This is a genomic window from Nocardia sp. NPDC050435, from assembly GCF_040655395.1.
Taxonomy (GTDB): domain Bacteria; phylum Actinomycetota; class Actinomycetes; order Mycobacteriales; family Mycobacteriaceae; genus Nocardia.
In genome coordinates this window covers 170,439-271,474 of sequence record NZ_JBFAJW010000014.1, presented here as the reverse complement: position 1 = coordinate 271,474, position 101,036 = coordinate 170,439, and the positions used below count along the sequence as shown (strand labels likewise).

General features: G+C 70.6%; 85 protein-coding genes and 2 pseudogenes (1 of these 87 only partly in view). 36 read left to right on the top strand and 51 right to left on the bottom strand.

Features of this window, described 5'->3' with window-relative positions; translation table 11 throughout:
• Nucleotides 1–95 precede the first annotated feature (95 nt).
• Nucleotides 96–881 (bottom strand): oxygenase MpaB family protein, encoded by a 786-nt coding sequence (locus AB0I43_RS35895; protein WP_356976212.1) that lies wholly within the window; start codon nucleotides 879–881, stop codon nucleotides 96–98.
• Between the two features lie 219 nt (nucleotides 882–1,100).
• Here AB0I43_RS35895 and AB0I43_RS35890 point away from each other — a divergent pair, with 219 nt between their 5' ends.
• Nucleotides 1,101–1,739, top strand: a complete 639-nt coding sequence (locus AB0I43_RS35890; protein ID WP_356976183.1) for a TetR/AcrR family transcriptional regulator — start codon at nucleotides 1,101–1,103, stop codon at nucleotides 1,737–1,739.
• Here the strand turns inward: AB0I43_RS35890 and AB0I43_RS35885 are convergent.
• Nucleotides 1,736–2,602, bottom strand: coding sequence for an oxygenase MpaB family protein (locus tag AB0I43_RS35885; RefSeq protein ID WP_356976182.1), 867 nt, complete (start codon nucleotides 2,600–2,602; stop codon nucleotides 1,736–1,738). The genes AB0I43_RS35890 and AB0I43_RS35885 overlap by 4 nt on opposite strands.
• A gap of 148 nt (nucleotides 2,603–2,750) precedes the next feature.
• On the opposite strand from AB0I43_RS35885, the gene AB0I43_RS35880 reads away from it, so the two are divergent.
• Both AB0I43_RS35880 and AB0I43_RS35875 read left to right on the top strand, forming a co-directional pair.
• Nucleotides 2,751–4,157 (top strand): acyl-CoA synthetase, encoded by a 1,407-nt coding sequence (locus tag AB0I43_RS35880; protein ID WP_356976210.1) that lies wholly within the window; start codon nucleotides 2,751–2,753, stop codon nucleotides 4,155–4,157.
• A gap of 45 nt (nucleotides 4,158–4,202) precedes the next feature.
• Entirely contained in the window at nucleotides 4,203–4,595 is a 393-nt protein-coding gene (locus AB0I43_RS35875) for a PPOX class F420-dependent oxidoreductase (RefSeq protein WP_356976181.1), read from the top strand.
• Nucleotides 4,596–4,643: 48 nt separating this feature from the next.
• Here the strand turns inward: AB0I43_RS35875 and dapD are convergent, their stop codons facing one another.
• A complete protein-coding gene (gene dapD / locus AB0I43_RS35870) occupies nucleotides 4,644–5,591 on the bottom strand; it encodes a 2,3,4,5-tetrahydropyridine-2,6-dicarboxylate N-succinyltransferase (protein WP_356976180.1) in 948 nt (315 codons plus the stop codon).
• 117 nt (nucleotides 5,592–5,708) lie between these two features.
• Here dapD and AB0I43_RS35865 point away from each other — a divergent pair, with 117 nt between their 5' ends.
• From AB0I43_RS35865 to dapE, 3 genes are all read left to right on the top strand, one after another.
• Nucleotides 5,709–6,095, top strand: a complete 387-nt coding sequence (locus AB0I43_RS35865) for a VOC family protein (RefSeq protein WP_356976179.1) — start codon at nucleotides 5,709–5,711, stop codon at nucleotides 6,093–6,095.
• 18 nt (nucleotides 6,096–6,113) lie between these two features.
• The gene (locus tag AB0I43_RS35860) at nucleotides 6,114–6,677 is read left to right on the top strand and encodes a PadR family transcriptional regulator (RefSeq protein ID WP_356976177.1); all 564 of its coding nucleotides are present in this window, start codon (nucleotides 6,114–6,116) and stop codon (nucleotides 6,675–6,677) included.
• 79 nt (nucleotides 6,678–6,756) lie between these two features.
• On the top strand, nucleotides 6,757–7,854 hold the full coding sequence (gene dapE / locus AB0I43_RS35855) for a succinyl-diaminopimelate desuccinylase (RefSeq protein ID WP_356976175.1): 1,098 nt from the start codon (nucleotides 6,757–6,759) through the stop codon (nucleotides 7,852–7,854).
• 678 nt (nucleotides 7,855–8,532) lie between these two features.
• Here dapE and AB0I43_RS35850 read toward each other — a convergent pair.
• Complete coding sequence (locus AB0I43_RS35850; RefSeq protein WP_356976174.1) at nucleotides 8,533–8,673, bottom strand: hypothetical protein; 141 nt, start codon at nucleotides 8,671–8,673, stop codon at nucleotides 8,533–8,535.
• Nucleotides 8,674–8,675: 2 nt separating this feature from the next.
• Nucleotides 8,676–8,804, bottom strand: coding sequence for a hypothetical protein (locus tag AB0I43_RS35845; protein ID WP_357433449.1), 129 nt, complete (start codon nucleotides 8,802–8,804; stop codon nucleotides 8,676–8,678).
• On the opposite strand from AB0I43_RS35845, the gene AB0I43_RS35840 reads away from it, so the two are divergent.
• The 5 genes from AB0I43_RS35840 to AB0I43_RS35820 all read left to right on the top strand — a co-directional run bounded on the left by AB0I43_RS35840 (nucleotide 8,803) and on the right by AB0I43_RS35820 (nucleotide 13,749).
• Entirely contained in the window at nucleotides 8,803–9,540 is a 738-nt protein-coding gene (locus tag AB0I43_RS35840) for a TIGR00730 family Rossman fold protein (RefSeq protein ID WP_356976172.1), read from the top strand. The genes AB0I43_RS35845 and AB0I43_RS35840 overlap by 2 nt on opposite strands.
• Nucleotides 9,534–10,097 (top strand): TIGR00730 family Rossman fold protein, encoded by a 564-nt coding sequence (locus tag AB0I43_RS35835; RefSeq protein ID WP_356976170.1) that lies wholly within the window; start codon nucleotides 9,534–9,536, stop codon nucleotides 10,095–10,097. Before AB0I43_RS35840 ends, AB0I43_RS35835 begins: the two co-directional genes overlap by 7 nt.
• Before the next feature lie 28 nt (nucleotides 10,098–10,125).
• A complete protein-coding gene (locus AB0I43_RS35830; RefSeq protein WP_356976168.1) occupies nucleotides 10,126–11,892 on the top strand; it encodes a long-chain-acyl-CoA synthetase in 1,767 nt (588 codons plus the stop codon).
• A 67-nt stretch (nucleotides 11,893–11,959) separates the two neighbouring features.
• Nucleotides 11,960–12,844, top strand: coding sequence for a dihydropteroate synthase (gene folP / locus AB0I43_RS35825; protein ID WP_356976167.1), 885 nt, complete (start codon nucleotides 11,960–11,962; stop codon nucleotides 12,842–12,844).
• Nucleotides 12,841–13,749 (top strand): glucosyl-3-phosphoglycerate synthase, encoded by a 909-nt coding sequence (locus AB0I43_RS35820; RefSeq protein WP_356976165.1) that lies wholly within the window; start codon nucleotides 12,841–12,843, stop codon nucleotides 13,747–13,749. The genes folP and AB0I43_RS35820 overlap by 4 nt, the downstream gene beginning before the upstream one ends.
• Before the next feature lie 18 nt (nucleotides 13,750–13,767).
• On the opposite strand, the gene AB0I43_RS35815 is transcribed toward AB0I43_RS35820, so the two are convergent.
• From AB0I43_RS35815 to sigE, 6 genes are all read right to left on the bottom strand, one after another.
• Nucleotides 13,768–13,932: a hypothetical protein gene (locus AB0I43_RS35815; RefSeq protein ID WP_356976163.1), complete on the bottom strand. Its 165-nt coding sequence runs from the start codon at nucleotides 13,930–13,932 to the stop codon at nucleotides 13,768–13,770.
• Nucleotides 13,933–14,087: 155 nt separating this feature from the next.
• The gene (locus AB0I43_RS35810; protein ID WP_356976161.1) at nucleotides 14,088–14,948 is read right to left on the bottom strand and encodes a hypothetical protein; all 861 of its coding nucleotides are present in this window, start codon (nucleotides 14,946–14,948) and stop codon (nucleotides 14,088–14,090) included.
• 68 nt (nucleotides 14,949–15,016) lie between these two features.
• A complete protein-coding gene (gene tatB, locus AB0I43_RS35805) occupies nucleotides 15,017–15,421 on the bottom strand; it encodes a Sec-independent protein translocase protein TatB (RefSeq protein WP_356976159.1) in 405 nt (134 codons plus the stop codon).
• 76 nt (nucleotides 15,422–15,497) lie between these two features.
• Nucleotides 15,498–17,078: a trypsin-like peptidase domain-containing protein gene (locus AB0I43_RS35800; RefSeq protein WP_356976157.1), complete on the bottom strand. Its 1,581-nt coding sequence runs from the start codon at nucleotides 17,076–17,078 to the stop codon at nucleotides 15,498–15,500.
• 10 nt (nucleotides 17,079–17,088) lie between these two features.
• Nucleotides 17,089–17,481, bottom strand: coding sequence for a zf-HC2 domain-containing protein (locus AB0I43_RS35795; protein ID WP_356976155.1), 393 nt, complete (start codon nucleotides 17,479–17,481; stop codon nucleotides 17,089–17,091).
• Nucleotides 17,482–17,566: 85 nt separating this feature from the next.
• The gene (gene sigE / locus AB0I43_RS35790; RefSeq protein ID WP_356976153.1) at nucleotides 17,567–18,262 is read right to left on the bottom strand and encodes an RNA polymerase sigma factor SigE; all 696 of its coding nucleotides are present in this window, start codon (nucleotides 18,260–18,262) and stop codon (nucleotides 17,567–17,569) included.
• Between the two features lie 294 nt (nucleotides 18,263–18,556).
• Here sigE and AB0I43_RS35785 point away from each other — a divergent pair, with 294 nt between their 5' ends.
• The 3 genes from AB0I43_RS35785 (at nucleotide 18,557) to AB0I43_RS35775 (ending at nucleotide 19,931) form a co-directional block, all read left to right on the top strand.
• Nucleotides 18,557–19,189: an O-methyltransferase gene (locus tag AB0I43_RS35785; protein WP_356976151.1), complete on the top strand. Its 633-nt coding sequence runs from the start codon at nucleotides 18,557–18,559 to the stop codon at nucleotides 19,187–19,189.
• 136 nt (nucleotides 19,190–19,325) lie between these two features.
• The gene (locus AB0I43_RS35780) at nucleotides 19,326–19,571 is read left to right on the top strand and encodes a hypothetical protein (protein WP_356976149.1); all 246 of its coding nucleotides are present in this window, start codon (nucleotides 19,326–19,328) and stop codon (nucleotides 19,569–19,571) included.
• 42 nt (nucleotides 19,572–19,613) lie between these two features.
• On the top strand, nucleotides 19,614–19,931 hold the full coding sequence (locus AB0I43_RS35775; protein ID WP_356976147.1) for a hypothetical protein: 318 nt from the start codon (nucleotides 19,614–19,616) through the stop codon (nucleotides 19,929–19,931).
• On the opposite strand, the gene glgC is transcribed toward AB0I43_RS35775, so the two are convergent.
• Nucleotides 19,928–21,142: a glucose-1-phosphate adenylyltransferase gene (glgC, locus tag AB0I43_RS35770; RefSeq protein ID WP_356976145.1), complete on the bottom strand. Its 1,215-nt coding sequence runs from the start codon at nucleotides 21,140–21,142 to the stop codon at nucleotides 19,928–19,930. The genes AB0I43_RS35775 and glgC overlap by 4 nt on opposite strands.
• 129 nt (nucleotides 21,143–21,271) lie before the next feature.
• Here glgC and glgA point away from each other — a divergent pair, with 129 nt between their 5' ends.
• Nucleotides 21,272–22,429: a glycogen synthase gene (gene glgA, locus AB0I43_RS35765; RefSeq protein WP_356976208.1), complete on the top strand. Its 1,158-nt coding sequence runs from the start codon at nucleotides 21,272–21,274 to the stop codon at nucleotides 22,427–22,429.
• On the opposite strand, the gene AB0I43_RS35760 is transcribed toward glgA, so the two are convergent.
• The 9 genes from AB0I43_RS35760 to AB0I43_RS35720 all read right to left on the bottom strand — a co-directional run bounded on the left by AB0I43_RS35760 (nucleotide 22,426) and on the right by AB0I43_RS35720 (nucleotide 30,229).
• A complete protein-coding gene (locus AB0I43_RS35760; protein WP_356976143.1) occupies nucleotides 22,426–23,265 on the bottom strand; it encodes a putative RNA methyltransferase in 840 nt (279 codons plus the stop codon). The genes glgA and AB0I43_RS35760 overlap by 4 nt on opposite strands.
• A complete protein-coding gene (locus AB0I43_RS35755) occupies nucleotides 23,252–23,419 on the bottom strand; it encodes a DUF3117 domain-containing protein (RefSeq protein WP_011211259.1) in 168 nt (55 codons plus the stop codon). Before AB0I43_RS35755 ends, AB0I43_RS35760 begins: the two co-directional genes overlap by 14 nt.
• A gap of 103 nt (nucleotides 23,420–23,522) precedes the next feature.
• A complete protein-coding gene (locus tag AB0I43_RS35750; protein WP_356976141.1) occupies nucleotides 23,523–24,149 on the bottom strand; it encodes a DNA-3-methyladenine glycosylase I in 627 nt (208 codons plus the stop codon).
• Nucleotides 24,146–24,622, bottom strand: a complete 477-nt coding sequence (locus AB0I43_RS35745) for a DivIVA domain-containing protein (protein WP_356976139.1) — start codon at nucleotides 24,620–24,622, stop codon at nucleotides 24,146–24,148. Before AB0I43_RS35745 ends, AB0I43_RS35750 begins: the two co-directional genes overlap by 4 nt.
• 69 nt (nucleotides 24,623–24,691) lie before the next feature.
• Nucleotides 24,692–25,828, bottom strand: coding sequence for an Mrp/NBP35 family ATP-binding protein (locus AB0I43_RS35740; protein WP_356976137.1), 1,137 nt, complete (start codon nucleotides 25,826–25,828; stop codon nucleotides 24,692–24,694).
• Between the two features lie 54 nt (nucleotides 25,829–25,882).
• Nucleotides 25,883–26,728 (bottom strand): lytic murein transglycosylase, encoded by an 846-nt coding sequence (locus AB0I43_RS35735; RefSeq protein ID WP_356976135.1) that lies wholly within the window; start codon nucleotides 26,726–26,728, stop codon nucleotides 25,883–25,885.
• 104 nt (nucleotides 26,729–26,832) lie between these two features.
• A complete protein-coding gene (locus AB0I43_RS35730) occupies nucleotides 26,833–28,233 on the bottom strand; it encodes a lytic murein transglycosylase (protein WP_356976133.1) in 1,401 nt (466 codons plus the stop codon).
• Between the two features lie 120 nt (nucleotides 28,234–28,353).
• The gene (locus AB0I43_RS35725) at nucleotides 28,354–28,950 is read right to left on the bottom strand and encodes a DUF1003 domain-containing protein (RefSeq protein ID WP_356976131.1); all 597 of its coding nucleotides are present in this window, start codon (nucleotides 28,948–28,950) and stop codon (nucleotides 28,354–28,356) included.
• Nucleotides 28,943–30,229 (bottom strand): CBS domain-containing protein, encoded by a 1,287-nt coding sequence (locus tag AB0I43_RS35720; RefSeq protein ID WP_356976129.1) that lies wholly within the window; start codon nucleotides 30,227–30,229, stop codon nucleotides 28,943–28,945. Before AB0I43_RS35720 ends, AB0I43_RS35725 begins: the two co-directional genes overlap by 8 nt.
• A 65-nt stretch (nucleotides 30,230–30,294) precedes the next feature.
• Between AB0I43_RS35720 and AB0I43_RS35715 the strand changes: the two genes are divergently transcribed.
• The 3 genes from AB0I43_RS35715 to AB0I43_RS35705 are packed head-to-tail and all read left to right on the top strand — an operon-like array spanning nucleotide 30,295 to nucleotide 32,356.
• Nucleotides 30,295–31,278 carry a CoA ester lyase gene (locus AB0I43_RS35715; protein WP_356976127.1) on the top strand — a complete coding sequence of 328 codons (984 nt, stop codon included), beginning with the start codon at nucleotides 30,295–30,297 and terminating at the stop codon, nucleotides 31,276–31,278.
• On the top strand, nucleotides 31,275–31,772 hold the full coding sequence (locus AB0I43_RS35710) for a general stress protein (protein WP_356976126.1): 498 nt from the start codon (nucleotides 31,275–31,277) through the stop codon (nucleotides 31,770–31,772). The genes AB0I43_RS35715 and AB0I43_RS35710 overlap by 4 nt, the downstream gene beginning before the upstream one ends.
• A 2-nt stretch (nucleotides 31,773–31,774) precedes the next feature.
• On the top strand, nucleotides 31,775–32,356 hold the full coding sequence (locus AB0I43_RS35705) for a suppressor of fused domain protein (protein WP_356976124.1): 582 nt from the start codon (nucleotides 31,775–31,777) through the stop codon (nucleotides 32,354–32,356).
• 3 nt (nucleotides 32,357–32,359) lie between these two features.
• On the opposite strand, the gene AB0I43_RS35700 is transcribed toward AB0I43_RS35705, so the two are convergent.
• Nucleotides 32,360–33,421: a magnesium and cobalt transport protein CorA gene (locus AB0I43_RS35700; protein WP_356976206.1), complete on the bottom strand. Its 1,062-nt coding sequence runs from the start codon at nucleotides 33,419–33,421 to the stop codon at nucleotides 32,360–32,362.
• 84 nt (nucleotides 33,422–33,505) lie between these two features.
• On the opposite strand from AB0I43_RS35700, the gene AB0I43_RS35695 reads away from it, so the two are divergent.
• The 4 genes from AB0I43_RS35695 to AB0I43_RS35680 all read left to right on the top strand — a co-directional run bounded on the left by AB0I43_RS35695 (nucleotide 33,506) and on the right by AB0I43_RS35680 (nucleotide 38,210).
• Nucleotides 33,506–34,360 (top strand): PHP domain-containing protein, encoded by an 855-nt coding sequence (locus tag AB0I43_RS35695; protein WP_356976122.1) that lies wholly within the window; start codon nucleotides 33,506–33,508, stop codon nucleotides 34,358–34,360.
• Nucleotides 34,357–34,623, top strand: coding sequence for a hypothetical protein (locus AB0I43_RS35690; RefSeq protein ID WP_356976120.1), 267 nt, complete (start codon nucleotides 34,357–34,359; stop codon nucleotides 34,621–34,623). The genes AB0I43_RS35695 and AB0I43_RS35690 overlap by 4 nt, the downstream gene beginning before the upstream one ends.
• A gap of 63 nt (nucleotides 34,624–34,686) precedes the next feature.
• Nucleotides 34,687–36,441, top strand: coding sequence for an FAD-binding protein (locus tag AB0I43_RS35685; protein WP_356976118.1), 1,755 nt, complete (start codon nucleotides 34,687–34,689; stop codon nucleotides 36,439–36,441).
• A gap of 581 nt (nucleotides 36,442–37,022) precedes the next feature.
• Complete coding sequence (locus tag AB0I43_RS35680) at nucleotides 37,023–38,210, top strand: NADP-dependent malic enzyme (protein ID WP_356976116.1); 1,188 nt, start codon at nucleotides 37,023–37,025, stop codon at nucleotides 38,208–38,210.
• A 160-nt stretch (nucleotides 38,211–38,370) separates the two neighbouring features.
• Here AB0I43_RS35680 and AB0I43_RS35675 read toward each other — a convergent pair whose 3' ends face one another.
• The 4 genes from AB0I43_RS35675 to AB0I43_RS35660 are packed head-to-tail and all read right to left on the bottom strand — an operon-like array spanning nucleotide 38,371 to nucleotide 41,824.
• Complete coding sequence (locus tag AB0I43_RS35675) at nucleotides 38,371–39,078, bottom strand: ABC transporter permease (RefSeq protein ID WP_356976114.1); 708 nt, start codon at nucleotides 39,076–39,078, stop codon at nucleotides 38,371–38,373.
• Nucleotides 39,075–39,755, bottom strand: coding sequence for an ABC transporter permease (locus AB0I43_RS35670; RefSeq protein WP_356976113.1), 681 nt, complete (start codon nucleotides 39,753–39,755; stop codon nucleotides 39,075–39,077). The genes AB0I43_RS35675 and AB0I43_RS35670 overlap by 4 nt, the downstream gene beginning before the upstream one ends.
• Entirely contained in the window at nucleotides 39,752–40,912 is a 1,161-nt protein-coding gene (locus AB0I43_RS35665) for an ATP-binding cassette domain-containing protein (protein WP_356976111.1), read from the bottom strand. The genes AB0I43_RS35670 and AB0I43_RS35665 overlap by 4 nt, the downstream gene beginning before the upstream one ends.
• A 9-nt stretch (nucleotides 40,913–40,921) precedes the next feature.
• On the bottom strand, nucleotides 40,922–41,824 hold the full coding sequence (locus AB0I43_RS35660) for an ABC transporter substrate-binding protein (protein ID WP_356976204.1): 903 nt from the start codon (nucleotides 41,822–41,824) through the stop codon (nucleotides 40,922–40,924).
• Nucleotides 41,825–42,041: 217 nt separating this feature from the next.
• On the opposite strand from AB0I43_RS35660, the gene AB0I43_RS35655 reads away from it, so the two are divergent.
• The 4 genes from AB0I43_RS35655 (at nucleotide 42,042) to AB0I43_RS35640 (ending at nucleotide 46,896) form a co-directional block, all read left to right on the top strand.
• Complete coding sequence (locus AB0I43_RS35655; RefSeq protein WP_356976202.1) at nucleotides 42,042–42,935, top strand: glycine betaine ABC transporter substrate-binding protein; 894 nt, start codon at nucleotides 42,042–42,044, stop codon at nucleotides 42,933–42,935.
• A 192-nt stretch (nucleotides 42,936–43,127) separates the two neighbouring features.
• Nucleotides 43,128–43,838 (top strand): PadR family transcriptional regulator, encoded by a 711-nt coding sequence (locus AB0I43_RS35650; RefSeq protein WP_356976109.1) that lies wholly within the window; start codon nucleotides 43,128–43,130, stop codon nucleotides 43,836–43,838.
• A 20-nt stretch (nucleotides 43,839–43,858) separates the two neighbouring features.
• Nucleotides 43,859–45,340, top strand: coding sequence for a DHA2 family efflux MFS transporter permease subunit (locus tag AB0I43_RS35645; RefSeq protein WP_356976107.1), 1,482 nt, complete (start codon nucleotides 43,859–43,861; stop codon nucleotides 45,338–45,340).
• An 80-nt stretch (nucleotides 45,341–45,420) separates the two neighbouring features.
• Nucleotides 45,421–46,896: a DHA2 family efflux MFS transporter permease subunit gene (locus AB0I43_RS35640; protein WP_356976105.1), complete on the top strand. Its 1,476-nt coding sequence runs from the start codon at nucleotides 45,421–45,423 to the stop codon at nucleotides 46,894–46,896.
• Between the two features lie 96 nt (nucleotides 46,897–46,992).
• Here AB0I43_RS35640 and AB0I43_RS35635 read toward each other — a convergent pair whose 3' ends face one another.
• The 5 genes from AB0I43_RS35635 to AB0I43_RS35615 form a co-directional block, all read right to left on the bottom strand.
• Nucleotides 46,993–48,825 carry a molybdopterin-dependent oxidoreductase gene (locus AB0I43_RS35635; RefSeq protein ID WP_357433440.1) on the bottom strand — a complete coding sequence of 611 codons (1,833 nt, stop codon included), beginning with the start codon at nucleotides 48,823–48,825 and terminating at the stop codon, nucleotides 46,993–46,995.
• 300 nt (nucleotides 48,826–49,125) lie between these two features.
• Nucleotides 49,126–50,922 carry a long-chain fatty acid--CoA ligase gene (locus AB0I43_RS35630; protein WP_356976101.1) on the bottom strand — a complete coding sequence of 599 codons (1,797 nt, stop codon included), beginning with the start codon at nucleotides 50,920–50,922 and terminating at the stop codon, nucleotides 49,126–49,128.
• A 121-nt stretch (nucleotides 50,923–51,043) separates the two neighbouring features.
• Nucleotides 51,044–51,961 (bottom strand): alpha/beta hydrolase, encoded by a 918-nt coding sequence (locus AB0I43_RS35625; protein ID WP_356976099.1) that lies wholly within the window; start codon nucleotides 51,959–51,961, stop codon nucleotides 51,044–51,046.
• A gap of 9 nt (nucleotides 51,962–51,970) precedes the next feature.
• Nucleotides 51,971–52,801 carry an SDR family NAD(P)-dependent oxidoreductase gene (locus AB0I43_RS35620; protein ID WP_356976097.1) on the bottom strand — a complete coding sequence of 277 codons (831 nt, stop codon included), beginning with the start codon at nucleotides 52,799–52,801 and terminating at the stop codon, nucleotides 51,971–51,973.
• A gap of 2 nt (nucleotides 52,802–52,803) precedes the next feature.
• Nucleotides 52,804–54,330 (bottom strand): NAD(P)/FAD-dependent oxidoreductase, encoded by a 1,527-nt coding sequence (locus AB0I43_RS35615; RefSeq protein ID WP_356976096.1) that lies wholly within the window; start codon nucleotides 54,328–54,330, stop codon nucleotides 52,804–52,806.
• A gap of 70 nt (nucleotides 54,331–54,400) precedes the next feature.
• Here AB0I43_RS35615 and AB0I43_RS35610 point away from each other — a divergent pair, with 70 nt between their 5' ends.
• Nucleotides 54,401–55,030, top strand: a complete 630-nt coding sequence (locus AB0I43_RS35610; RefSeq protein ID WP_356976094.1) for a TetR/AcrR family transcriptional regulator — start codon at nucleotides 54,401–54,403, stop codon at nucleotides 55,028–55,030.
• Here the strand turns inward: AB0I43_RS35610 and AB0I43_RS35605 are convergent.
• The 14 genes from AB0I43_RS35605 to AB0I43_RS35540 all read right to left on the bottom strand — a co-directional run bounded on the left by AB0I43_RS35605 (nucleotide 54,989) and on the right by AB0I43_RS35540 (nucleotide 83,548).
• Complete coding sequence (locus AB0I43_RS35605; protein WP_356976092.1) at nucleotides 54,989–59,437, bottom strand: amino acid adenylation domain-containing protein; 4,449 nt, start codon at nucleotides 59,435–59,437, stop codon at nucleotides 54,989–54,991. The genes AB0I43_RS35610 and AB0I43_RS35605 overlap by 42 nt on opposite strands.
• Nucleotides 59,437–64,425 (bottom strand): amino acid adenylation domain-containing protein, encoded by a 4,989-nt coding sequence (locus AB0I43_RS35600; RefSeq protein WP_356976090.1) that lies wholly within the window; start codon nucleotides 64,423–64,425, stop codon nucleotides 59,437–59,439. The genes AB0I43_RS35605 and AB0I43_RS35600 overlap by 1 nt, the downstream gene beginning before the upstream one ends.
• Entirely contained in the window at nucleotides 64,412–65,266 is an 855-nt protein-coding gene (locus AB0I43_RS35595; protein ID WP_356976088.1) for a 3-hydroxyacyl-CoA dehydrogenase family protein, read from the bottom strand. The genes AB0I43_RS35600 and AB0I43_RS35595 overlap by 14 nt, the downstream gene beginning before the upstream one ends.
• The gene (locus AB0I43_RS35590; RefSeq protein ID WP_356976086.1) at nucleotides 65,263–69,501 is read right to left on the bottom strand and encodes a condensation domain-containing protein; all 4,239 of its coding nucleotides are present in this window, start codon (nucleotides 69,499–69,501) and stop codon (nucleotides 65,263–65,265) included. The genes AB0I43_RS35595 and AB0I43_RS35590 overlap by 4 nt, the downstream gene beginning before the upstream one ends.
• A 35-nt stretch (nucleotides 69,502–69,536) precedes the next feature.
• Nucleotides 69,537–72,554 (bottom strand): HAD-IIIC family phosphatase, encoded by a 3,018-nt coding sequence (locus AB0I43_RS35585; RefSeq protein ID WP_357433438.1) that lies wholly within the window; start codon nucleotides 72,552–72,554, stop codon nucleotides 69,537–69,539.
• Complete coding sequence (locus AB0I43_RS35580) at nucleotides 72,551–73,558, bottom strand: 3-oxoacyl-ACP synthase (RefSeq protein ID WP_356976083.1); 1,008 nt, start codon at nucleotides 73,556–73,558, stop codon at nucleotides 72,551–72,553. Before AB0I43_RS35580 ends, AB0I43_RS35585 begins: the two co-directional genes overlap by 4 nt.
• Nucleotides 73,555–74,649: an acyl-CoA dehydrogenase family protein gene (locus AB0I43_RS35575; protein WP_356976081.1), complete on the bottom strand. Its 1,095-nt coding sequence runs from the start codon at nucleotides 74,647–74,649 to the stop codon at nucleotides 73,555–73,557. Before AB0I43_RS35575 ends, AB0I43_RS35580 begins: the two co-directional genes overlap by 4 nt.
• Nucleotides 74,646–74,909: an acyl carrier protein gene (locus AB0I43_RS35570; protein WP_356976079.1), complete on the bottom strand. Its 264-nt coding sequence runs from the start codon at nucleotides 74,907–74,909 to the stop codon at nucleotides 74,646–74,648. Before AB0I43_RS35570 ends, AB0I43_RS35575 begins: the two co-directional genes overlap by 4 nt.
• Nucleotides 74,910–75,049: 140 nt before the next feature.
• A complete protein-coding gene (locus AB0I43_RS35565) occupies nucleotides 75,050–75,589 on the bottom strand; it encodes a TerD family protein (protein ID WP_356976078.1) in 540 nt (179 codons plus the stop codon).
• Between the two features lie 182 nt (nucleotides 75,590–75,771).
• Nucleotides 75,772–79,557: a multifunctional oxoglutarate decarboxylase/oxoglutarate dehydrogenase thiamine pyrophosphate-binding subunit/dihydrolipoyllysine-residue succinyltransferase subunit gene (locus tag AB0I43_RS35560; RefSeq protein WP_356976077.1), complete on the bottom strand. Its 3,786-nt coding sequence runs from the start codon at nucleotides 79,555–79,557 to the stop codon at nucleotides 75,772–75,774.
• Between the two features lie 300 nt (nucleotides 79,558–79,857).
• Nucleotides 79,858–80,640 (bottom strand): ABC transporter permease, encoded by a 783-nt coding sequence (locus tag AB0I43_RS35555; RefSeq protein ID WP_356976075.1) that lies wholly within the window; start codon nucleotides 80,638–80,640, stop codon nucleotides 79,858–79,860.
• On the bottom strand, nucleotides 80,637–81,659 hold the full coding sequence (locus AB0I43_RS35550) for an ATP-binding cassette domain-containing protein (RefSeq protein WP_356976073.1): 1,023 nt from the start codon (nucleotides 81,657–81,659) through the stop codon (nucleotides 80,637–80,639). The genes AB0I43_RS35555 and AB0I43_RS35550 overlap by 4 nt, the downstream gene beginning before the upstream one ends.
• On the bottom strand, nucleotides 81,656–82,381 hold the full coding sequence (locus AB0I43_RS35545) for a hypothetical protein (RefSeq protein ID WP_356976072.1): 726 nt from the start codon (nucleotides 82,379–82,381) through the stop codon (nucleotides 81,656–81,658). Before AB0I43_RS35545 ends, AB0I43_RS35550 begins: the two co-directional genes overlap by 4 nt.
• Before the next feature lie 144 nt (nucleotides 82,382–82,525).
• Nucleotides 82,526–83,548 carry a glutathione S-transferase C-terminal domain-containing protein gene (locus AB0I43_RS35540; protein ID WP_357433436.1) on the bottom strand — a complete coding sequence of 341 codons (1,023 nt, stop codon included), beginning with the start codon at nucleotides 83,546–83,548 and terminating at the stop codon, nucleotides 82,526–82,528.
• Nucleotides 83,549–83,586: 38 nt separating this feature from the next.
• Between AB0I43_RS35540 and AB0I43_RS35535 the strand changes: the two genes are divergently transcribed.
• Nucleotides 83,587–84,381 carry an enoyl-CoA hydratase/isomerase family protein gene (locus AB0I43_RS35535; RefSeq protein WP_356976068.1) on the top strand — a complete coding sequence of 265 codons (795 nt, stop codon included), beginning with the start codon at nucleotides 83,587–83,589 and terminating at the stop codon, nucleotides 84,379–84,381.
• 77 nt (nucleotides 84,382–84,458) lie between these two features.
• Nucleotides 84,459–85,664, top strand: a complete 1,206-nt coding sequence (locus tag AB0I43_RS35530; protein WP_356976067.1) for a long-chain fatty acid--CoA ligase — start codon at nucleotides 84,459–84,461, stop codon at nucleotides 85,662–85,664.
• 1 nt (nucleotide 85,665) lies between these two features.
• Here AB0I43_RS35530 and AB0I43_RS35525 read toward each other — a convergent pair whose 3' ends face one another.
• Complete coding sequence (locus tag AB0I43_RS35525; protein ID WP_356976065.1) at nucleotides 85,666–86,409, bottom strand: tyrosine-protein phosphatase; 744 nt, start codon at nucleotides 86,407–86,409, stop codon at nucleotides 85,666–85,668.
• Nucleotides 86,410–86,802: 393 nt separating this feature from the next.
• Between AB0I43_RS35525 and AB0I43_RS35520 the strand changes: the two genes are divergently transcribed.
• Both AB0I43_RS35520 and AB0I43_RS35515 read left to right on the top strand, forming a co-directional pair.
• Nucleotides 86,803–87,261, top strand: a complete 459-nt coding sequence (locus AB0I43_RS35520; protein WP_356976063.1) for a TetR family transcriptional regulator — start codon at nucleotides 86,803–86,805, stop codon at nucleotides 87,259–87,261.
• A gap of 71 nt (nucleotides 87,262–87,332) precedes the next feature.
• Nucleotides 87,333–88,511, top strand: coding sequence for an amino acid deaminase/aldolase (locus AB0I43_RS35515; RefSeq protein ID WP_356976061.1), 1,179 nt, complete (start codon nucleotides 87,333–87,335; stop codon nucleotides 88,509–88,511).
• A gap of 57 nt (nucleotides 88,512–88,568) precedes the next feature.
• Here AB0I43_RS35515 and AB0I43_RS35510 read toward each other — a convergent pair.
• Nucleotides 88,569–89,111, bottom strand: a pseudogene (locus AB0I43_RS35510) (AraC family transcriptional regulator); the annotation flags it as partial.
• 270 nt (nucleotides 89,112–89,381) lie between these two features.
• Between AB0I43_RS35510 and AB0I43_RS35505 the strand changes: the two are divergent.
• Together AB0I43_RS35505 and AB0I43_RS35500 are read left to right on the top strand one after the other, a co-directional pair.
• Nucleotides 89,382–90,011: pseudogene (locus tag AB0I43_RS35505) on the top strand (ABC transporter ATP-binding protein); the annotation flags it as partial.
• A gap of 86 nt (nucleotides 90,012–90,097) precedes the next feature.
• Nucleotides 90,098–91,702 carry a hypothetical protein gene (locus AB0I43_RS35500; protein ID WP_356976059.1) on the top strand — a complete coding sequence of 535 codons (1,605 nt, stop codon included), beginning with the start codon at nucleotides 90,098–90,100 and terminating at the stop codon, nucleotides 91,700–91,702.
• Between the two features lie 51 nt (nucleotides 91,703–91,753).
• On the opposite strand, the gene AB0I43_RS35495 is transcribed toward AB0I43_RS35500, so the two are convergent.
• Together AB0I43_RS35495 and AB0I43_RS35490 are read right to left on the bottom strand one after the other, a co-directional pair.
• Nucleotides 91,754–92,377 carry a phosphoribosyltransferase family protein gene (locus tag AB0I43_RS35495; protein WP_356976058.1) on the bottom strand — a complete coding sequence of 208 codons (624 nt, stop codon included), beginning with the start codon at nucleotides 92,375–92,377 and terminating at the stop codon, nucleotides 91,754–91,756.
• 263 nt (nucleotides 92,378–92,640) lie between these two features.
• Entirely contained in the window at nucleotides 92,641–93,495 is an 855-nt protein-coding gene (locus AB0I43_RS35490) for a carbon-nitrogen hydrolase family protein (RefSeq protein WP_356976057.1), read from the bottom strand.
• A gap of 62 nt (nucleotides 93,496–93,557) precedes the next feature.
• On the opposite strand from AB0I43_RS35490, the gene AB0I43_RS35485 reads away from it, so the two are divergent.
• Both AB0I43_RS35485 and AB0I43_RS35480 read left to right on the top strand, forming a co-directional pair.
• Nucleotides 93,558–95,363 (top strand): DEAD/DEAH box helicase, encoded by a 1,806-nt coding sequence (locus AB0I43_RS35485; protein ID WP_356976056.1) that lies wholly within the window; start codon nucleotides 93,558–93,560, stop codon nucleotides 95,361–95,363.
• 145 nt (nucleotides 95,364–95,508) lie between these two features.
• Nucleotides 95,509–98,814: an AAA domain-containing protein gene (locus AB0I43_RS35480; protein ID WP_356976055.1), complete on the top strand. Its 3,306-nt coding sequence runs from the start codon at nucleotides 95,509–95,511 to the stop codon at nucleotides 98,812–98,814.
• Between the two features lie 2 nt (nucleotides 98,815–98,816).
• On the opposite strand, the gene AB0I43_RS35475 is transcribed toward AB0I43_RS35480, so the two are convergent.
• The gene (locus tag AB0I43_RS35475; RefSeq protein WP_356976054.1) at nucleotides 98,817–99,773 is read right to left on the bottom strand and encodes a DJ-1/PfpI family protein; all 957 of its coding nucleotides are present in this window, start codon (nucleotides 99,771–99,773) and stop codon (nucleotides 98,817–98,819) included.
• 99 nt (nucleotides 99,774–99,872) lie between these two features.
• On the opposite strand from AB0I43_RS35475, the gene AB0I43_RS35470 reads away from it, so the two are divergent.
• Nucleotides 99,873–100,403, top strand: coding sequence for a hypothetical protein (locus AB0I43_RS35470; protein ID WP_356976053.1), 531 nt, complete (start codon nucleotides 99,873–99,875; stop codon nucleotides 100,401–100,403).
• A 2-nt stretch (nucleotides 100,404–100,405) separates the two neighbouring features.
• Here AB0I43_RS35470 and AB0I43_RS35465 read toward each other — a convergent pair whose 3' ends face one another.
• Nucleotides 100,406–101,036: the 3' portion of an RNA polymerase sigma-70 factor gene (locus AB0I43_RS35465; protein WP_356976052.1), read on the bottom strand. 266 nt of this gene lie beyond the right edge of the window; 631 of the gene's 897 nt are visible here — the last part of the coding sequence; the start codon falls outside the window, past its right edge — the gene reads right to left on this strand; its stop codon occupies nucleotides 100,406–100,408.

Here is a 101,036-nt window from a genome sequence, read left to right as displayed (position 1 = left end):
GCTACACACCTACAATCACCACCGCGGCCACACCGCACTGGGCGGTCACCCACCAGCCAGCCGCGTTCCTAACCTCTCGGGTCAGTACACCTAGGTCAGAGCAGCGGCTTGCCCAGGCGGCGGCGGACGCGCATGTCGAGCAGGTAGGCGTTCATCGGGAACATCCGGGCCTGCCGGGGCAGCCGGGTGTGCACCGCGGCGATCGCGCGCAGTATGCGGTCGAAACGTGCCTGATCACGAGGGGTCCAGTCCATGCCCATCTCGGTGCGCAGGTGCTGGGGCAGCAGTCCGGTGACGATGAAGCGCTGCAACCGGGCGAAGAGCAACTGGGTCGGGCGCGACAGCATCTTCAGGTCGATCAGGTTGTCGAAGTATTCGCGCAGCGCGGGTTCGATGGATTTGGTGGCCAGGTTCGCCTCCCAATACTGCTGGAACGCCGCGCGATTCGGCGGCCACTGCTCCTCGCGCATCTGCAAGGTGGTGCCCAGCCGCGCGCAGTACTGGTAGAACGCTTCGGCTTTGGCGGGCGCCATCGGGCCGTGCATGCGGGTCTGCAGATCGTCGATGCCCCAGTACAGGCAGGCCGCCACCCACAGCTGCAATTGCGGGTCGAAGGCGTTGTACTTGACGGGGCTGTCCGCGGTGGAGCGCACCGGCCGGTGCGAGCCGTTGACGGCTTCGCGGTAGATCGCCCGCTCCTCGTCGGTGCCCATGAGCGCGACCGCCAGGTAGGTCAGGGTGGTGCGCAGCCGCTTGAGCGGATGCAGGGTGACCTTGCCGCTGTCGACGGTGCTCTCCAGCACGCCGCGCCCGACGGGCCGCAGGCTCAGCTGCATGATGACGTTGGCCGTGCCGCCGAGGAAGGCGGCGACGCCGTCCATGTGCTCGCGCACGGTCTCCGGCGTGAACTGGATGTAGGCGATGGGTTCGGAATCATGGCTGCTGTACGCGGCGGTCATGGCGGCTCCCCGTTGAGCGTGAGACGATTTGTATCAAACCTTCTCATCCTCTCGAATCGGTGTCAATGGCGCCGATGAGGTTGTGCGATGAGTAGGACGTCATCGCCTCACCGCGGCGCGCGGGTCGTTAGGGTGGGAGGCATGGCGAGGCTGACCAAGTTGCTGTCGCTGGTGCGCAGCACCGGCCCCGAGGATCGCAATCAGGCGCGCGTGCTCGACGCGGCGCTGCTGGCGTTCCTCGATTTCGGCATCAAACGCACCAGCATGGTCGAGGTCGCCCGCCGCTGCGGACTGTCCCTGGCGACGCTCTACCGGCGCTTCGCCAGCAAATCCGATCTGATCCAGGCGGTCGCGCTGCGCCAGACCCGGGAATTCATCGACGAGGTGGACGCGGCCCTGCAGCGCCAGGTCGATCGCGATGCCCGCGCCGAGGATCAGATCGTCGAACTGTTCGTCGCCTTCCTGACCGGCTTGCGCGAGAACAAGCTGGTCCATCGGCTGCTGGCCACCGAACCGGATTTCGTGCTGCCGTTCCTCACCACCCAGGGCGCGCCCATCATCGAACTGGGCCGCGACTACCTCGCCGAGTTCGTCACCCGGTTGCAGGCGGAAGGCAAACTGCCGGAATACGATCCGGAGCCGCTGGCGGAGATGATCGCGCGCACCGCGGTGTCCCTGGCGCTCACTCCGCAAACGGTGATCCCGCTCGGCGACGATGCCGCGATCCGGCGGTTCGCCCGCGACCACGTGGTGGTCTCGTTCCGGGTGCCGCAGAACTAGACCAGCCGCAGGCCCAGCCGGCGCCGGAGGCGGAAGTCGGCCATGTAGGCGTTGACCGGGAACATGCGCACCGGTGCGGGCATGGCGCCGGAGACGGCGCCCAGCGTGCGCATCGCGGCGGCGAGCACCTGGTCGTCGAAAGCGCTCCAGCGCATGCCCATCTGCTCGCGCAGGTGTGGCGGCAGCATGCCGGCCACCACCCAGCGATGGAACCGGGCGAAGGGCAGGCGCACCGGCAGCGGCAGCATCTTCAGGTCGACGAGGTCGTCGAAGTAGGCGCGCACCGGGGGATCGATCCGGGTGCGCGCCAGATTCTCGGTCCAGTACGCGTCGAACGCGGCGCGGTCGGCGGGCCACAGCTCCGGGCGCATCTGCAAGGTGGTGCCGAGGCGGGCGGCGAAGTAGTAGAAGGCGTCCGCGGCCGCGGCGTCCATCGGACCGTGCAGGCGCTCGTACATGTCGCGCGCGCCCCAGTACAGGCACGCCGCCACCCACAGCTGGAGTTTCGGGTCGAAGGCGTTGTATTTCACCGGGCTCGCCGCGGTGGAGCGCACGGCGCGGTGCGAGCGGTTCACCGCCTCCCGGTAGGCGGCGCGCTCGTCCTCGTCGCCGAGCATGGCCACCGACAGATAGGTGACCGTGGTGCGCAGGCGTTTGATCGGGTGCTTGGTGACCTTGCCGCTGTCCACCGTGCTCTCCAGCACGCCGTAGCCGACCGGGGGCTCGGCCAGCTGCATGATCACGTTCGCCGCGGCGCCGAAGAACGCGGTGGCGCCGTCGAGATACTGGGCGATATCGAAATCCGCGCCGGCGGAGTCACTGGGCGGCGCCGAATTGCGCACCGCGCGAAGCGGACTGGTCATGATCGACCTCGTTCTCGTCGTTGAGAAGGTTATGCATCAACTTTCTCACTGCCTCCCCATTGTGTCAACGGTCACAATCGCGGCCTGCCCCGTGCGCGCCGGGGCGCCCGCCGGGCAGTAGCGTGGGCGAGTGTCCTACGGTCCGCCGCTGCTGCTCCGCTCGCTGAACCCGCTCGCCGTCGCCGCCGGCGCGGATATCCCCGACGCCGTCACCCTCGACGGCGTGACGCTCTCGCGCAGCGACCTGCTGGGCGCGGCGACCTCGGTGGCCGAGCGGATTTCGCGCGCCGAGCGGGTCGCGGTGCTGGCCGAGCCGAGTGTGACCACGGTGCTCGCGGTCGTCGGCTGCCTGATCGCCGGCGTCACCGTGGTGCCGGTGCCGCCGGACGCCGGCAGCGCCGAACTCGCGCACATCCTGCGGGATTCCGGCGCGCAGGCCTGGCTCGGCAAGGCGCCGGAGGGCACCGAACTACCGGTCGTCCCGGTGCGGGTGCACGCGCGGTCCTGGCACACGTATCCCGAACCCGACCCGGCCACAACGGCTTTCGTGCTCTACACCTCGGGCACCACCGGGCCGCCCAAGGGGGTGGTGCTGAGCCGGGCCGCCATCGCGGCCGGGCTGGACGCACTCGCCGAGGCGTGGGCGTGGACGGCGAACGACGTTCTGGTGCACGGACTTCCGCTGTTCCACGTGCACGGCCTGATCCTCGGCGTGCTCGGCCCGCTGCGGGTGGGCAGCCCGCTGATCCACACTGGCAAGCCCACCCCGCAGGCCTACGCCGCCGCGCGCGGCACGCTGTACTTCGGGGTACCGACGGTGTGGTCGCGGATTGCCGAGAATCCGGACGCGGCAAAGCAATTGGCGTCCGCGCGGCTGCTGGTCTCCGGGAGCGCCCCGCTGCCGGTGCCGGTGTTCGAGCGACTGCGCGAGTACACCGGGCACGCGCCGGTCGAGCGCTACGGCATGAGCGAGACCATGATCACGCTGTCCACCCGGGCCGACGGCGAGCGGCGGCCGGGCTGGGTCGGCACACCGGTCCGAGGCGTCGCGACCCGGCTGCGCGACGAGGCGGGCAACGACGTGCCGCACGATGGCGAAAGCATCGGCGGCCTGGAGGTTTCGGGCCCGATGCTGTTCGACGGATATCTGAACCGGCCCGACGCCACCGCCGAGAGCTGGACCGCGGACGGCTGGTTCAGGACCGGCGACGTCGCCGTCATCGATTCCGGCGGCTGGCATCGCATCGTCGGCCGGGAATCGGTGGATCTCATCAAATCCGGGGGCTACCGGGTCGGCGCGGGCGAGATCGAGACCGCGCTGCTCGGGCATCCGGCGGTCGCTGAGGTCGCGGTGGTCGGCCTGCCCGACGCCGACCTCGGCCAGCGCATCACCGCCTTCGTCGTGCTGCGGGAGGCCGCCGACGGCATCGAAGAACAGCTCATCGCCCATGTGGCCGAACAGCTTTCGGTGCACAAGCGCCCACGCGAGATCCGCGTGCTGGACGCGCTGCCGCGCAACGCCATGGGCAAGGTGCAGAAGAAGCTGCTGGGCTGATCGCGCCTTGACCTCGAGTTCACTCGAGGTCTTACGGTCACGGACATGAGCGCAGCCTTGACCCAGGAACACATCGACTACCTGCAGACCCAGCGGCTCGGGCGGCTGGCCACCGTGCGCGCGGACGGGTCACCGCAGAACAATCCCGTGGGCTTCCACTACAACGCGGACCTCGGCACCATCGACATCGCGGGCTGGAACATGGGCGCCTCGTGGAAGTTCCGCAATCTCGCGGGCAACGACCGGGTCGCCTTCGTCGTCGACGACATCGCCTCGGTGCGCCCCTGGCGGGTGCGCTGCCTGGAGATCCGTGGCACCGCGGAGGCGCTGACCGATGTCGATTCCTACCTCGAGGGCGTCCCGTCGCGGGAACTGATCCGCATCCGCCCCACCCGCGTCATCGCCTTCGGGCTGAACCCGGCGGCCGTCGACGCCTGAGAGACGAAACGCCCACCGGCGCAAGGCAGGTGGGCGTCTCGGGGAGGCTCAGTCGTTCGCGTGCAGTGCGGCGTTGAGTTCGATGCCGGTGCCCTGGCGCGGCACCACCTCGACCGCGCCGGTCTGGGAGTTGCGGCGGAACAGCAGGTTGTTCCGGCCGGAGAGTTCGGCGGCTTTCACCACGGTGCCGTCCGGAGTGCTGACCTTGGTGCCCGCGGTGAGGTACAGGCCGGCCTCGAGCACGCAGTCGTCGCCGAGCACGATGTTCAGGCCCGAGTTGGCGCCCAGCAGCGAACGTTCGCCGATCGAGATGATGGTGGAGTTGCCACCGGACAGCGTGCCCATGGTGGACGCGCCGCCGCCGACATCGGAGCCCGCGCCGACCACGACGCCCGCGGAGATCCGGCCCTCGACCATGGAGTTGCCCAGGGTGCCGGCGTTGAAGTTCACGAAGCCCTCGTGCATGACCGTGGTGCCGGAGGCCAGGTGCGCGCCGAGCCGGACCCGGTCGGCGTCGCCGATGCGCACGCCGCTGGGGACCACGTAGTCGACCATGCGCGGGAATTTGTCGACGCTGTAGACGGTGACCGCGCCGCGGGCGCGCAGCTTGGCGCGCACCGCCTCGAAGCCCTCCACCGCGGCGGGGCCGTGGTTGGTCCACACCACATTGCTGAGCAGGCCGAACTGGCCGTCCAGGCTGATCTCGTGCGGCTTGACCAGGCGGTGCGAGAGCAGGTGCAGGCGCAGGTAGACATCGTGCGCGTCGACCGGGGCGGCGGACAGGTCGGCGATCTCGGTGCGCACGGCGATCACGTCGACGCCACGGGCGTCGTCGAAACCGAGCAGCGCCGCGTACTCCGCCGGCGCCTCCGCCAGGCGCTTGGTGCCGGTCTCGGCGAACTCGCCGAGCTCCGGATTCGGGTACCAGGTGTCCAGGACGGTTCCGTCCGCGGTCACGTTGGCGATACCGATTGCTGCTGCTCCCTGACTACTCACGTTTCAAGAGGTTACCCACTGATCCCGGACCGCGGTGCAGCTGCATTGCTAGCCAAATTTGGCTACTCGAGCTAGCCTGGATCTGGTTAGTCAAATTTGGTTAGTTAGGAGAGTTCGATGTCCGCTGTGACCCCGTACGTGATGGTCGACGACGCCACCGTTTTCCGTGCCTTCCTGGAACAGGTCTTCGACGCCGAGGTGCCCACGCTGGTACCGCTGCCCTCGGACCCGCACCGGGTGATCCACGCCGAGGCGCGCATCGGCGAGAGCTCGCTGTTCTTCGCCGACTCCGGCGCCACCGGCGGCCGGTGCCTGAAATCGCCCACCGAGCCGGTGCACGTGCAGCTCTGGGCCGCGGTGCCGGACCCGCAAGACGCCTACGAGCGGGCCCTCGCCGCCGGCGCGCGCTCGGCCGCCGCGGTCGCCGTGCAGGACGACGGCAGCCGGATGGGCGCCTTCGTCGACCCGTTCGGCACACTGTGGTGGGTCACCGCACCCGCCTGATTCGACCGGAGGTATGACGTGACGGCGGTTCGACTGCTCGTACTCGGCGCGGTCCGGCGCCGCGGCCGCGCGCACGGCTACCAGGTGCGCGCCGATCTGGAATCCTGGGGCGCGCACGAATGGGCAAGAGCCACTTCGGGTTCGGTCTACCACGGGCTGAAGTCCCTGGCCAAGGACGAGCTGCTGCGGGTGCACGACACCGCGCCGAGCACCGCGGGCGGACCGCCGCGCATGGAATACGAGCTGACCGCGGCGGGGGAGCAGGCCTACCAGCAACTGCTGCGCTCGGCGCTGGCCCGCCGCGACCCCCGGCTCGACCTGCTCGCCGCCGCCGTCGGCTTCATCGACGACCTGCCGCGCGCCGATGCCGTTGCGCTGCTGCGTGATCGGGCCCAGGAGCTGGGCGCGTGGCGGGCCAGCATCACCGCGCACCTGCCGCCGGGCACCGACCTCGACACCTGGGGGCCGGTCGGAGAGGTGCTCGGGCTGTGGCTCGACACCGCCGACAGCCGGGCCGCGTGGACCCAGCGGTTGATCCAGCGGTTGGAAGGCGGGGCGTTCACCATGGCCGACGACCGGTAGTTCGCGTGCTCGGGTGTTGTGGTGGCGGCCCGGTCCCGGTGGATGCGGTGGCGGGGTACGGCGGTCGTAGGGTGGGGGCGTGACTTTGGACCTGGCTGCCGACCCCATCGCGCTCACCGCCGCTCTCGTCGACATCCCCAGCGTCTCGCTGGACGAGAAGGCCATCGCCGATCTCGTGGAGCTGGCGCTGCGGGAGCAGACGACCGGGTTCGAGGTGCTGCGGCACGGGAACGTGGTGCTGGCGCGGACCGACCGGGGGTTGCCGACGCGGGTCATCCTGGCCGGGCATCTGGACACCGTGCCGATCGCGGACAACGTGCCGAGCCGGTTCGACCGGGACGAGGCGGGCGCGGAGGTGCTCTACGGGTGCGGCACCGTCGACATGAAGTCCGGCGACGCGGTGTTCCTGCACCTGGCCGCCACCATCGCCGACCCGGTGCACGACCTCACGCTGATCTTCTACGACGGCGAGGAGATCGCCGCCGAGCACAACGGGCTCGGTCACATCGAGCGCGACCTGCCGGAGTGGCTGGCCGGGGATCTGGCGATCCTCGGCGAACCGTCCGGCGGGTGGATCGAGGCGGGCTGCCAGGGCACGCTGCGGGCCCGGTTGAGCACCGCCGGCGTGCGCGCGCATTCGGCGCGCTCCTGGAAGGGCGACAACGCGATTCACCGCCTCGCGCCGATTCTGCGGCGGCTGGCCGAGTACCAGGCGCGCGAGGTCGACATCGACGGGTGCGTCTACCGCGAGGGGCTGTCCGCGGTGCGCGTCTCCGGCGGCGTGGCGGGCAATGTCATCCCCGATGCCGCCGAGGTGGACGTCAACTTCCGCTTCGCGCCGGACCGCTCGGTCGAGCAGGCCGTCGAACATGTCCGCTCGGTCTTCGAGGGCCTGGACCTCACCTTCGACATCACAGACTCGGCCCCCGGCGCGCTGCCCGGCCTCACCGCGCCCGCCGCTGCGGCCCTCATCGCCTCGGTCAACGCGCACGGCGGCGGCGGTGTCCGGGCCAAATACGGCTGGACCGACGTCTCCCGCTTCGCCGCCCGCGGCATCCCCGCCGTCAACTTCGGCCCCGGCGACCCCAACTTCGCCCACAAGCGCGACGAACACTGCCCCACGGCCCAGATCACCGCCGTCACCGCCATGCTCCGCACCTACCTCACCGGCGCCTGACCCCAACCGTGCGCCGCGCCCCCACCGCCCGCCGGTAGCGTGGGACGCATGTCCAGCGACGCCGCCGACCCCCAGTCCGGTCCGCCGGTGGCCGGTACCCCGGCTCCGAATCCCCCCACCCCGAACCCACCCCCACACCCCGCCCCGGACAGCGAATCCGCGCCGCCGTCGCAAGCCGAGCCGCCCCGCCCGCCGAGCCCGTCACCGGCTCCCGCCCAGCCCGCATCCCCGCCGCCCGCTGCACCGCAGGCGGCTCCCGCCCGGTCGCAGTCGGCGCAAGCGGAACAGTCCGCGTCCGCGTCCCCCTCGAATTCGTCGCCTGGTTCCGGCGCGCCCGCGCAGGGCAATCAGCCGCCGTCGCAGAAACCGGACCGATCGCCGGACTCCGGGCAGTCGCCGCGTGACCAGTCACCGCCTTCTCCGCAGCCGAGTTCGTCGCCCGGTTCCAGCGTGGCCGCGCAGGGCGATCAGTCAGCGTCGCCGCAATCGGCCTACGCGACGGAATCCGGGCAGTCGCAGAGGGAGCCGTCGGCGCCGCAGCAGCCGGGCCGGTCGCCGGAATCCGCGCCGTCGCAGAGTGGGCAGCCGGAGCAGCATTCCGCGCCGCAGTCGCGCCAGAGTGTGCGGCAGTCGGGTGAGTTCGCGCCGCAGCCGCAGTCACAGTCACAGCAGCCGCAGTCACAGTCGCAGCCGCCGCAGCAGGGGCAGCAGTACTCCCCGCAGTCGGGTGAGTTCGCGCAGCAGCCGCAGTACGGCCCGCAGGCGGGTGGCTATGCGCAGCAGCAGTACGCGCCTCAGCAGGGGGGTTATGTGGCGCAACCTCAGTACGGCCCGCAGCCGGGGCAGTACGCACCGCCGGTGGTGGGGGCGCCGGTGCGGAGTGCGCCGGTGGCGAGTGGGCCGGTGCCGGGGTTGCCGCGGTCGACGCCGAAGTTTCGGGGGCCGATCATGTTTCGGCGGGATCGGAAGCCGGGGTTGCGGACGGCGGATCAGAATTTGCTGGACGGGTATGGGCCCAGTGATTGGGTGCACACGGATCCGTGGCGGGTGCTGCGGATCCAGGCCGAGTTCGTGGAGGGGTTCGGGGCGCTGGCCGAGGCACCGCCCGCGGTGGCGGTGTTCGGGTCCGCGCGCACGCCCGCCGACCATCCCGAATACCAGGCGGGCATGGCGATCGGCGCGGCACTGGCCCGGGCCGGGTTCGCGGTGATCACCGGCGGCGGACCGGGTGCGATGGAGGCGGCCAACCGGGGCGCCTCGGAGGCGGGCGGCTATTCGATCGGCCTGGGCATCGAGCTGCCGTTCGAGCAGAGCCTCAACGAGTGGGTCGACCTGGGCATCAACTTCCGCTACTTTTTCGCGCGCAAGACCATGTTCGTGAAGTACTCGCAGGCCTTCATCTGCCTCCCGGGCGGTTTCGGCACCCTGGACGAGCTGTTCGAGGCGCTCACCCTGGTGCAGACCCGCAAGATCACCCGCTTCCCGATCATTCTGTTCGGCACCAAATACTGGTCCGGGCTGATGGATTGGCTGCGGGATTCGCTGGGCGGCTCGGGCAAGATCGCGCACGGCGATCTGGCCCTGCTGCATGTCACCGACAGCGTCGAGGACGTGGTGTCGATCATTACCAACAATGCCGCCGAGGGCGGCGCATCCGACGCGATCGGTACGGAGGATCAGTGGTGAGTGAGCCCGTGGCACAGCCTTATTCGGTGTGCGTGTACTGCTCGGCGAGCACCGTCGACACCGAGTATCTGGCCCTGGCCGCGCAGGTGGGCACCGAGATCGCCGCGCGCGGCTGGCAATTGGTGTCCGGCGGCGGCAACGTGTCGATGATGGGCGCGGTCGCCGCGGCGGCCCGCACCGGTGGCGCGAGCACGGTCGGTGTCATCCCGAAACACCTGGTGCACAAGGAAGTCGCCGACACCGACGCCGACGAGCTGGTCGTCACCGACACCATGCGCCAGCGCAAGCAGGTCATGGAGGACCGCGCCGACGCGTTCCTCACCCTGCCCGGCGGCATCGGCACCCTGGAGGAGTTCTTCGAGACCTGGACCGGCGGCTATCTGGGCCAGCACGAGAAGCCGGTGGTGCTGCTGGACGCGAACGGCTTCTACCGCGGCCTGTTCGAATGGATCGACGAGTTGCACCAGCGCAAATTCGTCCCGCAGCCGGCTTTGGATCGGATCACCGTGGTTACCACCATGGAAGAGGCCTTCGCGGCCCTGCAACCCCCGGCGTAACCGGCCGGGCTCGACGAGGAGGACCGCAGTGAGTGCGACACGGAGCACGGTGAGTCTGTTCGATCTGGTGAAGTCGCTGCCGGGCATGGTCTTCGACGCGCCGTCGATGCTGCGCGGCGCCCGCGGCATGCTGGTCGGCGGCGGCGACAAGGCCTCGATCGGACTGTATTTCCAGCGCAACGCGCACCGGCATCCCGACCGCGTGTTCCTGCGGTTCGAGGGCAAGAGTTTCACCTACCGGGCGGCCAACGCCGAGGTGAACCGGTACGCGCACGTGCTCGCCGAGCGCGGCGTCGGCCGCGGTGACGTGGTCGGCGTGCTGATGACCAACCGGCCCGAGACGTTGTTCACCGCGCTGGCGGTGGTCAAGCTGGGCGCGGTCGTCGGCCTGCTCAACTACAACCAGCGCGACGAGGTGCTCGCGCACAGCTTCGCCCTGCTCGACAGCGTGCTGAACGTGATCGGCGAGGAATGCGCGGAGGCGTTCGACTCGCTGGCGGAGCCGCCGTCGAACGTGTTGTCCAGCAACGATCTGCACGCGGCGGCCCGTTCCGCCCCGGACACCGATCCGGCGGTGTGCGCGCAGGTCACCGCGAGGGAGCGGGCCTTCCTGATCTTCACCTCCGGCACCACCGGCCTGCCCAAGGCCAGCGTGATGACGCACCGCCGCTGGACCCAGTCGATGTCCGGGCTGGGCGGTCTCGGCGTGCGGCTGCGCGGCGGCGACGCCCTGTACTGCTGCCTGCCGCTCTATCACAACAACGCGCTCACGGTGGCGCTGTCCTCGGTGCTGGCCGGCGGCTGCACCTATGTGCTCGGGCGCAAGTTCTCCGCCTCGGGTTTCTGGGACGAGATCATCCGCGAGGAAGCGACCGGCTTCATCTACATCGGCGAACTGTGCCGGTATCTGCTGAACCAGCCGCGCAAGCCGGTGGATCGGCAGCACCGGGTCCGGCTCGCGGTCGGCAACGGCCTGCGCCCGGAACTGTGGGACGAGTTCAAGAGCCGGTTCGGCATCGACCGCATCGTCGAGTTCTACGGCGCGAGCGAGGCGCCGGTCGCGTTCGTCAACGCCTTCGGGGTGGATCGCACCGCCGGTTTCACGGTGCTGCCGTACACGATCGTGGAGTACGACGACGAAAACGGAAAGGCCGCACGGGATTCGGCGGGCCGGCTGCGCCGGGTCGGCGCCGGCGGCGTCGGGCTGCTGCTGGCCAAGGTGACCGACCGGCAGCCCTTCGACGGCTACACCGATCAGGACGCGACCGAATCCAAGCTGGTGCGTGACGCTTTCGCACCCGGCGACGCCTGGTTCGACACCGGCGACCTGGTGCGCAACCAGGGCTGGTGGCACATCGCCTTCGTCGACCGGCTCGGCGACACCTTCCGCTGGAAGGGCGAGAACGTGGCCACCACCCAGGTCGAGGGCGCGCTGGACAAGGCCGACGCCCTCGACGAGGTGGTGGTCTACGGCGTCGACGTCCCGGGCGCGGACGGCAAGGCGGGCATGGCCGCGGTCACCCTGCGCGAGGGCGCGGATTTCGACGGGAAGGCGGTTGCCGAGCTGGCCTACGACCAGCTGCCCGGGTACGCGGTGCCGCTGTTCGTCCGGGTCGTGGCCGAATTGGAGCAGACCTCGACGTTCAAGAGCCGCAAGGTGGATCTGCGCAAACAGGGCTTCGAGCCGGACGACGGCAGCGAGCTGTACGTGCTCGCGGGTCGCGCGGAGGGCTATGTTCCGTTCTACGACGACTACCCCGGCGACGTCGCCGCTCGGCGCGCGCCGAAGAACTAGCCTCGCTCGTTCGTCTGGCTCACGACCGGCAGGGGCCGGGGCCCGGTGGGCAGATACAGTCAAGGTCATGTTCGAGCCCCGCGGAGTGCCGCTTGCCACCCTGTGCGGGAAGCCTGTCGCGACCGATCGGGCGCTGGTCATGGCTATCGTCAACCGGACCCCGGATTCGTTCTACGACCGCGGCGCCACCTTCACCGACGAGGCCGCCATGGCCGCGGTGGCGCGGGCGGTGGACGAGGGCGCGGACCTGGTCGACATCGGCGGCGTGAAGGCGGGCCCGGGCGAGACGGTCGACGCGGCCGAGGAGGCCCGCCGGGTGCTGCCCTTCGTCGCCGCTATCCGGGACCGGTACCCCGGGCTATTGATCAGCGTGGACACCTGGCGCTCGGGGGTGGCCGACGCCGCGGTGGACGCCGGGGCGGATCTGATCAACGACACCTGGGCCGGAGCGGACCCCGATCTGGTGCGGGTGGCCGCCGAGCGCGGTGTGGGAATCGTCTGCAGTCATACCGGCGGCGCGATACCGCGGACCCGTCCGCACCGGGTGCGCTATCCGGATCTGGTGGGCGAAGTCACCGGTACCTTGGTGAATGCCGCCGAAGCCGCGCTCGCGGCCGGAGTGCGCCGGGACGGAATTCTGATCGATCCCACACACGATTTCGGGAAAAACACCTATCACGGGCTCGAGTTGTTGCGAGAAATCGACGTCCTTGTAAATACCGGATGGCCAGTGCTCATGGCACTGAGTAATAAGGATTTCATCGGGGAGACTCTAGGTGTCGAGCTATCCGAGCGATTGGAGGGCACATTGGCGGCAACCGCTTGGTCCGCGGCCGCGGGCGCCCGGGTTTTCCGTGTACACGAGGTCGCGCAGACCCGCCGCGTGGTCGATATGATCGCGGCCGTCCAGGGCATCCGGCCACCCGCACGCACCCTGCGAGGTCTGGTATGACGATCAACACCTGGGACAACCCCGACTGGCCGGTCGAAGAACTGGTCGCGGCGAAACAGGGGCGCACCGTCTCCGTCGTGCTCCCCGCGCTGAACGAGGAAGCCACGGTCGCCGGGGTGGTGGCCAGTATCCGCCCGCTGCTGGGCACGCTGGTCGACGAACTGATCGTGCTGGATTCCGGTTCCACCGACGCGACCGCCGAGCGCGCTCGCGCCGCGGGCGCCGAGGTGATCACGCGCGAGCAGGCGGTGCCCGAGCTGGACCCGGTGCCCGGCAAGGGCGAGGTGCTGTGGCGGTCGCTGGCCGTCGCGACCGGTGATCTCATCGCGTTCGTCGACTCCGATCTCCTCGACCCGGATCGCGCTTTCGTGCCGAAGCTGCTGGGCCCGTTGCTGACGGTCGACGACCTGCAACTGGTCAAGGCCTACTACCGGCGTCCGCTGCGCCGGGGCGGCGAGGTGGAGGCGCACGGCGGCGGCCGCGTCACCGAGCTGGTCGCCCGCCCGCTGCTGGCCGCGCTGCGGCCCGAGCTGTCCCAAGTGCTGCAACCGCTGGGCGGCGAATACGCGGGCAGCAGAGAGCTACTCACCTCGGTGCCGTTCGCGCCCGGCTACGGCGTCGAGATCGGCCTGCTGCTGGACACCTACGATCGCTTGGGCCTGGAGGCCATCGGGCAGGTCAACCTGGGCGTGCGCACGCACCGCAATCGCCCGCTCGCCGATCTCGGCGTGATGTCCCGCCAGATTCTGGGCACCGTGCTGGGCCGCAGCGGCGTCGAGGATTCGGGGGCCGCGCTGACGCAGTTCCCGATCGTCGGCGACGCGTTCACGGCGCACAGCACCGAGGTCTCGCTCACCGACCGCCCGCCGATGAACACCCTGCGCCCGACCCGCGTCGCCGCCTGAGTTCCGCCGGGAAGCCGCTCAGCGATCGACGGTGGACTCGGCCGCGGTCTCTTCCGCCAGGCGGGCCTGGATGGCGGCGACGGTGAGCTCGTCCGCGGCCGGCCCGGGGACGCGCAGCAGCACGGCCACGAGCACGCCGACGGCCAGGACCGCGGCCACGGTGATGATCACAATGAGGGTCATTGCTGCCTCCCCGGATGCTCGGCACCCCGTCTAGTTACATCAGAGCAATCTAGTGGGCCGCAGCGTTTCTCCTGGCATCGAGGTGTGGTGAACTCCACCACATCGGGTGAAAAAGGCCGAGCTTCGTACAGCTTTCGGGCGTTACCGGCAATTGCTCAGCGACGGGTCCGGGGCGCCATCACGCGCGAATCGGAGGGATCGTGCCGGTAGACCGGCGTGAGCAGGTCGGCGTCGACCGGCTCGCCGGTGGCGCGGTCATAGCGCACCGCGATCAGGACCGAGAACAGGTGGTTGGCGGCGCGCTCGTGCAGCGTCGCCAGGCGGGTGGCCAGCAGCCGGATCGCGCCCAGCGAGCCGGGCGGGTGCAGGCCGTCGATGATCAGGCAGGTACCCCGGCCGTCCGGGCGCGGCAATCGGGCCAGATAGGCGATGTCGTGCGGTTCCGGGCCGCCGGGGCGATAGACCCGGCGCGCGGCGCGATCCTCGATGCCGCGCCGGGCGTCCCCGGCGCGAGCGACGGCCCGGCGCAGCCGCGGGTCGGCGGCGATGAGCTGGCGCAGGCTGGGGGAGAGCTCCGGACCGCCCACGATGATCAGCCCGTCCCGATTCAGATCGATCGGGCGACCGGGCAGGAAGTGCTCGACCGCGGCGTGGAAGCCGAGCTCGTGCAGCAACTCGGCCAGCCGCGCGGCCGCGCCGGCATCGGGCGCGCCCAGCACCCGCCCGGCCCGCACCTCCGGGGCGATCACGGTGATCGGGCCGTGCCCGAAGAACAGACCCTCCGGTGCGGGACCCTGGGTGCTCACCTGATGGATGCGCGCGCGGGAAAGCCCCGCGGCCGCACCGATTCTGGCGAAGGTCCAGCCCTCGGCGTGTAGCTCCCTGATCACAGCTCTGCGGATGCGAGTCAATTCGTTGATGGTCTGCTGGGCCGCCGCCACTCCATCGGTAGCCGCTTTGAGTCGCTCGACTTTATCCTCGATCGCGAAGACCCGTGCCACGTCATCGGCCGACATGTGCGAAGTCTAGACAGCTGGACAGCGTCAGGTGTCTAGATTGCTTGACGTGCGTGACCTAGAGCCGCCTAGGTGGCGTCGTCGTCGATGGGCGGAGTTTCGTTGCGTTCCAGCGGTTTCTGCAGCTTCGGCATGGGGTAATCCGGCGCTTTCGTGCCGTCACGCAATTCCGAGACGGCGCCGTCGATCTCCTTGAACACCGAATCGTCGCCACCCAGCAGGTGTTTGGTGACCACCGAGCGCGGCGTCATACCGCGCAGTTCGTTCAGCTCGGCCAGCGGCTTACGCAGCTCGTCGAACTCCGGCCCGAGCTCCTGCTTGAGCTGTGAGGTCGCGCCGCTGGCGTAATCGCGCACCTGACGCAGGCTGCGCGTGGTCCAGCGAACCGCGCCGGGCAGACGCTCCGGGCCGAGGATCACGAGGGCTGCGACAAGCAAGATGACCATCTCGCTCCAGCCGATGTTGCTGAACACGGATCCTACGATACCCCGTGGGGGGTGCTGGCCGGGCGCAGCCTACGGGGTGGGTAGGCCCAGCTCAGGGGACTTCTCAGTCCGACTCGAGGGTGACCGGAACGTCCACCTGCCTGCCATCGCGGATCAACTGCACGTTCACCCGCTCGCCGATCTTGTGCTGCTGCACCGCGACTGTGAGCTCTTCGGGCCCGGTGACCTCCCGGTCCCCGATCCGCACGATCACGTCGCCCTCGACGATCCCGGCCTTGGCCGCCGGGCCGCCCGGCTCCACGTCGGCCACCGCCGCGCCGCTCATCACCTCGTTGGCCACCGTCTTGGTGCGCGCCGACAGGCCGATCTTGGCGTGGTGCATCTGCCCGTCCCGGATCAGCGTCTGCGCCACCGTGGTCACCACGTCGGCGGGAATCGCGAAGCCCAGGCCCACCGAACCGCCGGATTCGCTGCGGATCGCGGTGTTGATGCCGATCAGCCGGCCCTCCATGTCGACCAGTGCGCCGCCGGAGTTACCCGGATTGATCGCCGCGTCGGTCTGTACGGCGTCGATCACGGCGTTGGTGTCGCTGCCCTCGCCGGCCAGCTTCACCGGCCGGTGCAGCGCGCTGACGATGCCGGAGGTGACCGTCTTGCTCAGGCCCAGCGGTGAACCCACCGCCAGCACGTCATCGCCGACCTGCACGTCCGCGGACTTGCCGATCTGGGCCACCGTCAGGTTCTTCACGTCGACCTTCAGCACCGCCAGGTCGGTCTTCTGATCGCGGCCGACCAACTGCGCGGGCACCCGGGTGCCGTCGGAGAAGGTCAGCTGGATGGCGGCGCGATTGGTCTTGTCCTGTGCCGCCATGGAAATCACGTGGTTGTTGGTGACGATGTAGCCGGCGCCGTCGATCACCACGCCGGAACCGGTGGCGCCGTTGTCGCCGACGGTCACCCGGATGGACACCACCGACGGCAGCACCGCGTTGGCGACCTTGCCGATCTGGCCGTGCGGCTTCTCCTCGGTATCGCCCTGGGTCAGTGCGACCTTCTGCGAGGTCAGGTTCTGCGAGACCTCCGCCGTCAGACGGCCGATGAGACCGCCCACCAGGCCGACGCCCAGCGCGACCGCCGCCAGGATGGCCAGCGCCTTGGGCGCGACCCGGGAACCGAACAGCACCTCGCGCGCGGACAACTTGCTCGACTGCGGCAACTCTTGTGGCTCGGGCGTGTCGACCGCGGGCGCGCCGAGGCGGACAGGCGCGTTCGGATCGCGCCACGGATCCGCGGGCCCCGCGATCTCCGCGCTGCCGTTCGCGGCGTCGGGATCACGCTGCAACAACTCGCTGGAACCCGCGGGCCGGCCGAACGCCTCGGCCAGCACGGAATCCGGCGGGCGATTCTGCAATTCCGGGCCGGACTGCGGCGCGGAATTGCCCGCGCCCCGACCCGAATACGCGGCGAACGACCCGACCTGACCGGAGGGGCGACGGAATGCCGAGGCGGTATGCGTATCGACGTGCGGCCGATAAACCGGCCTGGGACCCAATACGGGTGCGTCCGACGGCCGAAGGGAACCGGCAGCCGCTGAAACCGGCGGGGCGGATGTCTCCACTTTCCCCCGGGCAGCCGCCGAATCGTTGGTGTCGGCCGATCCGGAGTTCTGCGATTCGGTGGTCACGCGTGAAACTCTACTTGCGCCACCACTGTGCCCACCGGGTCGCGGTGAACGAATCGGGCAGAAAACCGAAAACCGCCTCACCGCGCGAACTTCCCGAGGCCGGATGTGCCGGGCTGTCGGCGCCCGGACCAGCGCCGGACCCGGTGCCCGGCAATTCGCCGAGCGGAATGCGGTTCAAACTGTCGTGCAGGCGATTCGGAATCCGGATCGGACCCGACTGCCGCAGCGCGACGCGCGCCTGCTGCTGCGCGTCGACCTCGGCCGCGCACTCGGGGCACTGGGCCAGATGCTGGGCGGCGCGCAAATAGGCGTTCATCCGCAGCTCGCCGTCCACATAGGCGGCGATCGCCTCGCTCGCCAGATGCTCGGTGGGACGAAAACGCGGCCTAGCTTCGCCACTCATTCGGTGCTCACCCTTCCGACCGACAACGTCCAACTGCTGACGGTGAGGCCGGCCGCCGAAGCCGACTGTCGGTCCGGTGCCCGGCTCACCCAAGGCTCGTGGCGGCGTCGAACCGCTGCCCAGCTCCATTATGCGCAAGGTGGTCGCGCAGTGCCTGCCGGCCACGGTGGATTCGGCTGCGCACGGTGCCCAGTTTCACCCCGAGGGTGGCGCCGATCTCCTCGTAGGACAGGCCCTCGATATCGCAGAGCACGACGGCGGCGCGGAACTCCGGGGCCAGCGCGTCCAGCGCCGACTGCAGCTCGGGATCCAGGCGGGCGTCGTGGTAGGCGTCCTCGGGGGTCGGGCCCTCGGCGGGCACGCGGTCGTAGTCCTCGGGCAGCGCTTCCATGCGGATGCGGTTGCGGCGGCGGACCATGTCCAGGAACAGGTTGGTGGTGATGCGGTGCAGCCAGCCCTCGAAGGTGCCCGGCTGGTAGTTCGACAGCGAGCGGAACACCCGGATGAAGGTTTCCTGGGTCAGGTCTTCGGCGTCCTGAGCGTCGCCGGAGAGGCGGTAGGCCAAGCGGTAGACGCGGTCGGCGTGCTCGCGGACCAGATCATCCCAGGACGGCATGACGGCGCGATCGCCGGTGGCGTCGAAGGCGGCGGTGCCGGTCAACTCCGCCTCGGGGATCTCGGCGGCGTCGGATTCATAGGGAAGGGCCTGCTCAGGCAGGGTGGACTCCTCGGGAACATCGGTGGAGTGCCCCGGCAGCGCGGCAAATGAACCTTTGACCATGTGGATGGGGCTACCTCCTACTCGGGACCGTAAACACTCGGGACGGTCACGCCGGATTCGAATGCTCGAACCCGTCTGTAGCGAATACAACCGACTAGCTGTATGTCGTTGTTCCCGCATCCCGCGTATCACTCGGTCGGCTGGTCTTGCGCTGCACCTACTCTTTCCTGTCGTTGTATGCCGGACGTATGGAGATCCTGAGGGTCAGCTGAGAAACTCGGCCGGGCCGGATTGGCGGCGTAAAGCGTGTTGTCACAACGCCGATAACACGTTCCCCGCATTAGCCTCTTAGGCGTGGCATCGAATCTGGAGCAAAATCTCGCCTACGTGGAGGAATCCGTGGTGGAGGACGAGGTACTCGTCAGCGCACGGGAACGGGCCACCGAGCTGGGCGCGGCGCCGGTGCCGCCGTCGGTCGGAGCCCTGCTGAGCATGTACTCCCAGCTGCTCGGGGCCCGCGCGGTGGTCGAGGTCGGCACGGGGGCGGGCATCAGCGGGCTGTGGCTGCTCGACGGCATGCGCGAGGACGGCACGCTCACCACGATCGATTCCGAGCCCGAGCTGCAGCGCGCGGCCAAGGAGGCCTTCCGCACCGCCGAGATCCCGCCGGCCCGCACCCGGCTGATCAACGGCCGCGCGCTGGACGTGCTGCCGCGCCTCGCCGACGGCGCCTACGACCTGGTCTTCATCGACGCCGCGCCGATGGAGCACCCGCAGTACGTCGAGCAGGCGGTGCGGTTGCTGCGCCAGGGCGGGGCGATCATCCTGCACAACGCGCTGCTCGGCGGGCGGGTTCCGGATGCGGCGCAACGGGATCCGGCCACCCAGGCCGTGCGCGCGGCGACCCGCGCCATCGCCGAGGACCCGGAGTTGACCAGCGTGCTGATACCCGTCGGCGACGGTCTGCTCTGCGCGTCACGCGGCTGATTCCCCCGCGTCGAAGCGGGTATCCGCAACCTAACAGCAGTTACTGATCTGCGGCACTCACGGGCCCTGCGTGGTTACGGCAAGCTACCGCCTCCGGGCCCCGAGCTCGCGCCGCAGGGTTGCAGAGGTGTTTCGCATGACGTGGCAGAGCGGGTCCGAATTCGTCGAAGGCGTGCATGTCGCGCAGATCGCCACCGAGAAAACGGTGCCCTACTGGCTGATGATGGTCCTGACCGTGGTCGGTTTGATGGTCGCGGCGGCGGTGATTGTGCTTGTGTTGGTCAGCAACGCCGATTTCGACACCGGACCGACGAAAGCGCCGCCGCCGCCGGGAACCTGCGCACCGTTCTGCACCGAGCCCGCCGCGCCCCCGCAGGGGTGACCCGCGCGCTGTCCCGTTCCGGCCACAGGGAAGGGCCAGGCCATGTGGGAGGGCTGGGAAGAGGAGCAGGAGGCGCGCCGCCGGCGCTTCCGCGGCAGCATGCCGAATCCGGACGACGAGCGCCGCGCGCCCGAGCCGCCGTATGACGACCGTGGCTACCGGCGCTACGACGATCGCGGCTACGACGAGGACCGCCGCCAGACCGACTGGGCCGGCGCGGCGATCGTGTTCGTGCTCCTGCTGATCGGCGCGGTCGTGCTGCTGGTCCTGGTCAGCACCGCCGACTTCGGCGATCGCCCCGCGACCAGCGTGCCCCGCACACCCGGCCCGTGCGCGCCGTTCTGCACCGGGCAGCCCTAGACCCAGACGCCCTTGCCGACGGTGACCACGCCGCCGTTGCTGACCGCGAACCGGTCCCGGTCGCGGTCCAGATCGACGCCGATGATCTCGCCCTCGCCGACCACCACGTTCTTGTCCAGGATGGCGCGGCGCACCACCGCGCCGCGCCCGATCCGCACGCCCGGCAGCAGCACGCTGCCCTCCACGGTCGCGCCGTCGTCCACCATGACGTTCGCGCTGAGCACCGAATTGCGCACGGTCGCCGCGGACAGGATGCTGCCCGCGCCGACGATCGCCTCCTGCGCCAGCCCGCCCTGCGCGAATTTGGCCGGCGGCAGGTTCTCGGCCGCGCCGCGGATCGGCCAGTGCCGGTTGTAGAGGTTGAACACCGGGTGCACCGACACCAGATCCATGTGCGCCTCGTAGAAGGCGTCGATGGTGCCGACGTCGCGCCAGTAGCCGCGATCGCGGTCGGTGGCTCCCGGCACGTCGTTGTCGGCGAAGTCGTAGACGGCGGCCTCCCCGGCCGCGACCAGCGCCGGGATGATGTCCCCGCCCATGTCGTGGTCGGAGTCGTTGTCCTCGGCGTCGGCCCGGATCGAATCCACCAGCACCTTGGTGGTGAACACGTAGTTGCCCATGGAGGCGAAGGTGACATTCGGGTCGTCCGGCGTGCCCGGCGGATGCGCGGGCTTCTCCAGGAACTGGGTGATCCGCCCGGACTCGTCGGAATCGATGCAGCCGAACGCGCTCGCCTCGCTGCGCGGCACCCGGATGCCCGCGACCGTCACCCCGGCCCCGGACCGGATGTGATGCGAGACCATCTGCTCGGGATCCATCCGGTAGACGTGGTCCGCGCCGAAAACCACGATGTACTCCGGGTCTTCGTCCTGGATCAGGTTCAGCGACTGCATGATCGCGTCGGCGCTGCCCGTGTACCAGCGCGGGCCCAGCCGCTGCTGGGCGGGCACCGGCGTGATGTACTCCCCGGCGAAGCCGGACAGGCGCCAGGTCTGGGAGATGTGCCGGTCCAGCGAGTGCGATTTGTACTGGGTCAGCACGCACAGCCGCAGATAGCCGGCGTTGACCAGATTGCTGAGCACGAAGTCGATGAGGCGGTACGCGCCGCCGAAGGGGACGGCGGGCTTGGCGCGGTCCGCGGTGAGGGGGAACAGTCGCTTGCCCTCGCCACCGGCGAGCACGATCCCGAGTACGTGCGGCTGGCTCCTCACAGTTGCCAAACTACCGTGTAGTACCGGGGTAAGTGGCCCGAGCCGAGCCGAGCGTCTAGTTTGAAGTGGGTGAGTTTCGGCACGGATGGGGGCATACTCCCGGTCGCCCCCGACGGGCTCCGGGTCGCGATGCTGACCCGGGAGTACCCGCCGGAGATCTACGGCGGCGCCGGGGTGCACGTCACCGAGCTGACGGCGCGCCTGCGCGAACTCTGCGATGTCACCGTGCACTGCATGGGCGTCTCCCGCACCGATGCCGTTGTGCACCAACCCGATCCGCTGCTGCGCGATTCCAACGCCGCGCTGGGGATGATGTCGGCCCAGCTGCGGATGGCCGACGCCGCCGGACACGTCGACGTCGTGCACTCCCACACCTGGTACACCGGCCTGGCCGGGCACCTCGCCGCCAGCCTGTACGGCATACCGCACGTGCTCACCGCGCACTCGCTGGAACCGCGCCGCCCGTGGAAGGCCGAACAGCTGGGCGGCGGCTACCGGCTCTCGTCCTGGTCCGAACGCAACGCGGTCGAGCACGCCGACGCCGTCATCGCGGTCAGCGACGGCATGCGCCGCGACGTCCTGGACGCGTATCCGGCCGTCGATCCGGACCGCGTGCACGTCGTCCGCAACGGCATCGACGCCGCGCTCTGGCGGCCGGGCCCGCCCGCCCCCGAGGCCCGCCCGATCCTGGACGAGCTGGGCGTGCGCGACGACCGGCCGATCGTGGCCTTCGTCGGGCGCATCACCCGCCAGAAAGGCGTCGGGCACCTGCTGGCCGCCGCCCGCGATTTCGATCCCGGCATCCAGCTGGTGCTCTGCGCGGGCGCACCCGACACCCGGGAGCTCGAGGTGGAGACCGCGACGGCGGTGGACGAACTGCAGCGCGCCCGCGGCAACGTCTTCTGGGTGCGGGAGATGCTGCCCACCGAGCAGATCCGGCAGATCCTCTCGGCGGCGACCGTTTTCGTGTGCCCGTCGGTGTACGAGCCGCTGGGCATCGTGAACCTGGAGGCGATGGCGTGCGCGACCGCGGTCGTCGCCTCCGATGTCGGCGGCATCCCGGAGGTGGTCGCCGACGGCGTCACCGGACGGCTGGTGCGCTACGACCCGCAGGACCCCGAAGCCTACGAGCGGGGCCTGGCCGCGGCCGTCAACGACGTCGCGGGTGACGCGGAGCTGGCCGCCCGCTTCGGTGCGGCCGGGCGGGCGCGGGCGATCGCCGAATTCGACTGGGCCCGGATCGCGGAACACACCGTCGCCGTCTACGACCTGGTGCGCAAGATCTAGGCGTGGCCGTAGGTCGTGACCGTCACCGAGGCGGTCACCTCGAGCAGGTCCGGCAGGGTGGCCGGATCGCGCCCCTCGGCATGGAAGGCGGAGGGGCCCATGCCCACGACATTCGCGATGTCGGCGCGCGTCAGCTTCATCGGATAGTCGACGACGGTGCGGTCCCGGACTTCGAAACGCCCGGCCATCGACTCGGCGAGGCGGCGCTCCTTGTCCGGGTCCACCGTGACCAGGCCCAGCGGGCCCACCAGCTCGGCCAGGTGGCGCACGGTGGGTGTGGCCACGACGAAGCGCCCCTCGGCGCGCAGCACCCGTGCCACCTCGGCGGGATTGCGCGGCGCGAAGACCGAGACGGCACGGTGCACCGAGTCGTCGCGCAGCGGCAGGCCGCGCCAGGCATCGGCCAGGACGGCCGCGGCGCGGGGATGGGCGCGCGCGCAGCGCCGGGCAGCGGCCTTGGCCACATCCAGGGCGATGCCGTGCGCCGCGGGTGCGGCGTCGAGCAGGTGGGACAGGTAGTAGCCGGTGCCCGCGCCGATCTCCAGGACGACGGCCGGTGCGTCACCCGGTGCGACGGCGGCGGCCACCGCGTCGGCGACGGGCGCGAAGTGACCGCCGCCCTGGAAGGCGGAGCGGGCGTCCAGCATGGCTGGGGTGTCGCCCGTCATCTTGGTGGAAGCGCCGGTCAGCAGGCTGACATAACCCTGTTTCGCGAGGTCGAAGCTGTGGCCCCGCGCGCAGCGCAGAGCGCGGTCCGACGGCTGCAAGCCGAGACCGCATTCCGGGCAGGCCAGAACATCGGCCAGCTCAGTGACAACCGGCCTAGCTGGTGACACTCTTCAATTCGTCGCCGAGCGCCGCCGCCTCATCCGGCGTGAGTTCGACGACCAGACGCCCGCCACCCTCGAGTGGAACCCGCATCACGATTCCACGCCCTTCTTTGGTTGCCTCGAGGGGACCGTCCCCGGTGCGGGGCTTCATGGCCGCCATCCTCTGCTCCCTCCAGATCTGCGCGGTATTCCTGCGCACTTTCTTGGAACTCCAGTTGTCACCAACCAGGTAGCCCGCCGGCATTTGGCGAGCTACACCGGTCCTATTCTTCCCTATCGCCGTTCTGGACGGATACCTGAGTTCGAAATGTGACCACGGGAGGACTGTCGGGCACGTCACGTTTCACCCAGCAATCGCGCAGATGGTCGTCCACCATTCCGGTCGCCTGCATCAGGGCGTAGGCGGTGGTGGGGCCCACGAAACGAAAACCTCGCCGCTTCAATTCTCTTGCCAGAGCGGTGGATTCGGCTGTGACGGCGGGCACGTCGGCGACCGCGCGCGGGCGCTGTCGCGGTGGTGGCGCGAAGGACCAGAGCAGTTCGTCCAGGCCGATGTCGAGATCGCCGGCAACCCGGGCGTTGGCGATCACCGCCTCGATCTTGAGCCGGTTGCGGACGATGCCCTCGTCGGCCAGCAGACGGGCGATGTCGGAGTCGCCGAAACGGGCCACTTTCGCGATCTCGAAATCGGCGAACGCGGCCCGGAACGCGGGTCGTTTCCGCAGGATCGTGATCCACGCGAGGCCCGACTGGAAAGCCTCCAGGCAGAGCCGCTCGAAAAGGGCGTCGTCGCCGTGCACCGGCTTACCCCACTCGTGATCGTGGTAGTCGCGGTAGAGCTGGGAGCCCTCCGACCACGGGCAGCGGATCCGGTCGTCGGGGGTGCTCACTGGTTGTCGGGGGACTGGATGCGCCGCGGCTCGGCCGGGTAGCCCCAGCCGGTGCTCTGCGGTTCACCGTCCGCGGGGACGGGCGGGGGCGCCGCGGCGGGGACGGACGGAACGTCGGCCGGGGGCTGGGGGACGGGCCCGTCGAACGGCGGCTGCGGGCCGTGATGGTTGGCGCCGGCGGGCGCGCTGTAGCCGCGGGCGTGCGCCAGTTCGGCCTGCAACTCGTCGATCCGGGCCGCCAGCCGGGCCAGCGCCCAATCCACCTCACCGGCCTTGTAGCCGCGCACGACCTGCTGGAACCGCAGCGAGCGGACATCCGCGCCGGTGATTCCCGCGGCGGGAAGCACCGTGGCCGTGGTGCCGTCGGGCAGCGGGCCGAGTTCCTCCCCGCGCCCGAACACCGCGCTCGCCAGCAGGAACAGCACGGCGGCCACCAGGCCGACGATCAGCACGTAGAGAAGCAGCGTGAGCATGGCGTCGAGCTTATTGGGCGGGCCCGACAACGGGTACAGGTCGCCCCGGCGGGAAACGGACCTCGTGTTCTACAGGTGCCGGGTGGTGTCGATGCCCAGCGACATCCCGGCCAGGCCGCGCTTGCGCACCGCCAGCTTGTCGGCCACCGCGAGCAGCGCCTTCGCGGCGGGGCTCTCCGGATTGCGCAGCACGATCGGGGTGCCCTCGTCACCGGCCTCGCGCAGTTCCTTCTCGATCGGGACCTGGCCGAGCAGCGGCACCGACGCGCCGACCGCGCGGGTCAGGTTGTCGGCGACGATCTGACCGCCGCCGGAACCGTAGAGATCCATCCGGGAACCGTCGGGCAATTCCATCCAGGACATGTTCTCCACGACGCCCGCGATGCGCTGCCGGGTCTGCAGCGCGATCGAACCGGCCCGCTCGGCGACCTCGGCGGCCGCGGCCTGCGGGGTGGTGACGACCAGGATCTCCGCGTTCGGAATGAGCTGGGCGATGGAGATGGCGACGTCGCCGGTGCCCGGGGGCAGATCCAGCAGCAGGATGTCCAGATCGCCCCAGAAGACGTCGGCGAGGAACTGCTGCAACGCGCGATGCAGCATCGGGCCGCGCCACACCACCGGGGTGTTGCCCTGGGTGAACATGGCGATCGAGATGACCTTCACGTCATGCGAGATCGGCGGCATGATCATGCGCTCGACCTGGGTCGGACGCTGATCGGTGCCGAGCATGCGCGGTACCGAGTGGCCGTAGATGTCGGCGTCGAGCACGCCGACCGACAGGCCGCGCGCGGCCATGGCGGCAGCGAGGTTGACCGTGACGCTGGACTTGCCGACGCCGCCCTTACCGGAGGCGACCGCGTACACGCGGGTCAGCGAGCCGGGCTGAGCGAACGGGATGACCGGGTCGGCGGAATCGCCGCGCAGCTGCTTGCGCAGGGTGGTGCGCTGCTCGTCGTCCATGACGTCGAGCTCGACGCTGATCGCGCCGACGCCGGGGACGTCGGCCACCGCCTTGCTCACCCGCTGGGTGATCTCGGTCCGCAGCGGGCAGCCCGCCGTGGTCAGGTAGATCTCGACATGGACGTTGCTGTCGGCATCGATCGCGACGCTCTTCACCATGCCCAGTTCGGTGATCGGCTTGCGGATCTCCGGGTCGTCGACCTTCGCGAGAGCGCCCCGCACATCCGCTTCCGTAAACACTGGCATAGCACTGAATTCTAGGCGGCGGGTGCGCGGCGCCCCGAGGTGGTCGCCGGGGGATCAGATTTTCGGCAGCTCCGCGGGCCTGGGCTGCACCCCGGTGTTGTACGAGTTGGCCCATGCCATGACATTGGCCACGTACGCCATCGAGTTGTTGTAGCGGAGGATGGCGCGGGTCTGCTGACCGGTGTTCTGCATGTTCAGCCCGCCCGAGCACAGGTACTTGCCGGCGGTGAGCGCGGCGTCGTACAGGTTCTGCGGATCGGCGATGCCGTCGTTGTTGCCGTCGGCGGCGAACTTCTTCCACGTTTCGGGCAGGAACTGCATCGGGCCGATGGCGCGGTCGTAGCCGCCGAGCCCGTCGAGTTCGCCGCCGTCGCTGTCGTGGATGACGTTGTTGCCGTAGAGGCTGCCGTCCAGCACCGGGCCGTAGACCGGGCTGAGCGCGTTGCCCTCCTGGTCGGCCTTGCCGCCGAAGGCGTGCGTCGACTCGACCCGGCCGATGCCGGCCAGCATGGTCCAGGGCATGTTGCAGGTCGGATTCTCGGCGTCCAGAATGTGCTCGGCGTTCTGGTAGGCCGCGACGGCCACGCCGGGGATGCCGTTCTGCACCGGCATGGTGGACTTCGCCCGATCGGCCGGCAGGGCAAGGGTTTTCACCACCGGCGGGGTGCGCTGCCCCTGCTTGGCCATGGCATGGGTCTGCTCGGCCGGGTCGATGACGGCGGGCTTGGCGGCCAGCGGATCCAGCTCGCCCTCCGACATCTGCTGGATCGCCGCGACTTCGTTGGTGTCGAGATCGGAGGCGGCCCCCACGGCCATGAAGCCGGCGGGAACCAGGCCGGTTAGTGCGAGTACGGAGCTGCGCCTGACGGTCGCAGGCGATTGCTTACGGTGACGCCCCACGTGCGGTGATCCTCCTGCAGCGACGAGCTGTTGTGGACCACACGAGGCTACCGCATTCGAGACCTTTTTGTTACTCCTTCGTGACCTGTGTTTATGTTTCGGAATCAGCCCGGGGGCAAAGGGATAACGATGTTGAACGGCAGCGTGATCGCGGGCGGCGCGACCTGCGCCGGGGCCTCCGGCGCGGCCTCGGCCGGCGGCGCCGGCTCGGGCTCGGGTGTCGTCGCGACCTCCGGCTGCTGCTGCGCCCGCGGCGCTTGCGCCTGCGGCGCGGCGGGCGCCGCGGGCGCGGCCTCGGCCGGCTGGGCGGGCACGCACACCGGCTGCTTCGGTTCCGCGGGCTCGCCCTCGGTGGCTTCGGCGTTCTCGGGCGCCTGGGCCCCATAGGTCTGCGGCGTATTCGGATTCGCCTGCTCGACCGGCCGGACCATCGGCGCCGGAACCGTGTCCACCTGGCAGGGGTCGGCAGGCGGCGGTGGCGGCGGGCAGAAGATCCCGCACGGGATCGGCGGCAGGCCGGGCAGGTGGATCATCACCTCGGCCGGCGTGGTGGTGCGCGGCGCGGCGGGCGCGGGCGCCGGGGTCTGCTCGGTGCTGGCCGGCGGTTTGGTGTTGACGGCCAGCATGTCCGGGCCGGCCTGGATCGGCGCGGTGCCGGGCGGGATCAGGTCGGGAGAGATCGCGACCTGGCTCGGGGTGCCGCCGGTGCGGTAGGCCGACGACCAGCTCAGCACGTTGGCGGCGTAGGACATCGAGTTGTTGTAGCGCAGCACGGCGCGTAATTCCTGTTGCGGGTCACGCAGATTCAGCCCGCCCGAGCACAGGTACTTGCCGGCGGCGAGGGCGGCGTCGAAGACGTTGTGCGGATCGGACACGCCGTCGCCGTTGCCGTCGGCGGCATAGTTGCTCCAGGTGCCGGGCAGGAACTGCATCGGCCCGAGCGCGCGCACGTAACCGCCGTCGGCAGCCTTGATGATCTCGTTGCCGGGCAGGGTGCCGTCGAGCGCGGGCCCGAAGATCGGGGTGACGGTGGTGCCCGCGGCGTCGGTGCGGCCGCTGCTGGCGTGGCCGGATTCGATCCGCCCGATGCCGGCGAGCAGGTTCCAGGACAGGCCGCAGCCGGGGGTCGAGGATTCCAGTGCCAGTTCGGCATTGCGGTACGCGGCGAGCACGATCTCCGGAATGCCCAGGGCGCCGCCGGTGGCGGGCAGGGCGATGTCGCGCAGCGGGACCAGGCCCGCGAAGGGGGCGACGCCGTCGGCGGCCGGGCTCATTGCGGTGAGTTTGCGGGGGGTTTCCGGGGCGACCGGAAGCAGTCCGACCGTCCGGGACAGTTGCGCCTCACCGGCTGTGGCTGCGGTGTTGCCGGCGCCTTTCGCGGCGGCCAGCAGGGCCTCCGGCGCGGTCGGCGGCGTGCTGTCGGTGGTGGTGTGCGTAGTAGATCCGGTAGCGACGAGACCCGCGACGACCAGGGCCGACACGGTTATTGGGGCAGATCTGCGCATTCGGCCACACCAATCCTCTACGTCGTGGGAGCGAGGCCGGGCCATCCCGTGCCCGCCCGCCCCTCGGGACAACGCTGTCTAGGTTACCCACCGGTCAGGTGATTCAGTGCACATTTCCGGTCAATCGTCAGCAACTGGAGGCGAAATCGGGCCTTGGGCCTGCTTTTGCCCGGAGGTTTTCTTGCGGCGTGTCTTGGCGGGTTTGTCGAGGTGCACCGTCCCAGAGGCTGCTTCGATCCGGTCCAGCACCTCGCGCATCTCCTCCAGTTCCCGGCGCAGGTAGTCACGGGTGGCGACCTCGCCGACCGCGATGCGCAGCGCCGCGAGCTCACGGGCCAGGAATTCGGTGTCGGCCTTGGTCTGGGCGGCCCGAGTCCGGTCCTCCTCCAGCGAGACTCGGTCGCGGTTGTCCTGGCGGTTCTGCGCCAGCAGGATCAGTGGCGCGGCATAGGCGGCCTGGGTGGAGAACGCCAGGTTCAGCAGGATGAACGGATAGGGGTCCCAGCGCAGCGCGACCACGAACACGTTCAGCAGGATCCAGACGATGACGACGATCGTCTGTAACGCCAGATACCGTCCGGTGCCCAGGAATCGGGCGACCCGCTCGCTGCTGCGCGCCAAAGCCTCCGCGTCCCAGTCGAACCGGAACCGCGATTCCAGCGGCGTCTCCAGACGTTGCCGCGCCGAACTCTTCTCGCTCACTCGCTTCTCAGTCATCGACGTGGACCTCACCGATCTCCGGCTCCTCTTCGCGCCAATCCTCGGGCAGCAGGTGATCGAGCACGTCGTCCACGCTCACCGCGCCGAGCAGATGGTTCTCCGCGTCCACCACCGCACCGCAGACCAGGTTGTAGGTGGCGAAGTAGCGGGTCACCGCGGACAGCGACACCTCGGGTCGCAGCGGGGACAGATCGGTGTCCAGCAGGCCGCCGACCAGATGCGCCGGGGGTTCGCGCAACAGCTGCTGGATGTGCACGCAGCCCAGATAGCGGCCCGTCGGGGTGGCGGTCGGCGGCCGCACCACGAACACCATCGAGGCCAGCGCGGGCGTCAGATCCGGATTGCGCACGCGGGCCAGCGCTTCGGCGACCGTGGTGGCCGGGGTCAGGATGACCGGCTTCGGTGTCATCAGGCCGCCCGCGGTGTCGGGGGAGTGCTCGAGCAGCCGGCGGACCGGTTCGGATTCCTCCGGGTCCATCAGCGCGAGCAGCGATTCGCGTTCGCCGGTGGACAACTCGCCCAGCAGGTCGGCGGCGTCGTCGGGATCCATCGCCTCGAGCACGTCGGCGGCGCGGCTCACCTCGAGGTGGCCGAGCAGGTCGACCTGGTCGTCGTCGGGCAGCTCCTGCACCACGTCGGCGAGGCGTTCGTCGTCGAGCGCCTCGGCCACCTCGATGCGGCGCTTCTCGGGTAGCTCGCGCAGCAGGTGCGCGACGTCGGGGGCGCGCATGCCCTCGAACTGGGCCAGCAGCTGGGTGACGTCCTGGCCCGGCCGGCCCACCTCGTAGGGGGTGAGCCCGCTGACGCGGGACCAGTCCACCACGTGCACGGTGCGGCGGCGGCCGATGCGCCGGTGCCCGCGCACCGCGATCCGGGCCACCAGCCAGTCCCGGGTTCTGGACTGCTCGATGGCCAGATCGACGACGAACACGTCCACGCCCGCGAGGTCGGGCAGATCGGGGTCCTCGACGCGCACCGCGGAGTCCACGATCTGGGCCAGGGCCAGCAACTCGCCCGCGCGCTGGGCGAAGCGGCGCAGGCTGACGGTGCCGGTGTTGAGCGTCACCACGCCGGGCTCGATGCCGGTGACCCGGAGCATCGGCACGAAAATCCGGCGGCGGGTGGGCAATTCGACGACCAGGCCGTGCACCCTGGGCTGTTGCCGGTCGTAGCGGATGGCTACGACGACATCGCGGATCCGGCCGATAGACTCCCCGTCCGGTCCCAGCACCGCCAAGCCGGCCAGCCTGGCGACGTACACCCTGGTTGCTGCCATGCTAGCCAGGCTAAGGGTTCGCGACGCCGTGCCGTACCGCGCCACGGGCCCCGAGAAGGAGATCTATGCAACCCCGCCGTTCCGTGCTCGCCGTTCCCGGCAGCAATCCGAAGATGATCGAGAAGGCCAAGGGCCTGCCGGTGGACGAGGTGTTCCTCGACCTGGAGGACGCGGTCGCACCGGCCGCCAAGGCCGAGGCCCGCGCCAATATCGTCGCCGCGCTCAACGATTCGGGCTGGGGCACGCAGTTGAAGGTGGTGCGGGTCAACGACTGGACCACGCAGTGGACCTACGCCGACGTGATCACCGTCGTCGAGGGCGCGGGCGCGGCCATCGACGCGATCCTGCTGCCCAAGGTCACCGACGCCGGTCAGGTGCGGGCGCTGGATCTGCTGCTCACCCAGCTGGAAATGGCGCAGCAGCTCGAGGTCGGGCGGATCGGCATCGAGCCGCAGCTGGAGAACGCCATGGGGCTGCGTAATATCGACGAGATCGCCACGGCCAGCCCCCGGGTGCAGGCGCTGGTGTTCGGTCCCGCGGACTTCATGGCCAGCATCAACATGCGCACCCTGGTGGTCGGCGAGCAGCCCGAGGGCTACGACACCGGCGACGCCTACCATCACATCCTGATGACCATCCTGCTGACCGCCCGCGCACACGGGCTGCAGGCGATCGACGGCCCCTACCTGCAGATCCGCGACGTGGAGGGTTTCCGCCGGGCCGCCGCGCGCACCGCGGCGCTGGGCTTCGACGGGAAATGGGTGCTGCATCCGGGCCAGGTCGAGGCGTGCAACGAGATCTTCAGCCCCCGGCAGGCCGACTACGACCGGGCCGAGGAGATTCTGGCGGCCTACGCCTTCCACACCTCGGAGGCGGGCGGCGCGCGGGGCGCGGTCATGCTGGGCGATGAGATGATCGATGAGGCCAGCGCGAAGATGGCGCAGGTGATCGCGGACAAGGGCCGGGCGGCCGGTATGACGCGTTCCACGGAGAAGAGCCGCGTTTCACAACACCGGACATCCGGTGGGAATAGCAGAATAGAGACATGACGAATCCCTTGGGGAACGCGAACCGCCGTGGTCAGGGTCTGCCGACGCCCCCGTCGGGCTGGCCGGTGGGCTCCTACCCGACCTACGCCGAGGCGCAGAAGGCCGTCGACTACCTGGCCGACAACAACTTCCCGGTGGGTGATGTGACCATCGTCGGCGTCGACCTGATGCAGGTCGAGCGCGTGCTGTACCGGCTGACCTGGGGCAAGGTCATCGGCGGCGGTATCGCCTCCGGCGCCTGGCTGGGTCTGTTCATCGGTCTGCTGCTGAGCCTGTTCACCCCCGACGACAAGAGCTCGCTGGCGCCGCTGGCCGTCGGCCTGATCGGCGGCATCATCTTCGGCCTGATCACCACCGCCATCCCGTACGCCGCCACCAAGGGCCAGCGCGATTTCGCCTCCACCATGCAGTTGGTGGCCGGGCGCTACGACGTGCTGTGCGATCCGAAGTCGGCCGAGGGCGCGCGGGACATGCTGGCGCGGCTGGCCATTTGAGCATGGATGTGGTGCAGCAGGTCCGCACCGGTGTGCTCGCGCACTTCGGCGTGGACGCGGCCGGGGTCGACTCGGCCTCGGTGACCTTCCTCGGCCTGGAACCGATCGAGATCCTGCGGATCGTGGACGGCGAGGTCGTGCATTACGCGACGCTGGGCGGATCCCGCACGCCGATGGGCGATCCGAGCGACGTGCTGGCCGATCCGGTGCGCGGCCCGCGCGCGGAACTGGTGCTGAGCTTGCGTCCCGGGACCGGCGCGGCCTCCGGTCTGGCCCGCTCGCTCGGTGTGCTGGCCGCCACGCCCGCGGTGGAAGGCGTTGTGCTGCAACCGGACGCGCTGCTGGATCTGGGCGAGCCGATCTGGGCGAACGCGCCGTTCACCGCGGTGCTGCTGGGCGACAGCGAGATTCCCGAGGTGGCGCTGCCGGAACCGGCGGAGCCGGTGCGCTATCTGACGGTCACCCCGGTCACCGCCACCGAGGCGGCGTGGGTGCGGGTGCGCGGCGCGCAAGCCCTGCGGGACGCGTGGGCCGAGGCCGGCATCGACGTCCGGGATCCGGGGCGGGGCGCGGCCTCGCTGTAGCGGTCACAGCCACTTGTGGCGGCGGAAGTTCAGGTAGATCCCGAGGCAACCGGCCACGATGACGCTCCAGACCAGCGGATAGCCCCACGGCTTGCTCAGCTCCGGCATGAACTCGAAGTTCATGCCGTAGATGCCCGCGATCATGGTGGGCCAGGCGGCGACCGCGACCCACGCCGAGATCTTGCGCATATCGGTGTTCTGCTGCACGCCGATCTTGGCCAGGGCGGCGTTCACCAGTTCCGAGAGCGTCTCGTCGAAGTACCCGATGCGCTCGGCGATGGTGGTGTGGTGGTCGGCCACGTCGCGCAGGTAGCGGCGGATCTCCTTGGGTAGCGGCAACTCCGAGCTCTGGCTGAGCAGTTGCAGCGGCATCTGCAGCGGGGTGACGGCCCGCCGTAGCTCCACCACCTCGCGTTTGAGCTGATAGATCACCTCGATGGTGACCATGGAGTTGGGTGTGAAGAGATGCTCCTCCATCTCGTCGATGTCGTTCTCGACGGCGTCGGCCACCTCGATGTAGGAGTCCACGATGTGGTCGGCCACGGCGTGCAGCACCGAGCCGGGCCCGAGCGCCAGCAGCGCCGGCTGCTTCTCCAGTTCGCTGCGCACCCCGGTCAATTCGCCGTGCTCGCCGTGGCGCACGGTGACCACGAAATCGGCTCCGGTGAACACCATGATCTCGCCGGTCTCCACGATCTCGCTGACCGCGTTGATGTCGTGCGGCACGTACCGCACCGTGCGCAGCACCAGGAACAGCGTGTCGTCGTAGCGCTCGAGTTTGGGGCGCTGCCGGGCGTGCACCGCGTCCTCGACGGCCAGCGGGTGCAGGCCGAAAGATTCGGCGATATCGGCCATCTGGGCTTCGTCGGGATGGTGCAGGCCGATCCAGACGAAACCCGTGCCCCGCGAGCGGACCTCGGCCAGCGCCTCGGTGTGGGTGAAGCGGCCGGGCAGGCGCTTGCCGTCGACGTAGACGCCGCAATCGATCACGGCTCGCGCGGTCGGCACCGGAATTCGGCGCAGCGGCGTACGCGACTGGCTGCGGAACGACGGCAGCGGCGGCATGGAAGGCACGCAAGCGATGCTACGTCGGTAACAGGCGCATACCAGTGATCACCCGATCGCCCGGCACACGGTATGACTGGATGCGTGCGCATCGACCTCCACACCCACTCGAACGCCTCCGACGGCACCGACACTCCGGCCGAACTCGTGCGCAATGCCGCGGCGGCCGGCCTCGACGTCGTGGCGCTCACCGATCACGACACCACCGCCGGGTGGGCCGAGGCCCTCGACGCGCTCCCGGCGGGCCTGACCCTGGTGCGCGGCATGGAGATGTCGTGCGTCGGGCTCGGTGAGGACGGCTGGCCGGTGCCGGTGCATCTGCTGGCCTATCTCTTCGATCCCACCGACCCGAGCTTCGCCGAGGAGCGGGAACGCTTACGGGCCGAGCGGGTGGACCGGCTGCGCGCCATGGCCGAGCGCATGGCCGCCGATGGCCTGCCGGTCGATCCGGACGCGGTGCTGGCCTCGGCCGGTCCCTCGGCCGGGCGCCCGCATCTGGCCCGCGCGCTGGTGGCCGCCGGCGTGGTGCCGACGGTGGATGCCGCGTTCACCGATCTGCTCGCCCCGCACGGCCGCTACTACGCGGAGAAGGCCGACACGCCGCTGCGCCGGGCGGTCGAGATGATCGCCGCCGCGGGCGGGGTGAGCGTGCTCGCACACGCCCGCGCGCGCAAGCGCGGGCGCATGCTCGCCGTCGAGGACATCCGCGATCTGGCCGCGCGCGGGCTGGGCGGCCTGGAGGTCGACCACATCGACCACAGCGCGGCCGATCGCGCGCTGCTCGCCGACCTGGCCACCGAGCTGGGCCTGCTGACGACCGGTTCCTCGGATTACCACGGTGCCAACAAGACCATCCGGCTCGGCGAGTTCACCACCGATCCGGAGCAGTTCGAAGTGCTCGTCGGCAAGGCCAGCGGGGTACCGGTGATATCCCGATGAAGGTGCTGCGCGGGCTGAGCGGCGTTGCGGCCGCCGGCACCCTCGTGCTGACGCTGGTGGTGATCGGCACCGCGTTCATCGCCGCGCGGCGCGGATTTCCCGGTCCGGGCTGGGAATCCGCCGCCTGGCACGTGGGTACGTCCGTGGTCGCAATTTCGGCGCAGATTTTCGCCGATCGGCGTCGAGGTGCAGCGGCCTTTTTCGGATCCGTGGTCGTTTTCCTGGTCTGTGGTTTATTGCTGTGGACACAGTGGTGGAGCTGAAAAAGGCGCAATAGTTATCTGGTCCGGTTGCGGCCGGGTGAATTGTGGCCGAATATTTCTTCTGTGAGTGCGATCGAGACGGACGTACTGGTTCTCGGCGGTGGCCCCGCCGGAGCCTGGGCCGCCCTCTCGGCCGCCGCGGCCGGTGCGCGCGTGGTCCTGGCCGACAAGGGCCGGTGCGGCGCCAGCGGCCCGACCGCCGCCGGTGTGCGCGCCCTGTGGCACCTCCCGCCCGGGCTGACCCGGGATCCGGTGGTCCGCCGGGCCGGGGAACTGGGCGGCGATCCGGAGTGGATCGACCGCATGCTGGACGAGAGCTACCGGCAGGTGGAGCGGCTCGCCGGCTGGGGTCACGGGTTTCCCGGCGTCGTCGGCGCGATGCACGTCCGGCTGGACGGCGCGAGCTATCTGCGCAGGCTGCGCTGCCGGGCGCAGTCGGCCGGGGTACGCGTGCTCGATCACCATCCCGCCCTGCAACTGCTCATCGACCGCGACGGCGTCGTCGCCGGTGCGACCGGACTGCACGGGCATCAGACCTGGACGGTGCGGGCGGGGGCCGTGATCGTCGCGACCGGTGGCTGCGCCTTCCGCTCCGGCGGCGCGGGCACCGAGCCGAACACCGGCGACGGCCTGCTCTTCGCCGCCGAGGCCGGCGCGCACCTGTCCGGCATGGAATTCTCCAGCGCCTACGAACTGGCGCCGGTCGCCGGCGCGCCCGCGCTGCGGTTCGACAAGCTCTACGACGAGTCCGGGGCGATATTTCCCGACGAGACGGCCGCGTTCGCGGCGCTCGCCCGGGGCCGCCGGATCCATGCCGCCTTCGCGGACCTACCCACGCCCGCCCGGACCTGGCTGGCGCGGCTGCGCGCGGTCGAACCGGGCGGGCGGGTGCCGCTGCGCCCGGTGCTGGCCGGCACCGTCGGCGGCACCGGCGGACTGCTGCTGACCGCCCCCGAGTGCGCGACCACCGTGGCCGGGCTCTATGCCGCGGGCGCGGTGGCTTCGCGCGAGGTGATCACCGGGGCCGCCGGCGGCTTCGACGGGCCGGGCGGCGCCTGGTCCATCGCCTCCGGCGTGTGGGCGGGCGCGGGCGCGGCCCGGTTCGCCCGGCGGCGCGGCACGCCGGCGGCGGCGCAGCCGGTGCCCGGCGCGGGGCTGAGCGCGCGGGCGCGCATCGATCCGCAGGCCGTGATCGGTCTGGTGCAGGAGCACACGCTGCCGTTGCGGCGCAGCTACTGGCGCTGCGCGGGCAGCCTGCACGACAGCATCACCGAGCTCGACGCGATGTGGCCGGGCGCGGTCTTCGAACTCGGCGGCAGCGGCGCGGACCGGCTGCGGGCCCGCCAGGCCGCGGCGCTGCTCGCGGTGGCGCGGTGGACCAAATACAGCGCGCTCACCCGGACGGAATCCCGTGGCATGCATCGCCGCACCGATCATCCCGAAGCGGGCCCGGACCAGCGGCTGCGACTGATCTCGGGCGGGCTCGATCGGGTGTGGGTGCACGCCGCGGAACACCCGGAGGCCGAGCCCCCGCTCGTGCGCGCGGCCGAGCTGCCGGTGCCGCTGGGCCGCCGGGCGGGCGCGTGGGGCGAGGACGTCGAGCTCGTTCCCGGTTTCCGGCGGGCGGTCGCGGGCCAAGAGTCGGTGCTCGCGGGGCCGCGCGGCCGGGAGTCCGCCGCGCTCGGGACTTTCCGGCGCACGCCGGGGCAGGGTTCGGCGCTGGCCGGGGCGGGCGGCGCGCAGGCGCGCGAGGCGGCCGGACCCCGGCCGGCGGACACCGCCGGCCCGGCGGATCAGGCCGACGCCGTGGCGCTGTGAACGCCGGGTCCGCACAGCGCGGTTCGCGGGTTCGTCGGGTCTCTCACATCACCGGCCCCGCATCCTGCGAGTTTCCCCTTACGTAGGGGTAATTACCGCGTCCTACCCTCGGAGGATGGCGTCGCACCGGAGTTTCCGCACTCCGGTTTGGCATGTCTTCGAACCGGCTGGCAGAATATTGCGGATTCCCCGCTCCGCCACCGCCGGGTTCGGGAATGACGATGATCTCCGCCGAGCGACGCACCGTCGCACCCTGAGAGTCATCGGAGCATGTTCCGTCCGGACCACCCTCCGGCTCCCGCTCGTCGGGAGCGATGCGCCTGGAGGCGGCAGCCTGCGTAACCACGCAAGCCGTCGCGGACACCGCCGAGAGTCGGCAGCGCCACAACATATTTCGATACCGCCGAGTAATAAGCAAGAATCTCGGAAGGATCGAAACGCACGGCGCGCACCTGACCTTTTCGAGCGACCTGCACGCAGTCGCTACGGATAGCGCGGTATGCACCACCTAATACCAATTACCCGGCGGTAACCGTCCCCCCGGATTGCCCGACCCGAGCAGGAGTGAAATCGTGTCACCTGTGACTGACGCACCGAATGCCACTGCGGCCCTTTCCGAAATCACCCAGGAAGAGATTTTCGCAGGCCATCTCGGCGGCAAACTCTCGGTCGAACTCGCGGCGCCGCTGGAGACCCAGCGCGACCTTTCCATCGCCTACACCCCCGGCGTCGCCCAGGTGAGCCGCGCCATCGCGCAGGACGCCGCGATGGCCAAGCAGTACACCTGGACCGACCGCCTGGTCGTCGTGGTCAGCGACGGCACCGCCGTGCTCGGTCTCGGTGACATCGGCCCGCGCGCCTCGCTGCCCGTGATGGAGGGCAAGGCGGCGCTGTTCAAGAAGTTCGCCGATCTGAACTCGATCCCGATCGTGCTCGACACCAAGGATGTCGACGAGATCGTGGAGACGATCATCCGGCTGCGGCCCAGCTTCGGCGCGGTCAACCTGGAAGACATCTCGGCCCCGCGCTGCTTCGAGGTGGAGCAGCGGCTGATCGAGGCGCTGGATTGCCCGGTCTTCCACGATGATCAGCACGGCACCGCGATCGTGGTGCTGGCCGCGCTCAACAATGCCGCCAAGGTGCAGGGCCGCGGGATCGACGCGCTGAAGGTCGTGGTGTCCGGTGCGGGCGCCGCCGGTGTCGCGTGCACCAACATCCTGCTCGCCGCGGGCGTCGAGGATGTCACCGTGCTCGACTCCAAGGGCATCGTCGGTCGCGAGCGCGCCGACCTCAACGGTGTGAAGGCCGAGCTGGCCCAGCGCACCAACCCGCGCGGCCTGGTCGGCGGTGCGGCCGAGGCCCTGTCCGGCGCCGATGTGTTCCTGGGTCTGTCGGCGGGCCTGATCCCGGAGGAGTTCATCGCCACGATGGCCTCCGACGCCATCGTGTTCGCGATGTCCAACCCGGATCCGGAGATCCACCCCGACGTGGCGCGCAAATACGCCTCGATCGTGGCCACCGGCCGCAGCGATTTCCCGAACCAGATCAACAACGTGCTCGCCTTCCCCGGCGTGTTCAAGGGCGCGCTGGATGCCGGCGCCCGCCGCATCACCGAGGGCATGAAGATCGCCGCCGCGAACGCCATCGCCGCCGTGGTCGCCGAGGAACTGGGCCCGGAGAAGATCGTGCCGAGCCCGCTGGATCCCCGGGTCGCCCCGGCGGTCGCCGAAGCCGTCGCCGCCGCCGCGCGCGCCGAGGGCGTGGCCTGACGGTCGGTACACACCAGCAACAGCCCGGGTCCCCGATCGGTGGACCCGGGCTGTGTTGTCGGACGAGACCGACAGTGCCGGTGGACCTGTCGAGACGCAGGACCCCGATTCGGCGAAGCCGGTCTCCGGCTCCGAGCCGAAGTGCCCTCCGGCGGAAACGTCAGTCGGTGGGGCGGGTGATGCCTGCCGGGGTCAGGGGGAGGCGGCGGAGGCGGCCGGTGCCGGGGGTGCCGGCCCAGGTGGCGAAGGCGAGCAGGCCGTCGAGGGCCATGGCGAGCAGGGCGACCAGGAGGGCGCCGACGAGGACACGGTCGTAGCGGTAGAGGCCGATGCCGTCGAAGATGTAGCGGCCCAGGCCGCCGAGGTTGACGTAGGCGGCGATGGTGGCGGTGGCCACGACCTGGAGGGTGGCGCCGCGCAGACCGGTCAGGATGATCGGCATGGCGTTGGGTACTTCGACGCGGAACAGGATCTGGCGTTCGGTCATGCCGACCGCACGGGAGGCGTCGACGACGTCGGCGGGCACGTTGGCGATGCCCGCGTAGGCGCCGGCCAGCAGCGGCGGAATGCCGACGGTGACCAAGGCCAGCAGCGGCGGGATCAGGCCGAGACCGAGCAGCAGCACCAGGAAGGTGAGCAGGCCCAGGGTGGGCAGCGCGCGCATGGCGTTGGCGAAGCCGACCAGCAGCGCCGCGCCGCGGCGGGTGTGGCCGATGACCAGTCCCAGCGGGATCGCGATGAGCGCGGAGACCGCGATCGTGAGGAAGCTGTACCAGAGGTGTTCGAGGATGCGCTGGGTGATCCCGGTCGGCCCGGACCAGTTCGCGCCGTCGGTCAGGTAGTGCCACGCGTCGAGGAAAAGGTTCATGCGCGTGCGCCTTTCGCGGTGCGCCGCCACGCGCGCGGGCGCGCGGCGGTGCGGGTCCAGGGCGTGCCCCAGCGCCCGAGGGCGAACAGCGCGCGGTCGACCACCAGCGCGAGCGCCAGCGTCACGATGATCCCGGCGATGATCTCGTCCGGATAGTTGCGCTGGTATCCCTGGGTGAACAGCACGCCCAGCCCGCCGCTGCCGATCAGCGCGCCCACCGACACCATGGCGATATTGGTGACCGCGATGACCCGCAGGCTGGACAGGAAAACCGGTACGGCCAGCGGCATGTCGACGGTCAGGGTGCGCCGCAGCGGGCTGAAACCGACGGCGTCGGCGGCGTCGACCACGTCGGCGGGCACCGAATCCAGCGCGGCCGGCACGGCGATCAGCAGCAGCGCCGTCGAGTAGATGGCCAGCGCGATGACGACATTGAGCGGATCGATGGTCGAGATGCCGACCAGCGGCGGGATGATCACGAACAGCGCCAGCGACGGAATGGTGTAGGCCAGGCTGGACACCGCCGTGGTGATCTTGCGCAGCAGCGGCGCCCGGCGGATCAGCGCACCCGCCGGGACGGCGATCACCAGTCCGATCAGCAGCGGCGTCAGCGCCAGTGTCACATGGGTTTTCGTGTATCCGAGGATCTCGCTGAGATTGTCGATCAGGTAGTTCACGCGCGGTCCCCGGTCAGGCCGTGCTCGTAGGCTTGGCGGTTGCGTTCGGCGTCCTCGGCGGCGCGCTGGTCGGCCAGCAGTTGCAGCACCTCGGTGGCCCGCACGCCGCCGCGCACCGCACCCGAATCATCCACCGCCACACCGATACCCGACGGCGAGGAGATGGCGGCATCCATGGCCTGGCGCAGGTCGCCGCTCGGGGTGAACAGCGAACCGCCGGCGGACAGGCAGCGGGCCAGGTCCTGCCCCGCGCGCAGCGACTCCACGCCGGTGACATCGACCCACCCGACCGGCTTGCCGGCCGCGTCCACCACCAGGACCCAGTCGCCCAGCTCCAGCCGCAGCGCGGTGATCTCGTCCGCGGTGGCGGTCCGGATCTCGTGCACCGGAACGCCTTTCGCGGTGCGGAAGGACAACCCGCGATAGCCCCGATCGTGGCCGACGAAGTCGGCGACGAAATCGGTCGCGGGCTGGGCCAGCACCTGTTGCGGCGGGGCGTACTGCTGGAGCACGCCGCCGCGCGCGAACACCGCCACCTGGTCGCCGAGGGTGATCGCCTCGTCGATGTCGTGGGTGACGAACACGATCGTCTTGCGCAGTTCGGCTTGCAGCCTTTGCATTTCGGCCTGCAACTCGGCCCGGACCACCGGGTCGACGGCGCTGAACGGCTCGTCCATGAGCAGGATGGGCGGGTCGGCGGCCAGGGCGCGGGCCACGCCGACCCGCTGCTGCTGGCCGCCGGACAGCTGCGCCGGATAGCGCCGCGCCAGTTCGCGGTCGAGTCCGACGCGGTCGAGCACCTCCAGGGCGGCGGCCCGGGCCGCCTTGCGCGAATCACCGCGCAGCACCGGCACGGTCGCGACATTGTCGAGCACCGTGCGGTGCGGCAGCAGGCCGCCGCTCTGGATGACATATCCGATACCGAGCCGCAGCCGCACCGGGTCGACCGCGGCGATATCGCGCCCGTCGATGGTGATCGCGCCGCTGGTGGGCTGGATCATCCGGTTGATCATCCGCATCGAGGTGGTTTTGCCGCACCCGGACGGACCGACGAACACGGTGAAGGACCCGGAGGGAATCAGCAGATCCAGATCGGTGACGGCGTGCGTGCCGTCGGGATAGACCTTGCCGACGCCGCGGAATTCGATATCGGACACGGGGACTCCTTAACTGACGGGCTTGTCGAGTCCCTGGGCGCGGATCCACTCCAGCGCGGCGGCCTTGGGTTCGGTCTTCTTACTTCCCGAGACGGCTTCGTTGAGTTTCAGCAGGCCCTCGGTGGTCAGCTTGGCCGACACCGCGTCGAGCACCTTGGCGGCCTTGTCCGACTTCTTCTTCGCGTTGAACAGCGGCACCACGTTCTGCGCGGGGAAGTTGTTTTTCGGATCCGCGAGCACCACCAGGTTGTTCTCCAGAATCGCCTGCGAGGTGGTGAAGATATTGGCCGCGGTGACCTGCCCGTCGACCAGCGCGCGCACCGTGGCCGGGCCGCCGCCGTCGGCGATCGGCACGAAATTGGCGGGCGCGACATCCAGGCCGTAGTTCTTCTTCAGGCCCGGCAGCCCGCCGGCCCGCTCGGCGAATTCCGCGGGCGCGCCGAATTTCACCTCGGCCGAATGCGAGGCCAGGTCGCCGATCGCGGTGAGATTCCACTTCTCGGCGGTGGCCTTGGTGACGACGACCGCGTCCGAATCCTGTGCGGCCGCGGGCTTGCTGACGGCGAGTTCGCTGCCGAGCGCGCCCGCCAGCGCCTTGTCGACCTCGTCGGAGGTGGCGGCGGTGGCGTTCTTGTCCAGGTACTGGAGCAGGTTGCCGGTGTATTCCGGGATCACCGAGATCGCGCAGCTGCGCAGCGCGGGAATGTAGGCCTCGCGGCTGCCGATACGGAATCGGGTGTCGACGCCGAAGCCGTTGATCCGCAGGACCTCGGCGTAGATATTCGCCACGGTCTCGGATTCCTGGAAATCCGCCGAGCCGACGACGAAGTTGTCGCCGTCACAATTTCCCTTGCTGCTCAGCGGATCCGAATTGCCGCAGGCGGACAGGACCATGGCGACGGCGAGCGCCATCGCGGCGGCGACAAGTCTGACGACGCGTAGCGCCAGCCGCGGCGCCGTGCGCCGAGGCGCGGGTGTGATCGTGGTTTTCACGGGAGTCCTTCCGGGCAAGGCGTGCTCGAGCGTGTGGCCAAGCGTTCGTCCTCGAGGCCACCGGTACATTCTGGTGGTCCATACTGCCCGCTGCATGATGTTCCTGTTCACTACGGAGAGTTGGTGTCGCCGGATGATGCTGGCCGTGTCGAGGCGAATGCTCGCCCGCGTCCTGGTGGTCGCGGTGTCCGCACTGGCCGTGTCCTGCGGCGATGAGTCCGCGGCGGGGCCGGATTTCGTCGTCGGAGCGGGTAATTCGGTGGAATCGAATCTGCTCGCGCATATCTATTCGGGTGCGCTGGCGCGCACCGGTTTGCGGGTCGAGGTGCGCGAACGGCTCGGCGACCGGCCCGATTATCTGGCCGCGCTGGACGAGGGCGCGGTGTCGCTGGTCGGCGAGCACAGCGGGGAGTTGCTGACCTACCTCGACGGCGGCTCCCCGGCGCGGACGCCGAAGGCGGTGACCGAGGCGCTGGCCGGTTCGCTGCCGGAGGGCCTGGTGGTCGCCGACGCCGCCGACGGCACCGATATGCGCCCGCGCGTACTGTTGCCGACGGTCGTGGCCGAGCAGGAGGGCGTGCGCACCGTGGCCGCGCTCGGGCCCCGTTGCGCGACAACGCCGGTCGGTGTCGCGCCGGTGCCCGCAGTGTTGCGTGCGCCGGAGTGGCCGGTCCGGATCGCCGGGTGTGATGTTCCGTCCGTCGAGGCGCTGCTGGGGCCCGCGGCACTGCGGGAAGCCTTGCTGGGCGACCGGATTCGTGCCGGGGTGCTGGGCGGGCCGGTCGAGCTGGCGCCGGACGCGCTGGCCGGGCTGACCGCGCTCACCGACGAGGAGTACGCGCTGCGCGCTCAGAACGTGCTGCCGGTGCTGCGCAAGGGCAGCCTCGACGAGGTGCGCCTGAAGAAGCTCAACTACGTCGCGGGTGAGCTGACCACCGCGGAGCTGTCGGAGATGTTGCTGCGTGTGGGCGCGGGCCGGATTTCGGCGGCCGAGGCCGCCCGGGACTGGCTCGACCAGCACGCGCTGTAACCCGCGTCCGCGCACCGATTCCGGGGCGGCACCCTCGGATTCCATGATCCAGGCCACATTCGCGGCTCTTGTGGCTCGACTGTTCCAGCTCGTATATTCCATGTGGAGTATTCGAGATGGAGCATGTGGTTCCCGGGGGCGAGTCCGCGGGGAATCGGAACCGGCGGCTCCGGCGTGAAGGAGGACGAGCGGATGGAGCGCAAGGGGCGCCCGACGGTGACGGCACTGGCGATCGCCGTGCTGGCGCTGCTGGAGGAGCGGCCCATGCACCCCTACGAGATGTATCAGCTGCTGCTCGCCCGCGGTGAGGACGTGCTGGTGAAGATCCGGCCGGGCTCGCTCTACCACACGGTCGCGCGGCTGGCCGAGCAGGAACTGGTGCGGGCCGAGGGCGTGGAGCGCGCCGGGAACCGGCCCGAACGCACCACCTACCGGATCACCGACCGGGGCCGGAAAGCCATGCGCGCCAGGATCTCCGAGATCATCCGATCGCCCGGATCGGAGTTCCCGGATTTCCCCGTCGCGATGGCCGAGGCGCACAACCTGCCCAGCCACTGCGTGGTCGAGCTGCTCCGCGAGCGCCTGGGCCACCTGACGGCCGATCTCGAAGACCTCGCCCTGATGGGAACCTGGGCCGAACGGCGGGCGGTGCCCCGCCGATACTGGATCGTGCTGCAGTACCTCCAGAGCACCCTCGGCGCCGAGGTCGCCTGGATCGAGACGCTCATCGATGACCTGGAAAGCGGCGCGCTGGAGTGGGAGGAATTCGATCCCGTCACCGGTGAACGCCGCACCGAACCCGAACAAACCTGGCCCGGAAGCGAACTCGCCGACGAGGAGCTGCCCCCGGTGCCGCGCCGTTCAGCCGGATCGGCCAAACGGCCGAGATCGCCGCTGGCTTGATCCTGATGGGAACGAAACCGATGGTAAAAGAACGTAATCCGTGGCTGGCGCTGGGCGCGCTGGTCGTCGGCTTCTTCATGATCCTGCTGGACATGACGATCGTCGCGGTGGCCAACCCGGCGATCATGCGCGGCCTGCATGCCGATGTGTCCCAGGTGATCTGGGTGACCAGCGCCTATCTGCTCACCTACGCGGTGCCGCTGCTGGTCACCGGCCGGCTCGGAGATCGCTTCGGCCCCAAGAACATCTACCTGATCGGCCTGGTGATCTTCACGGCCGCGTCCCTGGGCTGCGGCCTGTCCGGCACCATCGCGCAGCTGATCGCCTGGCGCGCGGTGCAGGGTCTGGGCGCGGCGCTGATGACGCCGCAGACCATGGCCGTGATCACCCGCACCTTCCCGCCGGACAAGCGCGGCGCGGCGATGGGCCTGTGGGGCGGCGTGGCCGGCCTGGCCACGCTGGTCGGCCCGATTCTCGGTGGCGTGCTGATCGATTCGCTGGGCTGGGAGTGGATCTTCTTCGTCAACGTGCCCGTCGGCGTCCTGGCCTTCGGCTTGGTCATGTGGCTGGTGCCGGCGCTGGAGACGACCGAGCACAAGTACGACATCCCGGGCATCCTGCTCAGCGGTATCGGCCTGTTCCTGCTGGTCTTCGGTCTGCAGGAGGGCAACGCCAACGACTGGTCGGCGCGCATCTGGCTGCTGATCGGGGCGGGCCTGGTCTTCCTGGCGCTGTTCGTGGTGAATCAGGCGCGCAACACCGACGAGCCGCTGATGCCGCTGACGCTGTTCCGGGACCGCAACTTCGCGCTGTCCTCACTGGCGATCGCGGCCATGGGCGCGGCGATCACCTCGCTGATGGTGCCCGCCTACTTCTACCTGCAGGCCGTGCGCGACATGTCGCCGACGAAGTCCGCGCTGGTCTTCGCGCCGATGGCGATCGTGACCGGATTCCTGTCACCCGTGGTCGGCAAGTTCTCGGACCGGGTGGCGCCGCGCGTGCTGCCGACCATCGGTTTCGCGCTGTTCTCGATCTCGGTGTTCTGGTGGGCGGTGCTGATGGCGCCGGATTCCTCGATCGTGTGGTTCCTGCTCGCGGCGCTGCTCGCCGGTGTCGGCAACGCCTTCATCTGGGGCCCGCTGGCCTCGACCGCGACCCACAATCTGCCGGTGCACCAGGCCGGTGCGGGCGCGGGCATCTACAACACCACCCGCCAGGTGGGCTCGGTGCTGGGCAGCGCGGCCATCAGCGCGCTGATCGCGGCCCGGCTCTCGGCCAACGGCCTGGGCGGCGGCGGGCCGGTCGGCGAGGGCGGCGCCGGTCAGGGCGCGGTCCCGGCCCAGATCCAGGACGAGTTCAGTTCCGCGCTCGGCCAATCGACGCTGCTCCCGGCGAGCATCCTGCTCATCGGCGTGCTCGCGACGGCGCTGTTCGTCAGCCACGCCCGCGGCGCCAAGCCGCCGGTGGACAAGCTGGCCGAGCCGGCGTCGGTCGCGGGCTGATCGCACTGCTGCGTGGGGGTGCACTGGCCTAGGCTGGGCAAATATCTGGCTAACAGAGGCTCGGCCGAAAGGAACGATCCATGTCCGTGGGCGCAGATACCGAACGCAATCCCTGGCCGGCACTGTTCGCGCTGGTCGTCGGCTTCTTCATGATCCTGCTGGACATGACCATCGTCGCCGTGGCCAATCCGGCGATCCTCTCGGCCTTCGAGGCCGACATCTCCCAGGTCATCTGGGTGACCAGCGCCTATCTGCTCACCTATGCCGTACCGCTGCTGATCACCGGGCGGCTTGGCGACCGGTTCGGGCCCAAGAACGTGTACCTGGTCGGCCTGGTCATCTTCACCGCCGCGTCGCTGGGCTGCGGGCTCTCGGGCACCATCGCGCACCTGATCCTGTGGCGGGCGGTGCAGGGCCTGGGCGCGGCGCTGATGACGCCGCAGACCATGGCCGTGATCACCAGGACGTTCCCGCCGGATCGGCGCGGCGCGGCGATGGGGCTGTGGGGCGGCGTCGCGGGCCTGGCCACCCTGGTCGGCCCGATTCTCGGTGGCGTGCTGGTGGATTGGCGCGGCTGGGAGTGGATCTTCTTCGTCAACGTGCCCGTCGGCATCATCGCCTTCGCGCTGGCCGTGTGGCTGGTGCCCGCGCTCCCGACCCATCTGCACAAGTACGACGTGCCCGGCATCCTGCTCAGCAGCGCCGGAATGTTCCTGCTGGTCTTCGGAATCCAGGAGGGCAACAACTTCGATTGGTCCGCGCGCATCTGGGTGCTGATCGGCGCCGGTGTGGTGCTGCTGGCCTGGTTCATCTGGAATCAGAGCCGCAACACCGGTGAGCCGCTGCTGCCGCTGAGCCTGTTCCGGGACCGCAACTTCGGGCTGTCGAACCTGGCGATCGCCGCGATGGGCGCGGCCGTCACCGCGATGATGGTGCCGTCCTACTTCTATCTGCAAGCGGTGCGCGAACTCTCGCCCACCCGCTCGGCGCTGGTGTTCGCGCCGATGGCCGTGGTCACCGGTGTCTGCGCGCCGCTGATCGGCAAGTTCTCCGACAAATTGCACCCGCGGCTCATTCCCACCTTCGGGTTCGCGTTGTTCTCCGCCTCGGTGTTCGCCTTTGCCGCGTTGATGAAACCGCACACCGCCCTGATCTGGTATCTGCTCGCCGCGGGCGTCGCCGGTCTGGCCAATGCCTGTATCTGGGCGCCGCTGGCCTCGACCGCGACCCACAATCTGCCCGTCGCGCAGGCCGGTGCGGGCGCGGGCGTCTACAACACCACCCGGCAGGTCGGGTCGGTCCTGGGCAGCGCCGCCATCAGTGCCCTGATCTCCGCGCGGGTCGCCGCGCAGGGGCTGGGCGGTGGCAAGGTCGCCGAGGGCGGTGCGGGGCAGGGGCCGATTCCCGAACCGGTGAAGGCGGCGTTCAGTACCGCGCTGAGTCAGTCGACGCTGCTGCCCGCCTGCATCCTGTTGATCGGTGTGGTCGCGTCGGCGCTGTTCGTCAGCCACGGGCGGTCCGCCCCGGCGGGACGCGAGGTTCCGGGCGAGATGTGAAGGATGCCGTGGCCCCGGTCGGCCGGACGCGGGGTTTCGGATGACTTTCTCATGGTGGTCGGGCTCAGGGGTGTCTTGGGCCGCGCCTCGGTGGAGTCAGCTGACCTGCACGGTGACCGAGGGGTGGCCGGTGGCCCCGTCCGGGATGACGTCCTGGAATTCGGCGGTCTGGGGGCGGCCGGTTTCGTCGAGGGCGCGGGCGCGGAGGGTGTGTGAGCCGGGGGTGGCGTCCCAGTCGTAGACCCACTGTCGCCAGGTGTCGATGGACTGATCGGCGGAGAGGCGGGCGGGTTGCCATGGGCCGCTGTCGATCTGGACCTCGACGGCGGTGATGCCGCGGTGCTGGGCCCAGGCGACGCCCGCGATCGGGATTCGTCCGGCGGTGAGCCGGGCGCGGGGGCGCGGGGTGTCGATGCGGGAGCCGGTTTTGATCGGGCCCCGGGCGGACCAGCCGCGGCGGGTCCAGTAGGCGGTGGCGCGGTCGAAGCGGGTGATCTCCAGGTCCACCACCCATTTGGTGGCGGAGACGTAGCCGTAGAGGCCGGGCACGACCAGCCGCGCCGGGTAGCCGTGCGCGACCGGCAGCGGTTCGCCGTTCATGCCGACCGCGAGCAGCGCGTCGCGGCCGTCGGTGAGCGCGGAGAGCGGTGCGCCGCAATTCCAGCCGTCTTTCGACGTGGACAGCACCATGTCGGCGTCCGGGTGCGGACCGGCCTCGGCCAGGAGTTCGTCCAGGCGATAGCCGCGCCACAGCGCGTTGCCGATCAGGTCCCCGCCCACCGGGTTCGAGACGCAGGCCAGGGTGATCAGGCGCTCGATCGCGGTGCGGTTCGCGAGATCCGCCCAGCCGATCCGGATTTCGCGGTCCACCATCCCGTGGATGCGCAGCGACCAGTCCTCGATCGACACCTGCGGCACGACCAGCGCGGTATCGATCCGATAGAACTCCGAGTTCGGCGTCAGATACGGGGCCAGCCCCGGAATCCGGAGATCCGCCTCCGGCGCTAGCGAAATCGGCGGCCCGCTCGGCTGCGGCAACTGCACCGCCGCCCGCTCCTGCGACACATCCGCCCGCCGCATCCCCAGCGCCCAACCCCCGACCCCGGCCGCCACCGCGAGCCCTCCGGTGATCAGGATCCCGCGCAACAGCGCCCGCCGCTCCGGCAACGCCACCTGCGGCGCAACCGGAACCCCCGCCCCACCGGTCCCTCCCGCCCCGCCAACGGAATCCGCCACGGACCCGCCGCTGGACGTCCCGGTCGTGCCCGTGCCGCGAGCTGCGCCGGTTTCTCCCGCCGTGCGCGTGCCCGGCTCGGGCGTGCGGTCGAGCTCGGGAGCGGATGCGTCGCTGGACGTTCCGGTCGTGTCTGTGTTGCGAGCTGCGCCGGTTTCTCCCGCCGTGCGCGTGCCCGGCTCGGGAGGCGTCGTTACCGTGGCGGTCTGGGCGCTTGAGTCGGGTGGGGTGCGGGTGGGCTCGGGAGATGTTGCGAGCGTGGCGGTTTGGGCTGCCTCGATCCTGGCCGTGAGGACGCGCAGGGCGTAGATGCCCGCGGCGACGCCGAGCAGGGTCGGGAGGGCGGCCGAGACGCTGCCGGTGCGGCCGACCGCGAGGACGGCGGTGAAGACGCCGAACAGGGCTAGCAGCGCCGAGCCCGCGGCGCGTTCGGTGCGTTCGACGGCGCCGGCGATTGCGGCGAAGAACGCGGCGACGACGGCCATGCACACGTAGAGCACCAGCTTGTCACTGGTGCCGAAGGTTTGAATGGCCCACTCGCGCAGCCCGTCCGGCGTGTGATCGACGACGGTGCCCCCGAGCGCGATCAGCGGCGCGCTGTCCCGCGCGGTGAACGCCGCGACCAACTCGGCCACACCGAGCGCCAGCCCGGCCGCCAACATCCCCGCCAGCACCCGAAATCGCAGTTCGGCCATCCCCCGAGCCTACTTGCGCCCGCTGCCCGCCGCCCGGCCACTCGCCGCCCAGTCGCACCCGCCCCGCTGCCCGCTCCGCCCGACATTCAACAGCCCGCCGCCCCTGCCGCCCGCTGTCAGGCCGCCCGGCCGCCCCGGCTGTCCGCTGCGTGCCGCCCGCTGCCCTGTCCGAGGTCGCTCACGACGCGTCATCTGCGGCGGAATCCCGGGGTGACAATCCAGAAATCCGCACCTCCACCCCACGCAAAAGCGCTGCCCGCGAATCGGATTCGCGGGCAGCGCCCAGGGTGCGAGGACGGACTATCCGTTGTAGATCCAGTCCACGTCCGCGGCGTGCTGCTTCATGACGATGTTGCGCTTGAGCGACATCTTCGGGGTGAGTTCGCCGGTTTCCTGGGTCCAGTCGACGGGCAGGATTCGGATCTTCTTGATCGCCTCGGCCTTGGAGACCTTCTTGTTGGTGTCGGCGATCGCGGACTCCACCTCGGCGACCAGGGTGGGGTTCTCGATCAGCTGCTCGATCGGGGTGTCGGCGGCGACGCCGTTGCGGTCCTTCCAGCCGGGCAGCGCTTCCGGATCGAGGGTGATCAGCGCGCCGATGAAGGGCTGACCGTCGCCGACGACCATGACCTGGCCGATCAGCGGGTGCGCCCGCAGCGAATCCTCGAGCAGCGCGGGGGAGACGTTCTTGCCGCCCGCGGTGACCAGGATTTCCTTCTTGCGCCCGGTGATGGTGACGTAGCCGTCGCCGTCGATGGCGCCGAGGTCGCCGGTCTTGAACCAGCCGTCGGCGAACGCGTCGGCGGTGGCTTCCTCGTTGTGCCAGTAGCCGCCGAACACCGAGAAGCCCTTGAGCAGCAGCTCGCCGTCTTCGGCGATCTTGACCGCGTGGCCTTCGGTGGGCTGGCCGACCGAGCCGACCCGGATGTTCTCGGGGGTGTTCACGGTGACCGCGGCGGTGGTCTCGGTCAGGCCGTAGCCCTCGTAGATGGTGACGCCGACGCCGCGGAAGAAGTGGCCCAGGCGCGCACCCAGCGGGCCGCCACCGGAGACGGCGGCGTCGCACTGGCCGCCGAGGGCGACCCGCAGCTTGCTGTAGACCAGCTTGTCGAACAGCGTGTGCTTGAGCTTGAGCACCAGGCCGGCGCCGCCGTTGTCCAGGGCCTCGCTGTAGGCGATGGCGGTGGCCGCGGCGGCGTCGAAGATCTTGCCCTTGCCGCCGTCGTGCGCCTTCTGCTTGGCGCCGTTGAACACCTTCTCGAACACGCGCGGCACGGCGAGGATGAAGTTCGGGCGGTAGCTGCCGAACTGGTCGACCAGGGTGGTCCAGTCGGAGCTGTAGGTGACGATGACCTTGGCGTCGAAGGCGGCGAGGTTGACCGCGCGCGCGAAGACGTGCGCCATCGGCAGGAACATCAGGGTCTTGCGGCCCTCGATGATGTACTTGCGCAGCGCCAGGCGGTCGGACTTGGACTGCCCGTAGAGGTTGGCGTGGGTCAGCACGACGCCCTTGGGGCGGCCGGTGGTGCCCGAGGTGTAGATCAGGGTGGCGGGCGACTCCGCGCCGACCTGCTTGCGGCGCTCGTGCACCACGCTGTCGTCGAGGGACGCGCCGCGCTCGATCAGCTGGTCGACGGCGCCCTTGTCGATCTGCAGGGTCTCGCCCAGGTCGGGCAGCGAGCCGGCCTCGATCTCCTCGATGGTGGCGCGGTGCTTGTCGTTCTCGACGATGAGCAGCTTGGTGGCCGAGTCCGAGAGGATCCACTTGGCCTGCTCGGCGGCGGAGCTGTCGTAGATCGCGACGGTGCAGCCGCCGGCGGCCCAGATGGCGAAGTCGATCAGCGCCCACTCGTAGCGGGTGGCGGCCATGATGGCGACCCGGTCGCCGAGTTCGATGCCGGAGGCGATGATGCCCTTCGCGACGCCGGTGACGGCCTTCGCGAATTCCGCGGCGGTCACGTCGGTGTAGCCGCCGTTCCCGTTCGCCACGTTGAACAGGATCGCGTTCGGCGACTGTTCGGCGTGCCGGAAGACGTTGTCGGAATTGTTCGCGTCCGCCGGGATTGTGTAAGAAGCCGGAACTTCGAACTCGCGCATCAGTGCCCTTCCACGTGGTTTACTCGCCAGTAATCTACGACACCTGAGCGAGGGTCGTCATATCGACCACCGGAAACGCGTACGACACGCCGCGAAACCCCGGTGGGAAGCAAAACAGAATTCATCCTAGGTCGCGCGTTGACACAGGTTGAATCGCCTCTTTCAAGAAATCGGCGAGTTCCCGGACCGCGGCCGCGGCGGACGGCACGAAGGCCGCCTGCGCCTGCGCGACATGCCACAGCCCCCGGCTCTCGGTGAACCGGACATGCACGCCGGCCGCCCGCAGTGCGGTGGCCAACTCCACGCACTGGCTGTGCAGCAGCTCACTCACGTCGACCTGGACGTAGGTGGGCGGCAGGCCGTGCAGCTCGCCGCGCAGCGGCGCGTAGCCGGTGTCCTGGCCGTCGCCGTCGCCCAGGTAGGCGGCGGCGCAGGCGCGCGACCAGGCCCGGTTGATGACCAGATCGCGCTCCTGCGCGGCCACCTCGTTCGGGTCGCTCCAGGGCGCGATCAGGCCGAGCGCGGCCGGTGTCAGGCCGTGCCGGGCGATCAGGCGCTGGGCGGTGGCCAGGCTGAGCCCGCCGCCGGCCGAATCGCCCGCGATGGCGATCTGGTCGGCCCGGTGCCCGGCCCGCTCGACCAGTTCGAGGAACGCCGCGGTGGCGTCCTCGAGACCGGCCGGGAACGGATGCTCGGGCGCGAGCCGGTAGTCGAGCAGGTAGACCGGGCTGCCGGTGCCGTGCGCCAGCCGCGCGGCCAGCGAGCGGTGCGTGGTCAGCGAGCCGACCGCGTACCCGCCGCCGTGCAGATAGAGCACCGCGCCGGATCCGGAACCGCCTCGGGCGGTGAGCTTTTCGGCGGGCCGCCCGGCCAGCCGGAGCCGATGCACGAGGGTGTCGTCCGGCAGCCACTGCAGCGCCGCGCCCAGATCCATCAGCCTGCGCTGGAGCGGGAACGACAGCCGCGCGTTCAGCATGGCCGGAAACATCCGGCCCAGAACGGCTTTGGTGAGGGGCAGCGGAAGATTGATGTCGCGCATCGACTGACCTTAAGGCTGGAAGGACCGGTTCACCACGGCGGAAATCCGCTGGTAGCCGGAGGCGGTGATGCGCACGAACGCGTCGAGCAGCTTGGCTTCCCAGCCGATCAGCACGCGGCCGTGCTTCTTGCGCACGCCCTCGGTGATGGTCTGCGCGGCCATTTCCGGGGTGTGGATGGCCAGCTTCGCGTCGAACATGGCGGCGGCCTTCTTGCCGTCGATGCCCTCGGCGAAGGTGGAGTTGCGCGCGACCGCCGTCTTGATGCCGCCGGGGTGCACGCAGGTGACCTCGACCGGGTGCTTGCCGAGGATCATCTCCTGGCGCAGCGATTCGGTGAAGCCGCGGACCGCGAACTTCGCCGAGTTGTAGGCGCTCTGGCTGGGCACGGCGATCAGGCCGAACAGGCTGGAGATGTTGACGACGTGGCCGGCGCCGGACTCCATCAGCATCGGCAGGAACGCCTTGGTGCCGTTGACGACACCCCAGAAGTCGACGTCCATGATCCGTTCGATGTCCTTGAACTCGGACTTGATCACGTCGCCGTGGTAGGCGATGCCGGCGTTGTTGTAGATCTGGTGCACGACGCCGAAGTGCGCCTTGACGGCGTCGGCGTAGAGCAGCACCGCCTCGCGCTCGGCGACGTTGAGCCGGTCCGATTTCACCTGCGCGCCAAGGGCTTCACAGCGGCGCACGGTTTCGGCGAGGCCCTCGGTATCGATATCGGAGAGCGCCAGCTTCGCGCCGCGCCCGGCCAGGTTCTCCGCGAGTGCGCGTCCGATGCCGGAACCGGCGCCGGTGATCACACAGACTTTTCCTCGGAAGTAAGCATCGTTGCCCACTGTTATGCCACCACTTTCCGGTCGCCCGCGGACGACGTCGTTTCGTATGCGGATACGTCGAACTTCTTGGTAAGCCTACGGAATTCGAACGTGAAGTCGGGCCACAGCGTGGTGTTGTTTCCGTGCTTGTCGAGATACCAGCTGGCGCAGCCGCCGGTGTTCCACACACTCTTGGCCAGCTTCTGCTGCAGGCCGCGGTTGTATTCGTCCTGAGCGTCGCGCCGCACCTCGACGGTCCGCAGGCCGAGCCGGTCCACGGTGGACAGCGCGTCGGCGATGTAGTTGATCTGCGATTCGATCATGAACACCATGGAGGTGTGGCCCAGGCCGACGTTCGGGCCGAGCAGGAAGAACATGTTCGGGAAGTTCGCGATGGCCGAGCCCTTGTAGCCCTGCTGGCCGATCTCGTCGAACACCTCCGACAGGGTGCGCCCGTCCTTGCCCACGATGGTGTTGTAGGTGGGCGAATCGGTGACGTGGAACCCGGTCGCCACGATCAGGGCGTCGATCTCGCGCTCGGTGCCGTCCTTGGTGACGATCGAGTTGGCGCGGACCTCCTTGATCCCGTCGGTGATCACGTCGACATTGTCGCGGCTCAGCGCGGGGTAGTACTCGTTGGAGATCAGCATGCGCTTGCAGCCGATGCGGAAGTTCGGGGTGACCTTCTTGCGCAACTCCGGATCGCGGATCTCGAACTGCAGCTTGGCCTTGGCCAGCAGTTCGAAGCCCTGCATGATCGCGGGGATCTTGGCCAGGCCGACGACCTGGGTCTCGCGTGCGGCGTAGATGGCGGCGCGGGACAGGCGCTGCACGCCCGGGATGTGCTTGAACGCGAAGCGCTCGGCCGCCAGGTACGGGCGGTCCATGCGGGGCAGCAGCCACGGCGCGGTGCGCTGGTAGACATCGAGGTGCCCGACCTTGCTCGCGATCGCGGGCACGATCTGGATGGCGGAGGCGCCGGTGCCGATGATGGCGACGCGCTTGCCGCTCAGGTCGGCGTCGTGGTTCCAGCGGGCGGAGTGGAAGATCTCGCCTTCGAACTCGTTGATGCCCTTGATGTCCGGCAGCGCCGGCTCGCAGAGGGCGCCGACCGCGGAGACGACGGTGTCGGCGGTGAAGCTGCCCTGGCTGGATTCGATTTCCCAGCGCGAGAGGTCGCTGTTCCAGCGGACGCTGGTGACATCGCAGTCGAACTGGTGCTTGTCCAGCACGTTGTACTTCTCCGCCACGCCGCGGATGTACTGCTGGATCTCGCCCTGCTTGGAGAACGAGCGCGTCCAGTCCGGGTTGAGCGCGAAGGAGTACGAGTACAGGTGCGACGGCACATCGCAGGCCGCGCCCGGGTAGGTGTTGTCCCGCCAGGTGCCGCCGACATCGCTGCCGCGCTCCAGGACGAGATAGTCGTTGCGACCCTGCCGGCTCAGTCGGATGGCCAGCCCGAGACCCGCGAACCCACTGCCGATGATGATCGTCTTGGCGTGGCGGGAGGGGCGGTTGCCGACAGCTTTGTCTGTAACCTTGCGACTCATGTAACCGAGAGTACGGTCTTATTGAGCACCAGTCAACAGTATATTGAGCGGCGTTCAGTAAGGTGGGTTCGTGGGCAAAGCGAACGGAGAAACCAGGCGGGTGCGGCTCAGTCCGGACGAGCGCCGGCTGCAGCTGATCACCCTCGGGGTGAAGATGCTCGGGGAGCGGTCCCTGGAGGAGATCTCCGTCAGCGACATCGCCGAACGCGCGGGCATCTCGCGCGGACTGCTGTTCCACTACTTCCCGACCATGCAGGACTTCCAGCTCGCCGTCGTCGCGCACGCCAATATCGAACTGCTGCAACGGGTCCGGCCCGACACCTCGCTCGAGATCTTCGAGATGCTGCGGGATTCGATCGACCGCTACATCGATTACGTCAGCGAGAACCGGCAGTCCTATCTGGCCTTGCTGCGCGGCCCGGCCACCGCCAGCCCCGAGCTGATGCAGCTGGTCGACCAGACCCGCCTGACCATCGTCGACATGATCCTGTCCGAGATGCCGATCCTGGTGGAGCCCGGCGATCGCCCGCGGCTGGTGCTGGCCGTGCGCGGCTGGATCGCCTTCGTCGAGGAGATCACGCTCAGCTGGCTGCGGGCCGAGACCATCACCCGCGAGCAGCTGGTCGATCTGCTGGTCGAATCGCTGATGACGCTGGCACTAGCGCTCAACCCCGCGCTGGCCGCCGCCCTGCGCGGCTGAGAGTTCGCCGGGCCCGGCGTCCACGTCGGCGCAGATCGCGTCGAGTTCGGCCCGCAGGTGCGCGGCCAGCGTCGCCAGCGTCTCCGGCTCCCACAGCGCTGCCGCGTACCGGAATTCGGCGCGGATGCCCGCGGGCTTGCCGCCGGACTCGAGCCGCTCGCGCGCCTGGAGCAGGAGTTCGAATTCGGCACGCACCGGCGGGAGTTCGCGCAGGCCGAACTCCAGATCGCCGGTCCCGCCGGTGGTGGCGATGTCGCGGAAGAAGGTGGTGACGATCTGGGGCACGGCCGTCGCGCCCGGCGGGATCAGGCGTTCGTACGGGTAGTCGCGATGCTCGTAGCCCGCCACCACCCGGTCCCGGATCTGGCGGATCAGGTCCCGGTAGCGGGGCGCGGCGGTGCGGTCGGTGCGGATCAGCGCGATGTCGACGGCGCAGCCGAGCAGGGTGTCGAGTTCGGCGCTGTCGCGCCCGCTCATCGCGACCCCGACCACCAGATCGGGACCGGCGCCGTGCCGGGCGAGCGCCGTGACCAGGGCGGCGTGCAACACGGCATAGGTGGTCGCGCCGCAGCGGCGCGCGGTCGCGAGCAGACGCGCGTGCGCGGCGGGGTCGATGTCGAAGGCAAGTACCGCGGCGGGGCTGGGGCCGGTGCGCGGATTGTCCACCGGCAGCGGTGGTTCCGGGTCGAGGCCGGCCAGCTCGGTGCGCCAGTAGCGGGCCTGCTCGGCGAAGCGGGTGCCGGGATCGTCGCTGCCGCCGCGCGGGCGCAGGGCGTAATCGGCGTACTGGTACGCGGCCGTGGGCCAGTGCGGCTGCCGTCCCGCCGCGCGGGCGAGGTAGGCGTATTGCAGTTCGCCGAGCAGGGTGTAGAGCGACTCGGCGTCACCCGCGCAATGATGGACAACGGCGAGCAGCACATGGTGGTCCGCGCTGATTCGGAAAAGCCGCACCCGCCAGGGTGTTTCGGTCATGAGCCGGAAGCCGCGCGCCGCCTCGGCGGCCAGCGATCGGTCCAGATCGGCGAGTCGCACCGGGATTTCGCGATAGTCGACCGCCTCCGGCCCGAACTCCAGGATCCGCTGCACCGGACCGGTCGGACCGAAAGGCAGGACGGTGCGCAGGATTTCGTGCCTGCGCACCACGTCGTCCACCGCCGCGCGCACCGCCTCGGTGTCGAGCGGTCCGCGCAGGTCGAAGGCGGCGGGCATGAGGTAGTCGCCCGCACCCTCGCTCAGGTAGTTCACGGTCCAGAACCGGTGCTGGACCGGGCTGAGCGGGATCGGGTCCGGCCGCCGCGCCGGACGGGCGGCGGTGCGGGGCGCGGGTGTGCCGGCGCGCTCGGCGAGCAGCCGTTCCAGGGCGGCGACCGTCGGCGCGTCGAGCAGGTCGCGCAGGGTCACCGTGCGGCCCAGCGCACGGCTCGCGGCCGCCGCCAACCGGATCGCGGCCAGCGAGTTGCCGCCGACCTGGAAGAAATCGTCGTCGAGGCCGACCCGGGGCACGCCGACCGCGTCGGCGAACAGCCCGGCCAGCACCTGCTGGCGCGGTGTGCGCGGCGGCCGGAGCGCGGCTGCCGGGGGCAGCGTCAGCGCCTTGCGATCGACCTTGCCGTTGACGGTGAGCGGCAGGGCGGGAATCTGGACCAGGACGGCGGGCACCAGGTAGGCGGGCAGCAGCGTGCCCAGGCGTGCGCGCAGCGCGGCGGTATCGATCGGCCGGTCCGCGACCAGGTGGGCGATCAGCGTCTTGCCCGTGGTCATCCGGTGCGCGGTCACCACCGCGGCGGTGACGCCGGGCTGGGCGCGCAGCACGTGCTCGATCTCGCCCGGCTCGACCCGGATTCCGTTCACCTTGACCTGCCGGTCGCCCCGCCCGAGGAAGCGCAGCTCGCCGTCGGCGCCCCAGCTGCCGTAGTCGCCGGTGCGGTACATGCGGGAACCGGGCGCGCCGAACGGATTCGCGGCGAACCAGCCCGCGGTGCGCCCCGGCCGGCCGAGGTAGCCCTGGGCCAGACCCGCTCCGGTCAGCCAGATTTCACCCGACAGCCCGGGCGGCACCGGCCGCAGCAGGGCGTCCAGGACTAGCACCGCCGTGTGATCGACGGGCCGTCCGACCGGGAATGCCTCGTCGCCGATCGGCCCGGTCGCGAGGGTGTGCGCGGTGGCGTAGGCGGTGGCCTCGACCGGCCCGTAGATATTGACGATCTCGAGCTCGGGCGCCACCGCCCGCATCGCGCGCACCGTGCCCGGCGCCAGCACGTCGCCGGCGCTGGAGAGGGTGCGCAGCGCGCCCAGGCTGTCCGGGATGTCCTCGACCAGCACCTGGAACAGCCCGGCCGGGCACAGCATCGCGGTGACCGCGCCCGCGCGCAGGACGTGCCGGAAATCCTCCGCGCCGAGCCGGGCGGGGGTGGCCAGCACCGCGGTGTGGCCCTGCAGCAGCGGCATCCACAGCTCCCACACCACCATGTCCCAGGCGTAGGGCGAATGCATGAGCATGCGCCGGTATTGCGGGCCCGCGGCGATCCGGTCGCGCGCGCGGGTGACGATCGCGCGGTGCGTGACCTGCACGCCCTTGGGCTCGCCGGTCGAGCCGGAGGTGAACATCAGCCAGGCGACCGCCTCGGCCGGGACGGCGGGCTCGGTGCTCGCCCGGCCGGGGCGGGCGGCGCGCACCACGGCGAGATCGTCGAGCAGCACCGTGGTTCCGGTGTGCCGCAGCATCCAGGCCACGCGTTCGGGCGGATCCTGTTCGTGCAGCGCGACGCACACCGCGCCGAGCCGCATGAGCGCGAGCAGCGCGACGACGAGTTCGGGGGAGCGGGGTAGTCGCACCGCGACCGGCGTGCCCAGGCGGACGTCGTGCGCTTCGGCCAGATGGCGGGCGAAAGCGGCGGCGCGCGTGTCGAGTTCGCGGTAGGTGAGCTGCTCGCCCTCGTACCAGAGCGCGGCTCGGTCCGGGTGCTCGCGGGCGATCTCGGCGAACGCCTGGGCCACACTGCGATTCGTCGATCCGGTCGGGTCCTCGTAGGGTGCCGGGGTGCGGGGAACCGGTGGGGCCGCGCCGCGATCCACGTCCCCGCTCGGATCCGCGTACAGCGCCGCGACTTCGGGAGCCGGTACCGCGGTGAGCCGGGCGATGAGCGTCGCGTCCGACGCGGCGGCCACCTCGTGCAGGGTGGCCAGGAGCCGGGCGTGCGACACCGCGAGCGAATCGGGCGCGCACCGGTCGGCCGTGGTGTCGAAGTCGATGCGCGGTGTATCCCCGCCGGTGTAGACGCCGATGCCGAAAGCCTCGGTGCCGCCGGTGGATATCGGCGTCAGCGTGGCGGGCACCGGACCGAAGCTCAGTTCCGGGATCGGCAGGATATTCAGCATCGGCCCGGTGCCGCGGTGATCGCCGCCGGGCACGATGCCGTCGGCGAGCAGGTCGAACCGGCGATAGTGCTGATGGCGCAGCAGTTTCCGGAACTCCGACTGCGCCTGCCGGGCCAGCGATCCGAGGGTGCCGCCGGGGTCGACGGTCATGCGCAGGCCCACGACATTGGACGTCATGCCGAGTGCTCGCCAGGAACGCTTGGCGGGCACGGAGACGCCGAGCACCACGGTGCGCGCGCCGGAATCGGCGTGCAGCAGCACGGCGACGGCGGCGGCCAGCAGGCCCGGCCAGTCGACCCCGAAAGTCGTTGCCGTGCGCTGGAACCGCGCCCACAGTTCAGGGGCGGGCCGGCCGCTGTGCCGGATCGGTTCCGCCGCGCCCTGGGGCACGGGCGGATGGGCGAACATCGGGGCCTCGGGCAACCCGGCCAGCCGCTCGGTCCAGAACGCGCGGTCGTCGGTGAACCGGCGCGACGCGCGATAACGCAGATCCGCGTCGACGAAGTCGTCCAGGGTGTCGAGGGGCTCCCGCGGCGCGGACCGGCCCGCGAGCAGGTCGGTGTAGACCCCGGCGACGGCGCGGATCAATGCCAGCGAGGTGCCGCCGTCGAAGATCAGATGGTGTGCCTTGATGCCCCACAGGAAGCCGGCGTCGCCGAGATCGAGCAGATAGTGGTCGAACAGCGGCGCGACCGTCAGATCGTAGGGCCGGGCGAACTCGGGTTCCAGGTAGCCGACGGCCTCCCCGTACGGATCGGCGGCGGTGCTGAAATCGGCGCGGTGCAGCGGGAATTCGGTGCCGGCCTCGAGGACCTGGCGGGGTTCGGGTCCCGAATGATCCAGCCGGACCCGCAGCGTCTCGCTGCGCCCGACGACATTGCGCAGCGCCCGCTCGAACAGCGCGGTATCGAGGCGGCCGTGCAGCCGCACGTGGCCGCTGATCAGGTAGCGCCGATCCGTGCCGTACGCGGTGGTGTACGCCCAGATCTCCTGCTGGGCGACGGTGAGCGGCCGGCCGTGGTGATCCATCAGAGTCCGTTCCGGTGCGAGAGGGCGTCGAGCAGCCCGGTGAGGTGAGCGAGCAGGCGGGCGAGGCGGTCGTCGTCGAGCAGGTCGCGGTGCCAGTTCAGGGCGATGCGCAACTCCGTGCCCGGCCAGACCGTCGCGGTCAGCGGGAACAGCGTGATCTCGCGCGATTCCAGACCGGTGAGCGTCAGCTCGCCGAGGGTGAACGGCATCGCCGCGCCGTCGACGGGGTAGGACTCGAAAACCAGCAGGGTGTCGAAGAATTCGCGGATCGGCAGCCCGGCCGCCGCCTCGATCTCGGCCAGGCCGAGGTGATGGTGTTCGACCAGCGCCGATTGCGCGGCCTGGATCGTGCGCAACCGCTCGCCGAGATCGGCGTCCGGCTCCGTGCGTACGCGCACGGGCACGGTGTTGATGAACGAGCCCACCATCGTGTCGATGCCCGGCAGTGCGGGCGGGCGGCCCGAAACCACTGTGCCGAACAGGATGTCGTTGCGACCGGTCAGCTCGCCGAGCACCTCGGCCCAGACGAACTGGAAGACGGTGTTGAGCGTGACGCCGGCCTCGGCCGCCAGGCGCGAGAGCTCGTGCGTCCGGTCCGCGGACAGGGCGAGGACGTGCTCGGCGGCCGTGTGGACGGGGTCGCCGGGTGCGCGGTCGGCCACCCGGGTGGGGCCGTCGAGATCGTGCAGCGCCGCGTGCCAGGCCGATCGGGCCGGGCTGTTGCCGGATCGGCTCCGGTCCGGGTCGTGTTCTCCGGCGACGCCGGGGTTCGGGAAGTCCTCGGAGCCGGTCCGCGCCGGTCCGTATCCGTGGTCGGCGCGCCAGCGCAGGAAATCGCCGAAGCCGTCGTCGATGTCGGTGTGCTCGGGCGTTCCGGTGGCGTACACCGCCAGCAGCTCGCGCAGCAGAATGGGGGCGGACCAGCCGTCGAGCAGCAGCCGGTGGTTGGTCAGCGCCAGCGTCCAGGACTCGTCCCCGGTGCGGGCCAGCAGGAACCGGATCAGCGGCGGCGCGGCGAGATCGAAGGGCCGGAACTGTTCCTCGGCGAGCAGTTCCGCGAGGTCGCCGGGGCGCGTGCGCAGATCCTCTTCCCGGACCGAGATGGGTGCGGCCGCGACGATCAGCTGGTACCAGCGATCGTCCGGTCCGCCGCGCTCGAAGGCCGCGCGCAGGGTGGCGTGCCGGTCGACGAGATACTGCGCGGCCGTGCGCAACCGGGAGCGATCGGGAGTTCCGGTGCAGGTGAGCAGTACCTGGAGGGTGTGTACCTCGGGGGCCGCGCGCGGGGCGAGGTCGGCGAACTTCTCCTGGATCGGCGTCAGCGGCCAGAGGTGGTGCAGGCCGGGATAGCGGGCGCTCCAGGCATCGATGTCGGACTGTCGCACGGGCACGGTGAAATCCGAGGGCGTGCGCCCGCCCGCGGCCGGATCCGCCGCGTGCCGCGCGAGCGCCGCCAGGGCGGCCAGCCACAGATCGGCGAGTTCGCGGACCTGATCGTGCGTGAGAAGCGTTCGGGGAAAAGTGAATCCGGCGGCGAGCTTGCCGTCGGCGACCAGGGCGTCGATGGCGATCGCCGCGCCGGCGGGCAGGCCCGAATCATGCGGCGGGGTCTCGGCGGAATCCAGTGTGACCGGCAACCACGGTCCGCCGGTGACCTCCGAGATCGCCCCGAGGTAGGTGAACGCCAGCTGGATGTTCTCCGCGGGCAGCAGTGCGGCGGTCTCCGGATCGAGATAGCGCAGCAGGCCGTAGCCGATTCCCGACCCCGGGACCGAAAGCAGCTGCTCTTTGACGATTTTCACGGCGGAGGCGAGGTCCGCGCTGCCGCTGAGCGCGGCCTCCGTTGCCAGCCCGGTGAGGTCGAGCCGAGCCGGGAACGCGGCGGTGAACCAGCCGACGGTGTGCGACAGGTCCGCGCCCGGCACCAGTTCGGGCTCGCGGCCATGCCCTTCCAGCCGCACCGTGACGGCCGCCTCGTCCAGGCCCCGCCGACGCCGCCACTCCGCGATGGCCAAGGCCACGGCGGTGAGCAGCACGGTGTTGGCGTCGGTGTGGTACCGCGCGGGCAGGGTGGTCAGCACGGCCGTCGTCGCAGCGGCGTCGAGAACCACCGGAATCCGCTCGAGCGTGGCGGCCGTATCGACCCGCGGATCGAGGGCACGATCGGTGAACAGCGCGGTGCCGCCGAGCAATTCGCGCCACCGGTCGATCTCCGCGAGCCGGGCCGGGCTCTGCGCCTGTGCCCCCAGGCTGTGCGCCCACCGGCGCATCGAGGTGCCCCCGCCGGGCAACCGCGGCACCGCACCGGCGCGCACCTGGGTCCAGGCCGCGAGCAGGTCCGGGATCAGGATGCGCCAGGAGACGCCGTCGATGGACAGGTGATGCACGACGACGATGAGCTGATCGTCCCGCGTGAGCCAGACGAACTGCAGGACAACCCCGTTGGCCGGATCGAGGCGACCGAGAGCCGTCTCGGTCGCCGCGGCGACCGAGACGTGCCACTCGACGCGGGTGAGCACCCGGTCGAGATCGATGGTGGTCACCGGGTCGGCGAACAGGCGCGGGCGGCCGCTGGCGTCGCGGTACAGGCGGGCGCGCAGCATGTCGTGACGGTGCACGACCGCGTGCAATACCGTGCGCAACTGCGTCTCGGTAATGCCCTGCGGCAGTGCCAGAACCAGGTGCTGGGCGTAGCGGTCGATACTCGCGCCGCCGGATTCGGCGTGCTCCAGCAGCGCGAGCACGGCCGGGGTCGGCGGAAGTTCGCCGACGCCGCCGCCGGGCAGTTCGGCCGGCGGCCGTGCGCTTTCCTCGCCGGTGCCCGCGACCGCGGCCAAGCCCGCGACGGTGCGTTCCTCGAAGACCTGCTGCGCTGTGACGCCGATGCCGCGGGCCCGCGCGCGGGACACGAGCAGGATCGACATCACGCTGTCGCCGCCGAGCGCGAAGAAGGACTCGTCGATGCCGACCCGATCGCGGCCCAGAACCTGTGCGAAGACCTCGGCGAGCGTCCGTTCCACCGCGGTGCGCGGTGCGCGGAACGGGGTTTCGCGCGCGGCGGGGGCGGGCAGGGCGGCGCGGTCGAGTTTGCCCGCCGGATTGCGGGGGAAAGACTCGAGCAGCAGGATCTCGTCGGGCACCATCGCGGTGGGTAGCGTTCGGGAAAGCTGTTCGCGCAGCGTTGTTTCCGTGCAATCGGCCCCCGCGACCGGCAATACGTAGCCGATCAGCCTGCCCTCGGGCCGCAACACGGCCGCGGCCTGGGCGACCGGTGCGCAGGCCGCCAGCGCGGCCTCGATCTCACCGAGTTCGATGCGGACGCCGTGGCGTTTCACCTGGAGATCGGCGCGGCCCTGATAGTCCAGCAGCCCGGTGCCGCTGTTCCAGCGCACGATGTCGCCGGTGCGGTACAGGCGCGCACCCGGAGCGAAGGGGTGCGCGACGAAACGTTCGGCGGTGCGAGCGGGATCGCCGAAGTAGCCGCGCGCCAGCTGGATTCCGGCGAGATACAGCTCGCCGGGGGTGTCGTCGGGCACCGGGCGCAGGCAGGCGTCCAGCACGTAGGCGCCGGTGTTCCAGCCGGGCGCGCCGATCGGTACGGCACCGGAATCCGCTGTACTGACCGCGTATTCGGTGACCGCCCCGGTCGCCTCGGTCGGACCGTAGAGGTTGTGCAGCCGGGCCGGAGCCGCCGCCGCGAAGCGGCGTGCCAGCGCGGGGGTGAGCGTCTCGCCGATCAGCAGCACCCGGCGCACCGAGGCCGGGAAGTCCGGGGCGAGTTCGAGCTGGCTGGTCAGCGTCGAGGGCACGAACTGCACCGTGGTCACGGCGTGCGCGGCCAGCAGCCGCGTGACGGCGGCGGGGTCGTGGTCGGCGGCGGGCGGCGCGATGGCCAGCCGCGCACCGGCGTGCAACGGCCACAGCAGTTCCCAGATCGCCACGTCGAAGGTGACCGGAGTCTTCTGCAGCACCGTGTCGGTGGCGTCGAGACCGAGGTGCGCGGTCATCCAGCGCAGGTGGTTCACCACGGCGGCGTGCGGGACGGCCACACCTTTCGGCAGGCCGGTGGAGCCGGAGGTGAACATCAGATAGGCGAGGTGCTCCGGACGCGGCGGCACGGGCGTCGCGGGCCCGGCCGCCGCCGGCGGCAGGTCCTCGAGGTGCCAGATCGGAGTCGTCCGGCTGGTGAAACCCGCCTCGCGCGTGGACAGTACGAGCAGCGGCGCGGCGATCGCCAGCACGCGCTCGAGGCGCTCGGCCGGATGGGCCGGGTCCAGCGGCAGGAACGCACCGCCCGCCCGCAGCACCGCGTGCACCGCGACGATGGCCTCGATCGAGCGCGGCACTGCCACACCGACCACGGTGTCGGGGCGCACTCCGCGCCGGATCAGCCAGTGCGCGAGCCGATCCACGCGCGCGGCCAGCTCACCATAGCTGACCGTCGTTTCGCCGTAGGCCAGCGCCGTGGCCCGGGGTGCTCGGCGCACTGCGGCGTCGAAGCCGGACAGCGTGGTCGCGGTGGATTCCTGTTCGCGCACCGTGCCGTCGCGGTGTGCCTGGTAGGCGAGTTCGGCGTCGGTGGCCAGATCGACGCGGCTCACCGGCCGGTCCGGTGCCGCGACCAGCCGCTCGAAAAAGGCGTTGAAGGCAGGCAATTCGGCGTCGGGCAGGTCGAGCTGCCATCCGTCGGCGTCCTGCGTGGCGACGGGTGCCCCGGCGGGCGGGGCGGTAGGACGCGCCTGCCGCAGCAGCGCGCCGACCTGGACGCACACGGAGCGGAAGTCCTGATACGGGTGCACCGGGACCCGCACTCCGGTCCTGCTCGCCCCGATCCGCAGCCCCACCACGACCTCCGGTGCAGCCGTGCGCCGCCAGGTGTACACGGCCAGCCCCGCCAGCACCACCGCCGCCGCCCCACCCCCGCTGCGCCGGGCCAGCCGGCCCAGCCCGGCGGTGGGCGCGAGCGCGGCCGCCTCACGAGTACTCATGAAAACCCCTGCCTGTCTTGCGTCCCAGATGTCCGGCCGCCACCAGTTCCGCCAGCGCGCGCGGCACCCGGTAGCGTCCGTCGCCGGTCGTCGATCGCAGCACCGCCAGGGTGTCGGCGACGTTGTCCAGGCCGATCAGGTCGGCGGTGCGCAGCGGGCCCATCCGGTGGCCGAGGCAGCCCTCGAACAGCTCGTCGATGGTCGCGGCGTCGGTGCCGGACTCGGTGATCTCGGCCGCCTCGGCGATGCCGAGCATCAGGACGCGATTGATGACGAATCCGGGGCCGTCCCCGACCACGATGCCCTTCTTGCCGATCGCGTCGAGCAGGCCCAGCGCCCGGTTCAGCGTGTCGGGGGAGGTCTGGGCCGAGGTGACGACCTCCACGGTCTCGGTCAGCGGCGCCGGATTCATGAAGTGCAGCCCCAGGATCCGGTCCGGCCGGCCGGTGACGGCGGCGAGATCGGCGATCGGGATGGCGGAGGTGCCCGAGGCGAAGACCGCCTCGGCCGGGCAGACCCGATCCAGCTCGGTGAACAGGCCGCGCTTGAGACCGATGCGTTCGGTGACGGATTCGATGACGAAGCTGCTCGTGCCGAGGTCGCCCAGCCGATCGGACCACTGCACGCGGGCCATGATCGCCGGGAGGTCGGCCGCGAGCGGGCCGCGGCCGAGCAGCACGCTCAGCCGCAGCGCCGCCTTCAGGTCGCGGCGGGCGCGTTCCGCGGCGGCGGCGTCGGTGTCCACCACGGTTACCGGTATTCCGGCCTGGGCCAGGCATTGCGCGATGCCCGCGCCCATCACGCCGGCGCCCAGAACGCCGACCCGTTGTTCGCCGGTCATGGGTGTACCTCCGGTGTGTAGTCGAGATCCGCGCGCACACTGTCGAAGACGCGTGTGTCCGGGTCGGACAGCGCGGCGGTGAGCAGGCGCGCCAGATCGTCGAGCAGGTCCTCGGCCGAGGCGCGGTCGAAGAGCTCGGTCGCGTAGCTCAGGTGCAGGGCCGGCGGATCCGGCGTCCACGTGAGTTCGAGTTCCGCCGTGGGGGATTCGGTGCCCTGAAAGCGGACCGGTGACGCGCCGGTCGCGCCGATCACCGGCCGGTGCTCGCGCAGCGCGCGCCAGGTGGTGTCCGGGGTCAGCTCGACCGTGCCGTAGCGCGGCTGTCCCGCAGCCGAATCCGGGAGCCGGACCGAGAGCCGATGCTGACCGGAATACCAGCTCAGGAGCACCGCGTAGGCATCGAAGACGGCCGTCTCGACGGCAGCGGACTCGATCGGCCGGGACACCCGGTCGTGGTGGTAGGTGGTGTGACCCGAGCGCGGGCGGTCGGCGGGAATCAGCAGCGCGGGCTCGGCGTCGGTGCCCGTGATCAGGGCCGCCACCGTCGGGGGTGCGGGTGCGGCCATCGCGGTGAGGATCTCCAGGAATTGCCCGGCGATCTCGGCGACCGTGCGCCGGGTGAACAGCTCAGTGCTGAACTCGACGCACGCGCTGATGTCGCGGGGCACCTCGTCGGTGTACTCGAATGTCACCAGCGTGAGATCGAACTTCGCTGTCCCGGTAGGCAATCCGCCGAACTCGTTGCCCGCGGAGTGTTCCAGGTCGAACAGCTCGGCGCCCGCCTGGTCGACGCGTTCGGCGCGTGGGGTGACCTGATGGATGTAGAGCACGTCGAACAGCGGCGTCCGGGACAGATCCCGTTGCCCGGCCAGCGCGTGCACCACCCGGTCGAACGGAATCTCCTGGTGCTCCAGCGCGCCGAGGACGCTGGAGCGCACCCGGGCCAGCAGCTCGGGCAGCACCCGTTCCGCGGTGAAGTCGGTGCGCAGCGCGACCGTGCTGTTGAAATAGCCGATCAGGTCCTGGAATTCGCGGCGGCCGCGGCCCGTGGTCGGCGTGCCGACGACGATGTCGCGCTGCCCGCTGCGGCGCGCCAGGGTCAGATAGAAGGCGGCGAGCAGCACCACGAACAGCGAGACCGATTCGCGCCGCCCGAGTTCGCGCAACGCGGTGATCAGCTCGGCGGGAATCGTGAACGGATGCAGATCGCCGACGTAGGTCTTGCGGGGCGGCCGGGGGAAGTCGGTCGGCAGCGCCAGCACGGGTGCGTCGGTCAATTCCCGGCGCCAGTACTCGAGTTCGTGGTCCAGAGCCGAACTCCGCAGCAGCTCGCGATGCCAGGCGGCGTAGTCGCGGTAGCGGATCGGCAGCGGGGCGAGCCGATGCGGGCGACCCTGCTCGCGCGCCGCGTACAGCTCCGGCAGTTCGCGGGCCAGGATCATGGGGGTCGCGCCGTCGGTGACCGCGTGATGGCAGACCAGTTGCAGCACATGGGCATCCGGCGCGATCGTCACGACCAGCACGCGCAGCAGGGGCTCCGCCCCGAGGTCGAACGGCCGCTGCGCGGCGGCCTGCACCAGCGCCCGGGCGGCGGCGGTGGGATCGGGCTCGGCCGAGACGTCCAGCACGCGGAAGTAGGCCGTGAGCCGGTCGCGAATCCGCAGCACCGGCGCGCCGTCCACCTCGGCGAAGTTGTAGCGCAGCGGCTCGTGCCGCTCGACCAGGTCGTCGAAGGTGCCGCGCAGCAGGCCGACCTCGATCGGGCCGCGCAGCAACTGGACGACCGGGTAGTTGTACAGGGTGGTGCCCGGCTCGAGCTGGTGATGGAACCACATCCGCTCCTGACCCGAGGACATCACCGGCTCCTCGTGCGCCACCAGCGCCGGAATCGGCGCACGGCGCACGCTCGGCGTCGCGCCGGTGGTCAGCAGCTCGGCGAAATCGGCCAGGCGGGGCCGCTCGTAGAGCTCGAGCAGTTTCGGGCGGAAGCCGAACGCCTCCTCGACGCGGTCGACCAGCTGGACGGCGATGAGCGAATTGCCGCCCAGGGCGAAGTAATCGGCGTCCAGGTCCGGTTCCGTTCCCAGCAGTTCGGCCAGCGTTTCGCGCAGCCACCGGTGCGGATCGGCGATGTCGCGAACCGCTCGGGCGGCCGGGGCCGGCAGGGCGCCGCGCGGCAGGTCCACCCAGCACCGCTCGGGCCGCATCGGGTGCCCGGGCAGACGCACCCGGTGGGCGTCCGCCACCAGCGGCCGCCAGTCCAGGTCGACGCCGTGCTCGTACAACCGGCCGAGCAGATCCCGCGGACCCGCGCCGAGGAGCAGGTCCGCGTCGGGGACGGCCTCGGCGATCAGGGCGCCGAGCCGCCCGTGCGGGCACGGTTCGACGAAGACGACCGGGCCCTCGGCGCGCAGCGCGCGCACGGCGGCGAGCAGCCGGTCGGTGTCGACCGTCGCTGGGGCCGCGGTCAATTCCGCGGCCGCGACCGGATCCCGGGAGCCGAGCAGATAGCGCGAGAGGTAGCGCGAGGAGCCGGCGCTGAGCAGCGCGGCGAATTCGACGCCGCAGGCGCGCAGCCGATCGTGCAGGGCCAGCTGCGCGGCCAGCACCCGCGCGGTGTCGCCGGTCGCCGGAAGGTGCGGCGGCAGTGCGGCCTCCGGCTCGGGGCCCGCAGGGACGGCGTCGGGGGACAGGAGCAGGACCACCCGGGGTCGCCGCGGCTCGATGCGATCGGCGACGGCCGCCTTGTCCAGCAGCTCGGCCAGTTCTGCGGTGCCGGAGGCGGTGACGGCGATCCGGTGCGGATAGTGCGTGCGCCCCAGCGCCAGGGTGGCGGCGATCTCGTCCACCGAGGCGGCGGTGTCGCGCACCGCCGCGGCCAGTTGGGTGCACAGTTCGGTGAGGGCCTGCGGGCTCCGAGCCGAGACCGCGACGAGTCGCGGCTGGGCCGAGTCGGTCCGGGGTGTGGGCGCGGGGGGCTGGGTCACCACGCAGTGCGCGACACTGCCGCCCAGGCTGAAGGAACTGACACCCGCCACTCGCGTCGGTGCGGCCCACTCCCGCCCGGTGGTGAGCACCTCGAGGCCCGCGCCGTGCAGATCGAATCCGCCTGTCGCGCTGGTGAAATGCAGCGACGGGTACTGTTCGCCCGCGGACACGCTCAATACCGCCTTGACCAGGCCCGCGATCGCGGAGGCGTGATCGAGGTGGCCGATATTGGTTTTCACCGAACCGATCGGCAGCGGCCGCTCCCGTTCCGCGCCGAAGACGGTGCGGAGGCCCTCCAGCTCCACGGCGTCGCCGAGCCGGGTGCCCGAACCGTGCGTCTCCAGGTATCCGGCGGTGTGCGGATCGAGTCCGGCAGCCGCCCAGGCTTTTTCGATGACCCGGGCCTGGCCGGTGGCGCTCGGCGTGCTGATGGTGGCGGCGGCGTCCCCGTTGTGCCGGGTGGCGCTGCCGCGCAGCACGGCGTGGATCGGCGCGCGATCGGCCTGGGCCCGGGCCACGGTGGTCAGCAGCAGGACCGCGCCGCCCTCGCCGTTCACGGTGCCGTCGGCGGCGGCGTCGAACGCGCGGCAGACGCCGGTGGGCGACATGATCTCGCTGAAACCGCCGCCGCCCCAGGACGGCGTGCCGTGCACGCGAACCGCCACGGCTCCCGCCAGCGCGTAATCGGCGTCGCCGGAGGACAATTCGCGGCACGCCTGGTGCACGGCGACCAGCGCGCTGTTGCAGCCGCTGTCCACGCCGAAGCAGGCGCCGGTGAAACCGAACCGGTGTGCGATCCGCGCGGGTCCGGCGAACGCGGCGTTACCGAGCAGGCTCAGCGGGCCCGGCTCCACCGCGATCGAGTGATAGCTGGACTGCGCCGCGGTCAGCGCGACCGCGGTCACCGCCTGCGCCAGGGTCTGTCGCGAGTATCCGGCGTCCTCGAGCGCGCGCTGCGCCAGCAGCAGGGCCAGCCGCTGCTGCGGATCCATCAGCTCCGCCTCCCGGCGCGACAGGTCGAAGAACCGGTAGTCGAACTGCTCGATATCGCTGAGATGTCCCATCGGCAGGTAGGTCACGGCCGGATCCAGTCCGGTGGCCGCGATCCGGCCCGGCGGCATCGGCCCGACCGAATCCCGTCCCGCCGCCAGATTGCGGCGGAACTCGGCCAGGTCGGCGGCCTGCGGGAAACGCGCGCCGATCCCGACGACGGCGATATCGGTGGGCCGGGCGTCCAGCTCGGGCACAATCTGCTCCTGTTTCGTGCGGGGAACGGGCCGGGTCACAGCTCGAACGCCTGCGTCGAGTTCGCCGCCCCGGCAGCGGGTTCGGCGGCGAGCGCTTCCTCCAGCGCCTCGGCTTGGGCGGCGAGAGTGTGCAGGTCGAAGAGTTGTCCGACGCGCAGCGCGCCGGGCCAGCGCTGCTCCAGCCGCAGGTGCAGGTGGACGACGCTGTGCGAATTGCCGCCGACCTCGAAGAAGGAATCCGCGCGGTCGAAGTCGTCGTGTTCGAGCGCGGCGGACCAGAGCGCGCCGAGTTCGAGTTCCCGCGCGGTCCAGCCGTCGCGGGCCGGGCTCGGCAGGGCCGGACCGTCCGCGGCGGCGCGCAGCGCGGCCTCGTCGAGTTTGCCCGCGGCGGCGATCGGGAGGGTGCCGATCCGGACGAAGCGTGCGGGAATCTCCATGGCCGCCAGATGCTCCGCGCAATGCCGGGCCAGAGCGCGCCGGGTCGGTGGCGCGCCGGGTGCCACGGGGACGATGTAGGCCACCAATTGGCTTGGCTGGTCCGCGGTTTCGATCATCAGGGCGACCGCGTGCGCGACCTCCGGATGGCTTTCCAGGACCGCCTCCACCGCGGGGAGCTCGACCCGCGCGCCCCGGATCTGGACCTGGCCGTCGCGGCGTCCCAGGAATTCGAGATCGCCGGAATCGTTGCGCCGTGCCAGATCTCCGGTGCGGTACATGCGCGCCCCCGGCTCGCCGGCGGCGGGATCGGCGACGAACCTGGTCGCGGTGCGGCCGGGATCGCCCGCATAGCCCTGGGCGATCTGGTCGCCGCCCAGGTACAGCTCACCGTCTCGGCCGGGACGCAGATCCGGCCCGAGCACCAGCGCGGAGTTGCCCGGCATCGCGGTGCCGATAGGGACGATCTCGGGGGCCGCGCCCGCCTCGACCGTGTGCCACACGCAGGTGACGGTCGCCTCGGTGGGCCCGTACTCGTTGAGCAGCAGGGTATTCGGCAACCGCTCGTGATGGCGGACCGCCAGCGCGGTGGGCACCTGTTCGCCCGCGAGCGCGACGACGCTCGGCGTGATCAGCGCGTCGAGCAGCAGCCGGTAGTAGGAGGGGGTCGCGATCAGATGGCTGACCCGCGTCCGCTCGGCGAGCGCCGCGACGGCGGCCGCGTCCGGCAGTTCGCGGTGCGTCGGCACGACCACGGTGCCGCCGACGGTGAGAGCCCACGGCGCGAACAGCATCGAGGCGTCGGCGGTGAGCGGGCAGGTCGACAGCGTGACCAATTCCCCGTCGGTGTAGGGGTAGTTGCGCCCGGCGATCATCGCGGCCAGATTGGCCCGGCTGACCACGACGGCCTTGGGCGTGCCGGTCGACCCTGAGGTGGTGATCACATAGGCGGGTGCGCTGGACGGCGGAGGCCATGCTCCGGACACGGGAGCCGGAACCGGGCGGACGGCGTCTCGCGCGGTGGAGTCGCCCGCCGGTGTTGCGGGCACCGGCGCGGAATGGTCTCGCCGAGCCGGTTCGACGGCGCGGTCTCCGGCAACAGGATCGCTGGTCGGCTCCTCGTGCTGGACGACGTCGCCGGGGCCGCCGTGCGGAGCCGAGGCCGCCCGGGGGAGACGCGAGACCGTCAGGCCGCTGCGCGTGGTCGCGGCATCGTGGACATCGCAGCTCGCCCGCGGGAGCCACGCGGGCGGTTCCGAGGCATCGTAAACGACTGCCGTGCAGTGTATCTGGTCGAGCAGCCGCTGAACCTGTGCTTCCGTCCGGCCGGGGTCGACCAGCCACCAGGCCGCACCCGCCCGCAAGGCCGCGAGCATCGCGACCAGGGTGTCGGCTCCCTGCGACAACTGGCACAGCACGACGTCGCCGGGCCGAACGCCCGCGCCGACCAGGCGGGCCGCGAGTTCGGCTGTGCCGGAGTCGAGCTCGCGATAGCTCAGCCGCCGATCTCCCGAGACCAACGCCGTCCGCTCGGGCACCCGAGCGGCCTGACGCAGCAGCCCGGACACCAGATCACCCGGCGGGAGCGGTGCGTCGGGCGCGCGCATCAGCACGTGGCCGGTGTTCGGCACGGCGGTGCTCCCGTCGTGCGCCAGCAGCTTCCGTTCGCCCCGCTGCTCCAGCATCGCGAAACCGGCGAACCGCAGCGTCACCAGCATCACCCGGTTCGCCGGTGTCGCAACGAATTCCGCGACCGCTCGCTGACCCCGTGCCCGTGCCCGATCGATCAGATGCGCCAGCAGCGCCCCGCCGACTCCGCGCGACATCACCCGGCACGACATGAGCAAGAGCAGCAGTGCCGCGTCGTCGCCGCGAAACTCGCTGACCGCCAGGCCGATCACGCCGTAGTCGCCGAAACGGTCGCGCAGCGACGCGATCAGCACCTCGTGCCGCGGCGACGCGCTCAGCTCCCGCAACTCGTCGCTGTCGAAGGTGCGCCCGGTGGTGTTGAGCTGATTGGTGCGCACCGTGAGCTCGTGCGCCCGCTCCAGATCCGCCGCACCCGCCCGGCGCACGGTCATCACCAGGCCCAGACCGGCCAGGAACTCGGCATCGGAGCCCTCGAACGTCGACGCGCTGTGCCGCCGGACCTGTTCGGCCAGATAGCGCTTGCGGCGGTCACGGGCGTCGGCGGTGACCACCGCCGGGGTGAACTCGGGCCGGTCGGGCAGGCTCGCCAATTCCTCGGCGGCATAGCAGCGGACCTCCGGGAGCGCGGCGGCGACCTCGGCGCGTTCCACCGGATCGTTGTCCACGAACGCGATGGCCGCCAGCCCGATATTGAGTTCCTCCGCGATCCGCCGCACCGCCGCGGACTTCGCGCCCCACCCGATCTGCAAGGAGCAGAACATCTCCGACAGGCCGTGTGCGTCCAGATGGGCGGTGGCCAGCGCGGCTTCGCTGCGGCTGGCGACCGCGTGCACGATGCCGCGCTCGTCGAGCCGGCGCAGCACCCGGCGCGCCTCCGGATGCGGCGCGGTGGCGTCGTGCTCCAGCAGCACCCCGCCCCACAGCGTGTCGTCGAGGTCCCAGACCAGGCATTTCACCAGGTCGCTCACAGTTCGATCCCTTCCAGCCGATCCGGTAGGCGGCGCAGCAGCGTGGCGCTCCAGGCCGCGACGGGGCTGCTGTTGAGCAGCAGGGTGTAGTCGCCGGGGGCGCGCCCCGGCGCGGCCGCCTCGAGGTTGACCAGGACGTCCACCGAGCCGAGGTGCCCGAACTCGGTGAGGTTGCGCGCGCAGGCCGGGTCGACGCGCACGCCGAGCGCCTCCTCCCAGAACGCGAACGCGCCCGCCGACAGGTTCTGCATCAGGATCGGCCCGACCTCCTCGAGCCGTAATCCGTTGCGGTCGAGCAGTTCCCCCGTCATCGCGGCCAGGCGTTTGCGGCTCTCCACGGCCAGCCGGAAGCTGTAGGTCGCCTCGTCGGCGCATTCCTCGCGCCAATCCCGCTGCGGCACATCGCGATAGTCGATCCGGAACAGCTCGCTGTACTTGCCGTCGCTGCGCACCAGATGGTCGACGAACTCGTAGCGGCCCGAGTCCCCGGTACCGAGCAGGACCGCGGCCGCGCCGTCGCCGAGCACCGTCATCGGCGCGCGATAGCGGAACCGGGTCGGCGCGGCGGCCGCCGCGACCAGCAGCACGCTGCCGCAACGGGAATCGCCCCGCAGCAGCCCGGTCGCGAGGGTGAACGCGGCCGAGATCGAGGCGCAGCCGAGGTCGCCCACGCCCGCGACGAACGCGCGTTCCGCGCCGAGCCGGTGTTGCAGCCGGGTGGCCTCGGAACTCATCAGGTAGCGCGGCGCCCGGCCGCCCACCACCAGCAGGGCGTCCAGGTCGCGGGCCGCCAGACCGGCCCGGTCCAGGGCTTTCTCGGCCGCGGTGACGGCCAGGTCGTAGTCGGCCTCCGCCGCGCCGACGCGGACGGTGTCGATGCCCAGTGCCAGCGCGTGCGCGCGGCGCTTGTCGGTCAGCTCGGCCAGTTCCGCGAGTTCGGTAACGGCACAAGCGGTTTCGGGGAATGCCGTGGCGACCGGTCCCACGGTGAGGGGAGCGGTCACCGGCCCACCGTCCGCAGCACGAAGTCGCCGATGTCCTGCTCGGCCACCTCCCGCGCACCCTCGATGATCTGCATGATCTTGGCGTCGCGGAAGAATCGCCCGGCCCGGCTGTCCGGGGCGCAGCCCGCGGCCCCGAGTATCTGCACGGCCTGCTCGCTCACCGCACCGGCGGCGCCCGCCGCGGCGTACTTCGCGGCGATGGTGCCCAGCAGTGCGGCCGGGTCGCGATCCACGCGCTGCTCGCCCGCCCGGACGCACAGCGCCCGGGCGCTCGCCACCCGCACCCAGCCGCGCCCGAGCATGGCGCGCACCGCCTGGTGATCGCCGAGCCGCGCGCCGCCCTGCCGCCGGTCGCGCGCGTGCGCCGCGGCGTCGGCCAGGCAGGCGCGCGCCATCCCCGCGCATCCCCACGCGATCGTGTACCGGCCGTGGTCCAGGGCCGTCCCGAGCACGTGCGAGACACCGAACCCCGGCCGTGCCAGGACATTTCCGGCGGGTACCCGCGCCGCGTCGAAGCGCACGTGCGCCAGTCGTGCACCCCGCATGCCGAGCTGATCGACCACCGGCTCCAGCACCACCCCGGGCTGATCGGTCGGCACCAGCGCGGCCACCGGCCCGTGCTCGGACTGCCCGGCCACCAGCAGCACGTCCGCCAGCGCGCCGAAGGTGACCCACAGCTTGTGCCCCGACACCGACAGCTCCGACGAGCCGCTGAACCGGGTCCGCAGATCGGACAGATCGCTGCCGGCCTGCGCCTCGGTCGCCGCCAGCCCGGCGATCAGCTCACCGGAGATCAGCCCGGGCAGCCACGCCGAGCGCTGCGCGTCGGTGCCCCACCGGTCGACGGCGGCGGCCACCATGCCCTGCACCGTGAACAAGGAGCGCAGCGCGGTGCACACCGCGCCCAATTCCTCGGCCAGCAGCCCGAGTTCGAGCGCGTCCGCGCCGCGACCGCCGTACTCCTTCGGCCGGTCCACCCCGAGCAACCCGGCCCGCGCCGCGGCCAGCACGGCGGTGCGCGGCAGGCCGGTTCGATCCCACCCGCCCGCGGCCGTGGCCGCCGTGGCGAGCACGGTTTGCAGGTCGCTCACCCGGCGGCGCACTTGCGGGTGACGAACGCGGCGGCCCGATGCACGGTCCGGAAGTTGTCCAGGTCGAGATCGTCGATCTCCACCTCGAATTCGAAGGTGCGCTCCAGATACGCGACCAGCTCCATCGCCCGCAGCGAATTGACCAGGCCCATGGCGAAGAAGTCGTCATCGGGCCCGAACTCGGCCCCGGTGAGCACCGTGAAGTCCCGCAGCAATTGTCGCACCAGCTCCGGCCGTACCGTCTGCGCCGCGTCGCTCATCTACCCGCCCGTCCCTCACCGAATCGCCGTCCGACCGGACGGTGATTCGGAAGTTACCGGGCTTCACAGGCGGGCGAATGCCCCCAATTCGTCTGCCCCCTGGATTCCCGGATCGCCGGGAAGCACGCGAAAAGCAGTGCTCAGACCAGGAATTGGGTGAGCTGTGGCACGGCCTCCACCGGATGCTTGGCGTTCAGGTTCACATTGATCTCCTGATACACCCAGCCCTGGATGGTGCGGATCAGTTTGCCGAGCACGAAACCCGTCGCCCCGTGCCCGCCGTCGAGCTCGTAGCGCGCGAACTCCAGATCGGCGATGCCGTCCACCAGGCGGCAGAACGCGTTGTCGATCTGCCCGAACGGCTGCCCCGTGTAGGAGGTGACGATGAAGAAGATCGACGACACCTCCTCGGTGAGCCGGGTCAGGTCGACGGTGATCACCTCGAGATCGCCCTCGCCCTCGCCCGTAGTGTTGTCGCCGAGCAGCCGGACCGACCCGTCCTGGGACATCAGCTGCTCGTGGTAGACCACGTCGGCGATGGTGTTCCCCGCGAACATCATGGCCGCCGCGTTCAGATCGATATCGGGCCGGCCGCCGTCCAGCCATCGTCCACGTGCCGGATCCCACCCCAGGGCCATGGTGACGAATGCGAGTCCTTGGTCGGCTTCCGCTGTGAACACTGGAGGTACCTCTTCCTGAAATACGGCGCAACCGTGCTCACGCCGTCTCTTCACCCTAGGTGCTATCCAGATTCGGCACCGCGAAACAGCCTTCCGCACCTGCGCAAACAGGAACGCCGGGTGCGATCCCGCCCCAGTTCAAGAGCGAATCCGCACCCGGCGCACCGGATTTCAGCTAACGGCTAGCTGGTGGGCTCGAACGCCTCGGCGATGATCTCCGCCTGCTCGACCGCGTGCACCTTCGACGAACCCGAGGACGGGGCCGACATGGCGCGGCGCGAGATCCGGCGCAGCTTGCCCAGGCGATCCGGCAGGATCTCCGGCAGGTTCAAGCCGAAGAACGGCCACGCGCCCTGGTTCGCCGGCTCCTCCTGGACCCAGACGATGTCGGTCGCGTTCGGGTAGCCGTCGAGCGCCTCGTTGAGCCGGAACTTCGGCAGCGGGTAGAGCTGCTCGATCCGCACGATGGCGACGTCCTCGCGCTTCTGCTTGGCCTTCTCCGCGGCCAGCTCGTAGTAGAGCTTGCCGGAGGTCATCAGCACCCGCTTGACCTTGCTGCGGTCGCCCACGCCCTGCTCGTAGGTCGGCTCGTCGAACACCGAGTGGAACTTCGACTCGGTGAAGTCCTTCAGATCCGAGACCACGGCCTTGTTGCGCAGCATCGACTTCGGGGTGAAGACGATCAGCGGGCGGCGGATGCCGTCCAGCGAATGCCGGCGCAGCAGATGGAAGTAGTTCGCCGGGGTGGACGGCACGGAGACCGTCATCGAGCCCTCGGCGCACAGCTGCAGGAAACGCTCGATGCGGCCGGAGGTGTGGTCCGGGCCCTGGCCCTCGTGACCGTGCGGCAGCAGCAGCACGACATCGGAGAGCTGGCCCCACTTGGCCTCACCGGAGGAGATGAACTCGTCGATGATGGTCTGCGCGCCGTTGACGAAGTCACCGAACTGCGCCTCCCACAGCACGAGTGCGTCCGGGTTGCCCAGCGAGTAGCCGTATTCGAAGCCGACGGCCGCGTACTCCGAGAGCATCGAATCGTGCACCGCGAACCAGCCGGGGCTCTCGCTGCCGATGTTGTGCAGGGGGGTGTACTCGGCGCCGGTCTTGCGGTCGATGATGACCGCGTGCCGCTGGGTGAAGGTGCCGCGACGGGAATCCTGACCCGTCAGGCGGACCGCGGTGCCCTCGTCGATCAGCGTGCCGAAGGCCATCAGCTCGGCGAAGGCCCAGTCGACCTTGCCCTCATAGGCCATCTCGCGGCGCTTGTCGAGCACCGGCTTGACGCGCGGATGCACGTTGAAGCCGTCGGGGACGTTGAGGAAGGCGTCGCCGATGCGCTGCAGCACCGACTTGTCGACCGCCGTCTGCACGGTGGTCGGCACCTGCTGCTCGTCCTCGACCGACTCCGAGGGCTCCGGCGGGTACTTCTCCAGTTCGCGGACCTCGTTGAACACGCGCTCCAGCTGGCCCTGGTAGTCGCGCAGCGCGTCCTCGGCCTCCTTCATGGAGATGTCGCCACGGCCGATCAGCGATTCGGTGTAGGCCTTGCGGACCGAGCGCTTGGTGTCGATGACGTCGTACATGTACGGCTGGGTCATCGACGGGTCGTCGCCCTCGTTGTGGCCGCGACGGCGGTAGCAGATCATGTCGATGACGACGTCCTTGCGGAACTTCTGCCGGAAGTCGACCGCGAGGCGGGCCACCCAGTCGCAGGCTTCCGGATCGTCACCGTTGACATGGAAGATCGGCGAACCGATGAACTTCGCGATGTCGGTGGAGTATTCGGTGGAGCGGCTGTTCTCCGGCGCGGTGGTGAAGCCGATCTGGTTGTTCACCACGATGTGGATGGTGCCGCCGACCCGGTAACCACGCAGCTCGGACAGGTTCAGCGTCTCCGCGACCACACCCTGACCCGCGAACGCGGCGTCACCGTGCAGCATCAGCGGCACGACGGAGAAGCCCTCCGGGCCGTCGCCCTTGTCCAGCAGGTCCTGCTTGGCGCGGGCCAGACCCTCGAGCACCGGGTCGACCGCCTCCAGGTGCGACGGGTTGGCCGTCAGCGAGACCTCGATCTCGTTGTCGCCGAACATCTGCAGGTAGGTGCCCCGCGCGCCGAGGTGGTACTTCACGTCGCCGGAGCCGTGCGTGGCCGCCGGGTTCATGTTGCCCTCGAACTCGGTGAAGATCCGCGAGTAGGGCTTGCCGACGATGTTGGCCAGCACGTTCAACCGGCCGCGGTGCGGCATGCCGATGATGACCTCGTCGAGGCTGTACTCGGCGCACTGGTCGATCACGGCGTCCATCATCGGGATGACGGTCTCCGCGCCCTCCAGCGAGAAGCGCTTCTGGCCGACGTACTTGGTCTGCAGGAAGGTCTCGAAGGCCTCCGCCGCGTTCAGCCGGTTCAGGATGTACTTCTGCTGGGCGACAGTCGCTTTGACGTGCTTCTGCTCGACCCGCTCCTGGATCCACTGACGCTGCTCGGGATCGAGGATGTGGGTGTACTCGACGCCGATGTGGCGGCAGTAGGCATCGCGCAGGATGGACAGCACGTCGCGCAGCTTCATGCGCTCCTGGCCGTGGAAGCCCGCGACGTTGAACTCGCGGTCCAGATCCCACAGGGTCAGGCCGTGCTGGGTGACATCGAGGTCCGGGTGGCTGCGGAACTTGTCCTTGACCAGGCGCAGCGGATCGGTGTCGGCCATCAGGTGACCGCGGTCGCGGTAGGACTGGATCAGCTCCATGACCCGCGAGCTCTTGTCGACGCCGCGCTCGCGGATGTCCTTGCGCCAGCGCACCGGCTCGTAGGGCACGCCCAGGCCGTGGAAGATCTCGTCGTAGAAATCGTCGGAGATCAGCAGGGTGTGGATGGTGCGCAGGAAATCACCGGACTCCGCGCCCTGGATGATGCGGTGGTCGTAGGTGGAGGTCAGCGTCATCAGCTTGCCCACGCCGATGTCGGCGATGCGCTCGTCGCTCATGCCCTGGAACTCGGCCGGGTACTCCATCGCGCCCGCGCCGACGATGGCGCCCTGGCCCGGCATGAGGCGGGGCACCGAGTGCACGGTGCCGATGGTGCCGGGGTTGGTGAGCGAGATGGTGACGCCGCTGAAATCGTCGGCGGTGAGCTTGCCCTCGCGAGCGCGGCGCACGACGTCCTCGTAGGCGCCGTGGAACTGACCGAAGGTCATGTCCTCGGTGTTCTTGATGGCCGCGACGACGAGCGAACGGCTGCCGTCCTTGCCCGCGAGGTCGATGGCCAGGCCGAGGTTGGTGTGCGCGGGGGTGACGGCGTTGGGTTTGCCGTCGATCTCGGCGAAGTGCCGGTTCATGTTCGGGAACTTCTTGACCGCCTGCACGATGGCGTAGCCGAGCAGGTGGGTGAACGAGATCTTGCCGCCGCGGGTCCGGGCCAGATGGTTGTTGATGACGAGGCGATTGTCGATCATCAGCTTGGCCGGGATGGCACGCACGCTGGTGGCGGTGGGGATGCTCAGCGAGGCGTTCATGTTCTTGGCGACGGCGGCGGCGGCGCCGCGCAGCACCTTGGCCTCGTCCTTGGCTTCGGCCACCGGCGCGCCCGAGGTGGGGGCGGCGTTGGAGGCCGGGGCCGGGGTGGTCTGCGGTTGGCGCGCGGCCGGAGCCGCGGCGGCCTTGGGCTGCGCGGCCGGCTTCGGCTCGGCGGGCTTCGACTGGGCGGGCTTCGGGGCGGCAGCGGCGGGCTGGGCCGCCTGGGGCTTGGTCGGCGCGGCAGCGGGAGCCTGCTTCGGCGCCGGAGCCGGGGTGGCCTCCTGCGCGGCGGGCTGGCCGTCGGCGGTCGCTTCGGGCGTGTAGTCGGCGAGGAACTCGTGCCAACTCTCGTCGACCGAAGATGGATCCTGTTTGTACTTCTGATACATCTCGTCGACTAGCCACTGGTTCTGGCCGAACTGGGAAGTTGAGCTGCTCACAGCAGGTGTTCGCCTCATTTCGTTCTTCGCGCTGCGACGTTTGTGACGTGCCCGGCACGGGGATCGGCTGGTGTGCTCCGATGTGCCCTATTCGAGGATATGCCCAGCGGCAAATCGGCGATGCTACCCACCACCGGACAGACCCAAACTCGACGGTCGAACTCGTCTGATACCGACTTTATGCCTCTCCGTTATCGGACTGCCGCCCAGCGCCACCTTTACTCGCCGGTTACCTTCACGACCTGCGGCGGGATGCGGGATATTTGCCACATCTTGATAAAGCTGGCGCGGGCGCGGGCGCCGCGGTGAGGCGCGGAGTCAGAACTCGCGGGTGCGCGCCAGCCACCAGCCCGCGCCGAGCACGGCGCCGGTCCAGAGCAGCAGCACGATCATCGCGGCGGGGGTGGGGGCCAGGAAATCGCTGTCCGGGAACGATCCCGCCATGACCGAACCGATCGTGGCCGAACCCGGCAGCAGGCTGACGAAGCCCGCCATGCCGAGCGCGCCGGTGACCAGCCAGACCAGCGGCTCGGCCAGCAGCAGCCAGGCCAGCACGATCACGATGGCCGCCGTCGACTGCCGTAGGATCACCGCCAGCCCGGCGCCGATCAGCGCCCAGCACACCGTGGCCAGTAGGCCCCCGCCCAGCACAGTGAGCAATTGCAGCCCGAACTCGGTCTTGCCGCGGCCCAGGCCGAACAGCGCGGCCAGGGCGACCAGCTCCACCACCGCCGCGGCCGCCAGCGCGCAGGCCCCGACGACCAGCACCTTCGCGGCCAGCAGGCGGTCGCGATCCAGCGTGAACAGCGCCGTCACCGGCATCGTGCGATAGCGGTACTCCGCGCCGGTCGCGTAGGCCCCGAACACCGCCGCGCCGAGAATCGCCGCCGCGATCCCCAGGTACAGCCCCACCGACGCGCCGCCGGTGACCGGATTCGCCTTCGGATTCGCGGGCCCGGCCATGAGCGCGGTGACCGCGCTCGCGACCAGCGCCACGGCGGGCAGCAGCACCGCCAGCACCAGGTTCGGCCGCAACGTGGCGACCTTGCGCACCTCGGAGTTGAGCGGCGGGACGAGTTCGGGGGGCAGAACGGTGATCATCGCGGAATCCCGGGCGGCTGATGCGGCGCCGGCAGGCCGCCGGGCGGCGGCGCCGGCACACGGCTGGGCGGAGGCACGTACATGGTCGACGACGGGGGCCGGGCCGGCCTGGTGGTCAGGGAGGCGAGCACCCGATCCGGATGGATCAGATCGGCGGTGATGCCGTCGATGCGAACCTTGGCCGTCTGCGCCGCCTCGCGGATCTGCGCCTCGGTGGCGTCGGCCACCGCGAGTTTGCCGTCGGGGCGCATCACCGCGTCGACCAGCCCGCGTGCGGCCAGCGCGGTGGCCAGCGCGACCGGGGTCGAGGCCGCCACCACCAAGCGATCCGGGTGACTGCGCCGCAGCTTCGCGGGCGTGCCCTGATAGACGAGCGCGCCCTCGTGCAGCACGGTGACCGTGTCGGCCATCGAGACCACGGCCGCGAGACTGCGGCTGGACAGCAGCGCGGTGCCGCCGCGTTTGGCGTGCCGCTTCAGGAAATCCTGCAGCCAGCCGCGCTCGGCCGGATCCAGGCCCTCCAGCGGGTCGTCGAGGATCAGCAGCGGCGGATCGGCGAGCAGGGCCGTCGCCAGCGCCAGCCGGGTCTGCTGCCCGGCGGCGAGCAGGCCGGCCTTGGTGCGGGCGAAATCGCCGAGGCCGACCTGGTCCAGCACCTCGGCGGCGCGGTCGTCGGAGACGCCGGCGGCGGCCGCGTACACCCGCAGGTGATCCGCGGCCGAGCGGCCCGGGTGCAACCCGCGCGGCACCAGCACGCCGCCGACCGGCGACCCGCCGCCGAGGCCGGCGGCCAGGCCGGGACGGCCGACCGAGGCGGTGCCGGCGGTCGGCGACAGCAGGCCGAGCAGGATCCGCAGGATCGTGGACTTGCCCGCACCCGGCGGGCCGACCAGCGCCGCGGTGGTCCCGGCGGCGACGGTGAAGCTGACGTTCTCGACCGCGGCCCGCTCGCCGACGGTGCCCGGGTGGAAATTCTTGCTCAGGCCGCGGACGGCGAAAGCGGGTGCGGCCGATGTCATTCCGGCTTGGCGGTGGTCTTGCTCGCGTCCAGCGCCGTGAGCGGGTCGGCCTCGACGATCAGGTGCCGGTCCGGCGGCCAGGTGGCCGGGGCCGCGCCGAACGCCTGGTGCGCGTTCTTGATCGTGGTCTTGCCCAGCGTCCGGTTGCCGATACCGCCGATGGCCGCGCCGATGCCCATGGGCAGGATCTTGCCCGCCATCAGCGCCATGCGCTTGGTCAGGAAGCGGATGATGAACCGCTTCATCAGCGAGTCGTTCATGGCGGACAGGCCCGGGATCTTGTTGGCCAGCAGCGTGCCCCAGTTCTTGGCCGAGTGCCCGACCGTGCGCTCGACGATGTCCATGCCCTCGCCGCCGAGCACGACCGCCAGCACCAGCGCGCGGCGCTGCTCCTTGGCCTGCGGCGCGACGCCGTGCACCGCGGCGATGGCCAGCGCGTACAGCGCCGAGGCCTCCAGGAAGAACGCCGTCTCCGCGGTGATGGTCGCGAACGAGGCGACGGTGCCGACACCGGGCACGGCCGCGGTCGCGCCGGCCGCCGTGCCGCTGCCGGTGACCGCCAGCAGGTACTGGCGCTCCAGGCGCGCGATGACCTGGGCCGGCGTCTCGTCGGGATGGGCGCGGCGGATCCGGTCGACGTATTTGGCTACCGCGGGCGCCTGCAGCTTGGACCCGTTTTCGAGTAGGGACACCACGGTCTTCTCGAACGCGCCATGCTTCATGGCAACACCCCTTAGTCATCGGCCAGGCGAGCTATCCGCTGGCAGAACTCTATGGCACCGGCGCCGCGCCGGCCCAACACGGCAACGAACCGCACCTCGGTGGCGGTTCCCCGTGCCGGGTGGATATACCCGTCCGGGCGCGGCTTATCGCCGGGTGATCTCCGGCACGCGCTCGGCCGCGACCGGCGGCGGTGGCGGAGCGCCGACGCCGAACGGCGTGCCGCCCAGCGCTTCCCGGCCGTGCGGAGTCCACCAGTTCGACAGGTCAGGGCCTTTCGGCACGACCCGGGTCGGATTGATGTCGGTGTGCACCACGTAGTAGTGCTCCTTGATCTGCCCGAAATCGATGGTGTCGCCGAAGCCCGGCGTCTGGAACAGGTCGCGGGCGTAGGCCCACAGCACCGGCATCTCGGTGAGTTTGCTCCGGTTGGTCTTGAAATGGCCGTGGTAGACCGGATCGAAGCGGACCAGCGTGGTGAACAGGCGCACGTCGGCCTCGGTGATCGTGTCGCCGACCAGGAAGCGCTGGCGGGCAAGCCGATCCGAGAGCCAGTCCAGGCGCGCGAAGAGTCGGTCGTAGGCCGCCTCGTAGGCGTCCTGGCTGCCGGCGAAGCCGCAGCGGTAGACGCCGTTGTTGACGTCCTTGAACACCGCCAGGTTGACCTCGTCGATCTCGGCGCGCAGATCCTCCGGATACAGCCGCGGCGCGCCCGCGCGGTGGTACTCGGCCCATTCGGTGGAGAAATCCAGGGTCATCTGCGCGTAGTCGTTGGTGACGACCTGCCCGGTCGGCACGTCCACCACCGCGGGCACCGTGATGCCGCGCGGATAGTCCGGGAACCGGGCCAGGTAGGCGTCGCGCAGGCGGGGGATGCCCAGCACCGGGTCCACCCCGCCCGGGTCCAGATCGAAGGTCCAGCTCAGCTTGTCGTGGGTGGGCCCGCAGAGGCCGAGGGAGAGCACGTCTTCCAGGCCGAGCAGGCGGCGCACGATGAGCGTGCGGTTGGCCCACGGGCAGGCCCGCGCGGCCACCAGGCGGTAGCGGCCGGGCTGCACCGGGTAGCCGTCGCGGCCGTCCGCGGTGATGCGGGTGGTGATGTAGTTGGTATCCCGTTTGAACTCGCCGGGCTCTACGTAGGAACCGTTTCCGGGCGCTGTCTCGGTCACCCGGCCAGTCTGGCAGACGCAGGCTCTAGTCTGGCCGAATGAGTGATTCGAAAGCCACCCGGCTGGAGCGCGAAACCACCGACAACGGTGCCGAGATCGCCGTGCTCACGCTGGCCAATCTGCCGCTGAACCTGTTCGACCAGGCGATGCTGGACGCGCTGATCGCCGACCTGGCCGAGCTCACGGCGCGCCCGCCGCGCGCGCTGCTGGTGCGCGCCGACGGCAAGCTGGTCTCCGGTGGCGTGGACGTGCACGTCTTCGACGGCCTGAGCGTCGAGCAGGGCGCCGAGCTGTGGCGCACCCTGTTCGCCCAGATCATTCATCCGCTGGAGGCACTGCCCTGCCCGGTGGTGTTCGCCGCGCACGGCCTCACCCTGACCGCCGCGTTCGAGATGGCGCTGGCCTGCGACATCATCCTGGCCGCGCCGAAGGCGAAGTTCGGCCTGGTGGAGACGGTGGTCGGACTGACGCCGTCGATGGGCGGCCCGCAGCGCCTGGCCGAGCGGGCCGGGTCGGGCCGGGCCCGCGAATTCGTCATGACCGGCGATCTCTACGACGCCGCCACGATGGCCGACTGGGGCGTGGTCAACGCGGTGCACGAGGAGGTCGACACCGCGGCCAGGCAGCTCGCGCACCGGCTGGCCCAGGGCCCGACCAAGGCGCACGCGGCGACCAAGCGGATCATCGAGGCCTGGCGTTCCGGCGGTGTGGCGCACGCGGATTCGGTGACCCCCGAGGTCTCGGGCGCGCTGTTCGACACCGCTGACCTGCGCGGAGCGGTTCGCAGCTTCCTGGAGGTCGGTCCCGGCAAGGCGACATACACCGGCAGCTGAGCCCAAAGGCCCCCGCGCGTGTGATCGAAGTCATATAGTCGCAGTGCCTGCTGAACCGAGGCACCGCGGAGGACGACATGTCGCAGCAGTTGTTGATCGAATACCCACTCAAACCGCCTGCTGCGAGTGTCAACCCGCTGGCGCGCGGGGCCGACGGGGTGCTGCGCTACGGCAATCTCACCCCCGCCCTCACCGAGCTGCTGGATCTGCAGGTGCACGCCTTCTCCGGCCGGGAGGCGGTGGTCGAGATCGGCGGACCCCGGCTGACCTACCGGGAGCTGTGGCACTCGGCCTCCCGGGTGGCGGGCGGCCTGCAGGAGCACGGCATCGGCTACGGCGATCGGGTCGCCATCCAGCTGCCCGCAAGCGCGCGCTGGGTGCAGGCGTTCCTCGGCGCGCTGCTCAGTGGCGCGGTCCCGGTGCTGGTGCCCGACGGACTGTCCCCGGCCGCCGCCCAGCGTGTGATCGAGGACAGCTGCGCGGATTTCGTGCTCGGCGGCGACCTGCCGGACGGGGCCGCGTTCATCGATGACGGTGCGGCGCTGAGTGATCTGGCGCTGCTCTGCTACACCAGCGGCACCGCGCATCCCAAGGGCGTCGAGCTGACCAACGAGAACCTGCTCTCGGCCATCCGCTCGGTGGTGGGCGCGCTGGATCTGCCGACCGACGGCCTGCGCAATCTGGTGCTGCTGCCGCTGGCGCACGCCAGCGGCTGCGTCGATCAGCTGCTGCCGACCTTCGCCGTGGGCGGCACCGTGGTGCTGGTCCCGGATCCGGCCCGGCTCGCCGAAACCGTTGCGGCCGAACGGATCGACATGGTCTCGGCGACGCCGCGGATCTTCGCGCGCCTGCTGCCGGAGCTGACCCGCGGTGCGGCCGATCATCGCACCGACGGGGTGTCGCGGGTCTGCAACGCCGGTCATCGCGCCGAACGGTCCGCCGCGACGCCCGCCGATCTGGCGGACGCGTTGCGCGAGGCGTTCCCCGCCGCCCGGCAGTGGTCGGTGTGGGGCGCCACCGAGACCAGCGGGATCGGATTGGCCGTCGACGCCGAGGTGGCCGATGCCCGCACCGTGCTCGGATTTCCCTTCGGCGGCACGGAATTGGCGTTGTTCGGGCCGCGGGCCGGCAGCGGGCAGGGCGAATTACTGTGCCGCGGACCGAATGTCACCCGGCGCTATTGGCGGGATCCGAACGCGACGGCCGCCCGGTTCACCGGGACCTGGTTCCACACCGGGGATCAGGTCACCATCGATCCGGACGGCCTGGTGCGCCGGGATTAGCTCATTCGAGCATGCGCCGCCGCAGCCGGGCCCGCAGCGCGGGCGTGATGCCGATCTGGGTCAGGTAGTTGTCGAAGCCGCCGAAGCGGGTCTCGACCGAGTCCAGCGCGGCGGCCAGGTATTCCTCCCGCACGCCGAGCAGGTCGTCGGAGAGTTCTTCGCCCGCGGCCAATTTCGGTGCGAGCATGGCGCGCAGCATGGGTACGGCGCCGTTGCTGAGCAGGTAGTCGCCCAGCACGTCGGCCTCGGTCACCTGTACCGCGCGCAGCAGCGCCGCGACCGCCCAGCCGGTGCGGTCCTTGCCCGCCGCGCAGTGCACCAGGGCGGCGCCCTCGTCGCGCAGGATGGATTCGGCCAGCGCGAGGATGGCGGCGCCGGCCTCGGGCAGGGCGGGGAATTCCCGGTAGACCTCGACCATGTGGTCGAAGGCCGAGGTGGTCTGGGCGTCGTGCGGCGGCGCCTCACCCATCCGGGAGTCGAACGGGGTGACGTTCAGGCGCACCCCCTCGGGCAGGTTGTCGTGGCCCATGTGCTCGATTTCGCGCAGGCCGCGCAGGTCGTGCACGTCGCTGACGCCGAGCTGGCGCAGGCCGGCCAGGCCGTCGGCGTCCAGGCGGCTGAGTTGGGCCGAGCGCAGCAGGACGCCGGGGCGGACCTTGGCGCCGTCCACGGTGCGCAGGCCGGCGACGTCGCGGAAGTTGAAGGTGCCGGGGATGAGGAACTGATCAGCGGGCGGGGATGTCACCGACTCAGGCTAACGGCCCGGGGCGGCTGTGGCGGCACAGCGATGTGGCTTCGGTCACACGAAGGGAGGTGGCCCGGCCGCAGAACTAAAGTGTCGAATGGTGCGTTAAGCGCCCTGGATATGGGCGTTATACAGCGACCTAAATAGATACCAACCGGTCGCAACATCGTCCCATTTAGGTAACAAAACATTCTTTCGGTACGTAATTACCCATCGAACCCATTCTTGAAACCGGAAAAGCCTTTACCATTGATGGATGTTGGACCGGGCAGTCCAGGGATCACATCGCGAAGATCCGGGGCGGATAGCTCGCCAAGTGCAGCGAGTCGCGCCGACGAGGGTGCGCGAGATCTTTCGCCGAGGGAGCCGTCGTTGAGCGCACGAGGAGAAACAGTGGAGAGCCGGGTTCGCCCGACCATCTGCGAGGCCGTCGAGAAGGCGGCCGCTTCGCTCGATTTCGCGGGCGTTCGCGCCTTGCGGGTGCTGCTGCACGCGGGGGTGAGCGCCTACTGGCCACTGGTCAAGGCCGCGCCGGCCAAGCAGGTTCGCGCGTATGAGGCCACGGTGCAGACTCTGCGCGAGCGCTGGGAAGTGCACACCGACTGCGTCCCGGACCCGACCACCTCGGCGCGCTTCCAGCAGATGGACAGCGAGGTCGCGGTGTTCCTGGAACTGTGCGCCGAGCGCTCCGGCACGCAGTGGCTGGAGCCGGTCGAGTCCATCGCCTGCTACGCCGTCTCGGTGCTGCACGGCACCGTCCTGCGCTGGCTGGCCGACTGCAACGACGAAACCACCCTCGTAGTGCTCGACGACCTGGTCAGCGGCCTCACCACCCGCGCGGTCGAAGTCTGAGATCTCATTCGGGAATCAACCGTTCGATCCCGCGCGCGCGGGACTGGACGGTTGACCAGTTTGGTGGTTGCATGGATGGTGTGACTTCGCCCATTCCCGGCCTGCACGCCGCCACCGCCGAGCTCGACCCGCCGCTGGCCGCGCTGGATCTGTCCGTGCTGCGCGCCAACGCCGCCGATCTGGTGCGCCGGGCCCAGGGCGTGCCGATCCGGGTGGCCAGCAAATCCGTGCGCTGCCGCGCGATCCTCGAGGAAGTCCTCGGCGCCGGCCTGACCGCCCACGGCGGCTTCGCCGGGATCATGGGCTACTCGCTGCGCGAGGCGCTGTGGCTGGCCCGCCTGGGCGCCCGCGACATCCTGCTCGGCTACCCGACCGTCGATCGCGCCGCGCTGGCCGAACTGGCCGCCGACCCGGTCCTGCTGGAGTCGATCACCCTCATGGTCGACGACGCCGAGCAACTCGAGCTGATCCGCGCGGCCGTCGGCAGCGCCGCCGTGCACCCGCGGGTCTGCCTGGACGTGGACGCGTCGCTGCGCATCGGCCCGATCCACCTGGGTGTGCGCCGGTCGCCCGTGCGCACGCCGGAACAAGCCGCGGCCCTGGCCCGGCAGGCGCTCGAGCGCGGCTTCCGGGTGGTCGGCGTGATGACCTACGAAGCCCAGATCGCCGGTCTGCCGGACGCCAATGTGGCTGTGCGCCTGGTGAAACGAGCCTCGGCGGCGGAAATCACCAAACGCCGCGAGCGGGTGCTGGACGCGGTGCGCTCGGTGGTCGGCAAGCTGGAGATCGTGAACAGCGGCGGCACCGGCTCGATCGAGGTCAGCGTCGCCGATCCCGGCGTCACCGAGGTGACCGCCGGGTCCGGGCTCTACGTGCCGACCCTGTTCGACAACTATCGGGCCTTCACCCCGCGCCCCGCCCTGTATTTCGCGACGCCGGTGCTGCGCAAGCCGACGCCGTCGATCGCGACGGTCTTCGCCGGCGGCTACATCGCCTCCGGCCCCGCGGGCGCCTCGCGCGTGCCGAAGCCGGTGTGGCCCAGCGGTTTACGCCTGATCGGCACCGAGGGCGCCGGCGAGGTGCAGACGCCGCTGCAGTCCGCCGCCGGACTGCGCATCGGCGATCGCGTCTGGTTCCGGCACGCCAAGGCGGGCGAACTGTGCGAGCGCTTCGATCAGATCCATCTCGTCGACGGCACGCAGCGCGGCACCGTCCCGACCTATCGTGGCGAAGGACAGTGCTTCGGCTGAACCCTGATCGCGCTCGGCCGCCCACAGCATGGTGGCCGCGGCGGCCAGGATCGTGCTGGGGCCCATGCCGGTCATCTCCCGGCAGACCCGGTTGGCGTGCGCCAGATCGGTGAACCCGGCCGCGTGCGCGCCGTCGGTGAGCGAGCGCCCGTGCAGCACTGCCACCGCCCAGTGCAGCAGCCGGGTCCAGCGCACCACGGCCGGAAAGGTGCCGCCGGTCTGCGCGCGGAACAACTTGCCCAGCCGCCCCGGCGACAGGAATACGGCGGCGGCGAGATCCGGCAGGCGCACCGGCGCGGGCAGCCGGGTGATCAGCAGGCCCAGGGCATCGCGCAGCTGGGGATGGGCGGGCGCGGGAAATCCGTTGCCGCACAGGGCCGCCACGACCGTGTCGGCTCGGTCCCGCAGTGCCCGGTCGTCCCCGGCCAGTAGCCGGGGCAGTTCGGTGGCCGCCGCCACCCAGTCCGCCGGATCGCCGCCGAGCCCGTGCCGCGCGGTGATGGCGCGCCCGAGCCGGCTGCCGGGAAACAGATGGATGGACAGCACCCGGGTGCCGGGCCCGCCGCGCGCGGTGTGCTGCGCGCCGGGCGGGACCACCATCGCCCGGCAGCGTAACCAGGCACCGGAGCCGTCGCCGACCTCGAATTCGCCGCGCGTGGCGACGGTGATCTGCAGAATCGGGTGCGCGTGCGGCTCCGCGCCGACGCCGTCGAAGTCCGCGTCGAAGATCAGGCGGTCCGGTCGGACGCTCCAGTCGTGCACCTGCAACCATCCCTGCATGTACTAAGGCTAGCCTTATTTCCGCTGGACGGCCCGAACCCGACCGATCCGTACAAGCCCCCGCCGCCGCGGCCTGCCGATACTTCGGTCATGAACGTGATCGAGGCGGAATCGCTGGTCAAGAGTTACGGAAAGGTCCACGCCCTGCGGGGATTGGACCTCGCGGTGCGCGCGGGGGAGGTGCACGGGTTCCTCGGCCCGAACGGGGCGGGCAAGACCACCACCATCCGGATCCTGCTCGGGCTGCTGCGGGTGCGCGCGGGGCGGGTCACGGTCTTCGGCCGCGATCCCTACCGCGACGCGATGGACATCCACGCCCGGATCTCCTATGTGCCGGGCGATGTCAACCTGTGGCCGGCGCTGACCGGCGGCGAGGTGATCGACATCCTCACCGACCTGCGCGGCGGCGCCGACCCGGTGCGGCGGGCCGAACTGATCGAGCGGTTCGAGCTGGATCCGTCGCGCCGCTGCGGCACCTACTCCAAGGGCAACCGGCAGAAGGTCGTGCTCGTGGCGGCCTTCGCGGCCCCGGTCGACCTGTTCATCCTGGACGAGCCGACCAGCGGCCTGGATCCGCTGATGGAGCACCAGTTCACGCGGTGCGTCGCGGAGGTGCGCGAGCAGGGGCGCACGGTGCTGCTGTCCAGTCACATCCTCAGCGAGGTCGAAAAGCTGTGCGACCGTGCGACTATCGTGCGGCAGGGCAAGGCGGTGCGGACCCTGGAGTCCGGTGAGCTGCGGTCGCCGGATTCGGTGCAGCTCGAGGAGCTGTTCCTGAGTCACTACGTCGGCGGCGAGGTGGCGCGATGACGAGACCCGCCGGTGGCGGTGCGGCGGTAGCCAATCTCGCTGTCGCACTGCGGCTTTCGATCGGTACCAACTGGCGCGGGCTGGCGGCCGCCGTGCTCGGCGTCGTCGGCTGCATGTTCCTGGGCACGCTCGGCGTCGAGGCGCTCTATCCGGCCGGCGTGGAGCGCACCGCCTACGCCTCGATCGCCGGGCAGCTGACCGCGCAGGCCGCGCTGCAGGGCCCGCCGGTGGCGCTGACCACTCTCGGCGGGATCGCCGTCTACGAGCTGGGCTGGTATCTGACCCTCGCGGTCGCGCTGCTGAACATCGTGGTGGTGATCCGGAATACCCGGGCGCAGGAAGCCTTCGGGCGACTGGAACTGTTGCGGGCCGGGCGTTTCGGCGTGCACGCGAACTCGATCGGGGTGCTGGTGCTGGCCGGGGCGACCAACCTGCTGCTCGGTGCGGGGGCGGCGGGCGCGCTGGCCCTCGCCGGAGCGGGCGAGGTCGGCGCGCTCGCCTTCGGCGTCGCGATGGGTTGCACGGGAATGGTTTTCGCCGCCGTGGCGCTGGTCGCGGCGCAGCTCAGCGCGCAGCCGCGCGCGGCCTACGGCATCGCCTGCGCGGTGTTCGGCGTCGCGTATCTGTTGCGCGCCATGGGCGACGGCTCGCAGATCGCCGCCCTGCGGATCGCGTCCCCGCTGGGCTGGGCCCAGCACATGCACCCCTTCGGGGAGGTCCGCTGGTGGCCGGTCGGACTGTGCGCCGCGGGCGTGCTCGTTTTGCTCGCCGTGGCGCTGCGTCTCGAGGCGGTGCGCGATCACGGCGCGGGCCTGGCCGCCCCGCGACCGGGACCGGCCGGAGCCGGCGCGTTCACGAGAACCCCACTGGGACTGACGTTCCGGATTCATCGCGGCGCGCTCACCGGGTGGCTGGTGACACTGCTGGTACTCGGCGCGGGCTTCGGGGCGACCGGCGTGGACGTCGCGGAGATCTCCGCCGGTGCGCAGGGCATGCTGAAGCTGCTGACCGGCTTCAACCCGAACGTGATCGACGGCTTCCTGGCCATGGTGACGCTGCTGTGCGCGATGGCGACGGCGGGCGCGGCGGTCTCGACCGCGCTACGCATCCGGCAGGAGGAACTCGCCGGCCTGGCCGATCTCCTGCTCGCCGGGCGGTTGCCGCGGTGGCGCTGGGCCTGCACCCACGTCGCCACCGCGGTGCTGGCCTCGGTGGTGCTGCTGGCGAGCACCGGCGCGGTGATCGGCCTGGGATACGGCGTGCGCACCGGTGACCCGGGCCAAGCCCTGCGCGTCGCCGTGGCCGCCCTCGCACAACTGCCCGCCGTGCTGTTCCTGCTCGGCTGCGCGGTGCTGCTGATCGGGATTCGCCCCGCGCTGACCTGGCTGGTCTGGGTGGTGCTGGCGGAATCGGCCGTGCTCTCGATCCTCGGACCCTCGATGCGGCTGCCGGCACCGATCATGAATCTGTCGCTGTTCCACCATGTTCCCCACCTGCCCGGCGTCGCGGTGGACCCGGTCCCGATGACGGTGCTGAGTGTGGTCGGCGTGACCGCGACGGCACTGGGTGTAGCGGCCTTCGCCCGCCGGGATCTCGAGTGAGCGGTCCGGAGCTCGGCGGCCCGTTTCGCCGACGGTCCGAGCGTCGCTCGCCTAGTCGAGCAGGGCGCTGACCTCGTCGTCGGCGAGCTGATGGAAATCCTGGTAGGCGGTGCCTACGCCGCCGAGCGACTCGGGCACGAGGGGGCAGACCAGTTCGTCGCATTCGGCGGTGACGCGCTGCACGGCCTCGGCGGAGGAGACCGGGACCGCGACGACGAGCCGGGCCGGTGCGCGCAGCCGTGCGACTCGGCAGGCGACGACAACCGTTGCGCCGGTGGCCATTCCGTCGTCGACCAGGATCACGGTGCGGCCCGCCAGCGGCAGCGGTTCGCGCCGGCCCCGCCACTCGGCGCGCCGCCGCTCCAGCTCCGCCCGTTCGGCGCGCTCGACCGCCGCGAACTCCGCCGGAGCCAGCGTGAGGTGGGCCAGCACGTCCCGATTGAGCACCCGCGCGTCGTCCTCCCCGATCGCCCCCATCGCCAGCTCCGGCTGCCAGGGCACCCCGAGCTTGCGGACCAGCAGAATGTCGAGATCCCCGCCGATGATCTCGCGCACGCCCGCGGCCACCGGCACGCCCCCGCGCGGCAGCCCGAGCACCAGCGGGACCGACGCGCGCAGGTGTTCGAGTTCGCCGCCCAGCGCGCGACCGGCAGCCGCCCGATCGGTGTAGATCATCGAGGAAAACGCTACGCCCACCCGCCCCCGCACGCGAGGCTCAGCCGCCAGCCGCCAGCCGCCAGCCGCCAGCCGCCAGCCGCCAGCCGCCAGCCGCCAGCCGCCAGCCGTCAGCGGTCAGCGTTCAGCCGCGAGTCGCTAGAGGCCAGCCGCGAGCCGCGAGTGGCCAGTCGCAAGCCGCAAGTCGCTAGTCGCAAGCCGCCAGCGGTCAGCCGTCAGCCGTCGGCGGCAAGCGTCGCCAGGATCAGGCTCAGCCGCCGTGGTCAATCGCGGGCGGTGACCGTGAACCGGCGCAGGGCGAGGCTCGGGTTGGTGGTGCGGATGGTGCGCAGCCGGGAGAGATCCACCTCGGCGGTGAGGACGCCGGGCTCGTCGCCGAGTTCGGCGAGGACCGTGCCGGTCGGGTCGATGATCATCGAGGAGCCCGCGCCGCGCGTGCCGCACTGGTCGGCGCCCAGCACGTACACCGTGTTCTCGATGGCCCGGGCGCGCAGCAGTGTCGTCCACTGATCCACCTTGCCCGGGCCGGGGATCCACTGGGCGGGCAGCAGCAGGACGTGCGCCCCGGCGGCCGCGATCCGGCGGAAGCCCTCGGGGAAGCGCAGATCGAAGCAGGTCTGCAGGCCGAAGACGACCTCGTCGACGGTGAACAGCGGCGGTTCGGTGATCTCGCCCGCGTGCACCACGTCCGATTCCAGGTGCCCGAACGCGTCGTAGAGGTGCACCTTGCGGTAGTGGGTGACCAGCTCCCCGCCCGGGTCCAGCACGACGAGCGTGTTGCGGATCCGCCCGAAGCCCGCCTCGTCCTGTTCGACTACGCCCGCCACCAGGTGCACGCCGAACTCCCGGGCGATCGCGCCCAGCCCGGTGACGAACTTTCCGGTCAGCGGTTCGGCGACGGCGACCACCCGGTCGTCCAGCCGGGAGACAGCAAACATCGAGTACTCGGGGGCCACGACCACGCGTGCGCCACGCCCGGCGGCAGCGCCCACATGCTCGCGCAACGTGGCGAGATTGGCGGACGGATCGGTGCCCGGCGCGAACTGGACCACCGCGACCGCCACGGGGGTGTCCGCTCCGGCCGGGTCCTGATGTGCGGGCGAAGCATTGGGAGCCATAGGTCACACCGTATTGGGCCGGTGGCCTGGAGCTCTACCCGAAGGCAGTAAAGTACTGGTCAATGAGCACCAATGAGGTCGACAGCGTTCTGGATAATGTTCCTGGCGACAATGACAGGGACAACAGTGACGGCCCGACCTTCGCCGATCTCGGCATCGATGACCGCCTACTGGCGGCCATCGCCGATGTCGGCTACGAGTCGCCCTCGCCGATCCAGGCCGCGACGATCCCACCGCTACTCACCGGCGCCGATGTCGTAGGTCTCGCGCAGACCGGTACCGGCAAGACCGCGGCCTTCGCCATCCCGATCCTCATGGGCCTCGAGATCACCGGCAAATCCCCGAAGGCGCTGGTGCTCGCGCCCACCCGCGAGCTCGCGATCCAGGTCGCCGAGGCGTTCGGGCGCTACGCCTCGCACATTCCCGGGCTGAACGTGCTGCCGATCTACGGCGGCCAGGCCTACGGCGTGCAGCTCTCGGGCCTGCGCCGCGGCGCGCACGTGGTGGTCGGCACTCCCGGCCGCGTGATCGACCATCTGGAGAAGGGCACGCTCGACCTGTCCGAGCTGCAGTACCTGGTGCTCGACGAGGCCGACGAGATGCTCAAGATGGGCTTCCAGGAGGACGTCGAACGCATCCTGGCCGACACCCCGCGCTCCAAGCAGGTGGCGCTGTTCTCGGCGACCATGCCCTCGGCGATCCGCAAGATCTCCAAGCAGTACCTGAACGATCCGGTCGAGATCACCGTCAAGACCAAGACGACGACCAACACCAACATCAACCAGCGCTGGGTGCAGGTCTCGCACCAGCGCAAGCTGGACGCGCTCACCCGCATCCTCGAGGTCGAGACCTTCGAGGCGATGATCATCTTCGCGCGCACCAAGCAGGGCACCGAGGAGCTCGCCGAGAAACTGCGCGCCCGCGGGTTCTCCGCCGCGGCGATCAACGGCGACATCGCGCAGAACCAGCGCGAACGCACCATCGGGCACCTGAAGTCCGGCGCGCTGGACATCCTCGTCGCCACCGACGTGGCCGCGCGCGGCCTGGACGTGGACCGCATCTCGCACGTGGTCAACTACGACATCCCGCACGACACCGAGTCCTACGTGCACCGCATCGGCCGTACCGGCCGCGCGGGCCGCAGCGGCGAGGCGCTGCTGTTCGTGGCGCCGCGCGAGCGGCACCTGCTCAAGGCGATCGAGCGCGCCACCCGGCATCCGCTGGCCGAGATGCAGCTGCCCAGCGTGGACGACGTGAACGCGCAGCGTGTGGCCAAGTTCGGCGACGCCATCACCGAGAACCTGTCCTCGGACAACATCGCGCTGTTCCGCCGCCTCATCGAGGACTACGAGAACGAGCACAACACCCCGCTGGTCGACATCGCGGCGGCGCTCGCGGTCGGCGCGTACGACGGCAAGACCTTCCTGATGGAGCCGGAACCGGAGCCGATCGAGCGTCCGCGCCGCGATCGCGAGCCGCGCCCGGATCGGCCGCGCCGCTTCGACGACGAGCGTTCGGGCCCGAGCTTCTCCCGCACCTCCGGCGCGGAACTGGCCACCTACCGGATCAGCGTCGGCAAGCGGCACCGCGTGGTGCCGGGCGCCATCGTCGGCGCGATTGCCAACGAGGGCGGGCTGCGCCGCAGTGACTTCGGGCACATCAGCATCCGCCCGGATCACAGCCTGGTGGAACTGCCCGCCAACCTGCCCGCCGAGACGCTGGAGGCGTTGCGCCGCACCAGGATCAGCGGTCAGCTGATCCAGCTGACGCTCGACGACGGCGGCCCGCAGCATCGCCAGTTCAGCCGTGGCCCGCGCCCTGACCGGGCGCCGGGCAAGCGGACCGAACGGCGCAAACCGCGTTCCTGAGCCCGCCGGCGGGCGGGTGGGGTGCGCTGGTCACCTGACCCGCAGGGCGGCAGGGGACGCTGCGCGTCACGGGATCGGACCGACTGGCTAAGGTGTTGCCCGTCCGGTCGGGGCCCGCCGAAGACACAGGAGGCCGCGTTTGTTCGTGTTCGGTGATCGTGTCGTCTGCACCGCCGAGGATCTGGTCCGGGCGGCGCGGTGCGAATTCGCGCTGCTCCGTGCGCTCGACACCGAACTGGGCTACCTGAGTGCCTCGGCGGCAGCGGATTCCGTGCCGCCCCCGCACACGGCGCCCGATACCGCGGCCGAATTCCGGCTGGCCGATTTCCGAGATCGATTCGGCCCCACCATGGTCGAGATTCCGGCGGCGCGCACCGGTTCCGGCGATCCCGCGGACCGGATCGCCGAACTGCGGACCGCGCACTCGGAAACCGTTGCGGCGCTGCGCTCGGGCGTGCACGTCATCGCGGGCGCTACGTTCTTCGACGGCGCGTTCGCGTGTTCCTGCGATTTCCTGGTGCGGGCCGGGCACCGGGTGCGCTACACGGTGCAGGGCACCGCGCCGGGCCGGGCCGAGTTGATCGGCGCCGCACTCGAACTCGCCGCCTGCGCGGAAGCCCTGGACAGCAGCGGCGCGCTGACCGCACCGGTCGTCCGGCTGTATCTCGATACCGCGGCAACGGATCTCCCGCTCACCGACCTGGTCCCGGTGTATCAGGCGCGCCGGCGCAGACTGGCCCGGATCCTGGACGAGAAGCTGAGCGAACTGCTGCCGGTGCAGTGGGGCGATCCGCGCTACCTGGCCTGCGGGCACTGCCCGACCTGCGCCGCCGCGCTCACCGCCGCGCGCGACCTGATGCTGGTGGCGGGCATGCCGAGCCCGGCCCGGGCCCGGCTGCGCGAGGCCGGGATCACCACCATCGACCGGCTGGCCGGCGCCGCGGCGGCCGTCCCCGGGGTGCCGCCGCGCACCCTGGCCACGCTGCGCCGCCAGGCCCGGATCCAGGTGCGGTCCGACGGCCCCGCCTACCAGCTGCTGGACGCGCACGCGCTGGGCGCGCTGCCGCCGCCCACGCCGGACGATCTATCGCTGACCATCGAGGACGAGCCGGGGCACGCCTTCACCGTCGAGGTGGGCGGTCCGGACACGGTGCACCTGTCGCGGCGGGTGCCGCCCGGCCCGGACGCGGCCGCCGAGCGGCGGCGGGCGCTGGCCGAGGTGATCGGCTATCTCGAGCACCGGCGCGAGCAAGCGCCCGGACTGCGGATCTACCACTACGGGCGCGAACAGCGGGATACGCTGCTGCGCTGCACCGGAAGTCTCGGCGCCGGTGCGGAATTCGTCGACGAGCTGCTGTCCGCGGGGGCGCTGATCGACCTGTATCCGATCATGCGCAATGCCGTGGTGGTCGGGACGCGGTCCTATCGGCCGGCCGACCTGCGGGTGTTGCTGCCCGGCGCGCGCACCGGCGACGCCGACTGCGTCACCGTGCTGCGGCTGCGGGATCGGTTGCTCGAACTCGCCCCGGCCGCGCCGCGCGAGCCCGTGCCGCCGCCGAGGGAACCGGCCGCCCACCCGTCTTCGCTGGAAGCCGCGCTCACCGAATTCGCGGCCTCGCACCGGGATCCGCGGCCGACGGTGCGCGGGGAGCGCAGAGATCCCGGAGCGGCGCCGCACCCGGCGGCCCTGATGGCCGCGGTGCTCGGATACCAGCGGCGCGAGCGGCGGCCGTTGCGCCTGGCCCACGCCGACCGGCTCGACCACCCGGTCGACGAATGGGCCGAGGCGCCCGGCGTGCTGGTCGCGGACTGGGGCACCGTCGACACCAAGTGGCATCACGGCCTGAACCGCCCCACCATGCGCCGCTACCTCACCCTGACCGGCCGGATCGGCACCGGCTGGGCGCACGGCGTCGCGCTGACGCCCGGCACCACCGTCTACACCCTCTACGACCAACCGGCGGCCACCGGCATGGTCGCGGCGGTCGGCCAGCGCGCCGTCGCCACCGCCACCGTGCTCGGCTGTTCGGTGGACGCGAATTTCGATGACACCGTCCGGCTGGAGGAACTGCTGCCGGAGGGCTGCGAGCCCTACGACGAGCTGCCGACGGCGATCGCGCCCGGCCTGCCCGCCTGGGACGCCCACGTCGAGAGCACCGTGGAACTCGCGGCCCAGCGCCTCCTGGTGACCTTGCCGGAGATCCCGGCCGAGGCGGTCTTCGACATCCTGGCCCGGCGTGCGCCGCGGCTGCGCGGCGGCGGTCCGCTGCCGGAGGTGCACGGCGACCACGCCGCCGCGATCACCACCGCCATGCGCTATCTGGACCACTCCTATGTCGCCGTGCAGGGCCCCTCCGGCACCGGCAAGACCTCCACCGCGGCCCGCGTCATCGAACGGCTGGTGACCCGGCAGAAGTGGCGCATCGGCGTGGTCGCGCACGCGCATTCGACCGTGGAGAACATGCTGGACGCGGTCGTCGAGATCGGCGTGCTGCCCGAGCTGGTCGGCAAGAAGGACGTCGAGGCGGTGAAACCGGAATGGGCTGTGATCGACGCGGGCAAGTACCGCCGGTTCCTCGACAACGCGGTGAACGGCTGCGTGATCGGCGGTACCCCCGCCGATTTCGCCGACGAGAGCCTGATCCCGCACGACGCGCTGGACCTGCTGGTGATCGCCGACGCGGGCGGGTTCGCGCTCGCCGACACCGTCGCGGTCGGCTCCAGCGCCCGCAATCTGCTGCTGCTCGGCGACCCGGTGCCCACCCCGAGCCGCGGCGCGCATCCCGAACCGGTCGGGGAGTCGGTGCTGGGCTGGCTGGCCGAGGGACGCGCGGTGCTGCCCGCCGAACGAGGCTACTTCCTGGACCGGACCTGGCGGCTGCATCCGCGGGTGTGCGAGCCGATCTCCCGGGTCTGCTACGACAACCGGCTGCGCTCGAACGAAACCGTCACCCTGGCACGGCAACTCGACGGCGTGCCGCCCGGGGTGGAGACGGTGCTGGTCGAGCACTACGGCAATACCACCGAATCGGTCGCCGAGGCCAAGGAGGTGGTGCGCCGGATCCGGGTGCTGCTGGGCGCGTCCTGGACCGTCGGCGCGGTGACCCGGCGGCTGCATCCGCACGACATCTTCGTCGTCGCGCCCTACACCGCGCAGGTCGGGCGGATCCGGACGCTGCTGGCGCGCGCCAAGATCGAGGACGTGCTGGTCGGCACCCCGGATCGGTTCCGCGGCCGGGAAGCGGCCGTGGTGCTGTTGTCGATGACCACCTCCACGGCGGCCGACGCGCCCTTCGGGATGCCGTTCCTGTTGTCGCGCAACCTGATCCACTCGGCCCTGTGCCGGGCGATGTGGAAAGCCGTGATCATCCGCTCGCCGCTGCTCACCGAGTACCTGCCGACGACGCCGGCCGATCTCCCCGATCTGGCGGGCTTCCTGCGGCTGAGCTGAACTCAGTCCTGGGCCGCGCGATAGGCGGAGGGGGACCGGCCGAAGCGGGCGGTGAAGGCTTGGCGCAGTGTTTCGGCGGAGGTGTAGCCGCAGCGCCGCGCGATCTCCTCCAGTCGCAGGCCGGTGCTCGTGAGCAGCCGGGCGGCGGCGTCCGCGCGGGCGCGGCGCACGTATCTGCCCGGGGTCTCCCCGATTTCGCGCACGAACAGGCGGGTGAGCTGGCGTTCGCCGAGGCCCGCGACGGCGCTGAGCGCGGGGCCGTCGAGCGAGCCGTCCAGGTGCGCGCCGATGTGGTCGAGCACGCGGCGCACCAGCGGGTGCTCCGGCGGCGGACTCGACACGTACGTGCTGACCTGGGATTGGCTGCCGGGGCGGCGCAAGTAGGTGACCAGGCCCATGGCCACCCGGCGGGCCACCTCGGCGCCGTGGTCCTCCTCGATGAAGGCCAGCGTCAGATCCAGGGCGCTGGTGACGCCGCCGGAGGTGGCGACATTGCCGTCGCGCACGAAGATCGGGTCCGGATCGACCCGTGCGGCGGGATAACTCGCGGCCAGCTGGTCGGCGTAGAACCAGTGCGTGGTCACGCTTTTCCCGTCGAGCAGCCCGGTGGCGGCGAGCACCGTCGCGCCGGTGCAGATCGAGGCAACCCGGCGGGACTGGCGGGCCAGCCGCCGGACGTGGCCGACGAGCTTCGCGTCGGCGGCGGCGTCGCAGTGGCCGAGTCCGCCGGAGACGACCAGGGTGTCGATCGCGGTGTTGATCTGCTCCAGTGCTTCCTGACCGGGCAGGCTGAGACCCGAATTGCATTCCACCGGCGTACCGCCCGGCGTCGCGACCAGCAGGCGATAGCGCGGCGTCGCGCCCATCCGATTGGCCATGTCGAGACTCGAGGTGACGCAGGCGATGTCCAGCAGTTCGACGCCGTGGTAGCCGACCACCACGACGAGCGCATCGTTCACGCCGCCAATCCTAGTTGCGCGGACATGATTCCCAGGTTTACCGACATTTCTGTCCGGCGCGCTGGCACCCCGGAACCGCCGGAGCGGACCGTGAACCCCATGACCGTTTCCACTCGTCCGGCCCTGACCCGCCGCTGGCCCGCCGTGGCCGGCGCCGTCTTCGCGGGGGCCACCGCCTACGACCTGGCCACCGGTGTCGATCTCGCCCAGATCGTCGCCGCCTCGGCCCTGATCTACCTCGGCGCGGCCGCCTTCGGCCGGCAAGCTACCGCGTGGCCGCTGTTCCTGGGCACCTTCGTCGTCATCACCCTGGCCAAGATCGCCGGGTTCGACGGCACCGTGGTGCTGCTCGCCCTCGCCGTCCCGCTGACGATCTACGCCGTCGCCACCCATCGTGACATCGGCCGCCAGGGCCTGGCGCTGCTCGCTTTCGGCGCGCTCGCCCTGACCGCCCTGGTGGTCGACGAAACCCTCGGCGCCTACCTTGTCGCCGCCGGTCTGCTCGGCCACACCGCCTGGGACATCTACCATTTCCGCGCCGACCGCGTCGTCGCCCGCTCCCTCGCCGAGTTCTGCATGGTGCTGGACACCCTGCTCGCCGTCGCCGTCCTCGTCGTCGAATGGACCTGAGATCAGCGCCGGGTGAGGGGCTGCTCGGCGGTGATGCGGGTCAGCTTCTCCGGGTTGCGGACGGTGTAGATGCCGGTGATCAGGCCGTCTTCGAGCTGGACGTTCATGATGCCGTCGAGTTCGCCGTGCAGGCTGATCGCGAGCGCGAAATTGCCGTTGATCACGGTGAGTTCGAGGGTGAGGGCGCCCGCGAGCTTAGTGGCGCCGCGCGACAGGTACTGGGCGACCTTCTCGGCGCCGGTGACCGGGCGCAGCGCGGCGCGCTTGATGCCGCCGCCGTCGGCGAGCAGGACGACCTGCGGGGCGAGCACGTCGAGCAGGCGTTGCGGGTCACCGGTTTCCAGGGCGCGCTGGAAGGACTCCAGCGCCGCCCGGGCCTGGCCGGGCGCGACCGCGGCGCGCGGGCGGCGGGCGTCGACGTGCTGCCGGGCGCGGTGCGCGATCTGGCGTACCGCGGCGGGCGTCTTGTCCACCGCGGCCGCGATCTCGTCGTAGCCGACGTCGAAGACCTCGCGCAGCACGAACACGGCGCGCTCGGTGGGCGCGAGGGTTTCCAGCACCAGCATCAGGGCCATCGACATGCTCTCGGCGAGTTCGACGTCCTCGGCCACGTCCGGGGCGGTGAGCATCGGC

What these genes read in the sequence shown, in the direction of transcription:
- AB0I43_RS35895 (WP_356976212.1), bottom strand. Translation starts at nt 881, where the DNA reads ATGGACGGCGTCGCCGCCTTCCTCGGCGGCACGGCCAACGTCATCATG.
- AB0I43_RS35890 (WP_356976183.1), top strand. Translation starts at nt 1,101, where the DNA reads ATGGCGAGGCTGACCAAGTTGCTGTCGCTGGTGCGCAGCACCGGCCCC.
- AB0I43_RS35885 (WP_356976182.1), bottom strand. Translation starts at nt 2,602, where the DNA reads ATGACCAGTCCGCTTCGCGCGGTGCGCAATTCGGCGCCGCCCAGTGAC.
- AB0I43_RS35875 (WP_356976181.1), top strand. Translation starts at nt 4,203, where the DNA reads ATGAGCGCAGCCTTGACCCAGGAACACATCGACTACCTGCAGACCCAG.
- AB0I43_RS35865 (WP_356976179.1), top strand. Translation starts at nt 5,709, where the DNA reads ATGTCCGCTGTGACCCCGTACGTGATGGTCGACGACGCCACCGTTTTC.
- AB0I43_RS35840 (WP_356976172.1), top strand. Translation starts at nt 8,803, where the DNA reads ATGTTTCGGCGGGATCGGAAGCCGGGGTTGCGGACGGCGGATCAGAAT.
- AB0I43_RS35845 (WP_357433449.1), bottom strand. Translation starts at nt 8,804, where the DNA reads ATGATCGGCCCCCGAAACTTCGGCGTCGACCGCGGCAACCCCGGCACC.
- folP (WP_356976167.1), top strand. Translation starts at nt 11,960, where the DNA reads ATGTTCGAGCCCCGCGGAGTGCCGCTTGCCACCCTGTGCGGGAAGCCT.
- AB0I43_RS35820 (WP_356976165.1), top strand. Translation starts at nt 12,841, where the DNA reads ATGACGATCAACACCTGGGACAACCCCGACTGGCCGGTCGAAGAACTG.
- AB0I43_RS35815 (WP_356976163.1), bottom strand. Translation starts at nt 13,932, where the DNA reads ATGACCCTCATTGTGATCATCACCGTGGCCGCGGTCCTGGCCGTCGGC.
- AB0I43_RS35810 (WP_356976161.1), bottom strand. Translation starts at nt 14,948, where the DNA reads ATGTCGGCCGATGACGTGGCACGGGTCTTCGCGATCGAGGATAAAGTC.
- AB0I43_RS35795 (WP_356976155.1), bottom strand. Translation starts at nt 17,481, where the DNA reads ATGAGTGGCGAAGCTAGGCCGCGTTTTCGTCCCACCGAGCATCTGGCG.
- sigE (WP_356976153.1), bottom strand. Translation starts at nt 18,262, where the DNA reads ATGGTCAAAGGTTCATTTGCCGCGCTGCCGGGGCACTCCACCGATGTT.
- AB0I43_RS35780 (WP_356976149.1), top strand. Translation starts at nt 19,326, where the DNA reads ATGACGTGGCAGAGCGGGTCCGAATTCGTCGAAGGCGTGCATGTCGCG.
- AB0I43_RS35775 (WP_356976147.1), top strand. Translation starts at nt 19,614, where the DNA reads ATGTGGGAGGGCTGGGAAGAGGAGCAGGAGGCGCGCCGCCGGCGCTTC.
- glgA (WP_356976208.1), top strand. Translation starts at nt 21,272, where the DNA reads ATGCTGACCCGGGAGTACCCGCCGGAGATCTACGGCGGCGCCGGGGTG.
- AB0I43_RS35755 (WP_011211259.1), bottom strand. Translation starts at nt 23,419, where the DNA reads ATGGCGGCCATGAAGCCCCGCACCGGGGACGGTCCCCTCGAGGCAACC.
- AB0I43_RS35745 (WP_356976139.1), bottom strand. Translation starts at nt 24,622, where the DNA reads ATGCTCACGCTGCTTCTCTACGTGCTGATCGTCGGCCTGGTGGCCGCC.
- AB0I43_RS35740 (WP_356976137.1), bottom strand. Translation starts at nt 25,828, where the DNA reads ATGCCAGTGTTTACGGAAGCGGATGTGCGGGGCGCTCTCGCGAAGGTC.
- AB0I43_RS35730 (WP_356976133.1), bottom strand. Translation starts at nt 28,233, where the DNA reads ATGCGCAGATCTGCCCCAATAACCGTGTCGGCCCTGGTCGTCGCGGGT.
- AB0I43_RS35725 (WP_356976131.1), bottom strand. Translation starts at nt 28,950, where the DNA reads ATGACTGAGAAGCGAGTGAGCGAGAAGAGTTCGGCGCGGCAACGTCTG.
- AB0I43_RS35720 (WP_356976129.1), bottom strand. Translation starts at nt 30,229, where the DNA reads ATGGCAGCAACCAGGGTGTACGTCGCCAGGCTGGCCGGCTTGGCGGTG.
- AB0I43_RS35715 (WP_356976127.1), top strand. Translation starts at nt 30,295, where the DNA reads ATGCAACCCCGCCGTTCCGTGCTCGCCGTTCCCGGCAGCAATCCGAAG.
- AB0I43_RS35710 (WP_356976126.1), top strand. Translation starts at nt 31,275, where the DNA reads ATGACGAATCCCTTGGGGAACGCGAACCGCCGTGGTCAGGGTCTGCCG.
- AB0I43_RS35705 (WP_356976124.1), top strand. Translation starts at nt 31,775, where the DNA reads ATGGATGTGGTGCAGCAGGTCCGCACCGGTGTGCTCGCGCACTTCGGC.
- AB0I43_RS35700 (WP_356976206.1), bottom strand. Translation starts at nt 33,421, where the DNA reads ATGCCGCCGCTGCCGTCGTTCCGCAGCCAGTCGCGTACGCCGCTGCGC.
- AB0I43_RS35690 (WP_356976120.1), top strand. Translation starts at nt 34,357, where the DNA reads ATGAAGGTGCTGCGCGGGCTGAGCGGCGTTGCGGCCGCCGGCACCCTC.
- AB0I43_RS35675 (WP_356976114.1), bottom strand. Translation starts at nt 39,078, where the DNA reads ATGAACCTTTTCCTCGACGCGTGGCACTACCTGACCGACGGCGCGAAC.
- AB0I43_RS35660 (WP_356976204.1), bottom strand. Translation starts at nt 41,824, where the DNA reads ATGGCGCTCGCCGTCGCCATGGTCCTGTCCGCCTGCGGCAATTCGGAT.
- AB0I43_RS35655 (WP_356976202.1), top strand. Translation starts at nt 42,042, where the DNA reads ATGCTGGCCGTGTCGAGGCGAATGCTCGCCCGCGTCCTGGTGGTCGCG.
- AB0I43_RS35650 (WP_356976109.1), top strand. Translation starts at nt 43,128, where the DNA reads ATGGAGCGCAAGGGGCGCCCGACGGTGACGGCACTGGCGATCGCCGTG.
- AB0I43_RS35645 (WP_356976107.1), top strand. Translation starts at nt 43,859, where the DNA reads ATGGTAAAAGAACGTAATCCGTGGCTGGCGCTGGGCGCGCTGGTCGTC.
- AB0I43_RS35640 (WP_356976105.1), top strand. Translation starts at nt 45,421, where the DNA reads ATGTCCGTGGGCGCAGATACCGAACGCAATCCCTGGCCGGCACTGTTC.
- AB0I43_RS35635 (WP_357433440.1), bottom strand. Translation starts at nt 48,825, where the DNA reads ATGGCCGAACTGCGATTTCGGGTGCTGGCGGGGATGTTGGCGGCCGGG.
- AB0I43_RS35630 (WP_356976101.1), bottom strand. Translation starts at nt 50,922, where the DNA reads ATGCGCGAGTTCGAAGTTCCGGCTTCTTACACAATCCCGGCGGACGCG.
- AB0I43_RS35625 (WP_356976099.1), bottom strand. Translation starts at nt 51,961, where the DNA reads ATGCGCGACATCAATCTTCCGCTGCCCCTCACCAAAGCCGTTCTGGGC.
- AB0I43_RS35615 (WP_356976096.1), bottom strand. Translation starts at nt 54,330, where the DNA reads ATGAGTCGCAAGGTTACAGACAAAGCTGTCGGCAACCGCCCCTCCCGC.
- AB0I43_RS35605 (WP_356976092.1), bottom strand. Translation starts at nt 59,437, where the DNA reads ATGGATCACCACGGCCGGCCGCTCACCGTCGCCCAGCAGGAGATCTGG.
- AB0I43_RS35600 (WP_356976090.1), bottom strand. Translation starts at nt 64,425, where the DNA reads ATGAGTACTCGTGAGGCGGCCGCGCTCGCGCCCACCGCCGGGCTGGGC.
- AB0I43_RS35595 (WP_356976088.1), bottom strand. Translation starts at nt 65,266, where the DNA reads ATGACCGGCGAACAACGGGTCGGCGTTCTGGGCGCCGGCGTGATGGGC.
- AB0I43_RS35570 (WP_356976079.1), bottom strand. Translation starts at nt 74,909, where the DNA reads ATGAGCGACGCGGCGCAGACGGTACGGCCGGAGCTGGTGCGACAATTG.
- AB0I43_RS35560 (WP_356976077.1), bottom strand. Translation starts at nt 79,557, where the DNA reads ATGAGGCGAACACCTGCTGTGAGCAGCTCAACTTCCCAGTTCGGCCAG.
- AB0I43_RS35555 (WP_356976075.1), bottom strand. Translation starts at nt 80,640, where the DNA reads ATGATCACCGTTCTGCCCCCCGAACTCGTCCCGCCGCTCAACTCCGAG.
- AB0I43_RS35550 (WP_356976073.1), bottom strand. Translation starts at nt 81,659, where the DNA reads ATGACATCGGCCGCACCCGCTTTCGCCGTCCGCGGCCTGAGCAAGAAT.
- AB0I43_RS35545 (WP_356976072.1), bottom strand. Translation starts at nt 82,381, where the DNA reads ATGAAGCATGGCGCGTTCGAGAAGACCGTGGTGTCCCTACTCGAAAAC.
- AB0I43_RS35535 (WP_356976068.1), top strand. Translation starts at nt 83,587, where the DNA reads ATGAGTGATTCGAAAGCCACCCGGCTGGAGCGCGAAACCACCGACAAC.
- AB0I43_RS35530 (WP_356976067.1), top strand. Translation starts at nt 84,459, where the DNA reads ATGTCGCAGCAGTTGTTGATCGAATACCCACTCAAACCGCCTGCTGCG.
- AB0I43_RS35515 (WP_356976061.1), top strand. Translation starts at nt 87,333, where the DNA reads ATGGATGGTGTGACTTCGCCCATTCCCGGCCTGCACGCCGCCACCGCC.
- AB0I43_RS35500 (WP_356976059.1), top strand. Translation starts at nt 90,098, where the DNA reads ATGACGAGACCCGCCGGTGGCGGTGCGGCGGTAGCCAATCTCGCTGTC.
- AB0I43_RS35495 (WP_356976058.1), bottom strand. Translation starts at nt 92,377, where the DNA reads ATGATCTACACCGATCGGGCGGCTGCCGGTCGCGCGCTGGGCGGCGAA.
- AB0I43_RS35490 (WP_356976057.1), bottom strand. Translation starts at nt 93,495, where the DNA reads ATGGCTCCCAATGCTTCGCCCGCACATCAGGACCCGGCCGGAGCGGAC.
- AB0I43_RS35485 (WP_356976056.1), top strand. Translation starts at nt 93,558, where the DNA reads ATGAGCACCAATGAGGTCGACAGCGTTCTGGATAATGTTCCTGGCGAC.
- AB0I43_RS35470 (WP_356976053.1), top strand. Translation starts at nt 99,873, where the DNA reads ATGACCGTTTCCACTCGTCCGGCCCTGACCCGCCGCTGGCCCGCCGTG.